Source organism: Thermoplasma sp. Kam2015 (assembly GCF_003205235.1).
Lineage (GTDB): Archaea > Thermoplasmatota > Thermoplasmata > Thermoplasmatales > Thermoplasmataceae > Thermoplasma.
This window is the reverse complement of the sequence record NZ_QJSM01000018.1, coordinates 1-115,343: the sequence shown is the minus strand read 5'-3', so window position 1 is coordinate 115,343 and position 115,343 is coordinate 1. Positions and strand designations below refer to the sequence as shown.

Genomic DNA, 115,343 nt, shown 5'->3' with positions numbered 1-115,343 from the left:
ATATTTGAGTTCGTCGGCTTCATCGTAACCGTGACTCTTGCGCCAGAGACCAAGGCAAAACCCATATCATAATTGATAAATATAATATCCTGATTTTGGCACGTGGTCATCCTAATAAATCCATCCATACTGGAATCATCGTTCATACCAGAGCGGCTCATAGCTAGGGATGCCGAACTCACCAGAATAATGGAAACGGTTATAAAACCGACTAAGAATGGCATAACCACCAATCTGATACTTTATGGGGATTCTGGAACGGGCAAAACTGTGACAATGAGGTATCTTGCAAGGGAGGTTAAGGATCCTCATGTTGTCTATGTCAACGCAATCGCCTACAGATATGTGAAGAATGTCCTCATTGATTTTCTTTCAAGATTCGGGATCATAGTACCGGAGAGATCTTCATATGCCAGCCTGTTCACAAGGATCGAGAGCCTTTTGAAGGATCAGGGAAAGAACGTTATTCTTGTCATAGATGAGGCCTCCAACATACTGAAGGGTGATTATGATGGACTCTACTATCTTTTCAGATCCAAGGACTCCTTCGATGTGAACATATCTACGATATTCGTGGTGATGGAAGATCCTGCCATACTTTTCGATTCAAAGATCAGGAAATCTTACGGAATGTTTGGGGAGATGAAGTTTCGCAGATACACAAAGAATGAGATATATCAGATCGTGGTGAATCGTGCTTTGCAGTCTCTGGTGGATGGAGGATACGATGACGATGTGCTGGATTACATAGCTGAGGTTTCGGCGGAGTACGGCAGCGCACGTGTTGGCATAGACATACTGGCCAAGGCCGCGCACATAGCCGAATACAGGAGATCTGCAAAGATCAGCTTTGATGATGTCAGGGCCGCAAGATCCATGATAAGTCCATTCGTAACCGAAAGCAAGCTTGCATCCATGGATTACGAAGATCTACTGGTCCTGCTCGCCGTATGCAGGTGCCTTTCCTCTTCAAAATTCACCGATCTAGATTGCGTATCGCAGAATCTGAGCATGATCTCTGAACAGTATGGGAAGAGAGACATCAATCTCTATGACAGGATCAGGAAACTGGAGAACAACGGTATGATAAGTGCGACACTGGAAGGACAGGGGCGCGGTGAAGGTGTAAAGAAGATGATAAGCATATACGACGTACCCGTAAGCATACTCACTGAGAGAATTGAAAATCTTCTAAACGCCTGATCCTTTTATCCTGATCGAAGAGGAAGTTTATCTCCTCAAAAGATCTTTCAAGATACCTTGAATAATATTTGTAGTCTATCCGGTCTTCTCCGTCAAAGTCTACGATCCTCTTCCCTTCATCAACAACATAGTAATTTATGATCTGCCCCGGCATGATCTGTGCACTTCTGTCGTAGATCTCCAGTGCGGATCTGGTGAGGTTCTTCACGTGGTATTCCTCCGGTCTCCTAGTAACCTTCCTGGAAAGGATGAAATAAGAACGCGGATAATGCCTAAGATTCTTGACGTAACGCTGCTCAAGATCCATTACCTCCGATCGTTTTTCCTGGATGCAGTTCAGATCGTGGCATTCGGAGAGGATTTTAAGCGCATCCATCTGGAATACCTTGCATATCTCCGGTACATCCGAACGCCTGATCATCAAGCCGCGTATCTTGTACTTACCGGACCGATCGAGACCAAAGTATCTTGATGGCGATCCGGTTCCATCTCTTTCGGGCAGAAATGCGATCCACCAGTAATGACCACTCAGCACTATATCTATTCTGGTGCGGCGTTTTATCTCTGCTAAAACCATGTCTATTTCACCCGATCCACTTATCCACAGCGAGTCCACTATCCCATGTATCATCTCAAAATTGTTCTCATGCGCCACCTCTATGGCCTCTGCCAGGGTCTTTCTTCCTATTTCAGTAATCTTCTCGTGAACCTCGATCTTTCCGAATTTTGCATTCTTATATCCAGTGTATCCAAATGACGTGAGAAGAAGCCACTTCAGTGCAACATTTCTGCTATGGTAAACGTCGTTATCTCCATCTATGGCCTTGTAAAGAAGCCTTCTGTTGAGGAGCCCCTCCAGGGCCTCCGGTAAAAACCCTATCCTGCCAGGGGTGAGGCCGTACTTCACTATTATGCTTGGGTACATGGATGAAAAATCGATCTCGTACACATCAGTATAAACTCCAGGCAAAGGCTGAAATATCAGTCCACCGCGGTCCTTGTCCATGATCTCGTATTTGGTCTTTGGATTCTCATGATCATCCTTCTTGAATGGAACAAGCATCCCCTTTCTAACCGCCTCTGCAAGTTCCATGGATGAGACGGCCGTTCCAGGCGTCACTATTGATACATAAAGCGGCGGTAAGAAGGAGACCCTGGATACCTCGTATATACCACTGAGGCCGCTTTCCGCATAGAAAAAGGATCTGGAATTTATTGCTATCTTACCCGGGATGTCAAGATACGAATCTCTGTATGATATCTGCCCGTATGAAATGAAAGACCTCCCTGGATAAAACCTTGCACGTATTCCGACTGCGTCCAGTTTTCTGTAGAATAGAGTTGGATCATCATATATTATGACCTGGGCATCCATCATGCGATCATAAAACTTGCTTTCACTCACCAGCTCTCCATCAACGTTGCATACGCCCTTTCTGCATTCTACAAGCGCCACATCCAAATCGGGATCCATATCGTATGGAGTCTGCATCTCAAAAAAGGACAGCCCATTTGAAGCCATGAAGCGCAGCACCGGATCTATATCTGCGTTGTATACCCTGTATTTTCTTCCATAGCCTATGGCTGAAAAGATTATATCGCCTAATCTCCTGGCGCGTGATGGTCTTATCCATATTTTTATACCATCCCTGTAGCCATAGATATCCGGCATTGTGCTGTATTCATACCTCAAATTAGTCGAGTCAAGCTGGGCATAAAGAGCGTCCATATCATATTTATCGCCAGTAACAAATATCCATGATGTATTCCTGAAGAACCTTTTCTTTACCTTGCCGCCAGAGTATTCATAAACTGTCACCTGATCCGATCCCCTGGCATCGATGTACGTTTGACCACCTCTATAAGCATGTATAACAGAAGCCCAAAGTCCACATCAATGCCTGCATAGGAGATCTCTGCAGCATGCATCTTTCCAGACCTGATCAGCTCTTCAAGAATTTCTCCATCGCCAGCACGCATCACCTTCTTCATCTCCTCCATTCTTGATATAAGGCTGTCAATCGCCTGTCTAGTACTGGGCGTACTCCTCCCCATAAACCTCACCATGCAGCATATTCCTGAAGATCAGGCGCCCGCCAACGACCATAAAGATTATATCACAGCCTGAATAGAACGTCTTCATCCTCATGGAATCGTAGAGATTGTCCAGATCCTGATATGGCCAGGAATTCACTATATCAGATCTGGCCAGTATTATATATGGAGTGTTAGGGCCGTCAACGATGGATCTGATGAGCTGATATACAGTCAATATGCGCTGTATCTTTGCACCATCAGGCAGTTCAGAGAAATCCATTATTATACCGTCGGTTATGAGCAGTGAATATTCCTCGTATTCTCTCAAACTTTCCCTGACGAGGGGATAATCAGTATCAAGATTGTCAATTATCAGTAGATTTCCTGCCATAGATTTAAGATCCGTGCATGGAAAAAACCGTTGCTGAAGAGATACAAAATGAAAAAATGCCCTGGATAAAGCCTTCCACGTTTCATTTGATAAGTTATACAGCATTTATCACAGAAAGGCACATTAGATGATTCAATATAACACCATGTGGGGAAATACAGTAAGATAGTATCTTTGAGCCCGGCAGTCACCGAGATACTTTACATGATAGGAGAAAGCGATAACATAGTTGGTACCTCTGCGTTCTGCGTCCATCCTGAGGATGCCAGAAACAAGAGGAAGGTCGGCAGCTACGGAACCGTGAGCATGGATCTGCTATCACAGATCGATCCAGATGTGATATTCATCATATCCGGGTATCCGCATGCACTTTACGAAAAACTCTCGCAGAGTTATAATGTTGTGGAATTTGAGCTTCCCTCTACGGTAGCCGGAATAGCTGATCTTGTCATGCGCGTGGGCTTTGAGGTTGATTCGATCAAGGAGGCAAGGGATCTTTACCACAGGCTGCTGAGAAGCATACCGGTTCCAGTGGAAGGCGATATGACCAGTTATATAGAACTAGATCTGGGTGGGCCTGTTTCCTTCGGGGCATACAGCTATATAACTGATGCCCTGACCTTCATGGGCATGCCATCCATATATGCTGATCAGAGAAAAGAATGGCTCGAGCCTGATTTCAATTTTGTGCGTAAGGCCGATCCTGATGTGATAATATTCGAGCCAAAGATGTTCCGAAGCCTATCTGTAGAGGGCATTATGAAGGAGAGAGGCTGGACTGAGATGAAGGCGTATAGAAATGGAAATGTTTATGTGACACCTTCAAAATACGATTTCTTCGCGCATCATGGCCCTTCGTTCATAACGGATGTGCTTCCCTGGATAAACAAAATAAAAGAAAATTTTGTGAAAAATAAAAAATGATCACATAGATGCGTAATAATCCGCATCGTATGGTTCTGGCCTAAGGCCCTTCCTTTCCCTGATGGATCTCACTATGGAATCCTGCAACTCAGGCGGCACTTTCTGGTAACCGGCGTTCTCGAAGCTCCAGAGAACCTTTCCTCCGGTTGCACCCCTTATGGCGGATGCGAATCCGAACATGCCGGCGACTGGAACCTTTGCAGTGAGCGATATTTCCTCGCCTTCCTGCTTCATGTCCTCGATTATACCGCGCCTCTGCTGTATCTCATTTATAGCTGCGCCCATCTCCTCCTGCGGTACATTTATGAATACTCTCTGAACAGGCTCAAGAAGCACGCGCTTTGCCTCGCACATCGCACCGTATATCGCATTTCTTCCCGCAGGAATGACCTGAGCTGGGCCTCTATGAATACTGTCCTCGTGCAGCTTGGCGTCGACGAGCCTTGCCTTGACTCCGAAGACCTTCTCATTGGCCAGTGGACCCCTATTCATGACCTCAACGAATGCTTCGATCAGCAGTTCCATGGTTTCATCCAGGTACTGAATACCTCTCGTCACGTCGAACATGATGTTGGTGCCCTCTACGCAGACCAGTCCTCTGGCCTCCTCCCTGTCAATACCCTTGCTGACCAGCAACTCGATCAGGGATTTCTTATCCTTGAACTTCGATCCCTGCGGTATATCACCATCTTCAATTGCCTGTATCACTTCTGGTTTCAGCGGTTCCACTTCAAAGTAGAAACGGTTATGCTTATTTGGAGACTTTCCTTCAAATGGGCCGCCCTTCTTCTCCACGGTTTCTCTGTAAACCACTATCGGATCGGAGGTTTCGACCTCGACCTTGTAGTCATTCTTTATCCTGTAAAGCGTCACATCAAGATGGAGCTCACCCATGCCAGATATCAGGTGCTCACCCGTCTCCTGATTTATATCAACCTGTATGGACGGATCTGCCTTTGATATATCTCTCAGAACCTCTATAAGTCTCGGCAGATCTGCAGTATGCTTTGCCTCTATGGCAAGCGTAACCACGGGCTCAGAGTAATGTATCATAGGCTCGAATGGAACCATGTTTTCAAGAGATGAGACTGTGGCTCCTGCGATCGCTCCTTTAAGGCCCACTATAGCCGCTATGTTTCCTGCCGTTACTTCATCCACAGGTATCCTGTCTGGACCAACCATCATTGCCAGAGTCTGCACCTTACCTTTCCCAGCTCCAGATATGTATAGATCGGTACCTTTCCTAACGGTGCCGCTGAACAATCTTCCTATTGCTATTTCTCCGGCATGTGGATCTATGATGATCTTCGTCACCATCATGGCCACTGGACCCTTGAAATCGCAGTTAATCATGGCCTTTCCGACCTCAGAATCGAGGTCACCCTTCCAAATCTGCTTTATCCTATAGGATTGAGCGGTCTTTGGATCGGGCAGATGCCTTATGACCATGTTCAGTATTATCTTATGCAGCTGGTTCTTCTGCGCAAGTTCCTTCTGCTTTCCATTCTTTACATATTCAACGATGTCCTTGAACGTTATCTTAGTTTCAGCCATAGAAGGTATTGATATGGCCCAGTTGTTGTAAGCTGAACCGAAAGCGACACGCCCATCCTGCACGGATACCTGCCAGTCCTTCGTGAATTCAGGAGGCGCGTATTTCGTAATTAGCCTGTTTACATCAGTTATTATCTTTGTGAAACGCTTCTGCATCTCATCGCTGTTCAGTCTCAGTTCGTTTATCAGCCTGTCTATCTTGTTTATGAAGAGAACCGGCTTAACATGCTCTCTGAGGGCTTGCCTTATAACGGTCTCAGTCTGTGGCATTACACCCTCAACTGAGTCCACAACTACAATGACGCCATCCACAGCCCTCATGGCTCTTGTAACGTCCCCTCCGAAGTCCACATGACCGGGCGTATCAATAAGATTGATCAGATATTCCTTACCCTGGAAGGAGTGAACCATGGAGGCTACTGCAGCATTTATCGTTATGCCTCTTGCCTGTTCCTGCTCATCATAATCTAGAACCAGCTGTTTTCCGGCCAGCTCCTCACTCATCATTCCAGCACCGGCGATAAGGTTATCGCTGAGCGTGGTCTTACCATGATCGATATGGGCAACTATACCTATATTTCTTACAAGTTCCGTATGCTCTACAATTTTAAGAGCCTTCTCTATATTGTCTTCCTTTCTTCCCATAAATAAACACCCGAATTTAATTTATTAAAAATTAAAAAATCAACTTTTGATCTGAATCTCAATCTGTACTCCATCAGGAATTGGGATCCTCATAAGCTGACGGAGTGTCCTCTCGTCAGCGTCAACATCTATCAGCCTCTTATGAATTCTCATCTCCCAGTGATCCCATGTGTTCGTACCTTCACCGTCAGGGCTCTTCCTGACGGGAACTACGAGCCTCTTGGTTGGCAGTGGCATTGGGCCGTGTATCTCCACGCCGGTCCTGCTTGCTATCTCCTTGATCTCATTGCATACTCTGTCAACCACCCTATGTTCAGTGCCACTCAGTGAGATCCTTGCCTTATAGGAGACCATAGAATTACCTCTTTTCCAGATCTATGCACTGACCAGCTGCCACGGTTTGTCCCATGTCACGTACGGCAAACCTGCCAAGCTGGGGTATTTCTGAAACTTTTTCAATGACGAGTGGCTTGTCCGGTATTACCTTCACTATGGCTACATCTCCATTCTTGATGAAGTCTGGCTTCTCCTTTAGGGTTGTACCATCCTTAGGATTCAGAGTTTTAACAATCTCATCTATCCTGCAGGCAACCTGTGCTGTGTGAACGTGGAAGACAGGCTTGTAACCTGGAGCTATGACACTTGGATGGTTCAGCACTATTATCTGAGCCGTGAATGCCTTAACAACCGTTGGCGGTGAGTCTAGGTGCCCGCATACGTCTCCCCTCTTGATATCGTTCTTCGCGATACCTCTAACGTTGAAACCTATATTATCTCCTGGCTCAGCCTGCTGCAGGGGCTCATGATGCATTTCTATGGATTTGACATCTCCCTGCTTATCTGCAGGCAGGAATATGACCTTGTCGCCAGGCTTCAAAACGCCGGTTTCCACTCTACCGACAGGCACTGTACCTATACCGGTAATTGAATACACATCCTCAACTGGAATCCTGAGAGGCTTATTTATCGGTTTTTCAGGTACCTTGAAAGCGTCGAGTGCCTGAAGAAGTGTTGGGCCCTTATACCATGGCATGTTCGGGCTCGGCTTTGTAACATTATCGCCCTTGTAGCCGCTTATGGGCACGAACGATATATCCTTGAAGCCTATGGATCTGAGCAATTTTTCAGCATCGGCCTTTACCTCATTGTATCTCTTCTCGCTGTACGGTGGGCTTGTGGCATCCATCTTGTTTATGGCCACAACCATCTGCGGAACACCAAGTGTCCTTGCCAGGAATGCGTGTTCCCTGGTCTGCTCCATCACACCTTCTCCTTCTCTGGCTGATATGACGAGAATTGCAGCATCTGCCTGACTTGTACCTGTGATCATGTTTTTGACGAAGTCTCTGTGTCCAGGAGCATCGATCAGAGTAAAGTAGTACTTGTCTGTCTCGAACTTCCTGTGTGCAAGATCGATAGTAACTCCTCTCTCCCTCTCTTCCTTGAATCTGTCCATGACCCAGGCAAACTCAAAGGTTGCCTTACCCTTCTGCTCGGCTTCCTTTCTATACTCTTCTATAATATGTGCTGGAATCTCGCCGTGCTCGTATAGTAGCCGTCCTACCAATGTAGATTTTCCATGATCTACATGACCTATCGTTATCAGATTTAGGTGTGGTTTCTGACTTGCCATTATTTTCACCTTTTTTATCAATACTCGAGAATTACCAATATCTCGCAGTTTGAACCCTAATATATTGATCCTTATTTAGCTTTTTCGTGGGCTTACCTCTATAACCGTAGACAACGGTACAAATTCGCCTTTGGAATCGAATTGACGATCATTAGATGGCAATGTTACGAAAGAAGATGCTTGGAAATCTAAGCCATGGCTCTTCACCGGGTGATCTACTCCTCATCTGAATCTTCGTACTTCCTTTCAATAAGGATATATCTGCCTGTGTTGGTATATCCTGTATAGTCCATACATCACGATATCTGCAGATGTAAATTCGGATCGCACCGATATTGTTCACGAATTATACCACCTGTTTTTCTTGGAGTAAAAAAGAGAATTGCAGAGAGAATCTATAAATCCATCCATTGAGACCAATTAGTATATTTTTCCTTAAAGGTAAGAGTTTTTGCCGTTTCCCTCGAACTTCCAATTTTGTTTATAACAGTACCGAATTTCAAGTTATGTGAACTTCAGGTACAAGATTCAAATTTGTCGTCTTCGATTCAGGATAAGGTTATTAACGATAAATCACTCTATATTTCAAATGCCATTATTTGACAGATACGGAAGGCCGGTGTTAAGTCTCAGAATCCAGCTTAACACTACGTGCAATTTCAAATGTTTCTTCTGTCATATGGAGGGTACTGATATCAACGGCGAGGAACTTACACCGGACGAGATCGAAAGAATAGTGAAGATATCGCATGATTTTGGAGTGAACAAGATCAAGATAACTGGCGGAGAACCAACTCTCAGGCCAGATATTGTTGAGATAATAGAGAGGATCAGAAGGCACATTAATGGGAATATATCTATGACAACCAACGGCACAATGCTTCCAAAGATTGCCAAGGATCTCAAGGCGGCTGGCCTCGATAGGGTCAATATATCATTGCACTCGCCGGATGATGAGAGATTTCATTTCATAACCGGAACATGGATGCTGAAGCGCGTTATCGAAGCTGTGAGGTCAGCCAACGATGCAAAACTTACTCCTGTGAAGATCAATTTTGTGGTTCTAAAGGATCTCAATGTGAAGGATATACCAAGAATGCTGGAAATCGCTGCGGAAAACAACGCGATACTGCAACTCATAGAGTATGAGACGGATAGAGAGGGCGAATCTTCCGAAGAATACAGAAAATATCACGTTAGCCTCAACCCAATAGAAGAGGAAATAAGAAAAAGATCAATAGGCGTGGAATACAACGATCTGCACAACAGACCTAGGTATCTGATCAGAAGCGATGCGGGGCTAGTGAAGGTTGAATTCGTAAAACCTCAGCGTAATCCTGATTTCTGCGCTCACTGCACCCGGCTCAGGATCACTTCTCGCGGCGAATTCAAAACATGCCTTATGAGATCCGATACGAACATTCCATTCAAGGGCATAACTGAAGAAAACGTCCTTAAGGACCTCTTCAGAAAGGCCGTAGCACTTCGTGAGCCATACTGGAAACCTGGGGATGAGCAACCGATTGAGGAGAGCGACAACGGCGAAATACTAGATCTGAAATAAGTCTTCCTTATCATATACTTCATCCTCATTGAAATTGCCTGAAGCCTGAACTATTTCACAGACATAGCAAAAGCAAAATAACATTATAATATCGCATTAAAATCAAGCATAAGAATGGGGGAGCTCCGTGAGGGGCTGAGAGGATCCGGAAGGATCGACCCCTTGAACCTGATCCGGGTAATACCGGCGGAGGGAAAACTATGGAAAATGATGTAGAATTTTCAACCTATAATGATGTTAGGAATTTCTTGGACAGTGCACGATGGAACAGAACGCATACTATAATGGCCCTGACAATGATATCCGGTTTCTTCGTCTGGGGTTTACTTTTGGTCACGGCCCCACTAGTCACTCAATGGCCATTCATAAGCCCATCCAATGATATCTATGTATTGGTGTCGTCGCCAGTCGGACTACTTGCTGGGAATCTCATACTTGGATACCTCTCTGACAAGATCGGCAGAAAGAAACTATTCATCACCACCATATCCTCAGGAATCGCCGGAATAATAGGTATCATATTATCTACAAATTTCATCGGAATACTGGCATCCATATTCATAGCAGAATTCGGGTTTGGCGGTGAAGAAACAGTATCTCTTGCATTCTTAGCAGAACAATTCCCCATCAGATACAGGGGTAAGGTTCTTGTCCTGGTTTCCAACAGCGCGAATGCAGGAGTTGCAGCTATTTCTGCCGTATTTATTGTAGCTGGCTACAGTATATTCACAGAGAAGATGATCTTTCTGGCGATGAGTTTATCAGGCGTGATCATAGCTATAGTGACTCGTCTGAAACTGCCAGAAAGCCTGAGATGGTCCTTTGTCTCCTCGCATTATCCCGAGCTCACAGATCAGAGGTTTGGTTCACCCGTCCCCATCATGGTTCTAATGCTTTTCGCCATAACAATAGTACTGACATTCGCACTTGTGGCTGATATTCTTGGTCCATATGAATATCCAAAATACACATCCATCATACCTTTCATATACGGACTTGGTGAGGCCGTTTTCGGCTATGCCATCCTTGCTTTTGTCGACAGGGTAGGCAGAAGGTTACTCTCCGTCATGGCATATGCCGGGGGGACGGTTTCCATGTCGATATTCCTGCTTTACATTTACTTCAGGCTACCGTTTGATATCTTTGTGATCCTCCTTGTGGTGAACGCATTCTTCGGAGAACTTGGTTGGGCGGTCAGGGAGATCCTGCAAACTGAACTCTTTGTTACGAGATACCGCGGTCTTGGTATAGCAACCGTTAGGGGTGTGGCTTACTCTCTCTACATAATCTCCATATTCGCACTTTCCGGTATATCAGTTTACAACTACATGATCTTTGCGACCGCCGCATGGTCTGTTGGGCTTATCGGGTCCATCGTATGGTATTCCAAAGGATATGAAACGCTGAACAGAAGCATATCATGAGCGACGATGTCCATATCATAGCCATAGCAAAGCGAATAAGTTATGTCTTGGTGAAATTATGGAAGCATAAAGATACAATATATTTCTTCAGGTAATGCGGACAATAAGGTTTAAGCCTTATCCTAACATGATAATATGATACATTATGTCTATATACGACGTCGATCGTTATCTTAAAAGCCTCGATGATGGGAGGGTTGTCTACTATAAGGGAATGAACGTTAAGAATGTTGCAGATCATCCTCAACTGGGAACGGCTGTAAAGCACGCCTCACTTATCTACAAATGGCAGCAAGATGAGAAATATAGGGATATGCTGGTGTATCAGGATCGGGAGTATGGAGAGATAAGCAGTTTCTATAAGATTCCGAGGAAAACTGAGGATCTGCTTGATAGATTCAATCTGATATACAAAACTACAAGGATGGGCAGAGGTACATTCAATATAATTCAGGCAATAGGATCAGACGCAATTTTCGCGCTTTTGATAGCGGCAAAGGAGATCGATTCCCGGCTAGGAACAACCTATTTCAATCGGATTGAAAAATTTTACAGATATGTAGCGGAAAATGATCTGGCACTCGCCGTGGCCCAGACAGATATGAAAGGGGATCGCTCATTAAGACCAAGCGAACAGTCGGATCCCGATATGTATGTGCATATTGTGAAGCGCAGCAATGATGGCATAGTTGTTAGAGGTGCAAAGGCACACACAACGCAGGGGCCTGTGGCCAATGAGATCATAGTTATCCCGACCAGGGCAATGACCAAGGATGATGCGGACTATGCTGTGGCTTTTGCAGTACCAGCAAATGCTAAAGGACTCAAAATGATATCAAAACCTGAGAAAGCTGTTGAGTCCGCCAACGATGATCCATGGTTCATTATGGGAAGGGAGAATGTTGAGACCGAATCCATCACGATCTTTGACGACGTCTTTGTACCATGGGATCGTGTATTTCTGGCAGGGGAATGGCAGTATGCGGGCTTCGTGGCTGTGATGTTTCCTACATTTCATAGATTCACCGCCATAGCATACAGAACGGGGATGGCTGACCTGCTAGTTGGGCTTGGAAAATTGCTGGCTGAATTCAATGGTGTGGACGACAAATCACATATCAGGAGGGATGTTGTTGAAATTATAAAGTATAAAGAGCTGCTTAGAAGTACAGGTTATCTGGCTGCATATGAATCAAAGGCAGATCCTGCAACTGGAATCCAGATACCCGATAAGGTGATCACGAATGTTGGGAAACTTGTGGCAAACGAGAATTATATGGATGTCATAAAGCATCTTGTGGACGTAGCCGGTGGCCTGGCTGCCACGCTTCCATCCTCGAAAGACTTTGAGAATCCTGATGAGATGAAATATCTCAGCAAATACATGACGGGCAAAAAGGGAACGGATTCCGTCACGAGATCGAGGATCATCTCTCTGACAAAGGAGATCATCTCATCCTTCGGAGCGCTCTTCTCCACAGCCATGATCCATGCTGAAGGATCAATAGAGGCCAGCATCCTCGAACTTTACAGATCCTACATCTACGACGGAAGCAAGGATCTGGCGCTCTATGCATCCGGAGTGAAGGAAAGGCTGGATAAGTGATCGGCGTTCTTAGAAATGTACATTCCAGCCGGATGCTAGTTGACGTCCTCACATCACCTATTTCATTTCACATATTTATAAAAATTCTACATGAATAGATCTCCCATCAGCGACTGACCGGAGTCAATGACCAGAGTCTGGCCAGTTATATTTGGAGATTCCAAAAGAAAACCTATTGCACCTGCGATCTCCTCAGGATATATTATGCTGCTAGTTAGCGTGTGCTTTGATGCGTATTCTTCCTCTGTCATGTGCAGATAATCTAAGAGGCTCTCGCCCATCTTTGTCTTTACGATCGACGGGGCCAGTGCATTGACCCTTATACGTCTTGACCTCAACTCAAGGGCAAGATACTCTGTGAGCTTCATTATGGCTGCCTTAAGGCTTCCGTACAGCGACAGATACATCATTGGTCTAATGCCTGCAAACGATGCCATCATTATTATCGAGCTGCCTTCTGGCATTATCTCCGAGAACTCCTGAGTGCAGTAGACTGCAGAGAGGTAATTTGAAGAGATCATCTTTTCTATGAGCCTGTCATCGCATTCCAGAAATGGCATACCTATGCCCAACCCAGCATTATTGATCAGTATGTCGCATCTTCCGTATTGCCTGCGGGTTTGATCCGCAAGCAACTTTGCTCCAGACCGGCTCGATACATCGGCCTGAACCATCATACCATCGCTGTATTTCTTCACCTCTGCAAGCGTTTCGTTGCCTTCCTCAATTCTCTTCTTCACGTTTACTACAACTGTTGCCCCATGCCTAGCCAGATATACTGCAATCTCTCTCCCTATGCCCCTTCCTGAACCAGTTACAACGGCCACTTTCCCCTTCAAATCCATGAATAGCGCATCATACCAATTATAGTTAATTTTTTCATGTTCGTTTAATGATACAAATTCTCCAGTGAAGAATTCATATCCTTAGGTTCTTCTATATTTTAATATGAAGTGTGCTATCATTAATGCATGCAATATCGATACATCAACACAGAACGAGATAATTCTGTAACTATTATATCCATAAATAGACCAGAAAGAATGAACGCACTAAACGCCGAAACAAGATCAGAACTGATAAACGCTATCGACTGCGCAGATCAAGATGAATCCGTGAGGGTCGTGATAATAACAGGTTCCGGCAATTCATTTTCGGCCGGTGCAGATCTGAACGATGCTCCAGATGAGATAACGCAGAAAATTCTGAGATCCGATCTAAAGGATTCTTTCCACATTATAGCCAGAAAGATCAGAAACAGCAGAAAGATATTCATAAGTGCAATCGATGGTATTACTGCCGGTGCTGGCATAAGTCTGGCGTTCATATGCGATCTTGTATATGCATCGCCAAGAAGCCGGTTCATCCTCGCTTTTCAGGGTATTGGACTTGCTCCAGATACTGGATTGAGTTATATAATCACAAGACGCTCGGGAGGCCGCTTCAGCAGACATCTGCTCCTAGGAGGCGAATTTTCGGCGGAGTGTGCTGAAAAAGCCGGATTGCTGGAGTTGGCAGAGGATCCATTATCTGAGGCAAGGAATACGGCGAATATCATATCCCATGGTCCTTTTGCTGCCTATTCGACCGGGAAGATCCTCATAAACAGATCGCTTTACTTTGACTTCGAAGAATTCCTGGAGCTCGAGGCGGAGGAACAGTCAAAGCTTGCCTCAACGCATGACTTCGTAGAGGGCGTTGCGGCGTTCAGAGATAAAAGGAGACCGGTGTTCATGGGAAAATGACGCATTTCATATCAGCAGGGTAAAGCCTGCATGATCTATGAAAAATTTTAAACGGCTCTATTATGTGGATCGCTTCATAAAACAATAAAATGAGTGGCATGCGATGTTCGCACGCCAATGGAAGGATAGATGCGGTGGTCTTAGAACTCGAAAACCACATCCTGCGCCAGAGGAAGCGTTTGGCCCCAGTTCTTTGTAACGGTCTGCCTCCTCATATAGTACTTCCAGGCATCGCTTCCGCTCTCCCTTCCCCCTCCAGTATCTTTCTCCCCTCCAAAGGCACCGCCTATTTCAGCACCAGCGGTGCTTGTGTTGACGTTCGCAAGCCCGCAATCCGATCCATATGGAGACAGGAAGGCCTCTTCCTCCCGTAGATCAGTCGTGAATATGGATGACGACAGACCCTGCGGAACCGAGTTGTGAATCTCAAGAGCTTCCTCTATGGTGCGGTACTTCATCACGTAGAGAATTGGTGCAAACGTCTCCTCCTTGACGATTGGCATATCGGGTTTTGCCTCTATTATTGTTGGCATGACGTAATGGCCGCCCTCGTAGCCTTTCAGATTGATCCTTTTACCACCATATACGAGCTTCCCACCCTGCTTTATAGCTGCATCTATTGCATTTTCGTAATCGCGCACCGCATCCTCATCTATGAGTGGACCAACCAGCACACCCTTATCTCTGGGATCCCCGACCTTTATGGTTGAATATGCGTTCTTTAGTTTCTCCAGGAATTCGTCGTATATCTTCTCATGCACAATTACGCGCCTGGTGGTGGTGCAGCGCTGCCCGGCAGTGGCCAGTGCACCGAAAACCACGCCTCTAAGCGCCAGATCTATATCCGCCTTATCTGAAACTATTGCACCATTGTTTCCTCCCAGCTCAAGTATGCTCTTTCCAAGTCTCTTTGCAACGTTTTCTGAGATCTTCTTTCCAACCGGCACAGATCCTGTGAATGAAACAAGAGGTATTCTTGGATCGTTTGTAATCCAGTCTCCACCCTCGGAACCCGAGCTTACAAGCAGGAAGAATATGTTGGGCGCATTGTTCCTCTTCAGAACCCTTTCGATAACCTTCATGACGGCTACAGCTGTGAGCGCCGCCTTAGAGGACGGCTTCCATATCACAACATCTCCATCGACTGCTGCAATGAATGCATTCCATGACCATACCGATGCTGGGAAATTGAATGAAGTTATGACTGCAACAGGACCAAGCGGTACCCACTGCTCATACATCCTGTGATAGGGACGTTCACTGGCAATGGTGAGACCGTAGAGCTGCCTTGAGAGACCCAGCGCAAGATCCGATATATCTATCATCTCCTGTATCTCTCCTTCTCCCTCGGATGGCGTTTTGCCGGCCTCTATCGTCACGATCTTTCCAAGGTTCTTCTTTTCCTTTCTTAGCTCCTCGCCTATCTCTCTTATTATTAATCCCCGCTTTGGCGCCGGTATCATTCTCCATTTCTTGAATTCCTCTATGGCCTTTGAGACCATTCTGTCATAATCCTGCCTTGTGGCCAGAGATATCTTGGCAATTTCGCTTCCGTCAATCGGGCTCCGCACTGTCAGCATCTTGCCTGATGGATTCGCCCAGGCCCCATCATATACTCCAGAATTTACCTCACTGATCCCTATCTTTGAAAACAGATCTTCCTCTATGAGCGCCTTCATATCGATAGTAGTGAAAAAATGTATATTAATTTTCAGCGTTATTCACAACTGAATACTGGCTATTTTATCTCAATCTTTCTGAATCTGTCCTTTTCGCTTTCGCGCTTTGGAACATTTTCCTTCCTGATCTCCTTCTGAAATTCCTGGAAATTTTTGGGGAGCAACGCAAGGTAAAACAGGCGTTCCAGCCTTTCGTAGGTTTTTTTCGATACCTTTATAGTTATCTCTATGTCCATCTGATCACTCAAGTATTACATTCAAATATCCATTTGAATATTCCGCTGATACAGGCCTCTTATCGGATATGGATTCTGGGAGATAGAACACTCTCTTCCAGTTAGCTATCTCTATTGTTAGCTCCCCTCCGTGGTTGAACAAGTTGAGTTTCTCCTTTTCAGCAAATGGCATCTTTATCTTGAGCAGGTATCTGTCCCCATTCTTTGTGTATTTTATAGGCATGCCCTTGTAGAAAACCTTATATGGATCCTCGTCTCCATATATGAGCTGTCCAAGCTCAACCAGCTTCTTTATCCCTATAGGTTCCTCCTGCAACAACCTAGCCTTGAATATTTTGATGTCCACAAACGAATTTTCCATCTCAGTTATTATATCCTTCTGACTTCCTCTCATCTTTTCGAAGAAATCTCCGGTCTCATCGCTGAGTATCTTGTTGATTATCACCGCGTCAACTGGGTATCCATATAGCAGAAGATAGGTATAGGCACGCTTTGTTTCACTGTACGACATGTTATCCGGATTAGTCACAAGGCGAATGGACGTAACATCGTTGTTCGTCAGTATTTTCCTTATGTCTGTGAGCTGCCTGTAGAGCAGATCTATGTTTTCAAAGACCGCATCCTCAGGCAGCGGTATATCGACAAAAGGCTTCAATAAAGGACGTGCTACCCTCGCAGTTTTTCTGCTTATGGGGAAAAGCTTGTCCATGTACCATGTCATCACCTCAGGGAATGATAACAACTGCAGGGCAGCACCTGTGGGCGCGCTGTCCATTATTATCGTATCGTATTCCTCATCGTAATAATAGTTTCTCAGATACAAAAGCTCAGAGGCCTCTTCAAAACCCGGAAGCGTGGCTATCTCATCTGCCGAAACCGGATCCAGACCCTGCGAGAGGAACAGCGATCTCAGATAATCCTTCAGCTCACCCCAGTGTTCGTTTATGGACTGGACAACACTCACTTCCTGGCCATACAGATTTTCTCCAAGCTGCTTCACACTGTGACCTATCTCCATACCGAACGCGTCACCAAGGCTGTGAGCAGGATCTGTCGAAATTATCAGCGTCTTGTGTCCCTTTGAGGACAGCAATGCGCCAGTTGCTGCTGCTATGGATGTCTTTCCAACTCCACCTTTTCCTGTATATAACAGTATTCTTGGTCTCATATCACTACCTCATTTTTCATACATATATCCAAACCATTTCTGAAGAGGGGATAACACCCGAAATTTCGCATGGGCAATCATGCCTTATTGAATATGATCCAAATTTTTCCGTCATCTGTAGATCTCTATTCTATCTATGACCATCAGGGCAAGTTCCATCAACAGATCTATGTCCGGCGATCTTGTCACACCTTTCAGATATTCCATTGCGGTTGTTATGAAGCGCTTAGCTATGCCAAATGAATAATCCAGTGATCCGCTTCTCAGAAATATTTTCTTGAGCAGATCCTTATCTATCTCTATGCTGCCATTGATCATTCCTATGATCTTCTCCCTGTCTGCCTGTTCAGAATTATGCAACGCATAGATTATAGGAAGCGTGAGTGCATCATGCTTTATATCTACGAATGTTGGTTTCCCTGTATACTTATCATCTCCGGTTATATCCAGAATGTCGTCTGTTACCTGGAATGCCATGCCGAGATTGAATGCAAAGCCAGAAAGCATATTTCTTGTGTTTAGATCGGCATTTGCAGCTATCGTAGCTCCCTTGGCGCAGGCTTCAAAAAAGTGAGCTGTCTTATTCTCTATTATCTTGTAATAGGTCTCCTCTTTAATATTGAGATTTCCAAGGTTGAATGCCTCCAGAATCTGACCCTCGGCCAGCCTGCTGGATGCATCTGCCATAACCTTAGATACAACTGGACCGTATCTGGAACCGAGTTCATAGGCCTTGGCAAAGAGATAATCGGCTACCACTATTGCGTTGTTTATTCCTTCCTTATAACTCAACGTTGGTCTTCCCCTTCTCATGGGCGAATTATCTATTATATCATCATGTATCAAGCTGGCAGTATGGATGAGTTCATATCCCGCTGCCAGATCCAGAATCTTAAAATAAGGCTCATCGGTGCTGGATTCGTAGGCAAGTATTGTAAGCAATGGCCGAAAACGTTTTCCACCCGCCTCAATGGTATATCTAGCCATTCTGTCTAAATCAGGCTCCTCACTTCTAACCGTATCAAGGAGTTTCTCGTTAACCTCCTCCACCTTACTGTGAAGCTCCAATTCCCAATCCAAGAAGCTCTTCATGAACTCAGTTCTATCCCTTTATTATATTAAAAGGTATAACCGTTTCTGAAATATGACCTAAGTCGTCGGCTTACGGGCCTATCACGGTCAACGAAAAGATTGATAGGAAACCCGCTTGGATGGAAAGGGACATGAATGCAGATCACGGTCAAAAGATTGGCAGCTGAAGATGTAGATGCCCTGATTGAAATTGCCAGAGAATCATGGAGATGGACATACAGAGACATTTACAGTAACGAATTCATCGAGCGCTGGATAAGTGAGAAGTATTCTAAGGAAAAAATTTTAAATGAGATAATAAGGTCTCTATCAAACTTTGATACAATTTTCCTTGGCGCTCTTGTAAATTCAACACTGACTGGATTCATAGAATTAAAGATCATTGCTGATAAAGCTGAATTACTCCGCCTATACCTAAAGCCAGAATACACACGCAGAGGAATAGGAAAATTATTGTTGTCTGAGGCTGAGAAAATTATGAATACGAAAGGTATTGTAGAATGGAGATTATACGTTCACCAACAAAACAGTATTGGCGTACTGTTTTATAAAAAGAATGGATTCGAAGTTAAGGATATTGATGGGGACGATTTCGTAATGGAAAAAAGGTACAAATCTTGACCACTGAAAAAACTTCTATTATTTCTGATTGAAAATACATGTTCAGGAAGGATCCGATATCTAGCCATAGGCATATCAGCTAAGATTAGTCGTGGTCTATCCCGATTATTGCTGTCAGATGCATATCTAACTTGCAGGCGGATTCCCATGCTTGCATAGAGAGCGTTTATAATTTCTGGAGAGATCCTGCCAAAATTGGAACAAATATAGACTTCAAGAATGAACAATTCGAAAGAAACCCTCAGATTTAGGGAACAGCATTTTAAAATGAAGCGAAAAACATCAAATCCAGGACTTCAGCTATGAAAGGTACATCGTAAGCCTGAATCGTTGCTGAAAAATATGATATTAAACTAAGCAATGAATATAAAATATATAATAAGTCCACCTTGATAGGAGTCCTTGTATATCATCCCTAAAATAAAGGAATATACTAATTCATAGAAGATCGAACTTCGCTGAAATTAAAATTAGATATATAAATTAAGGGATGGGGCCGTTGAGAATTGAACTCAAGTCACCAGCACCCCAAGCTGGCAGGATACCAAGCTACCCCACGGCCCCTCAAGAAAAGGGCATTATCTCGTTTATCAGATCAACGTGCGAAACGATCATCCTTCTGCAGCAATATCGCTCTATTCCGAGATCATCGAAGATCTTTTCGATCTCCTCAGGACTTGGCTCTCTGCCCTCGGATCTGATCTCATTCACGCGTTTAATGTAACGGCCATAATCCGAGGCGATAACCCTACCACAGCTGAAGCATCTCACAGGTATTATCATCCATATCACCTGTAAGATTTCTGTTTCTTTGCTCTGGCGCCACGACCGCCAGCCTTCTTGGGCAGCTTTATACGTACGTCGTTGACTATGAGTGTACGATCATACTGCCTGAAAAGGTTCTCCAGATCTGTGTCGTTGAGATATTTCACGATGGCCCTGGCTATTGCAGTACGAGATGCATCTGCCTGACCAGTTACACCGCCACCTCTTACCTTAACTGCGATGTCCAAGTCCTTGGCCTTGTCTTCAGCAAGGATCAGAGGCTCCATTATCTTATTGCGAAGAACCCTTACTGGGTATAATTCAACAGGATAGCCATTTATAGTGACAATACCCTTTCCCTTTTTTGCGACAGCTCTAGCAACGGCTGTCTTTCTTTTTCCAGTTGTAATGATATAATCCATTTCAATAACCTCCTAGCTCCTTGGAAAGATCCTCAAGGGTTATAATACCTGAGACCTTGTCTGTTAGCACATCCGCGATCTTTTCTATTTTATCCTTTTCAATATCTGATGGAACATTCCTGTATACCCTGCACCTTGAAAGTGCTTCTTTTCCTTTCGTTATCTTTTTAGGAAGCATATCCCCTATGGATCTCCGGAGTATATTCTCTGGTGTCTTTGGATAGTACGGACCTTTTCTGACGCTTCCTATGTCCAGGCGTTCCTTGAATTTTCCAATTACGAAAGACCTATTACCCGTTATAACTGCTTTGGAGGCATTGATTATGGTAATCTCCTCCCCTTCCAGAAGTCTCTTAGCCACATAGGCCGAAAGCCGTCCATAAATAGCACCAGAAGCATCAATTACTCTCATGATCTTACCTCATTATCTTTACATTTGTCCCCTTGGGATTGTCCTTTGCCAGCTCCGATATGTTCATGAATGCGCAACCTGAATTAGAAAGTTTTTCTATTGCAGATCTAGAGAATTTGTATGCGCCTATGGTAACCTTCTTGCTTATCTTCCCTACGCCGAGGACAGTGCCTGGCACCACTATTACATCCCCATCCTTCGCATACCTATCGATCTTATAAAGGTTAACAGAAGCATATCTCCTCCTTCCAGATGCAAGCCTCTGCGCAATATCCCTCCAAATTTCAGATCCGTTCTCCCGAGATATTGTGGAGAGCACTTCTATTTCTGAGGTTAAGGCCTTGCTAGTCTTCCTTGAAGCATCCAATGACATTGATCAACACCGATAGACAGCAAATAATGCGACCTTAATAAATATTGTGATTTTCCTCATGCAGATGTGGCTTGAAGAATGAAGACATGAGATGTTAGGATGTAAACGATGAGTGATAACGGCCTCTTCTTTCCTAATTCAAATTATTATAGAAACCTGAAAATTAGCACCAGAACAAATATTATGGCCAGATAAGGACTGCTGTATATGAATAGCTTCAGAGAATTCTTTCTATCGGGATGCCTGACAAATACTATTGAATAGAATATCATTGGAATGGCTATGGCTGAAGCTAGAATCATATATGTATAGGGCATCACTTTGAAGAATACAGGGATTATGGAGAAGGCAAAAAGAATAATTGCCGCTGATGATATGCATATTGCGGATATCCTGTCATTATGTATTGATGTCATCATAGGTACGTGCGCCTTGTTATAGTCATCTCTGTATCTGTATGCAAGACTCCATACATGTATCGGTATCCAAACGACCACAAGCAAAAACAAGAACCATGGGAGGATTGAAAATTTATCCGTTATTGTATACCAGCCGATGACCACCGGGAAACCACCAGAAAAACCACCTAGAATGATGTTCCATGGTGTTCGTCTCTTCGTCAGGTATGAATAGACGAAAACGTTGTCAAACAGCCCAAGAACCATAAAAAGCGCTGCATACACCTTTCCGAAGATAAGGAGCAGTGCAATAGATGCAGACATAAGAACCAATCCGAATATGAGACCGTTTCTAGGTTTTATCTTTCCTGTTACCAGCGGCCTCTTCATGGTACGGGACATAACTGCATCTATATCTTTATCTATATAGTTGGTCGTGGCCTCAGCGCCCATGGATCCAAGCATTATCGATACGACTGCCAGCAGGATCAGGAGTGAATAATATATCGTGAAATATGGTACAGCTATGACAGCGCCTATTGCGCCGACAAAAACGAGCAAAGACCATACCTTTGGTTTGGTATAGGAGAAATACAGCCCTGCTCTGCTCGTCATATGGTCTAATCCCTTTGCAATAGATTAATTTTATGTCTGGGTTAATGTTTCTTGCGACCGAATGTTCAGTGCCACAGAATATATTGATCGATGAAAGCAAACTACCCCTCAGTTGAATCTACGAACTTCCTTTCATCGGGGGATATCTGCCTGTGCTTATATGCTATGAAGAAGCTCCATATTGTGATGTCAACCGGCGCATATTCGGCCTGCACCATTCCCATTATTATAGGTTTAAGAATATGTCTACATTAATATCAGATATCCTACTCTACCCGATCATTTTGACGTAATATCATTATTATGCATCTAACGTGATAAAAATAAGAAAAATAAATTATTTTTTGCCGGCAGGCCCTGATGCAACCTCCTCTGAAGGAAGATACTGCATATTGGTCTCTATTATCTCCGTTATTTCATCGGTCTTGAACCCGCTGTAAACAGACCAGTAATAGAATGCTATGGCTACCACTATCATAACTAGGAAGTCCCATGGAAACGGAATGAGTCCAGTTCCTCCGTATGGTTTCTCACCGAAATATGATAGTAGCGTTATTACGCCCATATACGCAAGAAGCCAGGCTCCGCCCTTGAAATGCTTCCCTGAGAAGATGTTTATAGCTGATTTCCCAGCCGCATAGAACACCAGATACACCAGGAGTCCCAGCAGTATTGCAATGACGAGGTATGCGACAAGTGGCCATCCGCTCCAGTATACGATCAGCGTGGCACCGACAAACGCAATGGGGCTGAGTATTGATGCGCCCTTCAGCTTGAATGGCCTCTTGAGTTCCGATGCCTCCCTCCTGAATACCTGGAGCGCCGATCCGCCCACTATGTACGTGAATACTGTTGACGATGATATGAAGCCAACGAGCTTGTACCAGCTTGGAAACGGCGCGAAGAATATGTAACCTATGATCAACGATGCTATCAATGGCAGAATAGGTACCCTGGTTTTCGCATTCACATCAGACATTGATTTTCCAAGATAGCCCAAGGTTGCAAGCCCATAGAGCGTCCTCTGAGATGTGCCCAGATAAACATTGAGCGTACCTGAAGGCGACACATACGCATCAGCAAAGAGGAAATAGGCCAAGAAAACCATGCCGGCAGAGCTGGCAAGTGTCGCAAATGGTGCGGTAACAACTCCACCCTGCAGATCTGCCCATTGCCCTGGAGCGACACCAACAGCTGTCCAGTTGACCTGGCCTATGAAGACAACCTGAAGCAGTGTGTATAGTGCAATACCTATGATCACTGAAAGAACGGTAGCTATCGGAACCGATCTCTGGGGATTCTTCGCTTCACCACCATAATCAAGTGCCTGCCTGAAACCGAGATACGAGAAGACTATGCCCGAAATGGAGATAGCTTCGAACACGCTTGACCAGCCATAGGTGACGAAGCCGGTTTTCAGGAAGAAGTTGCTTATGTTGAAGTGTACAGCAAGAAGCAATGCAACTGTCGCTGAAGGGATTATAAGTTTCCACCACGTCATACCGGTGTTTGTTTTACCCATCACCTTGATGCCGAAGTAGTTCAAGAAGAAGAATCCAAGCATCAGCAGAGCAGCAAGCACAATTCCAGGTGCTGTGAGTACACCAGTACTTGTAACTAGCCCATGCACATATGTGCCCGCATATGTTATAACACCCTCTGCTTCTATTGCAGGTACGGATACAGCACTGAGGAAGTATGCCCAGCCGAACAAAAATCCTGCAAGGCCACCGTGGGAATACTGCCCGTATCTTACGATCGCCCCAGATCTGGGGATCATACCCCCAAGCTCTGCATAGACCAGCGCAATTACCAGCACTATCAGACCGCCTATGATCCATGACAGTATGGCGGCCGGCCCAGCTAGCATAGACGCTCCCGCAGCAGCGAACAACCATCCCGATCCGATAATTCCTCCGAGGCTCAGAAAGAGAAGATCAATAGTGGTGAGCTCTTTTCTGAATCTCTTATCGGAAGTTGTAGACTTTACAAACGTGTCTTGCTCTGTCATTGCATGACATCATGATATTATCTATTTAAATCTTCTCAAAAATTTTCCGAATTCTATTAGTTATTAAATAAATGTCTTACTACTGTAAATATTTAGACATAATGCTAAAAAGTGCTCTGTATATTATTTATTCATTTTAAGGTATTAATATAAGTTTATGATTTTATGACAAAATTTAAGTGCTGGTATCCTTTTATCATATGAAAAATTGTCCTATTCCGATCCTAATGATCTAATCTTTCCTATATTATAATGATCCATTTTATCAGATTTATATGAAAGAAGATATTTATACATCTGTCCATTTTTATTTTATGGTGTTAGGTTCATTACCTCCTCTAGCTATAGGATTTTTCGGGCTTGGAACCGGTTATTATGTATGGGGCGGCTGGGAATTTTTCAGAATACCTAGAGAGACCACTGAAAAGCTAAATAAAGTTCTTGGTCAGTGGGGAATATGGATGCCGGGCTTTATGCAGTTTATCACCGGCACATACCTTTTCCTTGGACTTACAATATTTTCAGCCTTCCAATCTTCACCTGTTCTGTACATGGCTGCCACGGCCTTTACGGCTTATGGTGTGCACTGGTTTGCACTTGGTATAAACAAGTATGTGCAAGGTGACACGACCGTTGATGGCTTTATGGCCATCGCATTTCTCTGGATAAGCATAACAGGAGCCTTCGTTTTCTTCAATGCGGGCGATATCCCAGTTGGCACGCTATTCGTGCTTCTGGCCTTTGTCTACATAACGGATATTCCTGCAAGCCTTCTCAAATCGGCAGCATGGACTCGAGCCAAAGGATTCTTTCATCTGGTCACCGGAACATGGCTTATGTATCTTTTCTTTGCAGCCGTAACGACTTTTTCGCTTGGGATGCATTTGCCTCTATGATATTTATATATAAATTAATTTGAATATCTTTATTTTTAATATTCCAATAACTTTAAAAATTGTTATATAGTGATAATGATTTTAGATAAATGATCGGTATCATGGCTGACAGAACGCTTTCGTTATCGATAGATGGTAAGGAGTTCACAGCGCAAGATGGTGATACCATCCTTCAGGTCTTGATGAAAAATGGCATAGATATAAGCCATATCTGCTACCATCCAAGCCTCGGTCCAATTCAAACCTGCGATACCTGCCTTGTAGAGGCCGACGGAAAGATAGTGCGATCTTGTTCTACCTATGCGAAGGATGGCATATCGATTATAAGTAACGCCGACAGAATAAAGGATCTGAGAAAGGAGGCGGTGCAGAGAATCCTGGCCAATCACAATCTGTATTGCACTGTATGCGATAACAACAATGGAGACTGTGAACTTCACAACGCAGTTGCTGACCTCAAGATCGATAGGCAAAAGTACCAGTTTAGCAAAAAACCTTATGAAGTTGATGATTCAAACCCATTCTATGTCTATGATCCTTCGCAGTGCATCCTATGCGGACGCTGTGTGGAGGCATGCCAGGATGTTCAGGTAAATGAGACGATACATATAGACTGGACTCTGGAGAGACCAAGGGTTGTATGGGACGAAGGATCAAAGATAAATGATTCCTCCTGTGTTTCATGCGGGCATTGCGTTACGGTCTGTCCGGTCAATGCGCTGATGGAGAAGACCATGATCGGAAATGCCGGTTACCTCACCAACATCGATCCGAGAACCAAAGAGACAATGATCGACCTTGTCAAGTCCTTCGAGCCTATCATAACCATGGATCCTGTGATGGCGTTGAGTAATATAGAGTCAAAGATGAGGGATTCAAGGATAAAAAAGACGAAGACGGTCTGTACCTATTGTGGTGTTGGATGTTCATTTGAAATGTGGACAGTAGAACGCAGGATTTTGAAGGTCCAGCCCAAGCCAGAATCACCTGCAAATTCGATCTCTACTTGTGTAAAAGGAAAGTTCGGGTGGGACTTCGTTAACAGCCCGGACAGATTAACGTATCCGCTGATAAGGGAAAATGGAAGGTTCAGGAGGGCCACATGGGAAGAGGCTCTTGATCTGGTGGCAAAACGTCTGAGGGAGGTGAAGGAGAAGTACGGCCCTGATGCCATAGAGTTCATAGCCTCATCCAAGGGAACGAACGAGGAGGCTTATCTTATGCAGAAGCTTGCCAGACAGGTTTTCGGCACAAATAACGTGGACAACAGTTCGAGATTCTGCCAGGCCCCTGCAACCACTGGGCTATGGCGGACTGTTGGTTATGGTGGCGATGCAGGATCAATAATGGATCTGTATAAAGCCGATCTAATACTCGCGGTTGGAACAAATACAGCTGAATCGCATCCTGTGATAGCTGCAAGGATAAAAAGAGCGCATAAACTCAATGGACAGAAGCTAGTAGTGGCAGATCTGAGAATGCATGAGATGGCGAAGAGAGCCGACCTCTTCATCCATCCGAAACCGGGCACGGATCTTGTATGGATAAATGCCGTTGCAAGATACATAATAGAACAGGGATGGCAGGCCAAGGAGTTCATACAAAAACGCGTAAACTTCTATGAAGATTACCTGAAAAGTCTCGAACCATTCACGCTTGAATTCGCAGAGAAGGTTTCTGGCGTGGGTGTAGATGAAATTAAGACGATAGCTTCGATGATCCATAATGCGAGGAATGTCTGTGCCATATGGGCCATGGGTGTAACACAGCACCAGGCAGGCAGCGACACCTCAACCGCACTTTCCAATCTACTTCTCCTGACGGGAAACTACGGGAGGCCTGGTACTGGCGGTTATCCGTTGCGCGGCCACAACAATGTGCAGGGTGCGAGCGATTTTGGAGCTATGTCAGCATACCTACCTGGATATCAGAACGTCTCTGATGATAACGCAAGGAGGAAATTCGAGGAGCGCTGGGGATGCAAAATACCGAATAAACCAGGCCTGGACAACAATACATGCCTTGAGGGCATAGACAGCGACAGAATAAAGGCCATGTATGTGATAGGAGAAGAGCTTGCGGAAACAGGATCCGACTCTGATTACATAAGAAAACAGCTTGAGAAATTGGATTTCCTGGTTGTTGAGGATATGTTCATGTCTGAGACGGCAAAGTACGCCGATGTTGTTCTGCCTGCAGCCGCTAGCCTTGAGAAGGAGGGTACCTTTGTCAACACAGAACGCAGGATACAGAGAATATACAGGGTCTTCGATCCGCTGGGAAACTCCAGACCAGACTGGGAGATAATACAGGATATTGCGAACAGATTGGGGGCTGGATGGAATTATCGCAATCCCTCTGAGATAATGCAGGAAGCTTCTGAACTTGCGCCAATATTCTCTGGCGTCTCTTATGATAGGCTCGAAGGATTCAGGAGCCTGCAGTGGCCCGTATCAGAAGATGGGAAGGATACCCCTCTGCTGTACACCGAAACGTTCAATTTTCCTGATGGAAAGGCAAGATTCTATCCACTAAGTTATACACCGCCCATTTCTGTTGACGAAGAGTTTGATCTCCATCTGAACAACGGCAGAATACTGGAACATTTCCATGAGGGGAACGAAACCTACAGGTCAGCTGGATTGAGGGAAAAGGTACCAAACACATTTGTAGAAGTCTCTCCGGAGCTGGCTAATGAACATGGATTGAGGGATGGCGATCTTGTAAGGATAACATCCAGATGGGGCAGCATAAAGGTGAGGGTTCTCGTGACAAATAGGGTTACCGGTAAGGAACTGTACATACCGATGAATTCAAGTGGAGAGTCTGCTGTTAATAACCTAACAAGCAGATTGATGGATCCAGCTGCCCATACACCGGCATACAAGGAATTACCAGTGAGGATGGAGAAACTGGAGGACGGTCATGGTATGAGCCCGATGCCCCGGACGAATCCCAGATTTGGTAAGCTACATCCACAGATCGGGGTCATGGTTGAAATGAAGTGGCAAAGAGGCGATTATGTCAAACTGACAGGCGATTGATATGGCTAAGAAGATAGAAGAGATTGATATTCAAAGAATGACGGATGGATCGGAAATTGAAGAATGGCTGGAAGACGTTGGCGATCTGATCAAGAGCCTCAAGACTTCTGGAATTCTGGATATGATGAGGGCTCTTTCTGAGAAGAGGAACGATATAATAGCCATATTATCTAAGCAGGCGTCAGAGGAGCGAAATAGAAGGTTCATAACGAATCTTCTGCTGATATATTCCCTTCTGAGTTCATTGGATCCCTCGATCCTTGAGACCGTAACCAGGGGGATATCTTATGCAATCAACCACTCGCATGAGCAGAGAGATCGTGGAAGCCTGAGCCTGATCAAGATCAATTCGATGATCAAAGATCCAGATGTTGCGGCTGGTCTTCGCACTGTTCTCTCCATAATAGGTTCGCTGGGAAAGGGCGGTGATACGCATGGAGGTGAGTGAACACACCTCTGGAAAGACGCGGCGGGAAATAATTACTTTCAGGCAGGAGACGGGTTTCATCAAGACCATGGATGACATAGCAGTCGAAGAACCTCTGGCCATTGATATTGAGGAACTGAACGGTGATTCAGAAAGAGTCGGGGTGATAATGCGTACACCTATCATGGACAACTATCTGGCAGCTGGATTCCTCTATTCTGAGGGTTTCCTCTCAGGCCCAGCCGATATCGATGGAATAGACGGGATAGAATACGATGGGGTATCCAGACGCAATCACGTTACAGTAAGATTAAGTGGGAAAATCAGCTTCAGAGTGCAGACCAGATTCATAAATTCGGCATGTGGTGTTTGCGGGCGTTCAACCATAGCCGATCTGCTGATGCGACATGGAAAGATAAGAGATGACGCGCGGATAGATCTGCATACCATCCTGTCTCTTCCAGCAAAAATGGCATATGCGCAGAGCTTGTTCATGACCACTGGCGGCGTTCATGCCGCTGCACTCTTCGATACCGATGGATATCTGAAGATCGCCTGCGAGGACATAGGGCGCCATAACGCAGTTGATAAGGTAATCGGGTATACAATGATAGAAAACGTGGATATGGACGCCGGCATCCTGATGGTTTCTGGTAGAGCTGGCTTTGAGATCGTTGAGAAGGCTTTTATAGCAGGCTTTCCGATAGTTGCATCCGTGTCGGCGCCATCAAGCCTTGCCGTTCAGGTTGCAGAGTCAATGGGAATAACACTGATCTGCTTCCTCAGAAACGACAGATTCAACGTCTATTCGCATCCAGAGCGCATTCTGCCTTGACAACGTATCGTCGATCCAGTCGTATCGTTCATGAAAATATATAGATGTGTTATTTGTACACTGTGCTTGGCTTTTTTACAAATACTATTGATCTTCCAAGATAGTCAAGACACTCACCATCGGCACCGCAGTATATATCCAGAGGATCCGCCTTTATCTTCTTTCCTGTAACCGCATCGTGCTGCATTGCATCCATCATGTCCTGCGCTGAGATCATCTCCCAGTATATCTTTGAATCTTTCTTATAGATCAGGAATCCTCTTACCTCCATGAATGGCTCCTTCTTCTTGGGATGGACCTCTTCAGTCATGGATCTCAGAACGGCCGAAATATATCCTACTCTGCTCACTGAGTCAGATATATATCTCCATACATCAAAATCTTCATTATTGAAATCGATAACTACGATCCGCCTGCCGTCGCGTATCAAGTGAACCCTTCGATGGTTTTTTCCGGCCAAGACGGTAAGCCAGGCTTCGTCGTAGACGTTCCTGGAGATTTCTGATCGGAATGATCTCAATCCTGTATGTGTCATTATATCCCTCCCTTATTAGGAACAAGTTAAAAATCATTATTGCCGAACAGCATGAACCAAAGAATTTTTTTGTCAGCTAATCATCGCTAAAGTTTCTGAGCTTGTTGCTAGTCTCCCCTCCACCCGCAGATGAGGTTTCGTTGAACCGCAGCGATCGGCCGACTGGCGTTCCTTTGCAAGAGGGAGGAGGTTATTCATCATTCCGTTCGGGCATCGATCCACAGCCCGGTTTCGGCATATGGACTGAGGCATGTATCCCTTCTCCTTACGGAGAACATGCCGCTGAAACCGATCTGCTTCGTTGTCTAACTTAGCCCTATTACTCTTCGAGAGAGTGCCCTGCTATCTCATGTGTGGATAATCTATTCATGCGAATCTGATATACATAGTTTCTATTGAGGGAAATTCGTGCATCTCTTGTCCAAAGAAAGAGTTTTACTGCTTCCCTCAAACTCCTAACTTTTCCATAAATTATATTATATGAATTACCTATAATATATTTATTCTAGAAAAATATTATTGCTTTTCAAAAGCTATAAATATAGTTAACATATGCTAACATATGGAAAGCCAAAAGGGGACATTACCAATGGATGAGGTGTACAATCCAGGAATGAACGCGTATGCTGAAATATACAGAAAATCGCTTGAGGATCCAGAAAACTTCTGGTCAAAACAAGCTGAAATTCTCACTTGGTACACTAGATGGAGTAAGGTTCTTGATGATTCTAAAAAACCATTTTACAGGTGGTTCGTTGGAGGCAAACTGAATGTATCCTATAACGCAGTGGACCGACATTTGGAAAGACACAGGAGGAATAAAGCGGCCTATATATGGATTGGAGAGAATGGAGAAGAAAAGATCGTTACATACGACGGCCTCTACCGCAGAGTCAATAATCTTGCCAAAGCGCTGCTCAACCTGGGGATAAAAAAGGGAGACAGAATAGTCCTGTATCTCCCAATGATCATAGAAGCCCCGGTGGCAATGCTTGCTGCCGCTAGGATAGGGGCAGTATTTTCATTCGTATTTGCCGGATTCGGTGCAGGAGCACTCGCGGAGAGAATAAATGACTCTAAGGCTGTCCTGCTCATAACCGCAGACGGCGGATTCAGGAATGGAAAGATAGTTGAGCTGAAGAAGATAGCCGACGAAGCGCTTGAGATGACGTCCACGGTAAGAAACGTGATCGTCATAAAGCATGCGAAGAATGAAATCAATATGACGGAGGACAGGGACATATGGTATCATGAGATTGTCGGAGATTCGCATACCTATGTCGAACCTGAACATATGGACGCCAACGATCCTCTCTTTATACTTTATACCTCTGGAACGACTGGTAAACCCAAAGGAGCTGTACACAGCACCGGAGGCTATTCAGTATGGGTCACGAGTACACTGAAGTGGGCATTCGATCCGGACGAAGACGACAGATGGTGGTGTGCAGCGGATATTGGATGGATAACCGGACACAGCTACATAGTATTCGCGCCCCTCATGCTGGGATTGACAAGCATCATGTATGAAGGTTCAATAACCTATCCTGAGCCGGATCGGCTCTGGGAGATCATAGAAAAGTACAGGGTCAACATACTCTACACCTCACCTACAGCCATACGTACCCTTATGAAATTTGGAGAGAAGTATCCGCAGAAACACGATCTCAGCACGCTCAAGGTACTTGGAACAGTAGGAGAACCGATAAATCCGGCTGCATGGAAATGGTACTATGATGTCATAGGTAACTCAAGATGTCCCATAATTGATACATACTGGCAGACGGAAACAGGTGGCTTCATGATAGCACCGCAGAAGGGCCTGGGCCTTCCTCCGCTCAAACCAGGATCTGCCACATTCCCATTGCCGGGCGTTGACCCTGCCATACTTGACGATAACGGTGGTGAAACCAGGCCTGGCGAGAAGGGTTATATCGTGTTTCGAAGGCCATGGCCAGGCATGCTTATGACCGTGAACAACGATGATGATCGATATGTGAAAACTTACTTCTCAAAATTCCCAGGATACTACTACTGTGGAGACTATGCTGTTAAAGATGAAGACGGCTATTACTGGCTTCTTGGAAGATCAGATGAGGTCATGAATGTGTCCGGGCATCGCCTTGGTACCATTGAGATCGAGGATGCGATCGTTGCCACTGGGCTGGCTGTGGAAGCCGCTGTTTTTGGAAAACCTGATCCCGTTAAAGGCGAGGCAATATCCGCATTTGTGGTACCTAGAAATGCCAATGCAGATAAGCATGAGCTTATCACCGAGATACGCAAGAGGATCAGGGCAGACCTTGGCCCGATATATGTTCCGGATGAGATAAGACTCGTAAAGCTGCTACCGAAGACAAGAAGTGGTAAGATCATGAGGAGGGTGGTTAAGGCGGTTGCGCTCAATCAGATACCGGGCGATCTCACCACTCTGGAAGATTCCTCATCGGTTGACGAGATCAGAAGCGCCATAGAGAGCTTCAAGGGAGAGGCCATGGGTGATTGAGGTGACGGAGAACACATTAGAAAAGGTTATGAGTGCTGATCCGGCTCCACTTGGTCTGGCTGGATTTGCCTTCACGACCTTTCTGCTGAGCTTCATAAACGCCGGCTTCATAGGATCGGATGGCGTTGGCGTCGTTGTACCACTGGCCATCGCTTATGGCGGACTTGCGCAACTCATAACGGGTTCCTGGGAGATGAGGAGAGGCAATACATTCGGATTCACCGCGTTCACAAGCTACGGATCCTTCTGGATGTTCTATTCAATCATGATCATCATGGTTGATTTGCATCTCGTCCCGTCCCTTCCTTCTGTCGCAGTAGGCTGGGCACTGATACTATGGGGCATATTCACACTCTATATGTGGGTTGGGGCAATGATGGCCTCTCTGACTCTCAACCTCACATTCCTCTTCCTTTTTATGGCGTTCTTCACTCTTGGGACGGGATCAATCTATTCCTCCATGGCGCTGACACACGCCGGTGGATATTTCGGTATACTGGCCGCCGCTTTCGCTGCATACACAAGCTTTGCAATAGTGATAAACTCGTTGAGGCCAGACAGCATACCAATCGGACCTGGAATGTTCAAAAGGAAATGAACCCCGACATACTCTCCCCGCTAAAGCGACGGAGGTTCTGCTTTTGCTTCCTGTTACTCCATCATCCCTCGCGGTCTGGGAGCGTTTTGCAGAACTTCCATTCTTGAGTTTTGGGGTCGTTCCTGTCCCAAACGTTGCCCCTCTGGGGGGTATCAGTGATCCCTTTGCACGCACCCCTGTCTGCGTGCAATCTGGATATGCCTTTATCCGCAGTGCTGGAGGACGGATTGCGGAGGCATTCCAAACCAGCTTTTAACTGGTTTTATTGTGGGAGTATCCTGCATGCCTTACATGAAGTACTTATTCACAGGACTTTCCACAAACATAGTATTTCCTTCCAGATTATTATGTCTTTCCCAATTCATCTCCTCCCTGAAGGTCGGAGCTTTCTTGCTTCTGTCTTTGTAAAATCTTTTATATCGATCTTTTACATCTATCAGAGCTAAGCCTAGACGCGCTGACCTTATTTTCTGCTGTCAGCTGAAATACTCTCTGAGAATTCTTATGTCATCCTCGGACAATCTGTAATTGACGCTTGCTATATTTTCTCTCACATGATCTGGATTTGATGCCCTCGGTATTGGAAACACGTATCTGTTTGCATCCATCAGATAGCTAAGGGCTATCTGTGAGGCTTTAACATCAGGGTATCTGGTACGCAGTTCTCTGAGAAAAACCTCGGGATAGGCCTCGTCCTTAACGAGATCGCCATGCTCTAGAGGGTACCAAGCGAGTATTGCCAAGCCGTTCTGATCTGCAAACCTTATCATATCCTTTTCAGGGCCCCTGTGCCTCAGACTGTAATGTACCTGATTGCTCACTATTTCGTATCTGTTCATGAGTTCCATTGCACGCTTTAGCTGGTCAAGATTGAAATTGCTAACGCCGATATATCTAATCAGACCGTCGTCAACAAGCTTCTCCATAGCCTTCAATGTACCGCCGATATCTCCGATTGGGGACGGGAAGTGTATTTGATAGAGATCGATGTATTTTGTATTTAGACGTTCAAGGCTGCGCCTACAGGCCTTTATTGTAGCATCATAGGAAAGATGAGTTATCCACACCTTCGTGGCCATGAATAGATTTTCACGGGGCACACCATCTACTGCCTTTGCGATCAGATCTTCACTTCCGTATACCTCGGCAGTATCGATGAGCGTCACGCCACTCTCCACCGCAGTTCTGATTGCCCGGATCTTCATCTCCGAACCAGGCCTTCTTCCAAGCCTGGCGAGGAACATCCATTTAACATCGTAATACGTGCCTATGCCGATCCTCGAAACCTTTTCCCCGGTCTTTCCAAAATCCTTGAAATCCATCTTGAATCTAAAAGATCCCTCCATTTTAATTTTGCCATATCGATGACCGCTGCTTTTTTAGCGAAAATCGAACGCTACAGCCGAGCATCGGAGAATCGTATGCAGATCGATAAAGAGATTATAGACATCATCTTTTCCCAGATCTAGCCGACGCAAGTGACGATCCAGCGTAGATACCGGTGAATATCAACAGGAGGGTGAAGGCAAGTGATATGGATATGGTCGAAATAGAGGTGGTGCCGAACCCGAAGAGGTAATTCCAGCCGACGTTCTTCGTCACGCCAGCAAGTGAGGAAACGGGAAGTCCGGCAACAGCATCCGATATCATCAATAGTCCCAACAGAGTATTTCCTCCGGCCAGCGCGTAGAGGGAGAGACGCCGCATGCTCGTCGAACCAAACAGAGACATGAGAAACATCGCAACAGAAAGCACAAGATACACGACAAGGCCGAGCCAGTGATAGTAGGCTGCCGTGAAGAGTATTCGATCAAAGATTATTAGATACAGCGCAAGAGCCGCCGTTATGATGAATGATGCAGACCTGACTATCGGAGCATAGCCCGAGAAGAAAACAGAAAAGAGCACAATGAACACTATGAAGAGACCAATGGAGAGACCACCAATGACGAACGGCACATAATTAACATGAACCGCAGGGGTGACAGGTGGAGGAGATGGAGGAGAAACAGTCGCATTAGTCACATCCACAGTGACAGTCGTTGGCGATGTGGATGGATCGTCCCCACTTGCGCTCAGCTGGATCGTGTATGTTCCGGGAGATACAGTCTTGCCCACTATGATCGTAGCGGTACCGGAAAATGGTGGATCACCGCTGCTGTCGCTAAAGGTCACAGTTATGCCCGAAGGGGCTGTGGCGGATATGCTGGTGCCCCATGTTGATCCAGATACAAGTTTGACGGAATAACTTATGGTTGATGATGATCCTGCAGGGATAGAGACCGTGGAGGGTGATACAGATATTGAGCTTGCTCCGGATGATGCCAGTGCGGTGGCAGGGATCATAAGCAAGATTCCAACAATCAATATGATCAACAGCGAAGATTTCATAATTATCAGACTAAATGACTAAATATAAGCAGTATGTTCTGCTTGTTATTATAAAGTATTATTAGATATTAAAAAATAATAATTTCTATTTATTCGCATTTATTGATATCCGGATAAACTTGTTAAGGATCGGATGTAGCTTTCAAATTAAGATGATAGTTATCGATGCGCTGTCGTATTGGGATATTAGAGGTTAAAATGCCTTAGGATTTTTCCGGACTCGTCAAAATAATAGACCGTAGCCCTATCCTCATTCCTGACCTTGTATTTAACTATGATCGAATATTCCTTTAGCGTATCGTCATGTTTCAGCGAATCTGCGCCTATGAATTTCAGATCTGAATAACGCTTTTTAAGATCATCGGTTATCTTGGAGATGGCTTCATCCCTTTCCATACTTCCCTATCTTGTAAAGTTAATTAACATTTTGTGTCGTATTTCTGCCAGAATAGAGAAAAATTTTAACGATTCTGTTCTAATGACTACCAGATAACGAGAAATAATTTATAAAAAAAGGTGATATCGCAGAGAATGTTAACGCTCATTGAGATCATAATCAGATTTCTGTCAATAGTTGCCGGTGCCTTCATCGCCGGTCTAATAGGATCTCTCACCGGTCTCGGAGGCGGTACCGTTCTCGTTCCGGTTCTGACTCTGTTTTACGGCATACCCATAATTTATGCGACAGGCGCAAGCCTCATTTCCACCATAGCCACAAGCGCGGGTTCTGCTAGCGCCTATGCCAAGGAGAAGATAGCCAATATAAGGCTCGGCGTCGGACTGGAGGTTGCAACGACGACGGGTGCAATAGTCGGATCGCTAACAGCCGTGTTCATCTACGATCATCATCTCTCCTGGTTGATCTACGTCATCTTCGGATTTGTTCTTCTTGGATCTCTTGTCCCCACGATCCAGCGTGGGAAATATGAAATACCCAAGATGCTGAAGCCTGACTGGACAACTAGAGTCTTTCAGCTCTCTGGATCATATTATGATGCAAGATTGCACAAGAATGTTGAATACTCAGGAGTGAGATGGTGGCTGGGTGAGATCATAATGTTCTTTGCCGGCATGATCTCTGGTCTTCTGGGCATAGGCAGTGGCGCTCTGAAGGTTCTTGGGATGGACTGGGCCATAAATCTACCCATGAAGGTTACGACCACTTCAAGCAACTTTATGATAGGCATAACAGCTGCAACTGGCAGCTCAATTTACTGGTATGCCGGATATATACAGCCTTTCATAGCCGCAGCGACGGCGATCGGGGTACTGATAGGAGCCTTTCTTGGTGCCAAGATCCTTGTCAGGATAACAAACAGAAGCATCAGATGGATATTCTTTGCAATATTGATGTTTCTCGGCATACAGATGGTTCTCAAGGGCTTCTATATAATAAGGGTGATTTTGATATCTCCATATGTGCAGTTTGCAATATCTACGGTGATCTCCATAATTGCCATCGTGATTATGTACCATGTAATGAGGAAGATAGAGGAGAAGGGTGAGGCCTGATGCGTTTTGATCGTGATCTTGCTATAAGTTATGCGCTTAGAGTCGGTGTATCCATAAGCATGTTCTTCATTATTTTTGGTGTGCTGTTGATCTTCATAAAGAATGGTGGATCTGGATTCACCCTTGCCCAGATAGCAAGCTACAACCCAGAGCTAAAGGTGAATTCAAAATACATATATCTGGGTCTAATACCTGAGGGCCTGATCCATCTTGACGGCATTTTCTTCATAGCCACCGGCCTGTGGGTTCTTGTCTTCACGCCAATCACCAGCGTGATCATTGCTTTAATATCCTTCCTCCTGACCAAGAATAGGCTTTACATAGCATTGAGCATAATTGTGCTCTTCAATCTGTTCTTCGCTATGCTGGTGATTCCCCATATATGAGGCTTTCCGCATGTATGGAAGAAACTCTTTAATTGCTGGATGTTTCAATTTCAGGCTGAAAACTAAAGAATGTTTATTAGTCAATTTAAGATAGCAAAGGTGTGATCCCATGCTTAGTTTTGAAAGAGTCCGGATAAAAAAGGCTGAACCTGGGGAAAGGGCTAAGACGTTTGATTTGGAACCGCTGGATAATTATACCGATGAGGAGGCAATTGCCGAGGCAAGCAGATGCTTAGGCTGTAATATGTGTTCTGCAGCATGCCCCGCCAGTCTGGACATATCTGGCTACATAAGGAGTACGGCAGCTGGAGATCCGGCTCAGACTGTGAGGATCATCATGGAAACCCTTCCCTTTCCGGCCATAATAGGCAGGGTATGCACGCATATGTGCGAAGATGTGTGCGTCATGTACGATGGCGGGGGCCCGATAGCCATAAGGCACCTGAAGCGTTATGCTGCAGACAAGTTTGATGACTATGGAGAGATTCTCAGACCACAGAAGAGAAAGTTCATAGGAAAGAAGGTGGCAGTGATTGGAGGAGGCCCGGCAGGCTTGACCGTGGCCTATTATCTGAGCCTCCAAGGTGTCAAAGTCACAGTGTTCGAGGAGAGACCTGCCCTTGGAGGGTTCATGAAGACTGGCATACCAAGATACAGGCTACCGCAAAGCATCCTGGATAAGGAGATCGGGTACATAATATCCAGAGGCGTGGATGTCAAACTGAATACCAAGGTGGGAAGAGACATATCATTCGATCAGATAATAAAGAGTTATGATGCCGTATTTCTAGGTGTTGGGAATCATAAACCCAGGATGACCGGTACGCCAGGCAGCGATGCACCGAATGTGATGCATGCCACAGAGTTCCTCGAGAGGGCAAGTTTCGGCGAAAGGATAGATGTAGGAGATACGGTAGCAGTCATCGGCGGAGGTTTCACAGCCAACGACTCAGCCAGAACTTCACTCCGGCTCGGCGCCAAGCATGTATACATAATGTACAGAAGGAGAGATGTTGACAGGCCAGGTTATCCGAGCATGAATGCGGATGAGGAGATGGAGGAGGCAGAGGAGGAGAACGTTGAATATGTGTGGGAAGTGACTCCATTCGAATATGTGAAAGAAAACGGCAGAGTAGTTGCAATGAAATACTGGAAGAATGAGATGGTCAAGGAGGGAAAGGGAAGGGCAAAACCTGTACCAATAAAGGATAAAGTATACACAATAAACGTGGATATGGTCATCGAGGCCACGGGTCAGGAAACTGATTATTCCTTCCTAGGTGATTACGTTAAGAAACTGAGGCTGAATCCGCATGGCGAGCCCATCATCGACCAGAATGGGATGACCTCTATCGAGGGCGTATTCTCGGGTGGAGATTCCACGAACCCAAATCGTGATCTCATAAGTGCTGTCAGGGACGGCGATATAGCAGTTCAAGGAATACTCAAATATCTCAATGTGATGGATCAGGTATCGTACGAGGATCTGCCCATACTGGACAGGTTCAAACCATACTCATATACTGCTGCACAGGAGGCCTATGCCACCAGAGGATTGATCTGAAGATGAGGCATACATCTCTCAGTTTATAAACATTTTGCATGCGTTAGAGATATAATCATAATTTTAATCATCAAATATAAATTTACTTATATATATTCCACTATTTTATCAGCCGCCACTGATCCTTTATATTCAGGAGGTAAATCGATGAAACGATGAAGAGCATCATACTTATAGTCCTCGACGGCCTTGGTGACAGACCTGGATATGAACTGAAGAATAGAACACCGCTTCAGGCGGCTTTCAGGCCCAACCTGAACTGGATAGCTTCCCACGGAATAAATGGAATAATGCATCCAATATCCCCTGGCATCAGATGCGGTTCCGATACCTCGCACATGTCACTTCTCGGTTATGATCCAAAGATATACTACCCGGGCAGAGGCCCATTTGAGGCTCTGGGGCTTGGTATGAATATAAATCCCGGTGATCTGGCCTTCAGAGCAAATTTTGCCACAAACATAAACGGAAAGATCACAGACAGGAGGGCAGGAAGGGAGAACAGGGGCAATGATGCACTAGCATCCGCTATTAGCATCGATATGGGCGACTATAAATTCAGGGTAAAGAGCGGAGTTGAACATCGAGCTGCACTGGTGGTGTCTGGCCCAGATTTATCTGACAGGATCACAGATTCAGATCCGCATAAGGAAGGTTTGCCACCTGAACGCATAAGATCGCTGGATCCGTCTGCAGATCGCACAGCAGAGGTCATCAATGCCTATCTCGATCGAGCGAGGGAGGTGCTGTCCAATCATGAGGTCAACAGAGAAAGGGCAAAGAATGGCAAGCTGCCCGGTAACGAACTCCTGATCAGAAGCCCAGGCAAAGTGCCTGATATCCCGTCGTTCCTGGAGAAGAACCATATGAGAGGTGCCTGCGTCGTCGGAAGCCCATGGCTAAAGGGCCTGTGCAGTCTTCTCAGGATGGATGTCTTCGACGTTCCAGGTGCCACAGGAACCGTTGGATCAAACTATAGAGGGAAAATCGAAAAGGCCGTTCAGCTGACAGAAAGCCATGACTTCATTCTTGTGAACATAAAGGCGACGGACGTTGCCGGCCATGATGGGAATTATCTGCTCAAAAGAGAGGTAATCGAAGAAATAGATAAAGGTCTTGAACCATTGAGAACCATAGGTGAAAGAACCGTATTATGCATAACAGGCGACCACAGCACGCCGTGCTCATTCAGGGATCATTCAGGTGATCCAGTTCCTATCGTTTTCTACACGGAAGGTGTTATGAATGACGGTGTTCAGTTTTTCGACGAATTCTCCTCAAGTTTTGGAGCATTGCGTATAACAAGCTACAATGTCATGGACATATTGATGCAACTCGCTGGCAGATCTGAGAAATTTGGATCTTAATGCTTGCTCATAGATAAGCTAAAATACTATTTTTGTTTTTGTCAGACAATGGCATATTCCATGGCTGGTGTAAAGGAAGAGGTATCGAATGAGAAAAATGTGTATTCACTCTATTCTGGTTTCGCCTACATGCTACTCTTTTCCGTCATACTCTGGTGGCTACCTGTGACTGGACCCGCCCTAGCTGGTTATCTGGGAGGAAGAAAATCTGGAAACATGAGAAACGGCTTCATCAGTTCTCTCGCCGTCTCCGGACTTTTTGTGATAATCGCAGTGCTGCTCTACCCGTTCAGAACCGGTGCTCTGGGAATCGCCGAGAAATACGTGGGTTATGGAGTCCTGCCGCTCTCTACCAGCGGTGTAGTATCAATTTCAAACTTTGCCACATACCTGTATTCATATGCCGGTGTCATCTACACCTTTTTCATAATTGTACCTTCTTCAATTGCCATACTCATAGCCTTTTCGCTTACTGGTGGCTTCGTCTCATCATTGAAGAATGGAGAGGAAAATAAAGTTACAGTGCAGAAGGTAGATTACGAGGATGATGTGGACGAGGAAGACAGCAAGTACGATTATCTGTGAACTGATCTGATATCAAATATCGAAGTATTAGGCGAAAAACGAGTCTGCCAGCACTTATAAATATCAATACTGCTGCGATAAGACTTTTGAAGCTTAAGCCCATATCTGAATATCTTTTAAAGAGAAGTTAGGAGTTTGAGGGAAGGAGTAACACTCTCTCTTCGTACAAGAGACACACGGACTTCCTTCAATGGAAATATTTATAGATCGTCTTCCCATATTTTTTTGTATCATCCATGAAAACCAAGTGGATGATAACTGGGTAGGATCGATGAGATCCGAATAGACGCCTGTGGAGATCGCAACCTCCGTAACCATTCTTCCAGACGTGATCCGAAAGAAAGTTTCCAATGACGGGAGACTGCGATCTGGCAGTATGGGGATCGAGTTTGATAGTTGAATCAGGAAGATCCGAAGCCTCAGCTGAGGGGCAGCTCACCAAGGCTCTCTTCGATCTTCTTCAGAAGCCTGGTGAACTCGTCTATCTCTTCCCTGCTGAAAGAACTGATCGATTCCCTGATAAAATTGATGTATATGCGATGACTCTCAGTTAGAACCTGCCTTCCCCTTTCTGTGATTTCCACGTTCACTACCCTCCTGTCTGCTGGGTTCCTGGATCTTTCTATGAAACCTTTGCTTTCAAGATCGTCAAGCACGCCAGTTATCCATGCTGGAGTTACAAAGTTCATCTCTGCAAGCCTGTTCACATTTGAGTTTTCCTCCGAAAGGTGGTGGAGTATTCGTACCTCTATAGGCTTCAACTGCATGATCTGGAGACTATCCTCCATTCTTTTCTTTCCAAGTATATAAACTCTGGCAAAATGATGCCAGATATCCATCAGTGTCTCGCAATCCTCTTCCATCATTTCTTTCCATCCCTCATTACTTCAACCTGCGCTGATACCTTGGTTTCAGTCTTTTCTTGGATCTTCTCCTTAAATTCTGTGTCTTCGCCATAGATGAATCTCTTTCCTCTGAATGCGGACAGTAGAGCAGCTATCACAAGAATTCCTGCACCAGCATAGAACGAGGCATGCAGAGCCTTCATGAATGCTGGAGCAAGCGCCAGGGGGAACCAATGCGTACCTTCAAGGATCGAAAGTGATGTCGGGCTTATGAGTGAAGAAAATGAAGATGGTAGAAGACCGAGTATGGTCGCCATTGGGTTATATCCAAGGAACGCTGAGAACAGTGCTGAAGTGGCAGGTATCTTGTCGAATACAGGGATGAGAATAGATGCTCCAGCAGCAGCCAAAGCCGTGTTGAATGATGATGAGAGATACGATGTGAGAGTGATGAGTACTATTGTGAAGAATATACCCATACTGGCAGTCTGTCCAGTATTTTGCAGCGTAGATCTCATACCTGACCCTGTGCCACGGTAGTGAGGGGGAAGAGAATTCATCACTGCAGTGATGTTTGGAGCTCCAAATAGTCCCATGCCTGAGCCCATCATGAACAGCGTAGCGGCGAATGGCGGATAGCTGAAGTTGTACGGGAATAATGTAAGAAGTATGAATGCCACGGCACCGACGATCATTCCTAGGGTTGTCAGGAACCTGGCGCCTATTCTATCCGATAGGGCACCGCTTATCGGACCAAATATTACGAAGCCTGCCATCATGGGTATTGTGTATATTCCTGCCCAGAATGGGACGGATGAATAGGAATATCCATGGAGAGGCAGCCATATGCCCTGCAGCAGTATGATGACCATGAACATGACCCCACCCATTCCCATGGACTGAAAGAATCCGGCGAAATTACCGAACGTAAAGCCCCTGTATTTGAACAGATGCATGTCAAACATTGGCTGATCCACATGAAGTTCGATGAACGGAAAAGCTATGAGCATGGCGGCCCCAGATATCATGGATGCCATGACCCATGGATTTGCCCATCCCATGCTTGATGATCCGTATGGCATCAGACCATAGGTTATGCCTATTAATATAAGCGTCAATCCAGCTGCAAAGGTGACGTTACCTGGCAGATCGATCTTTTCATCTTTTCTCCTGACGGACTGATCCTTGAGCTTCAGATAGGACCATATTGTACCTAGTGCACCTACAGGAACGCTGACGAGAAAGACGTAGCGCCAGTTTATCGTGGCCAGTATTCCACCCACGATCAGACCTATCAGCGATCCGGCCAGGGCTGCGATCTGGTTTATGCCCATAGCCTTACCCCTCTCATTTGATGGAAATGCGTCTGTTATTATCGCCGCTGAATTCGCAAAGAGGAAAGATGCACCGATAGCCTGTATCATTCTGAAGACGATGAGATACAGGGCAGCCGTTGTTCCATGACCTGGAGTAAGGAACAGCAGTATGGAACCCGCAGTGAATATGGCAAAACCGAAATTGAACAATCTGACTCTGCCATATATATCAGAAAGCCTGCCAACCGTAACAAGAAGGACAGCGGTGACAACCATGTATCCCATCAGGATCCAGAGGAGATACTGGAATGACGAAGGCAAGAATGGGTTCAGGTCTATACCTCTGAATATGGCTGGCAGCGAGATCATAAGAATTGTACCGTTAATCGAAGCCATAAGGACTCCAATGGTTGTGTTCGAGAGCGCAACCCATTTGTACTGAACCATAATTGTGGATAGAAAACTCTTATAAATACTTAATCAATTAATTATTTGTTAATTAATTATTGGAAAACATTTTATATGTATATTAAATTAAGGAGTATGCTTTCAAAGACGGCAAGCATTGCTATAAGCATAGCTGTTTTAATAATATTTGCGGCTATGACCTATGAAGTCACAGGTCATTCTTCCTCATCCACTTCTGTCAGCGTATCCGGTAAAATGATCGTCAAACCTGAACTAAAGCCAGATTATATTGAAAAAGTCAACAATTCGGCTTATTCCATATATTTTGTGACTCCGTATACGCAGAAGATAACGCTGAATTTTACATTGAATTCAAGCTCTGATCCTGTGTACGTTTACGACATAGCTCCACTGAACAGAAGCGCATATGTGTGGGAGAATATAACCTACATAAACTCCACTGGAAACTATATGGAGATCACAAATGCCACTACGGCTCCACAGACGTATAACATAACGCTGCTCGTGAATCAGCAGGCTGTAAAATCAATGAAGCCTGGCACCCCATATCCTGATACGATCATATTCATCAACGCCGCAGGCGCATCGACGTACTTCGTAATTTTACTCATGCTTCCACCGCAAGACTTAGCTCAGTAAGAAAATTTAATAATAACGTGATGGACATAACCGATCACCAGATGAAAAGTGATCAAGAAGATGTCAACAGAAGACGTGATCTCGGGGTTCACCTTACACCAGAGGATATATTTCAAAGATACATTTACCCGATGATATCTGATAAATTATATCATTATGCGTGGATGGATCTGTTCTGTGGCGAGGGGAATCTTATCCTTCCCATCCTTAACTATATACCATATGAAGACCGCGTGCCATTCTTCTCGAAGCACATCTTCATGTTCGATATACAGGAGGAAATGATAGAAAGAGCTGTAAAAAGATCAAAAGAATATGGTATACCGGAAGATATTGCGTCGAGAAATATAAGGAAAAACGACTCGCTTGCCAATTATCCCAAGATCGAATCCGATTTTCCACCTTTTCACATAACAAATCCGCCTTATCTCTATATAGGCTATATCGCCAAAAGGAAGGTTGAAAGATTGATGAGATATTTCAATTCTGAAAATTCTGGGCTTCAGGATCTCTATCAGATAGCTCTAGCAAACGATCTGAGGAATGGCATAGAGAGGATGATATACATACTGCCAACAAATTTCATATTCTCAGAAGCTGGTTCGAACTTTGCAAGACGGATGATATTGAGTTCTTACACAATTAAAGAAGCCCTGTTATTTGAGAGGCGGATATTCCACCATACAGGCATGAACGTGGGCATATTCCATTTTTCCAGGATTACGGGCAATAATGATAATATTGATTTCAGGGCAAGAAAGATAGGAACCAATGAGAGAAGTATTACGTATTCATTGAAAAAATCAAACGATTACAGGGCTGGTGCAGGTTTCGATGATTACGTCAGATCGCATCGCAGAGAAGGTAACTTCGATGCAGGATTCTATCTTCACTATGAAGACCTTCTAATGAATTCTGGAGAAAATGAGGTCTTACTCGTCAATTCTAAAGAATACGATGGAAGGACCTATAGGGTTGAGCGCTTTCTTGTGAATGAGTGGATGTATTCCAGAATAATGAATAATCCACTGTTCGTCAGGACCATCGACAGTGGAAGATGGGATGGGAGGGCCGGACTTTATCCAGTTCGCGATTTTTTTGATGCAGATGGAGTTTATGTAAGGGGCCAGACATACAGGACAAATCCAATACAGATATTTCTTAGACCAGAGATCGATGCAAAGATGGCTCTAAAGCTTGGAAAGGTATTCAATGAAAGGCTTGAGATGCTGAGGGCTTCTCTTGACAGCGATTTCATGACCACGTACAAATATACAGATTCCTCACCATATGTCAGGAAATATCTTGGCCTGAAGCATGTCAGAAATCTCATCAACACTATATCGCCTGCAGATCTAGAGGGCCATGAGTGATTTCGAACAATATTTAAGGAGAAGTTAGGGGTTTGCGGAAAGCAGTAATTCTCCTTCTTCGGGCAAGAGATGCACAGATATCTCCCAATAGTATAGGCGCGATCCGAATAGACGCCTGTGGTTATAGCGATGTATGGTTTGTGAGTATGTACGGAAATTCATGGGTATCTTCGATGGAAGGAAGATCCGAAGATTCAGCTGAGAACTAGCTCACCAGGAAAATGCAAGAGCCATTTTTCAAGACGTTCAACATAAGGTATCATGCGGTTCGATCAAAATTGACATCTGTCTTCTGAATATAAAATGCCATTATTGCTATACAAGGATTCGATTGAACCGAAAAAAATCGTAAAAAATTTACAGTTAACTTTTTATAATGCCACAAATTTTATTATCGATGCCTGAACGATTTGTTGAAATGCTCAGGGACGAAAACGGCAAGATCATTGTAAGAATACCTGCGGAGACTGTGAGCTATGCCAATCTACGCGGAAACGGTGATGAATATCTGCTCGTACATCTAGTAAAGGTGTTCGATCCACATCTAAAATTACCGACCCACAGCATAGATGAGAAGGCCATCTGCCGTACGGTGACCTTCAAGGACAGTCGGGGTTATGACCACATAGGTCTGGAGATACCCCAGGAACTTGTAAGGGATTATGACATGAAGGCTGGAGAATATATCGAGGCTGTAATAGAACATGCAGTTTTAAAAGATAAGATCGCCGCCGTTTATCCAAATCTAGAGATATTGAACCAGTACCCATATTGGTGGAGAAAGATCGGGGAATGAGATGGTGGATGAGGCCTCATTGAAGCTCTGAGGGATGCGACTGCGGACAGAGGTCTATCCGAAATCGCAGAGTTCATTCCACCTGATCTAAGGTTGAGTCTATTCTCAATATCTCAAACGATACCCGCGAAGCATCTATGGCCTCCTTGACGCTCCTTTCCCTCTCCGTCATCCTCGAGTTTCCAGTCTTTATCTCCATGAACACTATTGATTCCACCTTCCCGGAATCAAGCCCATTGAATACAACCAGATCTATTGGCGTGCCTATGAACCTTACATCCCTTGGATTGTACTTGAAATTTGGAAAAAACGGGGCTAGCTGTTCCGTGACCTTTCCAGCTACAACCTCCTTGCTCTTCTGGACGGATTCCCTCCGCGCTTCGTCTACCCGTCGTTCCAGATCCTCCTTCATCCTCTGTGCTTCTTCTCTCATTGCCATGGCTTCGCTGAACGTGGAGCTAGCTCTTTGCAGTGTTTCCTGGATCTGGAATTCCTTTGCTAGGAGCTTCTTCCGGAGCGATTGGAGTTCGAAATACAGTATCAGGATGATTAGTATCAGAATAGACGAGAGGGCTCCAAGAAGAAGAAGTGCATTCATCAATTTCCATAGGGATTATCTAAATTTATACATTATGCTGTCAGATCGTCGGAACAATGCGATTTCCCTTGCGAGGTCTCCATCGAGGATCGCCTGATGCGGCCTTAAGCTTTCTAGCCGCTTCTGACTTGTATGCGCGCAATACATGATCTATTTTTTCCTCATCTCATCTAGTATCTTTTTAGCATTCGTCATGGATATGTCCTTATCCTCAAGCATCCTGGCGACGACGCGATCGATCTCGTCACCAACTGCTCCGACGGACATTGCAATGTTTCTGGAATGCAGTTCCATATGCCCTCTCTGTATTCCCTCTGTTGCAAGTGCCCTCAATGCGGCAAAGTTCTGAGCTAGACCGACAGCGGCAAGTACACCAGCAAATTCCCTTGAATCCTTAACCCCGAGGATCTTCATTGCTATCCTTGCCTTGTCGATGCTTCTTGTTGTGCCTCCAACCGTGCCGACCGCAATCGGGATCTCGATCGTTCCAACGAGGTCACCGTTCTTGTCCTTCTCATATCTTGCCAGCGGTCCATAACCGTAGACTGCTGCATAGGAATGCGCATTTGCCTCGGCGGATCTCCAGTCGTTCATGGTTGCCATGAGGACTGCGTCCACTCCATTCATTATTCCCTTGTTGTTGGTAGCCGCCCTGTATATATCAATGGCGGCCATGTGATATGCATCTATTATGGTGTTGACCGCTTCCTCTCCGATTATGTCCTTTGAAAAAACGGCAGAAGCGTACGCTATTCTGTTTCTGGTCAGATTGCTCAGTATCCTCAAATTGACGCGGCCGCCCGTTATCCTTTCGATTTCAGGTGCTATGAATTCGCACATGCTATTTATCACATTTGCACCCATGGCATCCCTCACATCGACTATGAGATGAACGATCATCATCCTGTATGGATTCTCGAAGATCTCAACCTCGATGTCTTTTGCTCCAGCGTTCATGGATGACAGAGTTCTGCTCCTTGTGTTTGCCATCTCTATGATCCTCTGCTTCTCCTCAAGCAGTTCTATTTTTGCTCTGTATGGCGTCGGAACATCTAAGACCTGTATTTCTCCAATCATCAACGGATCAGTAGCGAAGGCCTTGAAACCACCCTTCTTCCTCGCTACCTTTGCGGCGTTTGATGCAGCGGCAACCACTGACGGCTCCTCTATCGCCATCGGAATCAGGTAGTCCCGATCATTTATTCTGAAGTTTACAGCTATCCCCATGGGCAGCTCTATGGTTGTTATAACGTTCTCAATGATCTTGTCGGCCTTTTCAATGGGCAGCGATCCGTTCTTCTTTAGAATGGAAACCTCCTCTTCTGTAAGATCAGAAAATTCCTTCACCAACTGGAGACGTTCATCCACGGACAGTTTATAGAAGCCGGAGATGTCAGATGTTTTCATATACAATGATAGACAAACCTTATAAAAAACTGTTCATATATGAACCCCGACGAATCTTGCTTTGAAGGATCAATCGGCCGTGATCACCGATCGCTGTCTCCTTATGGCGATCCCGTTTCTTATGGATTCATAGGAGATATAGGCCATAGGTGCTATCATGACTAGCATGGCAATGCGGATCGTTGCTATCTGGGCTATGTAGCCGAATGCAGCAGGGAGTGCAAGATTAAGTATGTTGAATATTATGTTGAACGTGGCAAACGCTATAGATATTTCTGATTTCTGCACCGATGAGGACACGCTCATTGTCGCTATTGGATAGATGGAACCGTGCGGGAATCCGAGCAGTATCATGGAGATTACGAATTCGTATGGATTGCGGCTCAGTGTCAGAGCAACAAAGCCTGCTATGGTGAAGGCCAGCGACACGAACATGAGCCTGTAGCGATTCTCAGGTGGGCGGAATGACATGGAGAGCCTCGTAATCATGGATACAAAGAAAAACGATGTCAGGGCATAGAAGAACATGGCTGGCGATAGACCGGAATAGTATTTCGCTATGAGGCTGCCATAGGTCATAATTATAACAAAGGGAAAAGAATAGGTCAGATTGCCATAGAACCCGAAATTGAATCCGCGATTCCTGAACAATCGGGGTATCGTCCTTATTATGGTCGATGTTGATATGTTTCTCCTCTGGCCTCCATCATCGATCTTGATCTTCGCCGCAAGTATCAGCATAAGGAAGGCCGAAATTAGGGGAACCGGGAAGAAGTAGAGAAAGAGATCACGAACTGAAACCGATATCGAAGAGAGCAGAAATCCCTGCATGAAGGTACCTGCGATCAGGCTTATGGAGAGAGCGGAGGTGTAAAAGCCAAGAACGTTATCCCTTATATCCTCGTATGCAAGCGATATCATCGTGAGCAGCAGCGGCGGAACGAGACCCATTGATAGTCCGTCCACAGCAGCTATCGCGGCAACCTCCCATATATTCTGAGCCAAATAGAACAGGGGAAGAGAAAGCGCCATAACGAAAAGCGATGCCGCTATAGATATGGCTATTCTTGAGGCCCGTATCCTACCGTTGAGGAACAGGTTTGCCAGCAGACCTGTCACTGCGTACATCACCACAGGCAACGCCGTGAGGAATGTGGATGCCAACAGCGTGAACTTCGCCAGTACGGGGATAGACGTCATAAGCATGTTCGTTGTCATCCTCATGGTGAACGTAACCGCAAGTATCAGCAATATTGACAATACAGCAGATCGTGAGAATTTAGGCATATTTCGATCCTCGATATTACATCCCAGGAAATATAGTTTTCTATTAAAATATTGATATCTAAATATTTGTCTCAACTTCAATTGATTTTGATTTTGAAATAGCTATCAGAATACGCGATCATATCATGAATTTCTCTACTCTTCGAAGTGTATCAGAAAAGCATTTACATATTGGTATAACGTAACCTCTTGATGGCAGATCTATCCACCTCTGTAGCGGGCATTAGGCTTGAAAACCCCCTCATGCTGGCATCGGGTATACTTGATGAAAACGGATACACCATGCTAGATGTGATGAAAAATGGTGCCGCGGCCGTAGTCACAAAATCCATCGGGAATGAGGAAAGAAATGGATATTCCACTCCCATAATAGTAGAATATGGAGATAGCCTGATCAATGCGGTTGGCCTATCAAATCCCGGTATAGACAGTTTTGCCGAAGAGATCAGAATAGCAAAACGAGCGGGGAAGCCTGTGATAGGAAGCATATTTGCATCGGATGCAGATGGCTTCACATCCCTTGGATTGAAAATGCAGGAGTATGGCTGTGATGCGGTCGAACTCAATCTCAGCTGTCCGCATGTTAAAGGTTTTGGCCTTGAGGTCGGATCCGATCCTGACCTAGTTGAGGATATAGTTGATGAAATTAAATCAAAGTTGAAGATTCCAGTGTTCGCAAAGCTCAGCCCAAACGTATCAAACATACTTGATATTGCTAAGGCCGCAGAGAAAGCCGATGCGTATGTGCTCATAAATACCGTAAAGTCCATGAAGATCGATATAAGGGCAAGATCACCCGTTCTGACGAATATTTACGGTGGGCTATCCGGACCGGCCATAAAGCCTGTGGGCATAAGATATGTGTATGAAGTCAAGAAGGAAACTGGAAAGGAGATAATAGGCGTTGGAGGTATAGCCAGCTTTGAAGATGCAGTTGAATATATAATGGCAGGTGCTTCGGCCGTGCAGATCGGCACGGCACTTTACACAAGGGGCAAAGGAATATTCAGGGATATTATATCGCAGATGAACACGTTCATGGATGACGAGGGCTTTGGTAGAATATCCGATATGGTGGGGGTAGCGATAAGATGAACAGAATCACCGTGGAAAGGGTAAAAGACGAGGCGAAGAACGTAAGAACCTTGTTCTTCAGATGGGATCAGAAGATTTCGGCAGGGCAGTTTGTGATGGTATGGCTGCCTGGACTCGGTGAAATACCGATGTCTCTCTCATACATAGGTTCTCTGAAAGGTATAACCGTGAAGGCTTATGGAAAGACGTCTCAGGCGATGATAGAACTTCAGCCAGGAAATGAGTTCTTCATACGTGGTCCATATGGAAACGGGTTCCAGGTCGAGTCTGGCAGGAAACTTCTAATAGGCGGTGGTTCCGGAATTGCATCGCTTCTTCCCATAGCAGATTCAGAGACGGATGCCATAATCTCTGCGAAAACCCGTGATGAGATCATATTCGCAGACCGTTTTCCTGATAGCAGACTGTTCCTTGCGACGGATGATGGCAGCGCCGGTTTCCATGGTTTCCCCCACGATCTCCTGGATCGCATGGATCTGTCCGTGTACAGGAAGATCTATGTGTGCGGACCTGAACAGATGCTTTACAGGGTTATGCTGAAACTCAAGGATAGACAAGTCGATGCTGAGTTCTCTCTTGAACGAACAATGAAATGCGGTATTGGCATATGCGATTCGTGTTCAGTTGGTGGCCTTCAGGTCTGCAAACAGGGACCCGTATTCAGCATAGAACAGCTCAGGGATAATCCGGAGTTCGGAATTTACAGAACCACATATTCTGGAAAGAGAATAAGCCTCAATATGAAATGAAATCTTGATTTATGGAAGAAAGTTTTAATTTATATTCGTAGATGCTGCAGCATGGAGAAAGCGCTATCGCTCAAGGAGATTCCTGATTTTATCATATCAAGCATTCAGAAAAGCTCATCTTCATATGTGCTGGTTGGGGATAGCTTCATAGGGAAAAAGGATATTCTGGAGATACTGCTGAAATCTCTGGAGAAGCTCGATTACTTTGTTGTCTCCGAGGCTGCCCCTCCCATCGGAGAGCTTTACAGGAATCAGACCGTGAACGCTATAATGGATAAGTTGACATCAAGGACTGAGAGCAGAGATAGGAATGAAATAATAAGGGAATTTGATGAATTCGTCAAGAACAACAGGAAGAGGATCGTGGTTGCGGTATACGGAATGGAGAGGCTCACCATAGAATCGAAGAACATACTGCTCTATATGTGCAGAGCAACGCGGAACAGGAACATAACCTTCATAGGAACGTACAGTACGGATGATGCTGAAGATTATGATAGATTCATAAATTTTATAGCTAGTGAGGATTACATAAATATACTGAAGATAGAGAAACCCGGCCTTGATGATATAGTATTTTTGACTAAGAAGATGGGTTACAAGCTGCCGGAGAATTTCGTAAAAGAGATTGCCAGAATAACAAACTTCAACATGGATAATTTTCGCTATGCTCTGAGATATTATAAGGATCTTGGGCTAATAAACGAGAAAAACGAAATAAATGAGGTATCCTTCCGCTACTTTCCGGTTCCACCCACTACGGAGATCTACTATGAACGCGTTCTCAGGAATCTGACGGAACTTCAGAGAACTATGATACAGATAATGGCTGTGGCTGGAAGGGATCTCACTCTAGATGATCTCTCCACGCTTCTAGGCAAGCCGAAGTCAGATCTGCTTGAGATGATGAAGAGCCTTGAGGCGTCTGGCATGATAAGATTCGTCAATGGAGTTGTGAGGTATGATAATGATAAGATCAAGCAAACGGTGATGCGAAATATATCAGAATCAGAAAAAGAATACATAATACAGAGGATGTATGAGACGGATTTCTTCAGATCTCTCAATGAGGCCCAGAAGATACACATATTGAGACAGGGAGGGCGCCTGAACGACATAATGAAGATCATAGAGCAGACTGGAGAAAAGATAGTGGATATGTACGGTTCGATAGATGAGGCGATAGAGGATCTGGAGTTCGTCTTCGGGAAAGACAGCAAATCACCGGCAGCATATGTTCTGTGCCATGCCTATTACAGAAAGGGGGAGCTGGAAAGAGCCCTGGAATGCTACAATGCATACGATCACGACAGCCTCACCGTGGTCATGGATGTATCCAGTATTCTGATATCGAAGGGCGAATATGATAGAGCCAGCGAGCTACTTGATAGCCTCTCTGGAAAGCTCAATGATGAGAGGGACGAAATATCGCTCAAATACAAGAAGGCATCCATACTTTACAGAAGGGGGGACTATGATGCCGCAACGGATCTTCTCCAGGATGTTCTGATCAGGTCGAGGAAGATGGGCCTGAAGGACATGGAGGCAGGAGCCCTGAACCTGCTCGGCGGTATAGACATGGCGGAGTACAGATACGATGATGCCCTGAAGAAATATGGTGAGGCCCTGGAGATAAACAGGACCATTGGCAACTACTCCGAGGTGGCAAGGAACCTAAACAACATATCTCTCATAGATGTGTATACGGGCAAGTATGATCAGGCAATAAGCACCCTCAAAGAGCTGATCGAACAAACCTACACCACTGGGGATCTGATATCCAGACTATACGCTGTGTACAATCTCTCCGAGATATACTACGTAATTGGCCATCAGGAGTATGCGGAGGGGTATATACCGCTCATGCTGAGAATACTGGATGTCACCGGTGAAAAACGTGTTGCCTATCACATACACAGGTTCCTTGCACTCTATTACACAGGTCTGCTGGACTTCAAACTGGCAAGGAAGTATGCCATGCTCGCAGCTGAAGAGGGTGCAAATGAAGAACAGTCTTCTATGGCCAGGATATTCACGCAGATAATATCGAGCATTGCAGATGGCGGATCAGAGGTATCTGAACAGGAGATAGAGAGAAATGTGTACAGAGATGATTATGCCAGCACATTTTATATAGCAATCTCCTACTATTTCTATCTGAAGGGCAATGGCGATCTGGCCATGAAGTATATGGAAAAGGCTGATCAGGCAGCATACCATATGAACATTCCATATGAGATAGTGAATGCATCGTTCCACAGGGCGTTAATGTACCTGTTCACAGATAATATTGAGGAATTCAGAATGTACTTCGATAAGATGCCAAAGCCTCCAACAAATATCGAATACTATGATGCGTGCTATTCTATATTCGGCAATATACGCAGCGAGAACTATGACGGCATAGTGTCTTCAAGGTACAGAATAATCGAGGAGGATCATCTCCACGGATCTCTGAAATCCATGCTTCCAGTGCTTCTGAATGCATTTGCGCTTTACAGATTTGCCGGCAAGGATGAAGATCTAAGGCACATAATCAGCGTAACGCCTGAACCGTTTGTGGAACCTCTGAAGAGGTTAACACGTTATTCTCAGACTCAATGATCATCCTTGCAATGCCCTTTTCCATATAATCAATGCTAGTTGCATCGTTCAGGGCCTGAATGCTTTTATCTTTTAGCCGTGCAATGTGATAGCGAACGGCCAGTATGAATGGATCCCTCTGAGATTCGGTCTGCTTGTAGAATTCCGTGAATTTATCCAGCATAAATTTCCTGTATATTTCGGCTTGACCGTTGCGAAGCATATCCAGCAGGGCATCACCTATACGTCCCTTGGAGAGCAGGTAAAAGGATCTGCTGTTTCCATTCAGATCCTTCAGATTTCTGTCCAGGTGATCGAAGTGGGATGTATATAGACCTTCAATTGTCTCCTGCGGAACCCTGTCATCAACCATCTTTCTTATCAGATCGCCCATTTCCCACGTCAGCACCGATTTTCCATACATTTCTTTCAGAAATCTAACCGAACCGTAGAATCTTTCAGCGAACGGATCCGGGAATCTGATCCTGTCATCCTTCTTATCTGAAGAGGCTATGCGATCTATTGATGGCATCAGATCTGCAGCTGCCAGCACATCGCCGATCTTTATGTCACTTATGAGATGCCATATCCTCATAGACAGGCTCTCAGGAAAACGTGAAACGGCGTAATCCGCCGTCCTTCTTAGTTCATCGAACCTTCCCAATTGGTATAGCAGGGACATCTTATAGTAGAACAGAACCTGATCCTCTTTCTCCGCGAGGATAGCGTCTATGATCCTGATCGCTTCCGCGTATCTCTTTAACGTTATGAGTATGCGTATTCTTTGCAACTTGTCATAATATGGATCAGGCACATTGGTAAATTATTTCCAAAAGTAAATAGATTCTCTGTATTCATATATGTATCAGGTTACGTAAGTGAAACCCGATACCTGTATACCGGCACGAGCAAGCCTGATCTTCAGGCTTTCTCTGCCCTTATTTATGGATCGATATGTCTGGGTATCCATGGCGATGCGTATCTGCTGATCGCCAAAGAAGAGCATGTTGTCCGGAACCTGATCCTCGAGTGATGCGTCTATCTGCCTTATTATCTGACACATGCCGTCCTGACATGGCCCGTTTTCCATCCTGGTGCGCAGAACGAGGTATCTGTTTCGCATCGTTTCGCCCAATCCATCATCTATCATTAGGACACCGGATCCGACACGGATCTTTATCCATGCCATGCCACACACCTAATCCTTCTTTCCGTACTTCTCCTCGTACATCTTCATTGATACCTGTATTTCCTTCAGCGCCGCGTCCTTTCCTTCCCAGCCCAGAACCTTGGTCTCCTTCTTCTCAAGAAGCTTATACGTGGAGAAGAAATTGGCGATCTCATCCAGAAGATGTGCATTCACATCCTTAATGTCCTTTATATTGCTCACGTTCGGATCCTTATCGAAGACAGCCAGTATCTTATTATCTGTCTCACCCTGATCTAGCATCTTCATCATACCAATAGGCCTGACCTTCATGATGGCACCCGGAAATGTTGGCTGCGATATCAGAATCATGACGTCCATAGGATCGCCATCGTAATACAGGGTTCTGGGAATCAGGCCGTAGTCCACGGGATACACAACAGATGAATAGAGAACCCTATCGACGAGCATGCCTGGGAATTCCTTAGCTATCTCGTATTTTACCCTGCTTCCCCTCGGGATCTCCACGATTGTATATACTTCATCTGGTGGCTTTGGACCCACTGGTACCGAATGATATAAACTGTCCATATTCTTTCATTGTTCCTATGTATATTATAATTATGCTTGATATATGAATGCCCACTGGAAAAAAATTTAATCGGTATTGTGCTTCAACATCATGGATTTTGAATTTAGCGAAGATCAGAAGCTACTGATGGAAACTGCAAGGAAATTCTCTGAATCGGTCATAGCACCATCCATAGCGAAGATGCGCAGTCAGAGGAGGATCCCAGAGGAGGTTTACAGCGAGATGGCAAGGATGGGTTACCTTGGCATGACGGTTCCTGAGAAATTCGGAGGAATGGGGGCCGATGCCGTTTCGACTGGCATTGTTGCAGAGCAGATTGCTAGAAGCGATCCGACGGCTTCCATACCTGTTCTGTTCCTTGTGGACAATGCATGGTCGTATCTTATCTCCAAGTATGGAAAGGAGGAAGTATTTGGAGATGTTCTGCGAAAGGTAGCGAAGGGCCAATGGATCACAGCTATCGCCTCAACCGAGTCCGGACACGGATCAGATGTCGCCGGAATCGATACAACTGCGAAGAGAAGCGGCGATGAATACATAGTCAACGGCGAGAAATCCTTCATAAGCCTGGTCAGAGATGTGAAGGAGCACGGTGGGGGTTTCGTGACGGTAGTGAAGACAAAGGAAGGTGCTGGATCGAAGGGCATATCACTACTCTACGTACCATATTCCGATGATATAGAGATATCCTACCTTGAGGAGATGGGAAGAGAAGGATCCTCATGGGGTGTGCTGAGATTCAACGATCTCCATGTACCATCCAGATACCTGATTGGAGAGGAGAACCACGGCTTCAACATAGTGCATGAAGGTTTTGAATTTGCGAGAGGTCTCATATCCGTAATTTCCGCAGGAACTGCCCTGAAATCCATTGAAAACGGAATAAATTACATGAAGCAGAGGAAGGCCTTCGGGCGCGAGATAGCCACCTACGAAGGGCTCCAGTTCCAGGTTGCAGACGACGTTGCAAAGATGGAGGCTGCGCTGAATTTCGCCTACAGATCGCTCTGGATCTACGATCAGGAACAGAGATATGGGAGATACAGCAGATTCTATGTGAGCAAGAACATAGCCATGGCCAAGCTCATATCAACGACCTGGGGTTTCGATGCCATAAACGATGCAATGCAGTGGCAGGGGGCATATGGATACTCCAAGGACTGCCCAGAAGAATGGGCCCTCCGCGGGATAAGATCGTTTATGCTGGCCGAGGGATCGCGCGAGATAATGAAGCTTATCGTGGCAAGGGAATCCATAGGCAAGGAATATCTGCGCTGATCATACAGCATAAGTCCGGTCGGAAGGATAACGTTGATATGCCAGAACACAATAATTGTCCACTGGTGATGATAGAGTGTATTTCGATACCGTCAGAGTTCCGAAGGACAGAATAAGCGTGGTCATCGGAAAGGACGGTTCAACAAAGAAGGAGATAGAGAAGAACGGCGAGGTAAAGCTCACCATAGACAGCGATGAGGGAGAGGTATCTATAGACCAGATGGGCGATGCGATAAAATCCAATACCGCGAAAAGCGTGGTTCAGGCCATAGGCCGTGGATTCAACCCGGAGAAGGCGATGCTCCTCTTTGAAGAGGGTATGCAGCTGGTGATAATATCGCTGAGAGAATTCGCGAAACCCGGTTCAAGCAGGATCGCACAGATCAAGGCCAGGGTCATAGGTACAGGTGGAAAAACTCGCACCATAATAGAGGAGCTCACAGGATCGTTCATATCGGTATATGGCGATACCGTTTCCATCATAGGAGACTATCTGGCAGTTACCTATGCGGAGGAGGCCATCAATATGATCATAAATGGGAAGAAACACAGGACAGTGTATGAATTCCTGGAGAGGAAGGCCAGAGAGCTGAGATTCAAGAGGATAGAAGAGAGCTTTGGATGACCGTTGAAAAATACGAGAACTCCCTATTCCAGCGAAAGGTTGATTAAGCCAGATGCCATAAACCCTTACAGCCTCGTATTAGGCCGATACTACATCTAAAAGCGGGGTGGGGTAGTCAGGAAATCCCGATGGGCTCATAACCCGTAGATCGATGGTTCAAATCCATCCCCCGCTACTTTCCTTTTATGTATTTTTCTATGGATTCGGGGGTTGTCGCAATTCCATGTTTCGAGAAAAAGTTGCTTACATTGATTATATCCCTTTCAAGAAATTCTGAGGCCATCGGGTGATCTATATCCACCGCCTGCGCCAGATCTATGAAGTAGACCCTTCTGTGGTAAAGCATGTTGTATTCGCTTAGATCCGAGTGCACTATCCTATTCCTGTACATGCGGCGCATACCATCGAGAACTTCTTCATATATTGCATCATTTATTTCGACATCCCTTATCTGTGGAGCCGGACCGGACTTGGTTCCTATATAGGACATAACCAGGATGTTTTTGAAGAACCCTATCGGTTTTGGTGCTGGCACTCCCGCATTTTCCAAGGCCATCAGGTTTGTGTACTCCTTTCTTACCCATACGGGTATTATATCGTTTCTGTCGATCCTTATCTTTGCAAATCGCTGGTCGCCCTCGATGTATTTTCTTATGTTCATGAACTTCAGCGTTGACATCTTGAATATCTTCACCGCCACGAACTTTCTGCCGGAGATTGCCCTGAAGACGACGGATTCCTTGCCGGAGGAAATTGGAAAATCCAGATAATCAATACTGTATCTTGAAAAAACGTATTTCAATGCCTCAAGGGTACGCTTGTCAAAAACAAGATCAAGCGTCTTTCTATCAAGGTTGGATCTGAATGCAAATTCATCGTTTTTTATGAGCTGTTTGAGAGCTGAGTCATCTATCCTTAACCACCTCACTTGAATATATCGATCACCTCAGGCAGCATGTGATTCCTGCTGAGATAACTAGCCTGAGTCTTCGTGTAGCGGTAGACGACATCAGCCTTCTCAGGCTGAAATTCCCAAGGTTTAACTATAACCAGATCCTTTTCCCTTATCCACATACGCTTGCGCATTCTGCCCGGTATCCTGGCATTTCTGGTATACCCATCCTCACACATGACGGAAAGCCTTGAAGCGCCCTCCATCTTCTCAACTATACCGAACATCTCCCCCTTTTTCTTATTGGGGAGTATAACGCGCCCTATCGATTCCTCATTCTCTTCGTTATTCTCGAAATTTTTGATACCATCGTCAACATCTTCGTCGCCCATACTTCACCATTCTTTCAATGTTCACCTGGTCTATGGCAATGCATGCGCAGCATGGCCATGCCGATAGAGCATATGGATTGCTAATTACAAATACAAATTTAAATATTTGTGGAAAATTCCAAGTTTTCTGGAAAATTTTCCGGCTACTGCTTCACGCTTATGCTGTTGACGTTGAAGTACCTGGACACGGCATCCTTGAAGAGCTTTATATTTTTGCCTTCCTTCCCTATTACCTTGCCAATTTCCTCTGGCTTGACGCCCACAACTATGTCGGTTCTGTTGTTCTTCCACGAAATCTGAATCTCATTGACGCCGTATCTGAAGAATATGTTCCTAACGAATGTCAGGAGATCCCTTGAGATCTCAGCCACGAGGATGTGCTTGTTGATCTTTTCCTTCAGCTGCGAGATGACATCCTTGTTTTTCTTGAACATCTCTGCCATCTTGCGTTCGCCCACAACGAAGAGGATCATATCCTCGTTCTCGACGCACTCCATCAGCTCGATCCTTGCAATCTTTTCGAATATGGCTATATGAGCCATGGTCTCATTATCAACAGTTATCTCATTCATCTCTATTCCTCACTTCTTCGCTTTCGGATAACCTTTATAAATTATATCGACAGCACCGGTTCCTAATGTTATTGGCTGACCCACGATGATGTTCTCAGCAACACCCGCCAGTTTGTCAACCTCACCCATTATACCGGCCCGGAGAAGATGCTTCGTAGTTATTTCGAAGGCCGCTCTTGCAAGTACGCTGCTCTTTCTTCCAGATATACCGGTTCTGCCCACCGCACGCACGGTACCGCTGAATGTCATCATATCTGCAACAAGCATCAGATGCCTGACGTCCACATTAAGACCCTGCTCCTGCAGAGTTCTCAGAGCCTCGTTGAGTATGGCATTCCTTGCGGCCTCTATTCCGAGGACGTTGGCGATCTCCACTATATCGTTTGTGTATGTTCGAGTTGGATCGACCTCGTCTACCTCCAGCACATCTTTCAGATTCGAACCCTGCGTATAAATGACCCATCTGTGTTCCTTTCCCTCAACCCTTGCTATTGCCCTCTTTATACCGTTTATTCCCTTTATTGTAAGACCCTTAATCTGTTCCTGCAGCAGATAAAGTTTTTTGAAGGATTCCTGCTGTGGTTTTATTATTATCTGGTTTGAATCCTCCATGACGGTTATTCCCTTGATCTTATTGATAGCATTCATTATATCTTCCATCTCTATGAGCCTGTCCTTTGTCTTTCTAGGATCTGGCTTCACGGTGACTGTCAGCTCTCCTATATCCGTTATTATGTCAGCCACATCGCTTATACTGGTGTTCTCAAGCCTCTTAACGACATCCATAACCACCTCATCATTCGTCTCGTATTCTGGCTTGAGGTATATCGTCATGGACGGCGTGCTTGGAATGCGTCTTGCATCAACTATCTCGATCAGCCTCGGAAGACCCAGGGTGACGTTCATCTCCCTGACTCCCGCGAAGTGGAAGGTTCTCATTGTCATCTGCGTGCCTGGCTCTCCTATGCTCTGCGCCGCGATTATTCCGACCGCTTCGTATGGATCGATCAGTTCGTTGTCTATCTCCTCGCCTATCCTCTTGAGTATATTCTTGTATGCTTTTTCTCCCCATTCGGATCTGCGCCTGGCGATCTCCTCAGCCACTGATTCTGGAAGGCTGAATCCAAGCGCCTTTGCATCGTTTATAACTGCCTGAACATCCTCCGATAAACTTTCACCGTACTTTTCCTTTATTTCGGTCAGCTGTCTCTCCCCTATTTCGAAGCTGGCAACTGTATCGAGTGTCTTTCCATTCGACTGGAACTCCATGACTGATATGGGTTCAATCTTTTCTATCTTCTCTATGGTTATTATAGATTTCAGGCCATTCTTCTTCTTCGCAATGGCCTCAACATCTGGAGAGTAGGATCTGACCCCTGAGATCACCACATGATATGAGAAATTCTTCCGGTTTATGGTTATGTAGCCATCCTCAACATCAGCAGGAACGTCAAAGTCAACGGCGTAGTTCACAGGAACCTTTTCTGATATGGCAACTATGTTCTTTGATGTGTCACGCCATAAGAGTGATGCCAATTGAATCACCTCCTCCCCTCATCAAAGAGGATGTAATTCATATCTACCGCCTTACCTCTGGCGCTTCTGGTCGGATCTATTCCATCCTCACCATATCTGATCTGTATAAGAGAACCGACGGTATCCTTGACCTCCCTTGAATCGTCAACCTTCAGATCCTCAAAAGCGTTGATCAGTCTCCTCTGCATGTAACCACTCCTTGACGTTCTGACAGCCGTATCCACCAGACCTTCACGCCCTCCAATACTGTGGAAGAAGTATTCCGTGGGGTTAAGGCCTGTCATGTACGAAGACCTGACGAAACCTCTGGCATCGGCGCCTATATCGCCGCGTTTGAAATGCGGCAGAGTTCTATTGTAATAGCCTCTGTTAAGTCTTCCACCTCTCACAGACTGCTGGCCGACTATACCAGCAACCTCGGATATGTTCAGCATCGTAGCCCTAGCTCCAGATCTTGCCATTATAACGGATGGTACCTTCAGACCAAGGTATGAACTGGCTATCTTACCTGATTCATCTCTGACTACACCTGCTTCCGACAGGATTTCCATCTCCAGGGTATCTTCGACCGATCTGCCTGGAGCTGGCTGAAGTTCACCGCGCTTGAACGTCTCTATGAGTTTGTTTATGCGCTCCTCTGCCTGTACAACAAGTTCCTCTATCCTGGCCACCGCACTCTCAGGTATATCGTAATCACTTATACCTGTGGAGAAGCCGCGATAGGTTATGAAACCAACAGCAAGACGCGTCATTCTGTCAATGAACCTGGCGGCCTCCTGGGATCCAAATTTCCTGAATATCTTGTCTATTATGGCGCCAGAAAATGGAGAGACTGCAGCTTCGTCAATGGTTCCATGAATAAGTCTTCCGTCGACTATTTCAACATATGTGTCTGCAGGATCATCCTCAAATTCACACTTTTCAGATGAACCGGAACACAGCTTGCTTCTGAATCTCACATTCAGACCCTTAGGAAGTATAGTTGAGAATATGTCGCGTCCGTAATAGTATTTCACGCCATTTTCTATCTTTGCATCAGGCAGAAGATCAGGTTCGAGGTAAGCCATTATATGCACCATTTCCTCATGTGTGTATCTTGGATTGTTGTGCGTCAGCAGGAACAGAGCCGTCACATGGTCATGGATTCCACCTATTATGGGGCCTCCAAATCTCGGACTCATTATCTGCTCCTGAACCTTCATTATGATTCTTGCCTCGGCCCTTGCCTCCTCCTTCTGTATAACATGAAGGTTCATCTCATCCCCATCGAAGTCGGCGTTGTATGGGGTGCAGACTGCAAGATTGAATCTGAATGTTTGGCCTGGGAGTATGCGGACCGTGTGGCCCATCATGGACATCCTGTGCAGGGACGGCTGCCTGTTGAATAATACGATGTCGCCCTCCATCAGCTGGCGTTCAACGGTCCATCCTATATCGATCCTTTCGGCATTCTCAGCGGCATTCTGATCGGTTATCTTTATCCTCCTTCCATCTGGTCTTATCACATAGTTTACTCCGGTAACATAACGTCCGAACTGATCCCTTGGATTTCGCCCGCGTTTTATGAGTTCGCGCATCTCATCGATGTTGAACTGGTTGACCGTGACAGGTACGGTGAGTTCTCTCGCTGCCCTCTCTGGCACTCCAACCTCATTCACCGAAAGATATGGTTCAGGCGATATAACGGTTCTTGAAGAAAAGTTGACACGCTTACCTGAGAGGTTTGATCTGAACCTGCCCTCCTTTCCCTTGAGACGCTGAACAAGGGTTTTCAGGGCCCTACCGCTTCTGTGCCTTGCGGGCGGTATTCCGGGCGTCTGATTATCGAAATACGTAGTCACATGGAACTGAAGAAGATCCCAAAGATCTTCTATAATCAGCTGAGGGGATCCGTTATCCCTGCTCTCACGGAGCCTCTGGCTGATCCTGATTATATCGACTAGCTTGTGAGTGAGATCATCCTCGCTCCTTTCGCCGGTTTCCAGCGTGATTGATGGTCTGACGTTTATTGGTGGAACAGGAAGAACTGTGAGTACCATCCATTCTGGCCTCGCAGTCTTGGGATTGAATCCGAAGAATATGAGATCATCATCAGGTATCCTCTCCAGCCTCTCCCTTATCTCCTTTGGTGTGATCTTTACGTTTGTACCCTCTTCCCTGAATGTCGTGGGCTTGTCCAGTATTATCTTGCTCTGCTGTGCTCCACAATGGGGGCACACCATTCTCTGAGAGGCAAGATCAACGTATTTCTTCGTCAATATCTCTATGTCCTCAGGATCCCCGGTTTCAAAGTCCATCTTCTGTATCTCGGGGAGATAACTGCGGATCTCGTCATCGGTCAATTTGATGCGACCGCATGATCTGCAGGTGGCGTCGAGGAACATCTTTATTTCCTTTACAAAACCCACATGCACCACTGGCATGGCAAGTTCAATGTGCCCGAAATGCCCTGGACACTCATCCACCTTTCCGCCACAGGTGGCGCATCTGAGACCTGGTTCTATAACGCCCATGTGAAGATCCATTAGTCCATGTTCGATAGGATACCCATCATCATCATAGGTATCCGCAGTTATAACCTTGACCTGACTCAGCTTTCTGATCTCATCAGGAGAAAGAAGGGCAAATTTAATTGATGAAATTCTTTTTGATATTCCCATCATTTCATATCACCAAGCATTAATCTCATAACAACACCAAGGGAAATCAGCTCATCCCTCATCAGCTTGAAGGCATAGCTGGTCTCAATCGGGTATATATTCCCGGTATTTCCGCAGACGGGGCATCTCAGCGTTCCCTTTCTGCGATCATATATTGCTATATGCCCGCAGGATGGGTTCCCGCAAACGTACAGTACGGTTCCATCGCTCTGATCGAGCAGACGATCCTTTATGACCATGGCAGCTCCATGCGCTATAAGGGTATCCCTCTCCATTTCACCGAACCTGAGACCTCCCTGCCTGGATCTTCCCTCTGTAGGCTGCCTCGTGAGTATCTGTACCGGCCCTCTGGACCTGGCATGGAACTTCCCTGCGACCATATGATGCAGTTTCTGGTAGTATATGACGCCGACAAATATGTCAGCCTTGAATCTTCTGCCTGTAATTCCGTCGTACATGACCTCCGTGGATGATTTCCTGAAGCCGTATTTTACCAGCGCATCTCTCAGGCTTTTTTCTGGCTCTCCACTGAATATGGTACCGTCTATGAACCTTCCAGTCCTTGACGCTATCTTTCCACCGATCATTTCCAGTATATGACCAACCGTCATCCTGGACGGTATTGAATGCGGATTGAATATCAGATCTGGGATTATTCCGTCCTCCGTGAACGGCATATCCTCCTGCGGTACCACAAGACCGACAACTCCCTTCTGCCCATGCCTCGAGGCGAATTTATCTCCAAGCTCTGGTATCCTTTCACTTCTAACCTTTATCTTCACGACCCTGCTGTTGCTCTCTGAAACTGTCAGAAACACGTTATCCACGTATCCGCTCTCATTGGGCCTCATCGTCACTGACGATTCGCGCCTTCTCTGGGGGCCCAACTTCTCTTCTCCTTCTTCAAGGAATCTGGGGGGCGAGGTCTTTCCAATCAATACATCAGAGCCCTCCACATAAGCCTCGGGATATATTATACCGCTTTCGTCTAGATTCTTGTAATATTCCTCGGCTCTAGCACCTATTATATCGTGGGTTGGGATCTCGAATTTATCCTCCTGACCTCCAGGATAACGCCGTTCTTCCGCTGAATATGTCCTGAAGAATGTGCTTCTTCCAAGGCCCCTTTCAATTGCGGCCTTGTTTATGACAAGGGCATCCTGTATGTTATAGCCTTCATACGATAGGACAGCAACCACAAAATTCTGACCAGCGGGCCTCCGATCGTAATGTATATAGTCCATCACTCTGGTTCTGACCAGCGGAACCTGCGGATAATGGAGCAGATGGCCTCTGGTATCCGGTCTGATCCTGACGTTTGATTGCGCAAATCCGAGGGACTGTTTGGCCATTGCTGAAGCTATGGTGATCCTTGGCGACGAATTATGTTCAGGATATGGAATTATGGATGCAACGACTCCCAGTATCATCGCTGGATCTATCTCAAGATGAGTATTCTCCTTTGAAAGCTTTGAGTCGACATTGAATCTCTGATGGCAGAAGCCGCATTCCAGGGTTATCTCGGATTCGCCGGGGTTTACCCATTCCACCATCGATCTGTACAGATAGGAATTACAATGGGGGCATTTCTCTGGTATATCATAGGCATATACTGCGATGTATGTGTCTTCCTCCTCTTCAGCATCTAGCCATTCTATGGCACCCTGCCTCACCAGATCTTCAAAGTTGATCTCCCCGTGCTTCAGCTTCTCGATCATCGATCTATCCAGAACAGTTCTTCCGTCCTTCAATATCAAAAGCGGCCTTCTGAGCCTTCCACGATCGCAATTGACTATAACCTCATTCGTGTTATCGTCGTATCTAACATTTACCTCATCTGAAATACGACCGGATCTTCTCTCCTCGCGTATCCTCGATACAAGGTACCTAGGATCGTCATGATACCCTATGAAATCACCATTGAGATACACCCTTCCCTTCTTGGGGCTCTCCTCAAGGACCTCACGCACATCGAGCCCCTTCAATATCTCCATAACGCTGTCCGGATCTATACCCTGTGTCACATTTATGAGCAATGCAGCGTTCTTCACAAGGCCACAGTTCTGACCCTCTGGAGTTTCATTTGGGCATATCCTTCCCCACTGCGTTGGATGAAGATCCCTTGCCTCAAAGTGAGGCTGCGTCCTTGTGAGCGGAGATATGATCCTCCTCAGATGGCTTATAGTGCTCAGATTAGAAACCCTGTCAAGAAGCTGCGATACGCCTGTCCTGCCACCTATCCAGTTTCCTGTGGACATGGCATGCAACACCCTCTGCGTCAGCAGATCCTGCCTGACCGCAGGCCTTATCTTAATACCGCGTTTCCTGTTGTACGTTTTCTCGAGCTGATATTTCAGATCCTTCATGACGCTCTGGAATGCGCTTCTGAAAAGCTCATCCATGAGGTCTCCAGCAAGTTTTATCCTCTTATTCGCAAGATGATCCTTATCATCCTCTTTTCTTATTCCCAGGCTCAGTTCCAGCAAGGATCTGGCCATCCTGCCCAGATATATTGCCTTCCTTATGCGGTCCGATGGGGAATCGCCAAGATGGGGCAGAAGCGAGTGATCCAGCATCTGGGATATCTTCTTGTCCCTGAATTCTTTGGCCTGACCTGCGGCAAACCTCTTCTCAAGATATGATATTGCATCTTCAGTTGTATTTACGCCGTTTGGAGGGAGCACCTTTGGGTTCTTCGAATCCTCTATATTTGCATATATTATCGGCTCCATCTCAGGTACGGAGGCTATGGCATCATGCACATCCACATCCCTCTCCAGACCGAGGGCCTTCATTAGTATGACGAGTGGTACTGTACCGGCGACGCTTGGAATAGAGACATTTATGGTTCCATCTGTCCCCTTCTCCATGCTTGTAAGTGCGCGGAAACCACCGCGTTGGGAAAATACCTTAGAGACCTCAACCTTGGATTCGTAGCGATCCTCCCATTCAACCATTATCTTATTTGGTGCGAGGTCCTCAAGGGAGACTATAACTCTCTCTGATCCGCCTATTATGAAATAACCTCCAGGATCATCCGGATCCTCTCCAACGTACTGCAGCTTTTCTCTTCTGGAAAGACCGATGGGGCCGTTATTTTTCTCTATATACTGATCCAGGTTCTCCTCGGAAAGCGTGCATATCTTCGACCTCACCATAACGGGTAGATCGCCGACCTTTATTATTTCAGATCCTTTCTCAATTCCATCTTCCACTATCCTGAGTTTTAACGTTACCGGCGCCAGATAGTTCAGATCCCTGAGCCTAGCCTCGTTTGGTGTTATCTGATTTGATGCGCCAGACGCTTCCTTTATTTCCGGTTTTCCAATGAAAATTGTCTGCTCACCGATATAGTGGTTGTTTTCCCTTATTCTGCCATAGTATATCCTTATGTCATGGCCACCTGTCTTGGCAGGATCTAGTACAAAATAACCTGGATCCGCATCATCTGATACCTTTGTCTCATCCACAATCTGCTGCATCACGCTGTTCGGGTTGTCAGGCGTGGCATAGAAAGAATTCATCGAATCAAGCTGATGGTTTACTATTCCATACTTTTTAAAATATGCATCAACAATTTCCTTCACTTAAACACCTCAGACGCAACAACACGATAATATACCGAATGCCCCATTGTAGGGCTTTTTCTCACTATCTTGATTATCGTTCCCTCCTTGATCTTGCCATGAACGGCCTCCAGAGCCTTTATAGCAGGGTCATTAGGGCTGATTTTCGGCAGAAATTCCTTATCAATATTCAATTCCTTAAGGATCTCCTTCTCCTCCTCTTCTGATACTATGTGATGCTCCGGAACGAGATTATGATCTAATACATTAAATTTTGCCATTTTCGTCACCACGCGTGAGCGGGCCCGAGGGGGTTCGAACCCCTGACCACCTGGTTAAAAGCCAGATGCTCTACCTGGCTGAGCTACGGGCCCATGATTAGAAGCCTACATAGCGAGGCAATTAATAAACTTTTTAGACGAGGGCAAAGGGGATTTATTCGCCCTCGCGCAAACCGATGTGAAACACCTGATCACCATATGTTTGCCTCATTCATTCCGTTTGTACTGCAACTCTCTGCAGTATAAGTTTGCGAAATCCTCTGATCACGGTGTTCGATTTTCTCGATCATGAGGTATCAACAAACTTGTATCGCTTCAGAGATACCTCAAAAATTTCTCCCATGGAACCAAGGGAATTAAGTATCTCATCTACTGTACTCTGATCTATGCCCTGATTCTTCGCCGCTACAACTATGTCCTCGTATCTGCAGCCCTTCCCATCGAGATCGTTGTTCTTGATATAATCCAGCATGAATGAACGTATCTCCGGCAGCTGGCCAGATGAACCGAGTGAGTTCATTGCTGGCTCAATGATCTCAAAGAGTTTCTGATAATCATAGTCCCTGAAGTTCTTTATCGCATTTAACGCCGATTCGGCTTCAACAGCGGTGTAGCCTGATTCCTTGAGTGTTTCTATGCTGGAATCCTCAGATTTCTGCGCTTCTCTTATGGCAAAATATCTTCTCTTTGCAAAATAGTACGCTTTCAGTATCCAGAATCTCGATGCTTCCTCATCTATCTTTGACACCAGTTCCGGCCTGATTGAAAACAGATAATTTCCACCTGAATTGCGATATGCGCTTATCCTTCCAATTACCATAACCCTATCATCCACATTAAGCCCATCCAGCATGGATTTTTCCTCCGGATTGAAACCGTTGGAAAACCCTACAACATAGAAATTCCCAACAGGATCTGCCATGGTTATTCTGGTCATTCTATCGTCCCCCTGCTTGGAAGTGACATTTCCGGTGCAGAGTATTCGCTTCACTGATATGCCTAGCGGAGTCAAAATCATGGGCTTATCTGATGAATCGTTGATGACTTTTGAATCTCTGAGTTCTGCTGAAAAAATCCAGTAATCCTGATCTCTCTTATGCATCATTGGAATTCCTCCTCTATTATATTCGTGATCTCTCTGTTATCTTCAGCGGAGATGGCGCGTATCGATTGCACGTTCAACGTGATCTTATCATCCTGCATTCTCAGATCACCGGTAACGGATATGCATTTCCCGATCAGATTCTTTTTGATTATGGCATTTGGATTCATTGAATATGCGTCTCTCCTGAACTGTTCCTGTGGAATACCAGCATATGGCAAGAAGCTATCTCCGTTAATATAGCAAGTTATGGTTCCGGTACCATCGGATATTGAGAAATATCCAAATAAATCTGGGTATACCGGGGCCTTTGGATGATCATTGCATTTGCCGTTCTCCACTATCTTCTTGCATACACTGCATTTCGTGAAAATCCTGCTCCCTTGACCGACATTGACAACAAAACCAGCTATGGTTATACCGCCCACGGGCGATCTTATCTCAGATATGAAGATATGCCTTGGCTTATCTGGTATTGTAGTATTTACAGCCTCTATTTTGGAGTTATCGCCTATGGAAAGGCTGATATAGCCATTGAACTGAGTTACACGTGCATTATCTATGCGTACAACATCATTTTCCTGTAGCACCTTCCCGAATGAAGATATCCTGACCCTTGCCGTTTCATCTTCTATGTACGCCTGATATACGTTCTTAGAAATGCCCTCGTTTTCATATTCTCTTTTATGTACGCCAGTTATCTTTCCGACCACAGAGACATACGGCATGCTCAGACTGATATCCCTTATCTTCACCAGATCTGAGGTTCTCTTGACCTCCATGTCCACGTCGGGCTTCAAGATCACCTCGGATCTGCCATCGACGTATATCCTGATCTTTCCGTTATAGATGCTCGAATAGCATGACCTTATTTCGACCACGTCACCAACCCGAATGGCAGGCGGGAAGACCCAGGCCGTGAATGGCAGCGTACCTGTCTCATCGCCGATTATACCATAATAGTAAACGGTCTCACCGCGTTCATTCTTCACGGTGCGTTTATTCAGGGACAGAATTTTCACCTTCATATCTATATTCTGCTTTGCGGTGTCCACCTCGATTATCTTTGATAGCATATTTATTGCTGGACTATTCGTACTCTATATTTATTTTTTAAGGGAACCTGCCACCTGAATACTTGTATTAAAATATTTACGTAATTATCTTTCATAATCCTTATATAGCCATGAACTAATTTTATTATCGATGGAAGTTGGAAAAACATACTAAATTTGATCCCTACGCTTCTGTTTTGAACTATCTTTCAATAACACCCGGTAGGTGGGAGATCAAATACAGAGAAATGATAAGAGGGAAATCTGGGAAAGATCATCTATTCGATGCTGTATACAAATCTGAACTTAATGAGATCGTCACTGTCATGATCGCCCCGAATTCTTCTGATATTTCGAAGATGGCAAAGGAATTCAATTATAATTCAGAGGATATTGGCGCCAAGAGGAAATTTCTCATAACCTGTGGTGAGATAGAATCGGATACAATAGAGAACTTCAAGTCCCAAGGTATATCTGTTCTAATACTACCCAGCATCTTCTGCAAGGGCGAAGGTATAGGAAATGATGCTGAAATTCCTGATAATATCATTCAGGATATGCCAGAAAATGATGGTGGTGAAGCTCAGAGGAAAAGATCTCGCGCAAATATAATAATGGATCTGATATCCACGATAAGGGAGAATTCAAATCAGATACCATTGACCAGACTATTCTATGCCTGCAATCTAAATCACAGGATGGGAAAGGGCATAATAGAAGATCTGGAGCGGTCTGGCATAGTCTGTATAAAGAAATCAGGGTCCAATAGGAATCTAGTGGAATTAACCCAGAAGGGGATTTTGCTCGCGAATGATTATGAATTCATACGTGATATATTGGGAAAATAGAATGTCTATCTTTTTTTATGACCCAGCACTGAATTTATTCTCTCATATGCTTCGATGAATCTCAATCCTTTATCCGTAACCCTGAACTCGGATCTTTCATTTTTTGATTTCCTTTCTATGAGGCCACTTCTGGAAAGCATATCGAGGATATCCCGTGCTATATTATAGTTTGTATTTACTTTATATATCAGTCTTGTTATTCCTATCTGTCCATCAGTGTTGTATAATTCTCTCAATATACCAAATACGAGGTCCCCACGATCTCTATTTTTTCTATTAGGGCTAATACTAGTTAAAGACTCCATAAATGAACACCTGATGATCAGATATAAACATTTTGTAATTATAGCTGATCTAGAAAAATGCCCAAAAATTAAAATTTTATTAGGTGTCAGACAAAAATTCATTGTGAACAAATTACATTGCCATGAGGCGTTAAAAGCCATTTAAAAAATTCGAAGATCCCTTCTATCGATTATCATGGAATTAAATATCAAAGCTACATATCTTTCGGTTCCAACCTAAAAATATTTATTTTTACAGCTTTTCTAAATGCAATCGATTTTAAAATTTATATGTAAAAATGTTTATTGACATCAGTGTCTGACTAACGAGACTTTTTAGCATCTTAAAAAAGGATTGCTGAAGTTTTCAGAACTTTGGTATTGCTTTGAGAATCATAAGTGATACCAGCATGAAATATGTCAATATGGAGGAATAAAATGATATATAAAATACGGTCTTCGGATACATTTTCCACCAGAAGAGGTAGCACAGGAAAACAATGAAAAGACCCGCAAAATAAATGAATATATAAATGACCACGTTCACTGGGTAGATTGAAAAAAACCATTTCATAGCTGGCAATTTAAAAAATACAATTACAGATATCAACGCCAAAATTGTACCTAACCATCGATACATGTTTTTTAGCCTTACTATAGTAGAGAAAGATGATATCATGGCAATTGCGAAAAGAGAGATCAGCGGCATATAAACTGCAAAGTTCATCTCAAAGCTGTAGTTTGGCATAAACAGGGAAGATCTATCAATTCCAAGCATAGCATATACAATGAGGATCCACGTGCTAGCCGTAAGTGTTGATGTTGATAGCATCTTAAGATTCTGATTGAACAGCAAATTTTGGAACCCTGATCTGTTCTTCAGTCTTTCATATTGATTCAGATCTGATTGATCTTTCTTTACTTGAATAGATGGGTCTTCCTTTTTATGACCGGCATCTCTCTTAATGATCTTGGGTTGTATGAAGGTTTTTTCACTGGTAATTGCCTGAAAGACGAATCCAGTCAGAATTGCCGAGATAACGAATTGCGGAATCAACGCGATAAGTAATGAAAGATCAGGATTCAAAGGCACTACCTCGTAATGATGAATAGCAGTTTATGCACCATATGTTCATTCCGAAGAATAGTTTTCTATACGAGCATGTATCATTTAAAAAAGCCAGATCAACATTATTCAGGATGCAAACGTTAGTTGATTTCAAATCCTTTATGCTTTCGGGTTTATTCCCACATACTTTAACTGGTATATCCAGTGATCCATTTTTCACTTTGCATATTCCAGGAGTTTTTTCCATCAGATCCGCTACGGGGTATGGATTCCACTTATGATGGAGGTGCAACTCACCTCGCCATGCATATCTTACATTTTTTTGTTGCTTTAACCATAATACCTTTTGATATCGATCAATCTTTTCATCAACTGAATTTGAGATTGAAATAGCAGCAATAGTCATCGTATATAAATACCATAAGAATATTTATAAAGGTTTCCATTGGTATAGACGTTTTTGATCGATTAAAACTTTGGGATCAATGTCTTCACCAATCGCGAATTTAAATTTTGTTCTGTCTAACTCATACATACACAAAATTAAATGTGAAATTAAGGTATTGACCCACGCTGTTATTCGTATCTGGTGGTTTTTCATAGTAAAAACCAATATAATAGGGTACGAAATTTGGATACTGCATATTGAACGGGCCTTCCAGAGTTTGATTGTAAATTATAGTACCTAGCGAAGATTCGCTCTGATAGCCTTCCTTGATATACACGGAAAGAGCTGATGTTTCGCTGCTGTTGAGAACTTTATTCGCCTGCTTTGCTATCTGATCGAGCGTAAGATTGAACGAGGCATTTTTATCCAGGCCATTTCCTATGGATAGTATGTTGAGAAAATAATCTGTGTTAGAAACGTTCCAATTTACATGGATTCTTAGTACACCAGTTATGTTGATATAATTTCCAGAAACAGTACCGTTTTCTATAGTCCATACAAATGTGGCCCCTTTATATTCAGTCGCATTGCTGGTGAGATTTATGATGATCGGCTTCTGCACGAGGAATCCGTTTCCATTTGCGTGAGATATTATCATGACGTCGCCTTCGGCTGGTATAGCTATAAGCGCTATCGCAATCAGAATTATGAAGAGCGAGAACATGATTCTTAAACCGGAATTCATATTTGTACAATATAAACAATGCAATGCTGAATATAAATATTACTAATATTAAATAAATATGTAATTATGATAAGTTATCGTGGATTGAAACTGTATTTCCAAATCTCTATAAGTATTATGTGGTTTATTTTTTACGTTTTCTATAGAAATCATAAATTTTGCTGTATGGCAGGAAGATTAAAGCTGCTATTATTATGATGGAGGCAAAGAGATAATCGTATGAATTTTTGGCGACTTCGTTCGAATAGGGCCATTGCCCATATGCCTTTAGAATATTGAGCTTTATGAGCCCAAACCATGGTATATCCCAGAATGCCATACCTATTATATTGGATGAATTTACTGGGGCATTTGTTATTCCAACATTCTGATCTGCGGCCTCATAAGCGTTCAGGCTTGAGTTGTATATTCCACGGTAAGCCAGATTGAAATCCCCCACAGTAATAAACCCACTTTCATTAACCATTCCTCTGAGATATACAACAAGATTTCTGTGAGAAAAGCCAACGTCATATATCAGAATATACATCTTAGTTACCTTCATCCAGCTCTGATTATGAAACCCTTGGACCACCGGCATTCCATCAGCCCAGGAAAGATAGAACATTGCTCTATGTATTATTGTCTGACCTTCTGGATTCTTGTATAGGATAACATTTCCATACTCGCCATATGTTGAGAATCCAGTTTGTCGCCCAACAACGTAGGTTATGACCGGACCGGGAACGCTTGATACTCTCTTAACGAATACGATATCGCCGACATTCATCGTCCCGTATGTCCAGTAGTCTGAATGGGTCATGCTCTCAGAAGCTATGGTATCCACTGGAGGCCATATCCCGGAATATATTGTCACAGACGTCAGAAAAATTACTACGCCAATGATCACTGCAATAGCTATTATCCTCCTTAAGTCCATCAAGACATCATGATAACCAAATAATAAATAGTTTTTTATTTAAAAAATTAAAAAATATAGATAACCTTCGCTAACAGAGGTGGATACGCAAAAAAAGAAAATAGGTCTATTTCAATCTCAGAAGGCCTCGGACATTGTCAATGTGAATGACGGCGCTGTGCTTGGGGCACCGGAACCGATAACGAATGCTACGTAGATGGTTTCTCCCTTATGTACACCAGAGAATGTCAGTGCTGTTTGGCTTGCTGTTGAGCTGAGCGTAAAGTTCATGGTATGGGCTGGAATTGCGGTGGAAGCGAAAGGACTGGTGCTGAAATATATATACGATCCTTCAGGGAATGGGTTCGTAACCGTGATATTTATCATAAACGTACCTGAGGTTGAACTTGTGAAGTTTATGTCAAGCACATTGACCTCATATATGGTCTCATTCGTCATGTATCCAATGGTCATATTTCCTATGAACTCTGTCGAACTCACCATGTCAGGTGTCCATTTAAAACCTGCAGCTTCACTAGCCGCCATATAGTTGCTGCCAGGTTGCACATAAAAAGCCGGTCCTATTTCATGTCCTGTTCCGCCGCTGAAGCCAACGACAAGAACGTCTGCAACCGCCACAGCCGGCAGTACGGTTGCAACCACTGCGACCAATACCAACATCATCTTCCTATTCATTTTCTTTCACCGTTTGCTCTTTCGAGCACAATTAAAGTAAGCGGTCATGATATTTAATCGAAAAGAACAGATAATATGTAGTATCGTTACTAATCTTGCATACAGAAAAATATTCCATTCAGGATATGCCGGAAGGCGGAGAAATTTAAATCATCAAGCATCAGCATCTTTTTAAACGATATTTCATGACATCTAAGGTTGAAATATGGAAAGTATGAATGGTGAGATGATCACCATCATCTGTGAGAACAGAATTCCAAGATCTGTGAGGCGCATATAGATCCTGTGTCTTATTTTTATTTCTTCAATGAGGCCTGCCTTTTTCATTCCAACAAGCAGAGAGGAACCTGTTCTAAAATTCATACAGCTCCTGTGCAGAAGTTCTGTCTTGGTCAGTGGCCTGTCCGAAGCCATCAATGTTCTGATAACCCTGTATACCTCAGAGAATTTATCCCTGCTAACAATGTAATTTAGTTTCATTTTCTTTGATGGGTAGGGATCCTTAAGCACGACTGCCACGTCAAAAGAATGGGATGGGATGGGTATGCTATGATCAACTCCTTTTATAGCAATATTGGCAAATTTCTGATCAGCTTCTGCCCCAGAACCTTTCGCTTTAAGCGGAACGGAAGGATCCATGATCAATTACAATAAAGTACCTTATATAATGCCTATGTAAGCTTCATACTTATCTCTGGTAAGTATTATTTTCATATATCCTCTATGAAACAATGAAAAGGCGCGAATTTCAGATACCACTTTACTGCTTATTTTCTGTAAGTTCTTTCCGTTCATAACGGATTTGAATGAACATCACATGTTTTCATGGTCTCTTATGAATTCGAAAAACATAGGATTTACGATTGGAGCGATATTGATCGTTGCTCTGTCTCTCCTGGCTTTTTCAGTAGCCGGAAGCGGTTTTAATCCGCAGACAATGGGCGGGCCCAATGAGCAGCCACTGATCGCACTCAGTGGATCATCACTGAATCAGCAGACTGGAAACATTTCATCCGGATATTCGCTGATCCCGTATCAGAGCGCATACGATCCCTCGGCTGTTATAAGCGTTTTCATTGCACTTGAGCCCAGCGGTGATATTCAGGCATACGTGAACGGACTCTATGATCCCAGTAGTTCCTACTACCATCAGTTTCTCACTCCCTCGCAGATAGGCAACAGGTTTGGTGTGAGTCCATACGTCTACGGCGAATTTGTCCAATACTTCGAGAGTTATGGCATATATGTTTCACAAAATCCCAGTCGCCTTGATCTATATCTAACAGGAACTGTATCGCAGTTTGAGAGCGCCTTCCATACAACGATCCAATCCTTCAGATACCAGTACACATCGAATGGTATTTGGAATCCATTATTTGGTAACAGCAGTGCTGTGAAGGGTTCCGTCACGTATTCTCAACCATTCTATGCTGCCACAGGCGATCTGAAACTCCCCGGCGATCTTGAACATTATGTCTCTGGCATCTCCGGTCTGAATGGTCTCTTCGCACAGCCAGATCTTATGCTTCCCTATGGGCTTTCTCCCACCATGGTTTCTGCTGCTGGTTCCGGATCTGGCAACAACGACCCGGGCGTGACGTACATTCCGTCAATAGACAACATACAGAACCTGACATATGCCAACTACACGTGGGCAACGCCTGTAGCTGTCGGCCCGGTACTCGGCTTCCCATCTGATCTAGGCAACTATCAGTTCGTATTTCCAAGCACTATGCATATACTCACCGGCGCAGAAAATCTCTGGAACGGAGCTGATGCGATACGCGAAAGTCCCGACCTTGGACAGGGAATAACCGTAGCAGTGATTGAGGTTGGATTCCCGATCCCGTCCGATATGGCTCAGTTCTCTCAGCAGGTATTCGGAAATCCAAACCAGCTTCCTGACAGGCTCACATACATAGGTGTAGGTATACCGTCAGTGTTTGACGGCATAATAGACGGCTTCAACTATGGATGGACTCTGGAAACCGAGCTGGATATAGAGTATATCGCAGCCATGGCTCCTATGGCCCACATTGACGTTGTAGCTGTGCCTAACCCTGAATTTTCCAGCTTCGATAATGCATATCAGTTTATAGCGCAGTACCTTGTCAACAACGATCCTGTTTCTGCAATACCCAGCGGAAACGTAGTTTTCGGACCAACCGCAGGTGCCACAAACATAACGATAACAAGCAATTCATACGGCGCTCCAGAATGGGAAGCAGTATTCTTGGGATCACCAATGTACGTTACGGTTGAAGATGAACTGCTTGCTCAGCTTAACGCGGTTGGTGTTACTAATTTCTTTGCCTCGGGAGATGAGGGATCAAACTCCATGGCCGCCTCACCGTCTATGCCCTCTCAGTCGCCGTTTGCAACATCGGTTGGTGGTGGTCAGGCAACCGCTGAATCGAATGGCGTTGAGTTCCCATTAACTAACGTGATCGTAAACTACAGCATATTTGGAATATCCATACCGATGTATGTCGCTTCGGCGACAGGCCTGGCCAGCTTCACATACTGGAGCTACGGGTTTGGCTTCGATGGTACTTTCAAGGGAGAAATAGGTGGTGGTTTCGGAGAATCAGTTATGGAACAGCAGCCATGGTATGAAGCGGGCCTTGACGTGTATGACACCGGAGCATTGATAGATCCAATAGTATCCGGCCCGGCTGCCTTCAATATGTCCATATACGGATTCGGAACATGGAACCTCTTCTATGGAGGTACATCATTTGCAACACCGATAACTGCAGGTGAATGGGCTCTTATAGAAGAACAGGCTTCCATGCTTCCATCCGCGACTCCAAAGATGGGCAATGTAAATCCACTGCTGTTTGAAGCTCACAATGCCTATAACGCCAACGTCCCCGGAATTTCCAATCCATACGTCGATATGATAAATATAGGTAAGGGTTTCAATTATGGCCCCATCAACGACTATTCCTGGTACCTCTTCAACCTCAGCATCAGCGAGCCCAGCGATCCTGTGCTTCCTGGCTGGTACGCGACCTTATTCAATCCTGCCGGCAGTGGCTGGAACTTCCTGCAGGGCCTTGGATTCATAAATGCCGCGGCAATGTCTAAAGATCTTATAGGCACGGTTTCTGAGGAGGGCTACTCGCTTATCAATCCTGCCTTCAGCGTGATGATGGTGACTCCGTCTGGCCTATCCCCATTCACAACCCTTACGTCTGGACAGATGTATACATTCAGGATAGTGACGTCAAATGGCGCGATTGCCGGCAGTAACTACATGATAGATGCATTCAGCGGTGGCGTCATGACCCAGATAACACCCAATGCCACAGGCTTCTTCAACTATACGCCATCATATTCAAGGCTGAGCTTCCTGGGCAATGCAACTGAATACGGCTATTTCTTGGTCTCGGTGATGAACTCGCCTGTGGTCATGCCGGCATGGGATTTCCAGCAGTTTGGGGTTTCACAGCCTATGGCCAGCGGAAACCTAGTGCTGACCGTAACGAATCCCGAAGGTATTGCGGAGACAGGAACAGTTGAAATACCGATGTTCACCACAACGCTGACAGGCTTCTACAACACCTATGGAATTGGACCAGCGGAAGTTATGCTTAACGGGGAGCCCGTAGCTAGCGCAGTAGTCTCAGAAATATCCGTCAATGTTAGCCAGTTCTACCTTATCGACCCAACGATGCCGGTATCGTCCTACGCGCCGGGTGTCACCTTAGGGCACTTCCTGACCGATGCGCGTGGCAATTTCGCCTTCTGGACCGATGCACTCCTTGCGGAGACCAACGGCACACTTCTCACACAGGTAGTCCAGCTCAGGGCTACCTACGACGGACTTACCTCGAACACCGTCACCGTATATATAGAACCACAGGCTGGCGACTTCATACCCAGCATCAACTACGTTTCAGGGCATTACATATCTGGAGTTGTAGATTTTGCTGATATGAAATACGTAAACTACGTCAATATATCTATCGGATCCATGCCAGGCCAGTACACTAACGTGAGCTATCCACCGCTGTTCTTCGATAGCAGGGCCAATACCACAGTGAGCGGTATATCAAATGGCTACATACCGTTCAACTTCACGATCCTGCCACCACCCGGACAGACCATAATGCTGAATATGACGGCTTCTGGTATCAACGATCTGAGCGTGTCATTCAGCTTCTTCGGATTCACCTTCCTAATATACGATATACAGCACCCCATCATATGGCATTATACGCTGCCTGTTAGCAATCCTGGGCCAGATCCATCTGCCTCAATATCTGGATCCCAGAAAGGCATAGTTTCTGGATCCTTTGGAATATCATATTCCTCCTCATGGCCTGGTAGCAATATTGAGGGCAAACTAAACGTTTACAGCAGCTCCAAACAGATGATCTTGACGCGCAGCGGAACAACTGGAAATGTAGAGATAAACACCGAATCTCTCAGCGACGGATACTACTATGCGGTATTCACTGTTTCCACGCCAACTGGTCTTTCTGCATCTGCAACATATGGATTCTTCGTCTACAACGATGTATATAATCTTCAGAACAATCTGACAAGTGCAGAAAAAGCCATCGCCTCATATTCATCGACTGCCACAGGTTATTCCTCATCCAGCGCTTTGAAGTCTTCATTGATCGCTGCATTGATGGATCAGTTTAACCAGAGTGTGAAGGATCTCAATACACTTCAGGCGCAGGCTGAGGTGCTTTACAGCAGTGGCATGATAAATTCAACGACATACAACACCGTTCAGACACAGATATCTTCCTATAGATCAGATCTTAAGACCTATCATGCTGAGATAACTTCAATGGCTGAACATCTGACAGGCCCGCAGATCGTAAGAAGTTCTGGCATATTTGGCAGCTATCCCACTGGTCTAATCGCAATGATCTCGTCCGTAATAATAGCGGGCATAATACTAACGGTCTCCATCGCTCTTATAATACCCAGAAGAAAGAAAATAAAATGATAAAATCTGAATATTAAGAACAGTTAAAAATTTCATTTATTTTAAATTATTTTGATCCTTTTTCAAGATATTGCTTGATCTTGAACCTTATGCAGTCCATGAACCTGTCATGATGATCTGATCTTTTCTTTGCGATGTAATCCAGAGCAAGAGGATCATCTAATATCTCCCGTATATCCTGCTTGATAAGTTGAGATATCTTATTGACATCGGGCGATGATGATACCTTTCTTCCCTTCACCATTTTTTCTATAAAAGGATCTGTTTCAATGATCCAGTTTTTGATCATTTTTTCAATTTCTTCTTTGCGCAATGAGAGCGTTTTCATTATCTGCTTGACAGATTTATTCTCACATCTCAATTCTGCAACCATTTCTTCTGTGTTTTTGTTCCGGTCATGATCTTTTTCAGCCATGCAGATTATCACCATGAGAGACTTCGGATACTTTATAACTTTCTAAGATATCAATACCATTCAAAAAATATGTCATGAGCAAAGAAGATCCAAGTGAGCTACTCCTAAGCTAAAGCATCGGGGCTTCCCTTCATCGGAGAGACCTCTGCCTCTCCGAACATCCGTAGAAGCTATATATCGCTATAACCACAGGCGTGAATTCGGACTGCACAAGCTATATTATTATAAATCTTGCAAAATTCTATGTTGAATATTCCAGTGGAATACCACGCATATATGATCGCGAAAGCTATTGGGATTTATGGCTTCTCAAGAATCATAACATTCCTTTAAATATGCATGATCCCTAATCATAATTATGAAATGGATAACAAGAGAAAGAGCTATGGTGGACAGAATTGCCTGCCCTTGGCTGATAAAAAGGTTCATTGATCCTGATGCTGAATTTATCTATGTTCCGCCTCAGGAAGTATTGAAAAGAGCTAAAGAACTTAATGCCGTGCCATTCGATGTCGAAAATGTAGAACTGACGCATTTCAGGGAAGGAAATGAAGAACGAGTCAGTTTTGACGCGTTTATCAAAAAGTATAACCTGCGGGATCCTGCTCTCCTTGAGCTTGCGAGGATAGTCAGAGGCGCTGATGCAAAGATCGACAACCCCCCTCCAGAAAGCCCAGGAATGAAGGCGCTGGCAAGGGGATTCAGGGAAATTGCAAGAGATGATCTGGAAAATATAAAACTACAGTTTCCTGCATATGATGCACTATACGCATATTGCAAGATGAAGGTAGCTGCCAAAAATAATGCTTTATAAGAATACGGAAAATCTATAAATACAGGTTAATTTGTTTTTGATTAGACTGAATTAATATTCTATATGGCTTATAATACTATTAATAATTAAGGTTACGTGTAACTTCAAAAGTATCATCTCATTGAAAACCGATATTGAAAAATTGCGGAATTATTGAATGTTGAAGAAATGGGATTCGTTGGGTTCTATGAAGTCGATAAGAAGATTGTGATAAGGAGAATTGAATAAGTTATATATCTTCCCAGAAAACGATCGATGGCTTTCCTTATCCTCATTAATGTCCACTTATCTATCGCCCTCTGTCCCGTGACCTGACCCGATAGCACGCGTGGCAGATTGTAGCCAGAAGGGCCTATATTTATAGGAAAGTTAGGTGTTTGAGCGGAGCTGTAAAACTCTTTCTTCGGACAAGAGATGCACGGACTTCCTCAATTGAGATAATTTATCAATAAGTTTGCTAGACTAATAATAGATGTTCAGGACTATTAAACTGAAACTACCATACAATAGGTCATTAATTGAAGCAGTGAAGCAGTTCAGGGATGCATGTCAGTTGGTTCTGGACTATGGTTTTGATAACAGGACGTTCAAGTTCTATCCTGACTCACATGCGATATCCCTCACCACAGTACAGGGCAGGCTGGCATATCAAGTGGCTCATTCACCCCTGATCGATAAATACAGGGGTGAATACACAAATGCAGGAAATGCGGATTCCAACTCAATGCGGATCTGAATGCCTCAAGGAACATCGAAGTGCCCGGTACATCTGGGTACTTCAGGCTGCTGTCAGCCAGCCGATCGTTGCGGTTCAATGAAACCTCGTCTACGGGTGAAGGGGAAACCAGCAGCAAGCTCCGAAGCTTTAGCGAGGAGTAGCTGACAAGCACAACATTGATTATCTATCATACCATCCTTCTGCTCCAAAGCGTACATTGTTGGGGAACCTACAAACAGTGAAGGCAACAGAATTTCCATGCAGACATTCTACATCGACAAAAAGGTGAGGTAGTTAGCTAAAATAGAAACAGTGGTGACTGCAGCACCAGACGATCCAAACATACTGCTCAAATCAACAATAGCATTTTATATCGAGTTCTTCAAACGTTGTCCTACCCTGACCAAGGTAAATCGATCATTCTAATAATGATAGATCAGAATTATGCCCTCCTCCCTTTTCCTCATACTCACGAAGCAGGGTATAGTTTGTAATGGCGAAGACAGAACAGGAAAAATGATCTGAACGGAAAGCATACATAAGGATAAAAAAGTAGTACTACCATATCAACATTGAATAACCTGAATGCAGAATGGGCCCGACCGGATTCGAACCGGTGACCTCCGCCGTGTCAGGGCGACATCATACCACTAGACTACGAGCCCATATAAGGCAAAGGGAAATGAATAATGAGAATTTAACCTTTTTTGATTTTTTCCTCATAACCCCGTTCAATCACTTATTACTGTTCCTGATTCAATGCTCTCTCCAGAAGTGATTATCAGGCTGATGTTGCGTTCCCTGGCTAACTTCAAAGCTTTAGGATGCACAACTCTGGCTCCGGCCTCACACAACTCCAGGGCCCTTTCATAATCAATTCTTCTTGCAAGTGATTTGCTGTCTGTTATATTCAGATATATTCCTGGAACATCCTTGACGAGCACCACTCTGTCTATACCGAGAATTGCGGCAACTGCAACCGCAGAGTAATCACTGGAGTTCCTTCCGAGCACGCGGGTCTTTCCAAACTTATCTGATCCGAAGAATCCGGTCACTATGGGTATTTGTTTCATGTCCATTATATCTTCAATTTTCCTTAAAAACAAGGATGATGCCTGTATATCTATTTCGGAATCTGCGCTGGAATCGTTTATCATGATCCCCGAACTGTCTGCATACACTGGGATAGATTTTAGCCCGTTCTGCGTCAGAAACCTGGCGATGACGTAGGCGGAGATCTTCTCTCCATAGGAGACGTATGAATCCCTTTCCTTTATGCTGTCTTGCGATATCTGAAAATCGCCAGAATAGGAGAATTCTTCCTTGATCATTCTTAAATGCATATTGATAAGATCCTTTAGACCATTCAACCTGCATTCGCCACACTCGTAAAGATCATAGAGTGCATCCGTGATCCCCTTAAAGGCACTAACGACTATAACAGGATCTTCAAAATGTCTCACGATGCTGTCTATTCGAACAAGGGAGGAACTATCCTTCAATACTGATCCTCCTATCTTCACAACACATTTTCCCCTCAAATCAATCCCTCTGCATGGGCAAGTTCAGCGTTAAGGAGCGTGGAACCGGCCGCACCTCTCACAATATTGTTAACCAATAACACAAAGTCCAAACTTCTGGCCTTCACCCTGATCCTTCCAATCGATACGGACATGCCCGCTTTGAGACCCGGGCCGCCGTTCATACCATCGATTGCGGGTTGTGGCCTGTCATCTTCCTGCACCATGACAACAGAATTCTCAGGCAGTGAAGGTAGATCCGTCTTCAGAGAGCCATTCCTGTAGTTTTTGAATTCTTCCAGAATTGTTTCAGCATCTATGTCCTTCCTAAATCTAACGTGTATGGATTCAAGATGTCCTATTTTTACTGGAACACGTGTGGCTGTTGCATATATCTCCGCGTTCAACTTGCCTGAAAATATCTTTGCTGTTTCTCTCTCTATCTTGGTTTCCTCCTTCGCGATATATGGGATAACGTTATCTATTATATCGATGGAAGCCATCCCGGGATAACCTGCACCACTCACAGATTGAAGGGTTGTCACGTCTATCTCCTCAATAGCTTCGTGAATTATCGGATCAATGCCAAGTGAAAGGCCGATGGTACTGCAATTGCCGTTCGCAATGATGAAGCCGTCGCTCCTGATCCTGTTGATCAAATCGCCATTTATCTCCGGGATAATTATGGGAACATCCGGCTCCATTCTATTTGCGGAAGCATTTGTGAAAACAGGGATCCCAGATTCTGCAAGCCTTCTTTCTATTACACCTGCCCTTTCATCGCTGACGGCGCTGAATATGATGTCATTTCTATCCTTTATAATGAGATCGGCATCACTTTCTTTCACAAGAATATCTTCGTACTTGGCCGGTATATTTCCGTAGGCCGCTTCTCCGTATTTTCTATTTGCACTCCTATCCGATGCATACACATTGGATAATTCGAAATAGGGGTGATCTACAATCATCTTAGAGATGAGCGAACCAACAATGCCTGTTGAACCTATCAATCCAACTTTTATCTTATCCATGGATCAGCACCATATTACCTATAGTCATATTTTAATTCCCATTTACCATATTTCTTATAAAGCATTCAGAGTTTTACCCCTAAATGCTTACCAAATTGTGCATTTACTATGTTATCATCCAGTTTGTGTTTTCCAGTATAAGAATTAAATATTTCTAATTTCTATAATAATAAATTACCGTTGGTAATTAGTGTACGGATCTCATTCTGTTATGGAAAAATTTCGCAATCATGCAGGAAGCTTGAACGAAATTAAATTAATACAGGTCAGGATAAAGATCAGATGAATGATCACGTCTTTCCTCCTTCACTAGACTATCTTGCTACCATAAGGGTAAGCGTACCTAATCCCGTTCCAGAACGTCTTCTCAAGATGTTTCCAGGATACAACGAAGAGAACAAGAGGTACAACTTCGGTGCTATGTTCGCGAGAGAAAATGGAAGGTGGAGGATGTTTATAAATGCCTTCAAGACTCTCAAGACTGATGAAGTTGAATCTGTTGTTGATTACATAAATTCCTTCTACACAAAGATGGGGCTGGGAAAGGTCATGAAGCATGATACAAACGCCCTGATAAGAGATATATCTGAAGTTTCCAATGCGTCCATCAACCGGCTGGCATCGATCCCTGGCCTCACAATGTACCCAGTAATAAGCCTAGGGAGGGATGAACTCATAATCGCCTTTGAGTTCGTTGAAGATGCCCTTGACTCCGTTACTAAGCTGGTGCTTGACTACGTAAATCTCGCTCCATTACCTGCCGAGATCATTAGACTGGAAAGGCTTGAAGGATTAACTGTTCCATCATTTAGAATAGCCATAGAAAGAAAGGACATAAATCCGAATATGGTGCTTGTGATAAGGACAACCTGGACTCTCTCAGACGAGGAACTTACAACCAATTCAGGAGGTTTATTTCAGAACACTATGAATTTCAGAATGAAGTATGTTGCATCAGACACCAATGAGATCATAGCTAGAGTTCATAACAGCAATATAAAATTCAATGGTCAGTTCGAAATATATAAATCAAACAAGAACTCAAAGATTGTACAGTTCCATCTTGAGAGTAGCTGGTTCCATGATTTCTTCTTTGACATAGTCAAAAGTGTTATGGGCCCGATTGATTACTGGGGATACAGCGATGGGGCGGGCCATCTTGACAACTACTTCTTGATAAGAAGAGAAGATCAGATAGATTTTTTCAAAGCGCTGGGAAAATACTGGTCAAATCCAAAAAGATCAGTTCATAAGAATCGCATAGTTGAGGTACTACCTCTTCATGATCTTCTACCAGCTTCTCCGGAATAACCTGATGGTTTGGCTGGATCATATCTTTTTATATATATTTGAAACACACTGGACCATTACGATTAGTATTCTGCATTTGAGATGGTTATTTATATTAGTTTTATATTGAGTTTCAGGGTGCTCAATAATGGCACAGTCAGTGAAGACGATGGTGGAAGGTGGGAAGGCCACCACGGGACCACCCATAGGACCTGCACTAGGTCCACTTGGATTGAACGTTGCCCAGGTAGTCAAAGAAATTAATGAAAAGACTAAAGAATTCCAGGGAATGAGAGTCCCTGTTACTATTACTGTTGTGGATCCTGAGACAAAGAAATACGAAATAACCGTTGGGATTCCTCCCACCTCTGCACTGTTGAAGAAGAAGCTTGGTATTGAAAAGGGAGCTGCAAAGAGAAAGGAGGCAGTGGCTGGAAATGCTACGCTGGATCAGATAGTGGAAGTCGCGAAGACTAAAATGGTTTCCATGCTGGCCAGTGATCTGAAGGCTGCTACGCTGGAAGTGCTGGGGACATGCGTCTCCATGGGGATAAATGTTGATGGAAAGGACCCCAAGGAAGTCCAGCGCCAGATAAAAGCCGGAGAAATATCCATTTGAAGAGGTGGGATGATTGAACATCAATGACGTGAAGAAGGCAGTTAACGAAGTAAAGGAGAAATCTCCACAAAGGAAATTTGAGGAAAGCGTGGAGATTGCAATAAATCTCAAAGACGTTGACATGAGTAATCCCAAAAACAGGATTAATGAAGAAATTCTGCTTCCAAATGGTCGAGGAAAGGACGTAAAGGTTGCTGTATTTGGTTCTGACGAGCTCAAGGCAAAGGCCAGAGGTTCAGCAGATTTCGTCTTCGGAGCTGAGGATATATCAAAATTCGCCGAGGACAAGAAGGCGTTCAAGAAGATCGTAAATCAGGCTTATTTCTTCATAGCCGAGGCAACACTGATGGCCAACATAGGTAAAAGCCTTGGTCAGGTCCTCGGCCCAAGAGGAAAGATGCCCAGGCCTATACCGCCCGGACAGGATCCTGCTCCTCTGATCAAGAATCTGAAGAACACCGTGAAGGCAAGGAGCAGAAATGCCCTGACCTTCCACGTACCAGTCGGCACAAGATCCATGGACACAGACAAGATCAGCGAAAACATAATGGCAGTTATGAACAGGATAACCGGCAAGCTTGAACGTGGTGCATCAAATATACGCAGCGTGTACGTGAAGACAACCATGGGTAATGCCATCGAAATATCGGCCGGTGATGAAAAATGAAGGAAGTCAGCCAGAAGAAGAAGGAACTTGTTAATGAAATCACCCAGAGGATCAAAAATTCAAGATCCGTTGCTCTGGTAGATACAGCAGGTATAAGGACAAGACAGATACAAGATATCAGGGGAAAGAATAGGGGAAAGATTACCCTAAAGGTATTAAAGAAGACCCTTTTGTTCAAAGCGCTTGACAGTATGGGTGATAGCAATCTCGCTAAACTCAAGGAGAATTCTGGAGGACAGATAGCCTTAATCACATCGGATCTGGATCCCACTGAGATATACAGGATAATAGAGTCTACCTTCCAGAAGACCGCTCCGCGCGGTGGCGAGATTGCACCAGAAGACATAGTCATTCAGCCAATGACAACAGGTTTTCCACCAGGACCAATGATGACGGAATTCCAGAAGGTAGGTCTTCAGACGGGCGTTGAGAAGGGCAAGATAGCTATAAAGAAGGAGACTGTGTTCGTCAAGAAGGGAGAAACGATATCCAAAGACAAGGCCAAGATACTGGAGATGCTCGAAATCAAACCACTTGAAGTCGGACTTCAGCTGCTAGGCCTATACAGCGAAGGGCTGATCTATTCAAAGGATGTTCTGGCCCTTACACCGGATAAGATTGCAGGTGAGCTTGCAAGCGCATTTGCCCAAGCTAAATCATTGGCGAAGACTTCAATGTTCTTCGTGGATGAGGTTCTCAAAGATCTGTTAGCTGAGGCTAAGATAAAGGCTGATGCTCTTGCACTCGCAGGGCAGTTCATAACAGAAGACAATGTGAAGGACTTCCTAGTGAGAGCCAATGCGAATGCGATAATTTTAAACAATGTTTTGAATAAGGGTAATACACAGGAAACCCCTGAAGAGAATAAGGAAGAGGCGAAAACGGAGGAAAAATCGCCTGATGAGAGCATATCCGAGGGACTCGGTGCTCTGTTTCAATAGGAGGTAATGAAGATGGAATATGTATATGGAGCTCTGCTGCTTCATGCAGCTGGAAAGGAAGTAGATGAAGAAAAGCTGAAAAAGGTACTGGAAGACGTTGGCGTTCAGGTCGATGAGGCCAGACTTAAAACACTGGTTTCTGGACTAAAGGGCGTTAACATAGATGAGGTTCTGAAGAATGCCTCCGTGGCCCAGGTTGCTGCTGCACCAGCTCCTGCTGCGGAAGAAAAGAAGAAGGAAGAGCCAAAGAAGAAAGAGGAGAAGAAGAAAGAAGAGGACAAGGAACACGAAGAAGAAGAGGCAATGTCTGGACTGAGCGCACTCTTCGGATGATCCTAAATGGATTACTACGATCTCACATGGGGATTGCTGAAGTATTTTATCCCCATTGTTCTATTTATTATAGCGATCGCATACAACAATATTATATTGCTTATAATAGCGTTGATATGGATATTGGGATCGATATTCGTCTCCCTGATGCTCATGGAGGACGACAAAAATTATAGCATATGAGATTATTTTACAATTTTCGTTTTAAATATTATTGAGCTAATGAAACCTACTATTCATTGCGTTTCATCATGATGTGTATCTCCTAAATGATGCTTTTAGGTTCTCTATTATCATTATCATCTTTCCAGCTTTATCTATGTCTGTCTCCTTAAATTTTATGAATCTTTAAAGCAGGCGAAGTCTCTGCATATTCTATCCAAAGATCAGAGTTTTTTTGCTTCCACTAGGCCTATAAACTTTCTGTGAATATTGAATCTTTAAATAAGACTCGTAGAAAGTTATATTATGTAATAAAGATACATAATTTTCTAACATAATTTAAATTCCTTTTCGTTTAATATTCACTATTGTTACTTTAATTGCCTTTAACAGGTGTAAGAATAGGATGTGAGGAAATGAATAGAAAGATGATGTTGGTATTGGTAGCAGTGGTTGCAACCGTACTGCCGGCTGTGGCGGTTGCAGACGTTCTTGTCGTTGGCTTCAGCGGCGGAACAGGGGTACAGGTTCAACCTTTATTCTACATACAGCCTGGAAGCAACTATATGGCGGCGAACATGAGCGTAGGATTTGGGTGGCACGCTAGATCTAGCAGCGAAAGCGAAGTGATAGGTAACATAACTCTTGGAGTCATGACCAACGAGACCATATATGAAGTCAATGTTCTTGACATTAACTTTACTAGCTCCATGCCGGGAACATTCAACGTAACCATTAATGTCCCAAGCGCTAAGACTGATGCTGCATCTGGTAGCAGTGCGTTTCCAGCTAGTACAACGATCTATCTCTCAGAAACTCCGTTTACAATAAGTGGAACGACTATCTCTAACTCCGGACCGGTGTATTCGTTTTCACTGGCAAGCCCTGGAAGTGAAACATTCACCTTTGATGATGTAGCGCATGGAACAACGATATATGTAGCGTTTGAGATCGGATCTGGATCTATATCATCTGGTACCAGTGCACCATCCTTCAGCCTGAGCATGAGCGAATCTATAAATTAAATTTAAAAATAGATTCTATTTTTTATTTTATATGCAGATAGACCATCACAGTATACCATTATGAAAATTCAAGGTTAACAGCTATTTTATCAGATCGTTGAACTATCAATGTACAATTGTGATCTCCGGCGATGAAATATAGGTATATTTCCATTGATGAAATGCTATTCTGATGATATTTAACATGTATTTCCAGATCATGCCAATCCGTTATTTAACAAGATTCAATTCCTTAAGCTTGTTCATGACCTCAAGCGCATGATCTTTCGGCGTCACCTTAGGATAAACATACGCTATCTTTCCATATGGATCTATTATATATGTCACACGTTTTGCCGTGGCCAGTCCAAGCACGCCGTATTTCTTAACGATATCCTTCGATTTATCTGAAGCCAGTGTGAAGTTCAGATTGTATTTTTCAGCAAACCTCTTGTGCGACTCTGGCGAGTCAACACTCACCCCTATAACCTCAACGCCGGCCTCTCTGAACGAATTGAAATTATCCCTGAAATTGCAGGCCTCTGTTGTACATCCTGGAGTATTATCCTTAGGATAAAAGTACAGAACAACAGGCTTTCCTCTGTAAGAACTTAGCTTCACAGTGTTTCCATTCTGATCGATCGTCTCAAAATCCGGAGCCATTTCACCAATATTTAAAAGTTCCATATAGTAAGATATGTTATTAATTAATAAAGGTTATGATATCCTTCCTGACTGATTCAAAAAAGCATAATATTAAAGATCAAAATGATCAGAGGAATGGTGCCATAAGCAAAGGCATTATGACCGTTGCATCACCATACACGTTCACATACCTCGCATCAGGCCTCACTTTCTTCCACGAAATTGCCTCCTCAAGCTTCGCACCAGAAAGCGATCCATCGTATTCCTGGGCGGTAGTCACATAAACTGCGTAATCCAATCCATCGCGGAACTGATTCCACCAGATGGTATGATGCTTCGATATTCCTCCGCCTATCATTATTGCGCCCGTCTTCTTTGCATCGAATATTATATCCGACAGCCTGTGCTCGTCCTCAAGAAGGTTTATCTTGAAGTCATGGTGCTGCTCATAGAAGCTCCAGAGCTGTGATCCAAAGGAGCCGTCAGTTATTCCAGGCACGAACACAGGTATGTTGTTTCTGGCCGCGTTGTAGAGTATTGAGCGATCGTCGTTTATATCAAGACCAACCTCCCTTATGAGATCAACGGTTGCCCATTCCTTCTTTTTTCCGTACAATTTCTCCAGCGATTCCATGACCTTCTCCTCGATGATCTCTCCGTAGGATTCGTCGGGAACCAGTACATTGCCGAGTCTGTTTATGCCTATGTCCCTCAGCTCAACATCGCTGTAGCTGAAGGATCCACAGTAGTAATCCCTGTAAGTTCTGGCTATGTCGTGATCAAGCGTTCCAGATGTTGTTATTATCACATCCACGAGCTTTCTCTTCACAATTTCATTTATGACTCCGCGCAATCCAGTGGATATTATATCGGCCGGAAATGAAAGAAACGTTGTGTTCTCCTCCTGCAGCATATCCCTTATTATGGTGTATGCCTCATATATCTTCGCCGCAGTGAATCCACCAACGCTTGAGAACTGAGACATGAGGTCGCCAAGTTTTGTTTCTGCACTTATTGAGAGATCTCTGACCGGTCTAGTCAAAAGCTGCTTTCTATCCATGAAAGTATATTGTATCGCTGATTTTAGCTTTCTGCATTGACAGATTCACGGTAAAGAATTTTCAATCGGCTAAAATCTAAATACGCACAAACAATAAAAGCGGGATGAAGTTAATAGAAAATTGGTTTTCAGAAAGATATTCAGACAATCTGCAGCTCTCATTCAGGGTAAGCGATCAGCTCCTGTCCATAAAGACCGATTATCAGAGGATCGATCTGTTCGACACCTATGATTTCGGTAAGCTCCTAGCCATAGACGGTACCGTACAGCTTACCGAGAGGGATGAATACATCTACCATGAACTCATAACGATGGTGCCGTATCACCTCACCCAGAAACCTCCAGAGAGCGCCCTCATCATCGGAGGCGGTGATGGTGGAGCAGCGAGGCGCCTTCTCGATCTCGGCCTGAAGCACATAGTAAATGTTGAAATAGACGATCAAGTGGTCGAGGTGTCGAAAAGATTCTTTCCAAATCTATCCTCTGCCTTCAGTGATAGCCACGTCAAGCTGCTAATACAGGATGGTATAAAATACGTTAAGAATACGGAAGAAAAGTTCGATCTAATAATAATCGATTCAACCGATCCAGAAGGACCAGCCGAAGGCCTGTTCTCAAAGGAGTTCTATGCAGACACAAAGAGGATCATGAACCAGGGGGCAGTCCTGGTATCGCAGTCCGGCTCTCCATTTTACCAGCCAAAGGCAATAAAACTTGCCTATTCCGGCATGAAAGAGGTTTTCAATGATGTGCGCGTCTATACTGGATTCATACCGACTTATCCGAGCGGTTTCTGGTCGTTCACTGTCGCATCGCCTTGGACAATGAAGCCGAGGCCGGTCAGCATCTCAGGAAAATACTTCAATGCTGAGGTAATGGACGGATCGTTCAAACTGCCACAGTTTGTGAAGGATCTGATCACTTGACCTTCCATTTTTCCTTTGCCTGATCCAACTGTATCTTGTAGCTTTTTCCCAGTCTAGCGGCGAGCATCTCTAGATCGTTCATATTCCTCACAAAGATGCTCTTGCTTGGGCTGTTGATCATGGATTCGAACTTAGCCCTATCGCTGAGATTCTTCACCATAAGATAGGCCATCGTAATTGTAAAGATGAAGCTCAGGGCAAATATCCAGTATACCCAGTCACCAACATCAAAGGCTGCAGCATCTAGAAATGCATTGTGGAACAGTAGCTGGTTTGAAGCTATTATGAGTACGGTGAAGCTTGCCACAAATACAACAGCATAGATGATGAACTGATAGTCTCTGATGGATCGTTCCATATTCTGTTAAATATATCTCCATATTTTAAATGTCGTTTTCCCTGAAAAAATGATCAGAAGTCAAAATTCCCATAGTAGCGTTCGATGTACGTTGTGAGAATCCTGTAAGTCAGCCCCCAAATGATCCAGTCCTGATATCTGTATATGTTACCTTTGTTCTGGTCATAATCTTTTATGAGCTCGGATACGTTGACAACCCTAACTTCGTCGACCTCCTCCCCTGGCCTTGCATCTTCGAGCGAATATCCCCTTATTATGAATGGATGCACAGGCAGTTGCCTCGACATGGGATAGTGGAGTGGCATCTCTGCGAGTATATCCCTCTCCGTGAGATATAGCGATACCTCTTCCCTTATCTCCCTGAGAACGCACTGTGCCGGACTCTCATTTTCCTTCAAAAACCCACCGGGGAAGGCAACATCTCCGGACCATGGATCATCTGACCTGATCTTCCTCTTTATCAGGATGAGATCGCTCCTGTCGATGATCAAGCCTACCGCTGCCTCCCCATGCCTCATTATCTTTCAACGTCCGGTACGAAGTAAACGTCCGTTACGTTCATCTTTAAGTTCCTTCTAAATTTTGCTCTGACGGGCATCCCTATGTATATGTCCTTTGTCTCAGCTCCGATCAGCCTGCTCATGAAGAGCGAATTGACACCGTCGAACTCGACCATTACGAGGTTGAATGGCGTTTCGTTCAGAAACTCCTCTCCACTGAAATAGCAGGTCGTGAATGTATGTACACGTCCCTTAAGCGGGAGTTCATACCATTCGGTCTCCGCACCGCACATCATGCAATGCGATCTGGGTGTGGCATAGACATAACCGCATTTTTTGCATTTGCTTCCCATCAACTTCTTTCTTCCCAGTGCTCTGAAGAATTCGCTGTCCTGCGCATAGCTGTGTATGTAATCTATCTCATAATGCGATCTCACTATGAGCGGATCGGTGTTGTATACCACCGTTCCCTCTTCGGTTTCTGGCAGTTTTGCATTTGGATCAAGTGTCATTTTGCCGCCTCCATTATAGTTACAGTAACATAAGTACCCGTTCCAGCATGGCTGTGAATTAACCCTCTCTTCGCATTTGGAACCTGCAAATAATCGTCATGGAAGTGTTTCTTCACGGTGTGCTGGAGCTGCCAGAACATGAACACTGCCTGCATTATTCCCGTAGCTCCAACAGGATGGCCAGCAGCCAGAAGCCCTCCGGATGGATTGACGGGTATCTTGCCATGGAGCTCCGGCTTTCCCTCGTCTATGAACTGGCCGCCCTCGCCGTACTTGCAGAGTCCAAGATCTTCATACGTCTGTATCTCTGACGATGTGTAGGCGTCATGGAGCTCTATCAGATCGATCTCATTGATCGGATCGGTTATGCCTGCCATCTCATATGCTTCCTTCGCCGCCATGCGCCCTGCCCTGAAGGAGTGCACGCCGGGATATTTCAGACCCTTGTAATCAGAAGGTTTCTCGTTTGGTAAAAGTGGCACCTCGCCAAAAGGCCTGTCGGCCAGCCTCATGGAATCTGTACCGGTGCCAATGCCCTTTATCAGAACGGGATGATCGGTTATCTCGAATGCCTTATCTTCCGATGCAAGTATCGCCACTGCCGCACCATCAGACATGGCGCAGACGTCAAGTCTGGTAAGCGGATACGATACCATTGGTGCATTTCTGACGTCCTCCACCGTAAGCTTCATGGGGCTCTGAGCATAGGGATTGTGAAGGGCGTTTCCGTGATTCTTGACCGAAACCTTGGCCATCTGTTCAACGGTTGTTCCGAACTCATACATGTGGCGAACGGCCATCATCGCATAATAGCCCGTATAGAAGCCGCCTATGGGGTAGTCGAAATTAGTATCGCTGGCCAGAGCTATGAACTCATTGCCCTTCCAGGTATTGACATGCGACATGGTTTCAAATCCGTAGACCGCAACCGTATCCATGCGCCCAGAGGCTATCTCTTCATAGCCAGCCTGGAATGCAAGCCCACCTGTCGCTCCGCCACCTTCGATTCTCTTGCTCGGCTTCGGTACAAGCCCAAGATAGTCCTGCACCATTATCCCGGACATCAGCTGCCTCTGGAAATGATCCGAAAAATAGGATGCAACAGATCCGTCTATATCGGCCAGAGTCAGTCCAGCATCATTCATTGCATAATCGAAGGCTTTCTTCACTCGCAGCCGAAAATCCATTTCAGGTGATGCCTTGGCGAATTTTGTCACGCCTCCGGCAACCATATACACATTTCTGGGCTTTTCCTTCATATTGGTATAACTTAATATAATTAATAAAAGTTTTGCGAATATTGGTAGAAAATAATTAATTTAATAAAGATTTGATTAGGTGTTATTATAGGCATATAAATAAATCCCTCGATGATGTTTTGTGGCGATTATTGTCTAAGGAACTCATCGATCCATGACAGGTCGCTCGCATCTCTAAAATTCAGCTCGTTGTCCTTTTTATCCTCAGGTCTTCCGCTGTGCTGATCTCTCAATGATGTCTGATATTATGCTGAAACTCGCCGTCAGATCCTTGGATTCAAGTATGAATGTCACATCGGTGTAGAAGGAGACCAGCTGAACGACATTTATCCCATGATAGGCAAGGAGCGATGAGAGATGAGCCACGTAACCGCGGGTATACGTTATCGTCTGTGGGCTAGTTATCACTATTTCAGCAAGCTTCCTGTCCACGCTTATGATCTCACTCTTCGGAATTCCACGCATTATTCTATCCAGATCGTTATCGTTGATGACCACCACTGCGCCCTGTACCCCCTGAATTATCCTGAATCTGCTGTAATTGAGCATAGAACGTTCCGCGTTGTTGAGAACCATCTTCACGTTTTCATTCTTCGGCTTCAGTATCACCACGGATATGTTCGTGTACATCTCCACGCTTGATCTAGAGAGTATGGCTGAGTGATCTATCTCGGAGGCCGGAGCCCTGTATCTCTTCAGCGCAGCGATTATGGCCTGAAAATTCTCAAGGCCGGTTTCCTCCATTATCTTTCTGGCAAGTGCAGAGTAGTTGATCACATCTTCATTCAGGGCACGCATGATATGGGGATTCCTTTCGATATATGCCCTCACTTCCTCTGATATGCTCATCTTATGCCATCCCATTTTGATACATAAGTTTATTTCTGGATATTAATATCCAAAATAGGACAAATACGTCCATAAAATCCAGAGAAGGACGCCAAGCTTATAAGTAGATGAAAAATCGGATAGATCAATGATGAAAAAGGAACTTGGTGTAATCGATCTCATGATGGCTTCAGTAACTGGCATGATAGGATCGGGCTGGCTCTTTTCCGCTTTCTATGCCTCATCCATGGCCGGGCCTTACTCCATATTTTCATGGTTGGTCGGAACCGGCATAGTTGCCATACTGGCGCTGATATACGCCGATCTAAGCAGCAGGGTGCCAATGGCCGGAGCTGCCGCAGGATACCCTTTCCTCTCAAATGGAACCGTGGCTGGGTCACTGAATGCATGGTCGCTGTTTCTCGGCTATGCCTCCACCCCGCCCCTTGAGGTTATAGCAGCAATCAGCTACCTGAGCTTCCTGATACCGAACCTCCTGAACAGCGATGGTCTCCTTACACCTGCGGGTATACTGCTTGCCGTGGGGCTTTTGATATTCTTCTTCGCCCTGAATGCAACAGGGATCAGAAACACGTCAAGATTCAACAACATAGTATCCTACATGAAGATAGCGATACCAATCATAACCAGCTTTTTCTTCATATTCACGATATTCTCGATCAGGAACTTCACGCTGGTTGGAACAGTAAAGCCTGAGGGTATATTCACAGCGGTTCCAGGTGCAGGAATCGCCTTTTCGTTCCTCGGCTTCAGGCAGGCTGTTGAACTATCAGGAGAGGCTAAAAACCCGCAGAAAACTGTACCACTGGCCATAATTCTGTCAGTAGCTGTGGCCTCAGCGATATACATGATAGTCCAGATCGCATTCATAGGTTCACTTCAGTGGGGGAACATAAAGCCTGGTGACTGGTCTGCACTTGCAAACAGCGGTTATTCCAGTGGTCCAATGCTGGTGCTGGCCTCCACGCTGGGTCTCGGCGCGCTTGCATCCGTGCTCCTCTTCGATGGGATAATTTCACCGCTTGGAACCAGCAGCATCTACCAGACAACGACTGCAAGGGTTTCATACAGGATAAGCGAGATGGGATTTCTCCCGAAGAGGATATCTGCACTGAATTCCAGGCAGGTGCCTATATATGCTCTCATATTCGATCTCATCGTCATGATACTCTTTGTTCTGCCGTTCCCTTCATGGCAATCCCTCGTTTCAGTAAATTCGGATCTGACAATAATCGCCTATATGAGTGGGCCTGTATCGCTGGCCATCTTCGATAAGTATGGCGTAGCATCAAAGGGATTCAGGCTTCCTGCGCTGAAGATACTGGCACCGATCGGCTTTGCCCTATCAGTTCTGATAGTCTACTGGTCTCAGTATCCCACGACGCTTTACATGAGCATAATCGCCCTTGTTGGCCTGGCGCTGTTCGTCTTCTCCGGAAAGAATCCGTTGAAAGACCTCTCCCAGGGTATCTATATAGTCATAATACTCGCAATACTGCCGGTTATATCCTACCTCGGAAGCTACGGTATTGATCTCATACCGTTCCCACTGGACATAGTACTGACCATGGCTGTGGCGCTTGGAGTCTTCTACATAGGCACAAGATCTACTCCAGAATCTGTGTCTCAGGTTGAAAAACTATCATTCTCGTAAAAATCATGAGGGGAGCAGACCCTCATTCGATTTACCTTTTTTTATGCATGACATTTCATGGCTCAGCATGAACAGAAGCGCTATTATCACCGGCACCAATATCCCGAATGAATATTTCAGTCCTATAGCGCTGACGAGCCCGCCAGAGACAAAAGGCATAACTGCTCCGACCGCCATCATTACGGAGAAAAACAGACTGTTCGCAGCATTTCTTGATTCTGTGCTGAATGATCTGGATATGGAGATAACAGACAGTGGAAAGGTGAAGCCATGGGGGAATCCCAGAAGAAGAAAGCAAGCTTCCAGCATGAGAATATTCAAAGATTCCACAATGCCTATGAGACCTATCGATGTTATGACCACCGAGAGTATCATCAGCTTCCATATGTCCTCTGGAGGCCTTACGGCAAGAAGAACCCTGCTCAGGAATGATGTGAAGAAGAAGCTGGCAAACATGAGCGTCACGGTTGAGTACGTCACATCGAACCTTGACATAGCGTAAATACCGCCAAATGTGAGTATGAAGGCAAAGGGGATGTTATATGTCATTATATTGTAGATCGCCGCTCTGAATCCATGGTTCCTGAGAACGTCCCCAGTTTCTATCTTCTGCATGTTTCTTTCATCGGGGAACCTCAGGAAAAATGACATTCCGAATACGATGATGGGGAAAATGCTGAAAACGAGGAAGGTCTTCATCAGTGGCATGAATTTAAGCAGATAGCCCTCAAGAGCTGGGCCAACGACGAGGGAAACGCTCAGTGTGAGGGTATATATGGATAGTAGCCTTTCCCTCTGCTTTCTGTCAGGGAGCAGACCAGCGGATGTTATTATGTTTGGCATAAGCGCGCCAAGTGAGAAGCCGGCAAAAAATGCTATGGGCCATATTGTTATCGCATTCGAAAGATAGAACAGCGGAAATACCACCGCATATATAAGTGAAGAAACTATGAAAACCCTGCGCCTCTCCTTTGATCTTAGTCTGGAATTTATTAGCGCGCTCATTATGAATGTTCCCACTGCGGTCAGGGCTGATATCGCACCGACTAGGAATTCGCCATAATGGAATACGTAGCGAGCGATCAGCGGTATCTCAGTCATGTACATGTTGTTGCTTCCCCTGACCGCGAACGTTATCGAGGCTATGATCAGGAGCATCGAGACGAACGAGATACCGCCTTCGTTTTCCCTGGACATAGCAATCACTTTCAATTCAGGTATTTTTTCACGGTTTCAATGAAACTTGAGGAATCTGAAACCCGAACCGGAGAGACGTCTGATCTCATTATGGTTCCAGCAATGAATTTAGGATCGACGCTGTTAGGTAGTTTTGAAGCCACATACTTAGAGACCTCCTCAGGATCCGATCTGAGGTTATCTACACCCCTCTGATATTCACTAAAGAAAAGATCCATCAGGTCGTCCCTAACGTATGCCGTGCAGTTCCCTGGCATGACTATTCCATGCTTGATCATGATGTCCTCAAACTTCATACCGCTGCCGAAAGGCGATGCCACCACGGCTGAATCTACCTTTCCGCTCTTAAGCAGTTCCATGATCTCCCTTTGATCCTCTGCATATAACACGTCTGCCTTTATATTTTCAAGATCAAGGACTGCTCTGAGCAGCACATCGTTTGCGCTTCCGCGCCTCCAGACTGCGATCCTTCTGCCGATGCCTGGGGATATGATAGAAAGACCTCTTATTAGAGAGACGTTGAAATTTATACCCCTTCTGATGAGCGAAACGCTGGAATCAAGCACTATATCGCCCTTTCCTTCCTTGTCAAAGACAATATCAAAAACATCAGACTTTGCAGCAATGATCGGGTATGATACAGGACCAGGAGCTGCAATAACCTTTATCTTTTCCATACATCGATATGTCATTTATCTATAAATAACTTATTAATTCTTGTACTCTATGAGATTAACAGTGCTTAGAAGATCGTCTATTATCTTTCTAGCCAGCAGCAGGGCCTCAGAATGGTTGCAGAGAAACTTTTTGCCCTCCTCAGTGATGTGATATATGGTCAGCTGCTGCCCCTTATCGTTTACTGCGGATTCCGCAGTCACATAGCCCTTCTCCTTCATGGATTTGAGCAGGATGTATATAGACCCTTGAGGCAGAGACTGGCCTGTCGTTTCATACATGCTCTTCTGCAGCTCATATCCATGCATGGGGCGCTTCACAAGCTCCTTCAATATATACAACGTTATCAACCCATGAAGTATCCTCTCACGGGTGGGGTCGGTGTTCATATAATCACATGAGTCCATAGCTTAAAAACTTGTCTATAAGACATTTATCTATGATGGTTCCTTCATTTTCGAGTGAAGCTTATCTTCAATGTGCTACCCACCTTATCGTCCTGCACATCTGCGTCTATGCCTGCAGATCTCAGCTGATCGGCTATGTGGGCTGCCCTCTCCCTGTTTGAGAAATACAGGTAAATAGCCTCCATTCCAAATTCAGGTATGTTATCAGCGTAGTTCAGTGCCTCCTTTGACTTCTCCATTATGCTCAGGAAGGCGCCTTTATCCACATGCATGCGTCCATCCGCTATCCGCGCCAAGCCCTCCTTTATGGCCCATTCATATCTGACTTTGCCCTCGAATCTGACGTCCTGTTTTGCCCCCAGGGGTATCTGAACTTCAAGGCCAAAGAAAAGCAGTATGATGCCTATTATCATATTGGCTATTCCCAGATATAGACTGACGGTAAAGACTATGCCGCCAATGGCCGCAACGATAAGCCCAAGAACAACGTCATGCATCTTTATAGTTATCGGATGCATAATGCAAAAATACTAATTGAAACTTTTCACATGCATGATCAGATATCGCATATCTAGATCGCAATATCGACGGTCAGAGCGAATGAATGCTGTCCCAACAAACAAAAATTAAATAGATCGATCGTGATTTTAACGCAAATGATAATAACACGTACGCCCCTCAGGATAACCTTCGTCGGTGGCGGTACAGATCTGCCCGATTTTTACTCAAAGCACGGAGGCTCAGTGGTGTCTGCCGCGATAAACAAGTACATATACATCATAGTCAACAAGAAATTTGACAGCAAGATTCGGGTATCATATTCAAAAACCGAGATCGTTGATTCGGTCGATGAGATCAGGCACCCAACAGTCAGAGAGGCGTTGAAGCTGCTGGATCTTGATGGCGGGATAGAGATACTTTCCATAAGCGATGTCCCATCTCAGGGTACAGGCCTTGGATCCTCATCATCCTTCCTTGTGGGTCTGCTCAACGCACTGCATGCCTACAGATCAGAATACGTATCCAATGAAACTCTTGCAAAGGAGGCTGTCAAGATCGAGAGAGAGATTCTGAAAGAAGCCGGAGGCAAGCAGGATCAGTATATGGCCGCATACGGCGGAATAGACCTCCTTCAGTTCCTCCAGAATGGTGAGGTTCGCGTCAATCCCATACCTCTGAAGACAGAACGCCTGCAGTATCTCAAAGAAAATACGATTCTGCTTTACACAGGCGTTGAAAGGTCGTCCACGGAGATACACACCGATCAGATATCAAGGATAGAAGAACATACCGAAGAGTACCTGGAGATGAAGAAGCTGGCGGAGGAATTCGCAGTGAAGCTTTATTCCAGCAGCATAGAGGAACTCGGTGATATAATGGATCGGAACTGGGTCCTCAAGAAGAGGTTGTCCAGTAAGATCTCGAATGATGTGATAGATCGCCTTTACTCGCGTGCAAGGGATCTTGGCGCCTATGGAGGAAAGCTCATAGGTGCAGGAGGAGGAGGCTTTCTGCTGTTCTTCATAGATAGGGAAAAAAGGGACAGGCTGAAGGAGCTTGGGTTGCGCCAGATAGATTACGATTTCGATTTTGAGGGATCAAGGATCATATACTATCAGGATAGATAGATTCCCGATCATAGAGAAATCAATAAAGTTGTATGAATATTAGATGATTTTTATTTTCTGGAACTCTGTCAGTATCCATAATATTTTATCAATTTGTCTATCCCCTCATCCAGCCCGATTTTTGCCTTGAATTTTATCTTCTCCTCCGCCTTTTTCGTATCCGCAAGAGTTTCATGAACATAGGTCTTGGCCATAGGGTTCTCAACGTATTTCGCCTTGATGTTTGTCTTCAGGTGTTCGTTCAGCTTTTTGACAAGATCGTTCAGCGAGTAATTCTTTCCAGTTCCGACGTTGTACACGTTGAATCCGCTGTTGTACATGGCCGCATTTATCAATGCATCCACAACGTCGTCGACAAAGACAAAATCCCTGCGCTGCTCACCATCTCCGTATATAACGGGCTGCTTTCCCTCATGCATATCCCACATGAACTGCGATACTAGATTTGCAAATTTCTTCTTTGATCTCTCATTGTACCCGTATACCGAGAAAAACCTCATCGCTGAAACGTTTATATTGTACAATTTTGAGTATAATTCGCTGATGCGTTCGGTCGAATACCTGGCTTCGGTATAGAAATCAGTAACATATGGTATCACATCTTCCCTGTGCGGCGGCTTCACACCGTTATATATTGACGATGTCGAAGCATATACTACCATGCTATTTTTCTTCCTTGCGAGCTCCAAGACAGAGATCATGTCCTTCACGAGATCGCCAACCAGATATGGGTTTTCCTTGTACATCGGTGAGGATGAATATAGGCCGATATGGAATATGTAGTCAGGGTCGAAGCAGTAATCCTTCAGATTTATCACGCGATCCTTAACAAAGTCAATATCGCTATATACAGACGACAGATTGCGGATTGATCCGGTCTGCAGATCATCCACCACGTATACATGATTTTCTTTGGCAAGTCTTACAACTAGATTGGAACCGATAAAGCCGGCCCCGCCCGTCACCAGTATTTCCTTTCCCTTAATATCCATATCCTTAAATTGCCAGACAATATAAAAAATTCTGTATCCATCGTTCCGTGAATGATGAATTTTTGAACGATATATTCATCCAAAGGAAAAGGTACACAGTGGAAGGTCTTATGGAAGAAGATCATTTGCTAAGCATTCCTGAATTTCTCTGATACGCAAATTTATATATTATAAAAAAGATAAAACAGGCGTTAGATATAACCTTCTTTATTCGCAGTTTAAGATCTGCCGGCTTTTTCCATAGCAACATCAAGCATGGAATCTTGCATTCCATGCTTTGAATGCCTATGGCATTCGCTCTTATGTTCTGTTCCTCATAAGGTCAGAATATTCAATAAGAGATATTATAAATTCAGCATGGCTCCATACAAGCGGAGACACCGAGAGCGGCTCTCCGGTATACGGATTGATCTGCTCTGAAAAAATACCAGATCTCTGCCTGTGTGATTTCACCCACTGGATGAGGTTCCACGCCTTTTCGAAGTCGCCGAATCTCATGTAGTATCTTGCCATCCAAAGCGTTGTTATTATCCAGGGGTTTCCCGGAATTGCAGGATCGTCCTTTACCCTCATGTACCTGTCGTTCTGATACCTCGCAATGCCTCCAACACCGTTGACCCAGAGATCCTCCGATATTTTCTGCATGGTGGCGACGACCTTGGGATCGCTGGCATCCTTCATACCGAATATGACAAGAGATGAAAGTGCGCTATCAACTGTGAAATCCTGCTTCCCATCTATGATCGCTCGTGCATAGTAACCCACATCCTCCGAATAGAATTTCTCATCAAAGGCCTGATACATGCGTTCTGCCGCATTATCATATTTTTCTGATAGATCCGGATCTCCGAAGACATTTGCAAAATTGGATGCTGCCTTCAGAGCGGCATAAACTGTAGCCACGGTATATGCATGTATACCATATCGCTCTTCCCAAAGATCGAAGGACGGTTTGGGCAGGCCATCGCTGTCAACGAATGTCGTCATAAAGTCTGCTGCCCTGGTTATCAACCGTTCATAATACGGCGCTGTGAAGCCTATATCATTGTACTTTCTGAAGTACTCCCACAGTACCCAGACGACGAGCGCCGTTTCATCCTCCTGAATCGGGTATATGGATTTACCATTCATGATATGAGGAAGCCAACTGCTGGCTATCTTTCCATCTACGTTGTACTTGTGGTAAAGATACCCCTCCTCGGAAAGCGAATCCTCCATGAGAGCAAAGAAGCGGCGTGCGGTCTCGCTGTGGCCTGAGATGCTCAGTGCATAGGCTGCCACGGAGGCATCCCTTGGCCAGACATAATAATAGCCATCGTGGCTAAGCTTCAGTATATCGCTGTCGCAGGATGCCGCTATTGCACCGAGATCGTTCGCATGGCTCTTCGTTACGAAGAGAGATCTCCTGTAGAGAGCGGTAGTGTCTGAGTCAAGGTTCGGCGTAACCTTCGAAGACCAGAGTTCCCAGTAGTTGGTGGTTCTTCGTAAAAGTTTTTGAAGATACTGGACGTTAACATTGGAATATTCGTTCTCTATATCGTTGATGTTTCTGCCAGCTATAATGAAATAATACATGGTGAATTTTGATCCAGGCTTTAAAACGGCAGAATGCCTGACCACGGAATCAACTGATCCTATGGCAACGGGATTCATAGACAGCTCATTGTCCTCAGCATCCTTCCATGTTCCCTTCAACTCACCTATGTCTTTGACTCCTGTGGCATACTGATCGCAGAAGTTGCCGGATTCATCAAGCGTGGATGCCAGAAAATATCTGCCGCCTTTGTAATGTATTATACCCCTGTATTCTGGAAAATATGCTGCCGTATCTCCTATGTCATTTCCATATATGTAAAAATTCTGATGGAAGAAAAGTTTCAGATTAACATCCTTTCCAGTCTTATTTTCAGCAACCACCCGTCTGATGTAAACGTCCTTATAAATATCAACCATGTCCCTATTTTCAAAATCCACTCCGTCCTGGGTGTAATTGATGACGGAAACCATTGTGTGATCAAAATAATCCATATGCTTTATTGAATTTCGGTCTATCCAGTGAAAATTTCCATTCACTGAAACGCCAAAATAGAATGGATGACCGGAAGAGTGATTCTCGGAGGCATATTTTGAATAGTAAAAATCAACAATCCTGTAATCAGTGTCAAAAGCCACGAGTAACCGCCCATTGCCGAGCGGTGTATATCTGACCATGGGGGCTTATCTACATGTAGGCTTATAGCTTTTTTGTATACGTGTCCATGAGATCGCTGATGCTTTATTGGATACATTTAATAGCATTGTATACTTTTATTACCGATGGATCTTAATGCCGAATGGATCATAACAAATTCAAATGGATCTTACGCTTCCTCAACATATTCCTTTGCAAATACAAGAACATATCATGGTATTCTGGTGAAAAGAGATCATACGAATTTCGGCGCCACCGTCCTTTTATCAAAGTTATTTGAAGAGATACGCTTTAACGATAAAACATTCAGTATAGATACAAATTATTATAGAGACACCGTATATCCAGATGGTTTCAAGTTCATATATAGCTGCAAGGAGATTCCAATACCGGAATGCGGCTTTAGATTCGATGATGACCACAGTGTGACAAAATCTCTGGTTATGGATCAGGATTCGGATACGGTCCTGATCAGATATCGCTTTTCTGGTGATCCACCAGATGCGGTCTATCTATATCCCCTGGTTTCCTTCAGAAGCTTTCATCGGGTCATCAGAAGCGGAGATAGAAATTTTTCAACCGATCAGATCGAAGATGGCATAAGGATATCCGATGGGAAATATCACGTGGACATATTATCTTCCGGAGTCTTTTACGAAAAACGTTACTGGTATTATAATTTCAGGTATCCAAGGGAGACGGAGCGAGGGACCAACGATGAGGAGGATCTTTACAATCCAGGGGTTATAGCGATAGAGGATCCGGGCAGTGGTTTTGATATCGCTGTTACGGCGGATGCGGTGAAGGTAAGGTTCGATGAAGTTCTGAAAAAATATGTGGATTTCAGATCCGTCAATGGAGATCTGAATGACCTTCGGTATAATTCGCTGTCCTTCCTCATGCATGATGACATGATAGCTGGTTATCACTGGTTCGGCCCATGGGGAAGAGATACCTTCATCTCGATGCCGGGAATACTCCTTGTATCGAGGAGATTTAACATTGCAAAGCAGATATTGAAAAAATATGCAAAGGACATGAAGGGTGGATTGATACCTAATACTCTGGACATAGATTCGCTTCATTTCTCAGCTGATACTCCTCTCTGGTTCATATATGCCGTTCAAAAATATCAAGAATACTCCAATGACGAGAAGTTTGTTGCAGAGATGATGCCCCATATGAGGGCAATTCTTGATTCGTATATTGGTGGTACCGATATGTTTCGCATGGAAGATAATTTTATAAGAGTCATTGAATCACCTCTGACCTGGATGGATGCTCTGATTGGAGGCAAGGCCGTAACGCCTAGGACTGGATTCCCTGTAGAGATAAACGCCCTCTGGTACAATGCACTGTCATTCTATTCATCCACTGCTAGAAAACTTGGGCAGGAGGATGCAGGTGAATTTGCGGATATGGCTGAGAAGGTTAAGATGAACTTCGCAAGGAAGTTCGTGAAGAATGACTCAATTCTTGATGTTTCAGATCCGGACGATACTAGGCTTAGACCGAATTTTCTTATCGGATATTTTCTTCCATACCCTGTCATGGACGACAGGAGATGGGTGGATCTTGCCTGGGAAAAACTCGTAACGCCATACGGTTTAAGAAGCCTCTCTCCGGATGATCCGGACTACGTCCCGCAGTACTCCGGTCCACAGCCGGAGGGGGACAGAGCGTATCACAACGGTACGGTCTGGCCATGGCTGGCAGGCGTCTTCATCAAATCGGCTGTGAGAATGGGATACAGCGTCCGGGATCTGTTCGAGAAATTTCTCCCGCTTTTTTCAATGGCGAAGATACCGGAGCTCTTCGATGGCAACAGCTCTGGCAGACCCAAGGGATGCATGATGCAGGCCTGGAGCCATGGAGAGATAATCAGGTCATATTTTGAGGATCTCAGAGGTGCACCCGCTTGAAGATATCGGTTATAGGCTGGGAACTTCCACCGGCATTTTCGGGTGGGCTCGGCATACACACCGTCAATCTGTTCTCCATAATTGGCCATTTCCACAATGTGACCATATACGTGCCGGATCTAGGCTACGATTTTCCGGAATATCCGTTCAATGTAAGAAAAATCAGGTTGAAACGAGTCAAATTCATCTCGGGCTATGCCATGATAGATGATTTTTATGACGCAGTGATGGACTACAACGATAGAGTTGTTGAATCATTTGATCCTGATGGGGTAGATCTCGTACATTGCCATGACTGGATCACTTTCCCTGCCGGCCTGAGAATCAGGGAGAAATATGGCATTCCCCTTGTCGTAACATTCCACAGCACCGAATTCGATCGATCCGCATTCTTCAATCCGCAGGAGAGAATAATGGCCGTGGAGAGGGAAGGGGCACAAAACGCTGACAGGATCATATGCGTTTCCAACCTCACAAAGCGGATGATAGTGGATCATTACGGCGCGGACGACAGAAGAATCAGGACTATATACAACGGGGTCGATCCTACGCCATATATATCTTATCCTGAACAGAAAAGGGAACGCAGCGTTCTCTATTTTGGCAGAGTCACGAGCCAGAAGGGCCCGAAGTTCTTCATGGAGGTCGCCATGAAGGTGCTTGAACTTGACAGAAATGTTAGATTCACCGTTGCAGGCACCGGTGAGCTCCTCCCTGAGATGAAGAGATTTGCACTTGAAAACGGCTTCCTAAACCATATGGACTTTCCAGGTTTCGTATCGTTCAGAAGAGCTATAGGTTATTACAAGAGATCGTCAGTTTTCATAATTCCTGCCATATCAGAGCCCTTCGGAATGACTGTGCTTGAGGCCATGATATCCGGAACTCCGGTCATACTCAGCAAGACCACGGGAGTGGGCGAAGCACTGAACCATGTCTTATCCGCGGACTTTTGGGATACTGACAGGATGGCCCTTTACACCATATCAATACTGAACCATTCAGGACTGCTCAAGACCATGTCTGAATTCGGGAGGATCGAGGCTATGAGGTTCACCTGGCGTAAGGCTGCAATAAGTACCATGGGGGTGTACGAGTCATTATGAAGGATGTAATGTTCTATTTTGAGCTGCATCAGCCGTTCAGATTGAGGCCCATCAACCTCACCGATCTGAGGGGCGGAACCAGAGATATCTTCTGGGATGAGAAAAACGAGGAGATATTCAAGAGGATAGCGGTGAACAACTATATACCAGCTACCCAGCATCTTATGGAGTATGGAATACGATCCTCCTTCTCGCTCTCCGGCACCTTCATGGAGCAGGCTTCAAGGTACTGCCCAAAGGTGATCGACGTTATCGAAGATTACGTGAAGAGCGGACTGTGCGAACTTATGGCTGAAACCTATTATCATTCCCTCGCATCAATATGGAACGATGAGGAATTCACCAGGCAGGTTTCCATGCAGACCAGATCTTTGAAGAATGTCTTCAACTATGATCCAGTATCATTCAGGAACACCGAGCTGATATACAATGATCATATAGCTGAAATGGCTAAAAAAATGGGATTCAGGAACATACTTGCTGAGGGGACCGATGGGATATCGTCACGTTATAACGTGAATCACCGCTATGCGGCTCCATCGGGGATAAACCTCTACCTCAGGAATTATCCGCTCAGCGACGACATATCATTCAGGTTCTCCAACAGATCATGGAAGGATTATCCACTCACCGCGGACAAATTTGCAAGATGGATATCGCTGGCCGATGGCGATCTCATAAACCTTTTCATGGACTACGAGACCTTTGGTGAACATCAGAGGCCTGAAACCGGCATATTCGAATTTCTAAAGCATCTGCCCAGATATTTCCAGGAATACGGTATCGATACTATTCTTGTACGCGAGGCCGAACTGCGGCACAGGACCAGAGATTTCATAAGCATCGAAAAGACAACGTCATGGGCTGATAAGAACAGGGATCTCAGCGCATGGATGGGCAACCTTATGCAGGTCAGCACCTTTGACAGAATAAGGGAATGCAAAGATAAGCTTGGGGATCTGTGGGGTTATTTCCAGACATCAGATGTGATATACTATATGTCGATAGGCGATGAGCAGGATTTTACAGTTCATGAATACTTCAATCCATATCGTTCTCCCTATCTGGCGTTCATATACACAAATGCTGCACTTGATATTCTCTGCGGTAAGGACTACGGGAAAAATGTCATGCAATAAAGCGAATGAAATTTAATACAGACAAACAGATAACCCATCATGAGGAATGTTCTTCTGATCCACGGTGGCGTCGGTTCAGATCCCTCCTTCAACGGAAGGCTCAACACTTATGCCGAGACGGCCTCCGAAGAACTGAGTGCACTGGACAATGCGGTGCGTGCCGTGATAAAGATGGAGGATGACCCTGACTTCAATGCAGGTACCGGATCGGTGCCGAGAATCGACGGAAGCATACAGATGGATGCAGCGGTCATGATCCCTGGGCACTTCGGTTCCGTGATAAACATAGAGCGCGTGAAGAACCCAATACTGGTGGCCAGAGATGTTATGGCAAAATCACCGCACATAATGATGACCGGGGATGGTGCGATAAGATTTGCAAGGCTCATGGGATATCCTGACTATGATCCCATGACTGAGAAGGCCAGGAATCTGCTAAAAAAATTTGAAGAAGACGTCGAGAGGAATGAGATTCCGGATAAATTCAAGATATATTTCAAATACGTGAAGGTGCATGATACAGTTGGTGCCGTGGCACGCGTAGAGGGTGAATTTGCCGGAGCGGTTTCCACTGGTGGATCATTTCCGATGCTGAGGGGCAGAGTCGGAGATTCGCCAATCCCCGGTGCGGGGATATATGTAGGCGAGAAGGGTGCAGTAGTGGCGACGGGCGTTGGCGAAGAGATAGCAAAAAATGTGCTGTCGTTCCGCATATACAGCAGGATCGGCACTGGAAAGCTGTACGACATAATAAAAGAAGAGGTGGATAAATTCAGCGTTCCAGTTGGAATAATCGCTGTGGACGAGAAAGATTATGCATACTATGCCAATAAACCCATGGCGGTTGGATTGAAGGAGTTCTGATGCAGTTGAGCTACACGGAATCAGAGTTCTGGAATGGCATAGCGCTAAAGGCGCTGAACGAAGGTAGCATGACGTTGTACAAGAATGATCCGGTCTACGGAAAGGTGCCGAATATATCAAAAAGCGGAATATTTCGCAGATCCATAGGTGAACCTAAGGGGCAGATCGCCGACTGGCGTTTCACTATGCCATGGGATAACAGAAGCGTGCATGCAGTGGAGTACATAGACAGATACGAAATACACGTGGATAAGTACGATCCGGCAAAACATCCTGTTCTGCACCTGATAAATGATGCTCCAAAGTATGGATCCATAATACTTCCACTGCTTGCACTTTTTCCTTTATTAATCTTCAGAAAAAAATTGTAAAGGTTACTTACATTTCCTTGAAAATCTCATCATAAATATTTGTCTCATTCTTGCGGTCTGCGCTGGCCGATGCAAGCTCATCTATCTTGTCCTTCCTGTAGCGCCACTGGTTGACTCTCCAGACCTTGCCATGAAGTATTGATATTTCTTCCCTGTATGTTTCCAGTATCCCATATTCTTCCAGATTGTAGAAAACGTCTCTCTCAGCGGGAGACAGCACATTGTCAAGCACGTAGTCATCGTAACCGAAGAACGAAAGCACGAAATCGGAAAGATCCTCCACATCAGGCCTCGACATGCCCTTTTTCCCGTATATGTTGTCAAGGGCCTGCAGAAGCTTCTCCCTAGTTACGATCCCCATAGAACCGGATGTTTATGTTAAGATCATTTTTAAATTTTGCTATGTATCAGCATGGCTTTTCGTATCAGATATATATTATATTTATTTTTTTGAGAGAATTAATTCGACTTTCGTATTCTCAAGCGCATTTATATGGATCTTGCCAGACATGCTCCTGACATCTCCATTGCCGAATTTATCCTCTGGAGATCCTCCAAAAGTTCCAAGCCCAGACTGTATGCGCATTATGCAGCCATCGCCACAGTCTATGTCTACATCAGAACCTGACTTGATCGAGTATTCTATGAGCTTGGATCTGCCGTCATCGAAGAGTACCCTTGAATAGCCCCATGGAAAGTCGTCCCTGTTCCTGTAGTCTCCCCTTATCCTTTCAAGATCCTTCTCACTGTCTATGCCGATCCACATGGCTTCCTCTGTGTATGAACCGACAAGACCTTCTCTGGCCATCCTAGGGAAGACCGTGGTCTCCAGATCCCTATCCACATATTTCTCGAAAAAGTAGGGAAAAGCCTCAGTTTTTATGTAGTAGAGCCCTGCATTTATGTAATGGTCGAGTTCTGGTTTCTCTCTGAATCTGACGATCTGGTCGCCAAAGGTCTCAACTATGCCAAACGGGCTCTTCATCTTGGTTACGAACATCGTTATGTAGTATTTCTGATCCTGTGCCTTCTTGAGAAAATTGAGAAAGTTGACATCGGTTACAGTGTCTCCATTCCTGAGAACTATATCATCGTCCTTGACCTCATCTATGAGGTTCCTTAGGGAATAAAGGGTACCCAGGGGCTTCTCCTCCCTGAGGTAGAAGATGTTCATATCTCTGAAGGTGTTTCCATATCTCTCCTCGATCTTATTGCCCAGATATCCTGAAAGTATGTAGACCGATTCAACCCCCATCACGCTGAAATCGAAAAGCTGGCGATCCATTATGGTGTAGTTGTCCTTTATCTCAACCAGCGCCTTGGGTATGGAATCAGTTATGGGTTTCAGGCGTTTGCCATAACCACCGGCTAGTATAGCACCAATCATAGAAGGCTATCGCAACTCCATTATATTTCTTTCACGCATGATGCCTGGAGAAATTTCATCCCAGATCGGCATTCACCGTTTTGCCCATCAAAAATCTATATATATGTAAAGCGTATCTTCATATGTAGGAAAGGTAATTTTTCATACCTGCCATGCGCTGATAGCGCTGCGGGACGTATGCATATGGAGGTATAGTTCATGGGATTCTTTGATGAAATGGACAATATGAGGATGAGACCGTTCCACAGGAAGATGGAGCTGCTTGCATCCATGGGTATGTTCCTCGACGGCTATGACCTTTCAGTCATAACTATGGCCATACTCCTGATGCCTGTGCAGCTTGGATTCACCAAGCTTGAGTATATACTTGTCAACGTGTCGGCCTTCGCCGGCATGATAGTTGGCGCCCCGCTGCTGGGGAGGCTATCAGACCGCATTGGGCGTAAGAAAATCTTCGGCATTGACCTAATACTCTTCGTTGTTTTTGCCATAGCTGCTGGGCTCGCCACAAACTTCTGGATGATGTTTCTGAGCAGGTTCATGCTTGGTGTTGGCATAGGCGGAGACTATCCGATAAGTTCAACGATAGTATCTGAGTTTGCACCGGTGAAAAGGCGTGGATCCCTCCTGTATGCCATGGTCGGCATGTACTGGTTCGGTTCGCTCTTTTCCAGCGTTATGAACTACGCATTCGCCTTCACCTACTACTTTTGGAGATACACCTTCATAATCGGTGGCATAGTGGCAATTCCGATCATATTTCTGAGGATGCAGATACCAGAGTCACCCAGATGGCTCGTTAGCCATGGCCGAGCGGAGGAGGCTAGCCGGGTGATCGAGAACATAACGGGCAAGGAGCCGGATCTCATGGAGGGCCTCACCGAGGGAAGAGAGGAGAAAGCGGTCAGATTCCGGGATCTGTTCGCATCGGGATTCCTGCCTAAGACCATATTCGTGCTCTCCGTCTGGTTCCTCTTCGATGTGGCTTCCTACGGAATAGGTTTTTACTATCCTACAATGATAAGGGAGATCGGACTCGCTGCCACTGCACTGAACACCGCTGGACTGCGCGTTATAGCTGAAAGCGGTATGATCGTGGCGGCAGGTGCCATAGCAGGATACATCGTTGCCATGGCGCTGGCGGACAGGATTGGGAGACGTGTTCTCACACTGATGGGCGTCTTCGTGATGTTCGCACTTCTGCTCATTGGATCAATTGTCAGGATAGTATCCATAGTACCGCTCGTGTCCTTCTTCTTCTCGTTTGTGCTCTTCGAACAGTGGGTTGGTGCTGCAACGCTATTCTATCCGACGGAGCTCTATCCGACAAACTACAGATCAACGATACAGGGTATAGCCACCTCGGTATCGAGAGTCGGTGCCATAATGGGTGTGGTACTGTTTCCACTGTATCCAATATTCCATTCTATGTTCCTGTTTGCAGCCCTTATGTTTCTGGCTTTCATAATAACAGTCCTGTTCGCACCAGAAACAAAGAAGAAGCCACTGGAAAAGATCTGGAACACAAAGGCATAAAATATTAAAAATATTTATTTTTCAGATTTCGTATTCTTTTCCGTTGTACGGCAGAAGCACGTCATAGCCTTCCAGATCCGGCAATAGGTTCTCCCTGTGATCTCCGTGGCAAAGTACGATCTTCTTAGGATCTATGGCCTTTATGAAGCTGACCAGTTCATCGTGACCTGCATGCGCCGACATATCAAAGAATTCCACGCGCATCTTAGGCTTCACAGTCACTCCAGCTATGGTGAGTGTACCGCTTTCTAGCAGGCTCCTTCCGTTTGTACCTTCCACCTGATAACCGGTGACGAATATCGCGCTCTTCTCGTCTTCCAGCAACTTCTGAATGTATCCAAGAACTGGACCGCCGTCGAGCATACCTGAGGTCGATATTATGATATCGCTCCTTATAGCATTCTCCCTCATGTTCCGGCCTTTTATGATCCTTACCTTGCTGAGGGCTCTCAGAAACTCCTTCTTGGATCTCAGGAAGCCGGGTGTATTGAGATATATGGTGCTTATATCGTTACCCATGCCATCCACAGCAACATCATAGCCCATGTCTGCGATGGTCATTATGAGTTCCTGTGTTCTGCCAACGGCGAAGGCCGGCATGATCACCTTGCCACCACTGTCTATGACCTCCTTTACACTGTCTCTGAACCTCTTCCTGACGTCTTCTCTGCTCTCGTGGTTCTTACCGGCATAGGTACTCTCTATGATCAGAACGTCTGTCTTTATGGGCTTTGCGCCATTGATTAGGTACGTATCTATGGTGTTCACGTCGCCCGTAACCGTAACAGACATGCCGTCTTCGAACTTCCACATAGTGGAACCCGGTATGTGCCCTGCAGGATACGGCGTAGCAACCATGCTGCCGATCTCTATCGGCTCAAAGTATCTTGCCGGCCTCATGTTCGCAAGCGCGCTGTTTATGTCGTCCTCGTTGAACATCGCCGGATATCCTTCCAGATTGGTGACCTTGAGGGCATCGCGAAGCAAAGGCTTCATCGTGTTCAGCGTCATCTGAGTTGCATACAGATCCGGTTCACCCTTGTGGTAGTAGACAGGTATTGCTCCGATGTGATCCAGATGCGAATGCGTTATGAACATCGCATCTACCGGCTCTGGAGGCAACGGGTACTGTGGAGGTTTCTCCGGTATCACGCCGTAGTCCACGATCACGCTGGTATCTCTATCGGTTATTTTCACTCCTAGTCTTCCTACTTCTTCTGCACCACCTAAAAACTTCAATTTCATTTTCATCACATTTTAGCGTTATCTAAACGAAGAGAGCATGAGCACGTCCTCTCCTTTTTTATTAGAGGAAGTGCATTGAACAGGATGTCTCGCACCTTGCGGTCGTTCTGTTTCATTATGTTCATCACTTCCCTAGCATCAACCGGTTTAGTTGACCATACATCGTAATCCGTTACGGAAGCGATAACCGAATAACACAGCGCAAGCTCGCCTGCCAGACTTACCTCCGGCACAAGCGTCATTCCAATTATATCCGCAAATTGCCTGAACATCTTCGATTCTGCTCTCGTTGAGAATCTAGGACCCTCAATCGTTATATATGTACCTGAATTATGAACTGGGATTTTAAGATTTCTGGCCACTTCATATAATATAGAATTCATCTCCGGGCAGAAAGGATCGGCCTCGGAGATGTGATACACCTGAGGTCCATCATAGAAGGTCAGTTCACGGCGTTTGGTGAAATCGATGTACTGATCCGGGATCACTATCTCTCCAGGCTTGTAGTCTTCCCTTAAGGAACCAACGGCATTCAGCCCGATGATCCTCTCAACACCGAGATCATGAAGGGCCCAAATATTGGCCCTGTAATTCACCTTATGAGGCGGTATGGTATGCTTCTTTCCATGCCTTGGAATGAATGCAACCTCTACTCCATTAACATCTCCAATCTCTATTGCATCGGAAGGCTTTCCGAATGGCGTATCCATCTCTTTCTTAACAGATTCAGGCATAAGATCGTAAAGTCCACTGCCTCCAATGATACCTATGTAAACCATCTTTACCGTCACTTCAATTTAGATGTAAACAAAAATTTAACTCTTCTCGAAAAACTACAAAATTCCAAAAGCAAGCAACCTCTGGCTGAAATTTCGGATCTTAAGATGGTGGATCGAGTGTGGTATCAGAGGTGCCATGCACTCTGATTGACTGAAAATTGTTTGATCACAATAAATTATCTTTAAATTCCAACAGACGTCGAGATCGTCCACTAAGCACTGGTGAGCAGGGAAAAGTTTTTTAGCCTTTTTCAATATCCATTTTGCCTTTCTGCAGGTGTGGTGTAGCCTGGTAGCACGAGAGCCTTCCAAGCTTTCGACTCGGGTCCAAATCCCGACACCTGCATCTCAATCTAACAGTTTCAGCTACGTTCGTACTGAGATTGTTTAATATGATTTCTTCGCCTATAGGCGAAATTTGGAGTTTGAGTGAAACGATAAACACCAGACTTTAATGGGAAAATATGCTGGCTCCCCAATGGATGGGTTTATAAATTCTATTTCCAGGTTCTTTTTTATATTCCATGAGAAGAAAATGGTATAATACGGAATGAGATCTGTGCGATCCCAATTTACGCCTGCGGATATCGGGATATAGGGCTTCACCTGAATATATTCATACAGGCAGACCTCCCTTCGATGAAATGAAGAAATCGATGATTCAGCTTAAGATTAGTTTGCGAAGCACCCTACCTCGCTGGAAAATTGCGGATATTGATACAGATTTATGGATATATTGGTATATTTAAAT

113 protein-coding genes, 5 tRNA genes, 1 pseudogene and 1 riboswitch (1 of these 120 running past the window's edge) are annotated in these 115,343 nt (G+C 44.8%); of the genes and pseudogenes, 50 read left to right on the top strand and 69 right to left on the bottom strand.

The window, feature by feature from the left end; translation table 11 throughout:
• A protein-coding gene (locus DMB44_RS02290) for an MFS transporter (RefSeq protein WP_110640421.1) crosses the window boundary here: on the top strand, window positions 1-72 show its 3' portion. Its footprint begins 1,260 nt before the window's first position; only the last 72 of its 1,332 coding nucleotides appear in the window; its start codon lies off the left edge, out of view; its stop codon occupies window positions 70-72.
• A gap of 30 nt (window positions 73-102) precedes the next feature.
• Entirely contained in the window at window positions 103-1,203 is a 1,101-nt protein-coding gene (locus DMB44_RS02285) for a Cdc6/Cdc18 family protein (protein ID WP_237265242.1), read from the top strand.
• Here DMB44_RS02285 and DMB44_RS02280 read toward each other — a convergent pair.
• The 3 genes from DMB44_RS02280 to DMB44_RS02270 are packed head-to-tail and all read right to left on the bottom strand — an operon-like array spanning window position 1,169 to window position 3,631.
• Window positions 1,169-3,022: a type B DNA-directed DNA polymerase gene (locus DMB44_RS02280; protein ID WP_110640420.1), complete on the bottom strand. Its 1,854-nt coding sequence runs from the start codon at window positions 3,020-3,022 to the stop codon at window positions 1,169-1,171. The genes DMB44_RS02285 and DMB44_RS02280 overlap by 35 nt on opposite strands.
• Entirely contained in the window at window positions 3,019-3,258 is a 240-nt protein-coding gene (locus DMB44_RS02275; RefSeq protein WP_153280110.1) for a hypothetical protein, read from the bottom strand. The genes DMB44_RS02280 and DMB44_RS02275 overlap by 4 nt, the downstream gene beginning before the upstream one ends.
• Window positions 3,233-3,631 (bottom strand): hypothetical protein, encoded by a 399-nt coding sequence (locus tag DMB44_RS02270; RefSeq protein WP_110640418.1) that lies wholly within the window; start codon window positions 3,629-3,631, stop codon window positions 3,233-3,235. Before DMB44_RS02270 ends, DMB44_RS02275 begins: the two co-directional genes overlap by 26 nt.
• Before the next feature lie 147 nt (window positions 3,632-3,778).
• Between DMB44_RS02270 and DMB44_RS02265 the strand changes: the two genes are divergently transcribed.
• Window positions 3,779-4,555 (top strand): ABC transporter substrate-binding protein, encoded by a 777-nt coding sequence (locus DMB44_RS02265; RefSeq protein ID WP_110640417.1) that lies wholly within the window; start codon window positions 3,779-3,781, stop codon window positions 4,553-4,555.
• Here DMB44_RS02265 and DMB44_RS02260 read toward each other — a convergent pair whose 3' ends face one another.
• Genes DMB44_RS02260 through tuf form a run of 3 tightly spaced genes read right to left on the bottom strand, consistent with a single transcriptional unit; the run spans window position 4,556 to window position 8,387 of the window.
• Window positions 4,556-6,754 (bottom strand): elongation factor EF-2, encoded by a 2,199-nt coding sequence (locus tag DMB44_RS02260; protein WP_110640416.1) that lies wholly within the window; start codon window positions 6,752-6,754, stop codon window positions 4,556-4,558.
• Between the two features lie 39 nt (window positions 6,755-6,793).
• Window positions 6,794-7,108: a 30S ribosomal protein S10 gene (gene rpsJ, locus DMB44_RS02255; protein WP_010900872.1), complete on the bottom strand. Its 315-nt coding sequence runs from the start codon at window positions 7,106-7,108 to the stop codon at window positions 6,794-6,796.
• Window positions 7,109-7,112: 4 nt separating this feature from the next.
• Window positions 7,113-8,387, bottom strand: a complete 1,275-nt coding sequence (gene tuf, locus DMB44_RS02250; RefSeq protein WP_110640651.1) for a translation elongation factor EF-1 subunit alpha — start codon at window positions 8,385-8,387, stop codon at window positions 7,113-7,115.
• A gap of 589 nt (window positions 8,388-8,976) precedes the next feature.
• Here tuf and moaA point away from each other — a divergent pair.
• From moaA to DMB44_RS02235, 3 genes are all read left to right on the top strand, one after another.
• Entirely contained in the window at window positions 8,977-9,951 is a 975-nt protein-coding gene (gene moaA / locus DMB44_RS02245) for a GTP 3',8-cyclase MoaA (RefSeq protein ID WP_110640415.1), read from the top strand.
• Between the two features lie 106 nt (window positions 9,952-10,057).
• Window positions 10,058-10,163, top strand: a riboswitch (TPP riboswitch).
• Window positions 10,152-11,375 carry an MFS transporter gene (locus tag DMB44_RS02240; protein ID WP_110640414.1) on the top strand — a complete coding sequence of 408 codons (1,224 nt, stop codon included), beginning with the start codon at window positions 10,152-10,154 and terminating at the stop codon, window positions 11,373-11,375. (Overlaps the previous riboswitch by 12 nt.)
• Before the next feature lie 151 nt (window positions 11,376-11,526).
• A complete protein-coding gene (locus DMB44_RS02235; protein ID WP_110640649.1) occupies window positions 11,527-12,981 on the top strand; it encodes a 4-hydroxyphenylacetate 3-hydroxylase N-terminal domain-containing protein in 1,455 nt (484 codons plus the stop codon).
• An 86-nt stretch (window positions 12,982-13,067) separates the two neighbouring features.
• On the opposite strand, the gene DMB44_RS02230 is transcribed toward DMB44_RS02235, so the two are convergent.
• Complete coding sequence (locus DMB44_RS02230) at window positions 13,068-13,826, bottom strand: SDR family oxidoreductase (RefSeq protein WP_110640413.1); 759 nt, start codon at window positions 13,824-13,826, stop codon at window positions 13,068-13,070.
• Window positions 13,827-13,952: 126 nt separating this feature from the next.
• Here DMB44_RS02230 and DMB44_RS02225 point away from each other — a divergent pair, with 126 nt between their 5' ends.
• Window positions 13,953-14,726: an enoyl-CoA hydratase-related protein gene (locus DMB44_RS02225; RefSeq protein WP_110640412.1), complete on the top strand. Its 774-nt coding sequence runs from the start codon at window positions 13,953-13,955 to the stop codon at window positions 14,724-14,726.
• Between the two features lie 140 nt (window positions 14,727-14,866).
• On the opposite strand, the gene DMB44_RS02220 is transcribed toward DMB44_RS02225, so the two are convergent.
• The 4 genes from DMB44_RS02220 to DMB44_RS02210 all read right to left on the bottom strand — a co-directional run bounded on the left by DMB44_RS02220 (window position 14,867) and on the right by DMB44_RS02210 (window position 18,901).
• Window positions 14,867-16,405 carry an aldehyde dehydrogenase family protein gene (locus DMB44_RS02220; RefSeq protein ID WP_110640411.1) on the bottom strand — a complete coding sequence of 513 codons (1,539 nt, stop codon included), beginning with the start codon at window positions 16,403-16,405 and terminating at the stop codon, window positions 14,867-14,869.
• Window positions 16,406-16,464: 59 nt separating this feature from the next.
• Window positions 16,465-16,641, bottom strand: coding sequence for a hypothetical protein (locus tag DMB44_RS09465; RefSeq protein WP_201796917.1), 177 nt, complete (start codon window positions 16,639-16,641; stop codon window positions 16,465-16,467).
• 4 nt (window positions 16,642-16,645) lie between these two features.
• Window positions 16,646-17,809: an ArsA family ATPase gene (locus tag DMB44_RS02215; RefSeq protein ID WP_110640410.1), complete on the bottom strand. Its 1,164-nt coding sequence runs from the start codon at window positions 17,807-17,809 to the stop codon at window positions 16,646-16,648.
• Between the two features lie 111 nt (window positions 17,810-17,920).
• Window positions 17,921-18,901, bottom strand: a complete 981-nt coding sequence (locus DMB44_RS02210; protein ID WP_110640409.1) for a polyprenyl synthetase family protein — start codon at window positions 18,899-18,901, stop codon at window positions 17,921-17,923.
• A gap of 135 nt (window positions 18,902-19,036) precedes the next feature.
• Here DMB44_RS02210 and DMB44_RS02205 point away from each other — a divergent pair, with 135 nt between their 5' ends.
• Window positions 19,037-19,522: a GNAT family N-acetyltransferase gene (locus DMB44_RS02205; protein ID WP_110640408.1), complete on the top strand. Its 486-nt coding sequence runs from the start codon at window positions 19,037-19,039 to the stop codon at window positions 19,520-19,522.
• A gap of 491 nt (window positions 19,523-20,013) precedes the next feature.
• On the opposite strand, the gene DMB44_RS02200 is transcribed toward DMB44_RS02205, so the two are convergent.
• The 7 genes from DMB44_RS02200 to DMB44_RS02170 form a co-directional block, all read right to left on the bottom strand.
• Window positions 20,014-20,086 (bottom strand) — tRNA-Pro (locus DMB44_RS02200).
• A complete protein-coding gene (locus DMB44_RS02195; protein ID WP_110640647.1) occupies window positions 20,087-20,305 on the bottom strand; it encodes a DNA-directed RNA polymerase subunit N in 219 nt (72 codons plus the stop codon).
• Between the two features lie 5 nt (window positions 20,306-20,310).
• A complete protein-coding gene (locus tag DMB44_RS02190) occupies window positions 20,311-20,709 on the bottom strand; it encodes a 30S ribosomal protein S9 (RefSeq protein ID WP_110640407.1) in 399 nt (132 codons plus the stop codon).
• A gap of 1 nt (window position 20,710) precedes the next feature.
• Window positions 20,711-21,121: a 50S ribosomal protein L13 gene (locus DMB44_RS02185; RefSeq protein WP_110640406.1), complete on the bottom strand. Its 411-nt coding sequence runs from the start codon at window positions 21,119-21,121 to the stop codon at window positions 20,711-20,713.
• Window positions 21,122-21,125: 4 nt separating this feature from the next.
• On the bottom strand, window positions 21,126-21,494 hold the full coding sequence (locus tag DMB44_RS02180; protein WP_201796916.1) for a 50S ribosomal protein L18e: 369 nt from the start codon (window positions 21,492-21,494) through the stop codon (window positions 21,126-21,128).
• A gap of 146 nt (window positions 21,495-21,640) precedes the next feature.
• Window positions 21,641-22,507 (bottom strand): heme o synthase, encoded by an 867-nt coding sequence (locus tag DMB44_RS02175; protein ID WP_110640405.1) that lies wholly within the window; start codon window positions 22,505-22,507, stop codon window positions 21,641-21,643.
• Window positions 22,508-22,844: 337 nt separating this feature from the next.
• Complete coding sequence (locus DMB44_RS02170; RefSeq protein WP_110640404.1) at window positions 22,845-24,518, bottom strand: APC family permease; 1,674 nt, start codon at window positions 24,516-24,518, stop codon at window positions 22,845-22,847.
• 314 nt (window positions 24,519-24,832) lie between these two features.
• Between DMB44_RS02170 and DMB44_RS02165 the strand changes: the two genes are divergently transcribed.
• The 4 genes from DMB44_RS02165 (at window position 24,833) to fdhD (ending at window position 29,720) form a co-directional block, all read left to right on the top strand.
• Window positions 24,833-25,414: a hypothetical protein gene (locus DMB44_RS02165; RefSeq protein ID WP_110640403.1), complete on the top strand. Its 582-nt coding sequence runs from the start codon at window positions 24,833-24,835 to the stop codon at window positions 25,412-25,414.
• Between the two features lie 101 nt (window positions 25,415-25,515).
• Window positions 25,516-28,458, top strand: coding sequence for a formate dehydrogenase subunit alpha (gene fdhF, locus DMB44_RS02160; RefSeq protein WP_110640643.1), 2,943 nt, complete (start codon window positions 25,516-25,518; stop codon window positions 28,456-28,458).
• Window position 28,459: 1 nt separating this feature from the next.
• Window positions 28,460-28,906 (top strand): DUF1641 domain-containing protein, encoded by a 447-nt coding sequence (locus DMB44_RS02155; RefSeq protein WP_110640402.1) that lies wholly within the window; start codon window positions 28,460-28,462, stop codon window positions 28,904-28,906.
• Window positions 28,893-29,720 (top strand): formate dehydrogenase accessory sulfurtransferase FdhD, encoded by an 828-nt coding sequence (fdhD, locus tag DMB44_RS02150; RefSeq protein WP_237265239.1) that lies wholly within the window; start codon window positions 28,893-28,895, stop codon window positions 29,718-29,720. Before DMB44_RS02155 ends, fdhD begins: the two co-directional genes overlap by 14 nt.
• Before the next feature lie 49 nt (window positions 29,721-29,769).
• On the opposite strand, the gene DMB44_RS09390 is transcribed toward fdhD, so the two are convergent.
• Window positions 29,770-30,255 carry a hypothetical protein gene (locus DMB44_RS09390; protein ID WP_110640401.1) on the bottom strand — a complete coding sequence of 162 codons (486 nt, stop codon included), beginning with the start codon at window positions 30,253-30,255 and terminating at the stop codon, window positions 29,770-29,772.
• Between the two features lie 562 nt (window positions 30,256-30,817).
• On the opposite strand from DMB44_RS09390, the gene acs reads away from it, so the two are divergent.
• Both acs and DMB44_RS02135 read left to right on the top strand, forming a co-directional pair.
• The gene (acs, locus tag DMB44_RS02140) at window positions 30,818-32,761 is read left to right on the top strand and encodes an acetate--CoA ligase (RefSeq protein ID WP_110640400.1); all 1,944 of its coding nucleotides are present in this window, start codon (window positions 30,818-30,820) and stop codon (window positions 32,759-32,761) included.
• A gap of 1 nt (window position 32,762) precedes the next feature.
• Entirely contained in the window at window positions 32,763-33,359 is a 597-nt protein-coding gene (locus tag DMB44_RS02135) for an acetate uptake transporter (protein WP_237265238.1), read from the top strand.
• Between the two features lie 476 nt (window positions 33,360-33,835).
• Here DMB44_RS02135 and DMB44_RS02130 read toward each other — a convergent pair whose 3' ends face one another.
• The 3 genes from DMB44_RS02130 to DMB44_RS02120 all read right to left on the bottom strand — a co-directional run bounded on the left by DMB44_RS02130 (window position 33,836) and on the right by DMB44_RS02120 (window position 36,146).
• Window positions 33,836-34,681, bottom strand: coding sequence for an aldo/keto reductase (locus tag DMB44_RS02130; protein WP_110640638.1), 846 nt, complete (start codon window positions 34,679-34,681; stop codon window positions 33,836-33,838).
• Between the two features lie 127 nt (window positions 34,682-34,808).
• Entirely contained in the window at window positions 34,809-35,750 is a 942-nt protein-coding gene (locus tag DMB44_RS02125; protein ID WP_237265237.1) for a hypothetical protein, read from the bottom strand.
• A 186-nt stretch (window positions 35,751-35,936) separates the two neighbouring features.
• Window positions 35,937-36,146, bottom strand: coding sequence for a hypothetical protein (locus DMB44_RS02120; protein ID WP_110640399.1), 210 nt, complete (start codon window positions 36,144-36,146; stop codon window positions 35,937-35,939).
• Between the two features lie 135 nt (window positions 36,147-36,281).
• Here DMB44_RS02120 and DMB44_RS02115 point away from each other — a divergent pair, with 135 nt between their 5' ends.
• From DMB44_RS02115 to DMB44_RS02095, 5 genes are all read left to right on the top strand, one after another.
• Window positions 36,282-37,262: a sulfite exporter TauE/SafE family protein gene (locus DMB44_RS02115; protein ID WP_110640398.1), complete on the top strand. Its 981-nt coding sequence runs from the start codon at window positions 36,282-36,284 to the stop codon at window positions 37,260-37,262.
• Complete coding sequence (locus tag DMB44_RS02110) at window positions 37,262-37,648, top strand: DUF1634 domain-containing protein (RefSeq protein WP_110640397.1); 387 nt, start codon at window positions 37,262-37,264, stop codon at window positions 37,646-37,648. Before DMB44_RS02115 ends, DMB44_RS02110 begins: the two co-directional genes overlap by 1 nt.
• Before the next feature lie 109 nt (window positions 37,649-37,757).
• Entirely contained in the window at window positions 37,758-39,212 is a 1,455-nt protein-coding gene (locus DMB44_RS02105) for an NAD(P)-dependent oxidoreductase (RefSeq protein ID WP_110640396.1), read from the top strand.
• 155 nt (window positions 39,213-39,367) lie between these two features.
• Window positions 39,368-40,579 carry a 2,3-bisphosphoglycerate-independent phosphoglycerate mutase gene (locus DMB44_RS02100; protein ID WP_110640395.1) on the top strand — a complete coding sequence of 404 codons (1,212 nt, stop codon included), beginning with the start codon at window positions 39,368-39,370 and terminating at the stop codon, window positions 40,577-40,579.
• Window positions 40,580-40,627: 48 nt separating this feature from the next.
• A complete protein-coding gene (locus DMB44_RS02095) occupies window positions 40,628-41,164 on the top strand; it encodes a hypothetical protein (protein WP_237265236.1) in 537 nt (178 codons plus the stop codon).
• Window positions 41,165-41,351: 187 nt separating this feature from the next.
• Here the strand turns inward: DMB44_RS02095 and DMB44_RS09240 are convergent, their stop codons facing one another.
• The 3 genes from DMB44_RS09240 to DMB44_RS02085 are packed head-to-tail and all read right to left on the bottom strand — an operon-like array spanning window position 41,352 to window position 43,772.
• Complete coding sequence (locus tag DMB44_RS09240; protein ID WP_153280108.1) at window positions 41,352-41,603, bottom strand: hypothetical protein; 252 nt, start codon at window positions 41,601-41,603, stop codon at window positions 41,352-41,354.
• On the bottom strand, window positions 41,584-42,030 hold the full coding sequence (locus DMB44_RS02090; RefSeq protein WP_110640394.1) for a MarR family winged helix-turn-helix transcriptional regulator: 447 nt from the start codon (window positions 42,028-42,030) through the stop codon (window positions 41,584-41,586). The genes DMB44_RS09240 and DMB44_RS02090 overlap by 20 nt, the downstream gene beginning before the upstream one ends.
• The gene (locus DMB44_RS02085; protein ID WP_110640393.1) at window positions 42,027-43,772 is read right to left on the bottom strand and encodes an MFS transporter; all 1,746 of its coding nucleotides are present in this window, start codon (window positions 43,770-43,772) and stop codon (window positions 42,027-42,029) included. The genes DMB44_RS02090 and DMB44_RS02085 overlap by 4 nt, the downstream gene beginning before the upstream one ends.
• Window positions 43,773-43,868: 96 nt before the next feature.
• Between DMB44_RS02085 and DMB44_RS02080 the strand changes: the two genes are divergently transcribed.
• The 3 genes from DMB44_RS02080 (at window position 43,869) to DMB44_RS02070 (ending at window position 46,562) form a co-directional block, all read left to right on the top strand.
• Window positions 43,869-44,393 carry a hypothetical protein gene (locus DMB44_RS02080; protein WP_237265235.1) on the top strand — a complete coding sequence of 175 codons (525 nt, stop codon included), beginning with the start codon at window positions 43,869-43,871 and terminating at the stop codon, window positions 44,391-44,393.
• 41 nt (window positions 44,394-44,434) lie between these two features.
• A complete protein-coding gene (locus DMB44_RS02075; RefSeq protein WP_110640632.1) occupies window positions 44,435-45,766 on the top strand; it encodes an Eco57I restriction-modification methylase domain-containing protein in 1,332 nt (443 codons plus the stop codon).
• Between the two features lie 397 nt (window positions 45,767-46,163).
• Entirely contained in the window at window positions 46,164-46,562 is a 399-nt protein-coding gene (locus DMB44_RS02070) for a hypothetical protein (protein ID WP_110640391.1), read from the top strand.
• 73 nt (window positions 46,563-46,635) lie between these two features.
• Here the strand turns inward: DMB44_RS02070 and DMB44_RS02065 are convergent, their stop codons facing one another.
• The 3 genes and pseudogenes from DMB44_RS02065 to DMB44_RS02055 form a co-directional block, all read right to left on the bottom strand.
• On the bottom strand, window positions 46,636-47,160 hold the full coding sequence (locus tag DMB44_RS02065; RefSeq protein WP_110640390.1) for a Holliday junction resolvase-like protein: 525 nt from the start codon (window positions 47,158-47,160) through the stop codon (window positions 46,636-46,638).
• A gap of 150 nt (window positions 47,161-47,310) precedes the next feature.
• A pseudogene (locus tag DMB44_RS02060) lies at window positions 47,311-48,579 on the bottom strand (hydroxymethylglutaryl-CoA reductase, degradative); the annotation flags it as partial.
• Window positions 48,580-48,636: 57 nt separating this feature from the next.
• The gene (locus tag DMB44_RS02055; protein ID WP_110640388.1) at window positions 48,637-49,854 is read right to left on the bottom strand and encodes an MFS transporter; all 1,218 of its coding nucleotides are present in this window, start codon (window positions 49,852-49,854) and stop codon (window positions 48,637-48,639) included.
• Between the two features lie 192 nt (window positions 49,855-50,046).
• Here DMB44_RS02055 and DMB44_RS02050 point away from each other — a divergent pair, with 192 nt between their 5' ends.
• From DMB44_RS02050 to DMB44_RS02040, 3 genes are read left to right on the top strand one after another with little or no spacing between them, the layout of a single operon-like run.
• Window positions 50,047-50,949 carry a dihydroorotate dehydrogenase gene (locus tag DMB44_RS02050; RefSeq protein ID WP_110640387.1) on the top strand — a complete coding sequence of 301 codons (903 nt, stop codon included), beginning with the start codon at window positions 50,047-50,049 and terminating at the stop codon, window positions 50,947-50,949.
• On the top strand, window positions 50,946-51,698 hold the full coding sequence (locus DMB44_RS02045) for a dihydroorotate dehydrogenase electron transfer subunit (RefSeq protein WP_110640386.1): 753 nt from the start codon (window positions 50,946-50,948) through the stop codon (window positions 51,696-51,698). The genes DMB44_RS02050 and DMB44_RS02045 overlap by 4 nt, the downstream gene beginning before the upstream one ends.
• A 51-nt stretch (window positions 51,699-51,749) precedes the next feature.
• Entirely contained in the window at window positions 51,750-54,302 is a 2,553-nt protein-coding gene (locus tag DMB44_RS02040) for a lipopolysaccharide assembly protein LapB (protein WP_110640385.1), read from the top strand.
• Here the strand turns inward: DMB44_RS02040 and DMB44_RS02035 are convergent.
• From DMB44_RS02035 to DMB44_RS02025, 3 genes are read right to left on the bottom strand one after another with little or no spacing between them, the layout of a single operon-like run.
• Window positions 54,235-55,095 (bottom strand): hypothetical protein, encoded by an 861-nt coding sequence (locus DMB44_RS02035; RefSeq protein WP_110640384.1) that lies wholly within the window; start codon window positions 55,093-55,095, stop codon window positions 54,235-54,237. The two genes, DMB44_RS02040 and DMB44_RS02035, sit on opposite strands and share 68 nt — an antisense overlap.
• A 51-nt stretch (window positions 55,096-55,146) precedes the next feature.
• Window positions 55,147-55,470 carry a hypothetical protein gene (locus DMB44_RS02030; protein ID WP_237265234.1) on the bottom strand — a complete coding sequence of 108 codons (324 nt, stop codon included), beginning with the start codon at window positions 55,468-55,470 and terminating at the stop codon, window positions 55,147-55,149.
• A gap of 9 nt (window positions 55,471-55,479) precedes the next feature.
• Window positions 55,480-56,019 (bottom strand): inorganic diphosphatase, encoded by a 540-nt coding sequence (locus tag DMB44_RS02025; RefSeq protein WP_110640382.1) that lies wholly within the window; start codon window positions 56,017-56,019, stop codon window positions 55,480-55,482.
• 91 nt (window positions 56,020-56,110) lie between these two features.
• On the opposite strand from DMB44_RS02025, the gene DMB44_RS02020 reads away from it, so the two are divergent.
• From DMB44_RS02020 to DMB44_RS02010, 3 genes are all read left to right on the top strand, one after another.
• On the top strand, window positions 56,111-57,298 hold the full coding sequence (locus tag DMB44_RS02020; RefSeq protein ID WP_110640381.1) for an acyl-CoA dehydrogenase family protein: 1,188 nt from the start codon (window positions 56,111-56,113) through the stop codon (window positions 57,296-57,298).
• Window positions 57,299-57,374: 76 nt separating this feature from the next.
• Window positions 57,375-57,923 carry a KH domain-containing protein gene (locus tag DMB44_RS02015; RefSeq protein WP_237265233.1) on the top strand — a complete coding sequence of 183 codons (549 nt, stop codon included), beginning with the start codon at window positions 57,375-57,377 and terminating at the stop codon, window positions 57,921-57,923.
• Between the two features lie 100 nt (window positions 57,924-58,023).
• A tRNA-Met gene (locus tag DMB44_RS02010) sits at window positions 58,024-58,098 on the top strand.
• On the opposite strand, the gene DMB44_RS02005 is transcribed toward DMB44_RS02010, so the two are convergent.
• The 10 genes from DMB44_RS02005 to DMB44_RS01960 all read right to left on the bottom strand — a co-directional run bounded on the left by DMB44_RS02005 (window position 58,096) and on the right by DMB44_RS01960 (window position 70,000).
• Entirely contained in the window at window positions 58,096-58,851 is a 756-nt protein-coding gene (locus tag DMB44_RS02005) for a serine protein kinase RIO (protein ID WP_237265232.1), read from the bottom strand. The two genes, DMB44_RS02010 and DMB44_RS02005, sit on opposite strands and share 3 nt — an antisense overlap.
• The gene (eif1A, locus tag DMB44_RS02000; RefSeq protein WP_110640379.1) at window positions 58,848-59,207 is read right to left on the bottom strand and encodes a translation initiation factor eIF-1A; all 360 of its coding nucleotides are present in this window, start codon (window positions 59,205-59,207) and stop codon (window positions 58,848-58,850) included. Before eif1A ends, DMB44_RS02005 begins: the two co-directional genes overlap by 4 nt.
• 143 nt (window positions 59,208-59,350) lie before the next feature.
• A complete protein-coding gene (locus tag DMB44_RS01995) occupies window positions 59,351-59,779 on the bottom strand; it encodes a NusA-like transcription termination signal-binding factor (protein WP_110640378.1) in 429 nt (142 codons plus the stop codon).
• Window positions 59,780-59,788: 9 nt separating this feature from the next.
• Entirely contained in the window at window positions 59,789-61,315 is a 1,527-nt protein-coding gene (gene rpoA2 / locus DMB44_RS01990) for a DNA-directed RNA polymerase subunit A'' (protein WP_110640377.1), read from the bottom strand.
• A 5-nt stretch (window positions 61,316-61,320) separates the two neighbouring features.
• Window positions 61,321-63,978, bottom strand: coding sequence for a DNA-directed RNA polymerase subunit A' (rpoA1, locus tag DMB44_RS01985; protein WP_110640376.1), 2,658 nt, complete (start codon window positions 63,976-63,978; stop codon window positions 61,321-61,323).
• The gene (locus DMB44_RS01980; RefSeq protein ID WP_110640375.1) at window positions 63,975-67,562 is read right to left on the bottom strand and encodes a DNA-directed RNA polymerase subunit B; all 3,588 of its coding nucleotides are present in this window, start codon (window positions 67,560-67,562) and stop codon (window positions 63,975-63,977) included. The genes rpoA1 and DMB44_RS01980 overlap by 4 nt, the downstream gene beginning before the upstream one ends.
• Complete coding sequence (locus tag DMB44_RS01975) at window positions 67,559-67,822, bottom strand: DNA-directed RNA polymerase subunit H (RefSeq protein WP_110640374.1); 264 nt, start codon at window positions 67,820-67,822, stop codon at window positions 67,559-67,561. Before DMB44_RS01975 ends, DMB44_RS01980 begins: the two co-directional genes overlap by 4 nt.
• 19 nt (window positions 67,823-67,841) lie before the next feature.
• Window positions 67,842-67,915, bottom strand: a tRNA-Lys gene (locus tag DMB44_RS01970).
• A 193-nt stretch (window positions 67,916-68,108) separates the two neighbouring features.
• A complete protein-coding gene (locus tag DMB44_RS01965) occupies window positions 68,109-68,927 on the bottom strand; it encodes a hypothetical protein (protein ID WP_110640373.1) in 819 nt (272 codons plus the stop codon).
• Window positions 68,924-70,000 (bottom strand): replication factor A, encoded by a 1,077-nt coding sequence (locus DMB44_RS01960; RefSeq protein WP_110640372.1) that lies wholly within the window; start codon window positions 69,998-70,000, stop codon window positions 68,924-68,926. Before DMB44_RS01960 ends, DMB44_RS01965 begins: the two co-directional genes overlap by 4 nt.
• A 176-nt stretch (window positions 70,001-70,176) precedes the next feature.
• Between DMB44_RS01960 and DMB44_RS01955 the strand changes: the two genes are divergently transcribed.
• Window positions 70,177-70,827 carry a winged helix-turn-helix domain-containing protein gene (locus DMB44_RS01955; RefSeq protein WP_153280107.1) on the top strand — a complete coding sequence of 217 codons (651 nt, stop codon included), beginning with the start codon at window positions 70,177-70,179 and terminating at the stop codon, window positions 70,825-70,827.
• A gap of 5 nt (window positions 70,828-70,832) precedes the next feature.
• Here DMB44_RS01955 and DMB44_RS01950 read toward each other — a convergent pair whose 3' ends face one another.
• The 7 genes from DMB44_RS01950 to DMB44_RS01920 all read right to left on the bottom strand — a co-directional run bounded on the left by DMB44_RS01950 (window position 70,833) and on the right by DMB44_RS01920 (window position 75,546).
• Window positions 70,833-71,132: a winged helix-turn-helix domain-containing protein gene (locus DMB44_RS01950; protein ID WP_161952077.1), complete on the bottom strand. Its 300-nt coding sequence runs from the start codon at window positions 71,130-71,132 to the stop codon at window positions 70,833-70,835.
• Between the two features lie 346 nt (window positions 71,133-71,478).
• Window positions 71,479-72,198 (bottom strand): hypothetical protein, encoded by a 720-nt coding sequence (locus DMB44_RS01945; RefSeq protein ID WP_110640369.1) that lies wholly within the window; start codon window positions 72,196-72,198, stop codon window positions 71,479-71,481.
• Window positions 72,188-72,586, bottom strand: a complete 399-nt coding sequence (locus tag DMB44_RS01940) for a hypothetical protein (protein WP_110640368.1) — start codon at window positions 72,584-72,586, stop codon at window positions 72,188-72,190. Before DMB44_RS01940 ends, DMB44_RS01945 begins: the two co-directional genes overlap by 11 nt.
• Before the next feature lie 121 nt (window positions 72,587-72,707).
• Complete coding sequence (locus DMB44_RS01935; RefSeq protein WP_153280106.1) at window positions 72,708-73,292, bottom strand: hypothetical protein; 585 nt, start codon at window positions 73,290-73,292, stop codon at window positions 72,708-72,710.
• Window positions 73,293-73,437: 145 nt separating this feature from the next.
• The gene (locus DMB44_RS01930) at window positions 73,438-74,232 is read right to left on the bottom strand and encodes a S26 family signal peptidase (protein ID WP_237265230.1); all 795 of its coding nucleotides are present in this window, start codon (window positions 74,230-74,232) and stop codon (window positions 73,438-73,440) included.
• A gap of 117 nt (window positions 74,233-74,349) precedes the next feature.
• A complete protein-coding gene (locus tag DMB44_RS01925) occupies window positions 74,350-74,907 on the bottom strand; it encodes a hypothetical protein (RefSeq protein ID WP_110640366.1) in 558 nt (185 codons plus the stop codon).
• 192 nt (window positions 74,908-75,099) lie between these two features.
• The gene (locus DMB44_RS01920; protein ID WP_110640365.1) at window positions 75,100-75,546 is read right to left on the bottom strand and encodes a hypothetical protein; all 447 of its coding nucleotides are present in this window, start codon (window positions 75,544-75,546) and stop codon (window positions 75,100-75,102) included.
• A 196-nt stretch (window positions 75,547-75,742) separates the two neighbouring features.
• Between DMB44_RS01920 and DMB44_RS01915 the strand changes: the two genes are divergently transcribed.
• Window positions 75,743-79,876: a protease pro-enzyme activation domain-containing protein gene (locus DMB44_RS01915; protein ID WP_110640364.1), complete on the top strand. Its 4,134-nt coding sequence runs from the start codon at window positions 75,743-75,745 to the stop codon at window positions 79,874-79,876.
• Between the two features lie 46 nt (window positions 79,877-79,922).
• Here the strand turns inward: DMB44_RS01915 and DMB44_RS01910 are convergent, their stop codons facing one another.
• On the bottom strand, window positions 79,923-80,291 hold the full coding sequence (locus tag DMB44_RS01910) for a hypothetical protein (RefSeq protein WP_110640626.1): 369 nt from the start codon (window positions 80,289-80,291) through the stop codon (window positions 79,923-79,925).
• Between the two features lie 358 nt (window positions 80,292-80,649).
• On the opposite strand from DMB44_RS01910, the gene DMB44_RS01905 reads away from it, so the two are divergent.
• The 3 genes from DMB44_RS01905 (at window position 80,650) to DMB44_RS09595 (ending at window position 81,984) form a co-directional block, all read left to right on the top strand.
• Window positions 80,650-81,105, top strand: coding sequence for a chromate resistance protein ChrB domain-containing protein (locus DMB44_RS01905; RefSeq protein WP_110640363.1), 456 nt, complete (start codon window positions 80,650-80,652; stop codon window positions 81,103-81,105).
• A 472-nt stretch (window positions 81,106-81,577) separates the two neighbouring features.
• On the top strand, window positions 81,578-81,841 hold the full coding sequence (locus tag DMB44_RS09545; RefSeq protein WP_237265229.1) for a hypothetical protein: 264 nt from the start codon (window positions 81,578-81,580) through the stop codon (window positions 81,839-81,841).
• Window positions 81,842-81,861: 20 nt separating this feature from the next.
• On the top strand, window positions 81,862-81,984 hold the full coding sequence (locus DMB44_RS09595; protein WP_255414299.1) for a hypothetical protein: 123 nt from the start codon (window positions 81,862-81,864) through the stop codon (window positions 81,982-81,984).
• Window positions 81,985-82,416: 432 nt separating this feature from the next.
• Here DMB44_RS09595 and DMB44_RS01895 read toward each other — a convergent pair.
• From DMB44_RS01895 to asd, 3 genes are all read right to left on the bottom strand, one after another.
• A tRNA-Val gene (locus DMB44_RS01895) sits at window positions 82,417-82,488 on the bottom strand.
• A gap of 66 nt (window positions 82,489-82,554) precedes the next feature.
• On the bottom strand, window positions 82,555-83,364 hold the full coding sequence (locus DMB44_RS01890; protein WP_161952076.1) for an aspartate kinase: 810 nt from the start codon (window positions 83,362-83,364) through the stop codon (window positions 82,555-82,557).
• Window positions 83,361-84,374 carry an aspartate-semialdehyde dehydrogenase gene (asd, locus tag DMB44_RS01885; RefSeq protein ID WP_110640361.1) on the bottom strand — a complete coding sequence of 338 codons (1,014 nt, stop codon included), beginning with the start codon at window positions 84,372-84,374 and terminating at the stop codon, window positions 83,361-83,363. The genes DMB44_RS01890 and asd overlap by 4 nt, the downstream gene beginning before the upstream one ends.
• Window positions 84,375-84,656: 282 nt before the next feature.
• Here asd and DMB44_RS01880 point away from each other — a divergent pair, with 282 nt between their 5' ends.
• The 7 genes from DMB44_RS01880 (at window position 84,657) to DMB44_RS01855 (ending at window position 89,411) form a co-directional block, all read left to right on the top strand.
• Window positions 84,657-85,685, top strand: coding sequence for a hypothetical protein (locus DMB44_RS01880; protein WP_110640360.1), 1,029 nt, complete (start codon window positions 84,657-84,659; stop codon window positions 85,683-85,685).
• A gap of 127 nt (window positions 85,686-85,812) precedes the next feature.
• The gene (locus DMB44_RS01875) at window positions 85,813-86,283 is read left to right on the top strand and encodes a 50S ribosomal protein L11 (protein ID WP_110640359.1); all 471 of its coding nucleotides are present in this window, start codon (window positions 85,813-85,815) and stop codon (window positions 86,281-86,283) included.
• 13 nt (window positions 86,284-86,296) lie between these two features.
• Window positions 86,297-86,950 carry a 50S ribosomal protein L1 gene (locus tag DMB44_RS01870; RefSeq protein ID WP_110640358.1) on the top strand — a complete coding sequence of 218 codons (654 nt, stop codon included), beginning with the start codon at window positions 86,297-86,299 and terminating at the stop codon, window positions 86,948-86,950.
• Window positions 86,947-87,891, top strand: coding sequence for a 50S ribosomal protein L10 (locus DMB44_RS01865; protein WP_110640357.1), 945 nt, complete (start codon window positions 86,947-86,949; stop codon window positions 87,889-87,891). Before DMB44_RS01870 ends, DMB44_RS01865 begins: the two co-directional genes overlap by 4 nt.
• Window positions 87,892-87,903: 12 nt before the next feature.
• A complete protein-coding gene (gene rpl12p / locus DMB44_RS01860; RefSeq protein ID WP_110640624.1) occupies window positions 87,904-88,224 on the top strand; it encodes a 50S ribosomal protein P1 in 321 nt (106 codons plus the stop codon).
• 6 nt (window positions 88,225-88,230) lie between these two features.
• Window positions 88,231-88,407 carry a hypothetical protein gene (locus DMB44_RS09235; RefSeq protein ID WP_153280105.1) on the top strand — a complete coding sequence of 59 codons (177 nt, stop codon included), beginning with the start codon at window positions 88,231-88,233 and terminating at the stop codon, window positions 88,405-88,407.
• 395 nt (window positions 88,408-88,802) lie between these two features.
• The gene (locus DMB44_RS01855; protein ID WP_110640356.1) at window positions 88,803-89,411 is read left to right on the top strand and encodes a hypothetical protein; all 609 of its coding nucleotides are present in this window, start codon (window positions 88,803-88,805) and stop codon (window positions 89,409-89,411) included.
• Window positions 89,412-89,621: 210 nt separating this feature from the next.
• Here DMB44_RS01855 and DMB44_RS01850 read toward each other — a convergent pair whose 3' ends face one another.
• A complete protein-coding gene (locus DMB44_RS01850; protein ID WP_110640355.1) occupies window positions 89,622-90,077 on the bottom strand; it encodes a peroxiredoxin in 456 nt (151 codons plus the stop codon).
• An 85-nt stretch (window positions 90,078-90,162) separates the two neighbouring features.
• Window positions 90,163-91,095: a deoxyhypusine synthase gene (locus DMB44_RS01845; RefSeq protein WP_110640354.1), complete on the bottom strand. Its 933-nt coding sequence runs from the start codon at window positions 91,093-91,095 to the stop codon at window positions 90,163-90,165.
• Between the two features lie 104 nt (window positions 91,096-91,199).
• On the opposite strand from DMB44_RS01845, the gene speE reads away from it, so the two are divergent.
• Window positions 91,200-92,021 (top strand): polyamine aminopropyltransferase, encoded by an 822-nt coding sequence (gene speE / locus DMB44_RS01840; RefSeq protein ID WP_110640353.1) that lies wholly within the window; start codon window positions 91,200-91,202, stop codon window positions 92,019-92,021.
• On the opposite strand, the gene DMB44_RS01835 is transcribed toward speE, so the two are convergent.
• The 5 genes from DMB44_RS01835 to DMB44_RS01815 all read right to left on the bottom strand — a co-directional run bounded on the left by DMB44_RS01835 (window position 92,014) and on the right by DMB44_RS01815 (window position 95,499).
• Complete coding sequence (locus DMB44_RS01835) at window positions 92,014-92,379, bottom strand: DUF3198 domain-containing protein (protein ID WP_110640352.1); 366 nt, start codon at window positions 92,377-92,379, stop codon at window positions 92,014-92,016. The two genes, speE and DMB44_RS01835, sit on opposite strands and share 8 nt — an antisense overlap.
• Window positions 92,380-92,432: 53 nt before the next feature.
• A complete protein-coding gene (locus tag DMB44_RS01830; RefSeq protein WP_110640351.1) occupies window positions 92,433-92,897 on the bottom strand; it encodes a CoA pyrophosphatase in 465 nt (154 codons plus the stop codon).
• Window positions 92,897-93,391, bottom strand: a complete 495-nt coding sequence (locus tag DMB44_RS01825; protein ID WP_110640350.1) for a Zn-ribbon domain-containing OB-fold protein — start codon at window positions 93,389-93,391, stop codon at window positions 92,897-92,899. Before DMB44_RS01825 ends, DMB44_RS01830 begins: the two co-directional genes overlap by 1 nt.
• Window positions 93,388-94,668: a thiolase domain-containing protein gene (locus DMB44_RS01820; RefSeq protein WP_255414304.1), complete on the bottom strand. Its 1,281-nt coding sequence runs from the start codon at window positions 94,666-94,668 to the stop codon at window positions 93,388-93,390. Before DMB44_RS01820 ends, DMB44_RS01825 begins: the two co-directional genes overlap by 4 nt.
• A 186-nt stretch (window positions 94,669-94,854) precedes the next feature.
• On the bottom strand, window positions 94,855-95,499 hold the full coding sequence (locus DMB44_RS01815; protein ID WP_110640622.1) for an ACT domain-containing protein: 645 nt from the start codon (window positions 95,497-95,499) through the stop codon (window positions 94,855-94,857).
• Between the two features lie 127 nt (window positions 95,500-95,626).
• Here DMB44_RS01815 and DMB44_RS01810 point away from each other — a divergent pair, with 127 nt between their 5' ends.
• Window positions 95,627-97,153 (top strand): APC family permease, encoded by a 1,527-nt coding sequence (locus DMB44_RS01810; protein ID WP_110640348.1) that lies wholly within the window; start codon window positions 95,627-95,629, stop codon window positions 97,151-97,153.
• Between the two features lie 3 nt (window positions 97,154-97,156).
• Here the strand turns inward: DMB44_RS01810 and DMB44_RS01805 are convergent, their stop codons facing one another.
• The 4 genes from DMB44_RS01805 to DMB44_RS01790 form a co-directional block, all read right to left on the bottom strand.
• Window positions 97,157-98,350: an MFS transporter gene (locus DMB44_RS01805; RefSeq protein ID WP_237265228.1), complete on the bottom strand. Its 1,194-nt coding sequence runs from the start codon at window positions 98,348-98,350 to the stop codon at window positions 97,157-97,159.
• Between the two features lie 11 nt (window positions 98,351-98,361).
• On the bottom strand, window positions 98,362-99,027 hold the full coding sequence (locus DMB44_RS01800) for a DUF3834 domain-containing protein (RefSeq protein ID WP_110640347.1): 666 nt from the start codon (window positions 99,025-99,027) through the stop codon (window positions 98,362-98,364).
• Between the two features lie 33 nt (window positions 99,028-99,060).
• On the bottom strand, window positions 99,061-99,414 hold the full coding sequence (locus tag DMB44_RS01795) for a PadR family transcriptional regulator (protein ID WP_110640618.1): 354 nt from the start codon (window positions 99,412-99,414) through the stop codon (window positions 99,061-99,063).
• A gap of 62 nt (window positions 99,415-99,476) precedes the next feature.
• On the bottom strand, window positions 99,477-99,950 hold the full coding sequence (locus tag DMB44_RS01790; RefSeq protein ID WP_237265227.1) for a hypothetical protein: 474 nt from the start codon (window positions 99,948-99,950) through the stop codon (window positions 99,477-99,479).
• A 138-nt stretch (window positions 99,951-100,088) separates the two neighbouring features.
• On the opposite strand from DMB44_RS01790, the gene DMB44_RS01785 reads away from it, so the two are divergent.
• Window positions 100,089-101,060, top strand: coding sequence for a kinase (locus DMB44_RS01785; RefSeq protein ID WP_110640346.1), 972 nt, complete (start codon window positions 100,089-100,091; stop codon window positions 101,058-101,060).
• A 68-nt stretch (window positions 101,061-101,128) separates the two neighbouring features.
• Here the strand turns inward: DMB44_RS01785 and DMB44_RS01780 are convergent, their stop codons facing one another.
• Together DMB44_RS01780 and DMB44_RS01775 are read right to left on the bottom strand one after the other, a co-directional pair.
• Complete coding sequence (locus tag DMB44_RS01780; protein WP_110640345.1) at window positions 101,129-102,052, bottom strand: NAD-dependent epimerase/dehydratase family protein; 924 nt, start codon at window positions 102,050-102,052, stop codon at window positions 101,129-101,131.
• A 300-nt stretch (window positions 102,053-102,352) separates the two neighbouring features.
• Window positions 102,353-104,263 (bottom strand): glycoside hydrolase family 15 protein, encoded by a 1,911-nt coding sequence (locus DMB44_RS01775; protein ID WP_110640344.1) that lies wholly within the window; start codon window positions 104,261-104,263, stop codon window positions 102,353-102,355.
• 105 nt (window positions 104,264-104,368) lie between these two features.
• Here DMB44_RS01775 and DMB44_RS01770 point away from each other — a divergent pair, with 105 nt between their 5' ends.
• Genes DMB44_RS01770 through DMB44_RS01750 form a run of 5 tightly spaced genes read left to right on the top strand, consistent with a single transcriptional unit; the run spans window position 104,369 to window position 109,645 of the window.
• On the top strand, window positions 104,369-106,165 hold the full coding sequence (locus DMB44_RS01770; protein WP_110640343.1) for an amylo-alpha-1,6-glucosidase: 1,797 nt from the start codon (window positions 104,369-104,371) through the stop codon (window positions 106,163-106,165).
• On the top strand, window positions 106,162-107,271 hold the full coding sequence (locus tag DMB44_RS01765) for a glycosyltransferase family 4 protein (protein ID WP_110640342.1): 1,110 nt from the start codon (window positions 106,162-106,164) through the stop codon (window positions 107,269-107,271). Before DMB44_RS01770 ends, DMB44_RS01765 begins: the two co-directional genes overlap by 4 nt.
• Window positions 107,268-108,410, top strand: coding sequence for a glycoside hydrolase family 57 protein (locus DMB44_RS01760; protein WP_110640341.1), 1,143 nt, complete (start codon window positions 107,268-107,270; stop codon window positions 108,408-108,410). Before DMB44_RS01765 ends, DMB44_RS01760 begins: the two co-directional genes overlap by 4 nt.
• Before the next feature lie 39 nt (window positions 108,411-108,449).
• Window positions 108,450-109,274 carry an isoaspartyl peptidase/L-asparaginase gene (locus DMB44_RS01755; protein ID WP_110640340.1) on the top strand — a complete coding sequence of 275 codons (825 nt, stop codon included), beginning with the start codon at window positions 108,450-108,452 and terminating at the stop codon, window positions 109,272-109,274.
• Window positions 109,274-109,645 (top strand): hypothetical protein, encoded by a 372-nt coding sequence (locus DMB44_RS01750; protein ID WP_110640339.1) that lies wholly within the window; start codon window positions 109,274-109,276, stop codon window positions 109,643-109,645. Before DMB44_RS01755 ends, DMB44_RS01750 begins: the two co-directional genes overlap by 1 nt.
• Window positions 109,646-109,652: 7 nt before the next feature.
• Here the strand turns inward: DMB44_RS01750 and DMB44_RS01745 are convergent, their stop codons facing one another.
• Together DMB44_RS01745 and DMB44_RS01740 are read right to left on the bottom strand one after the other, a co-directional pair.
• Window positions 109,653-110,006 carry a DUF6015 family protein gene (locus DMB44_RS01745; RefSeq protein WP_110640338.1) on the bottom strand — a complete coding sequence of 118 codons (354 nt, stop codon included), beginning with the start codon at window positions 110,004-110,006 and terminating at the stop codon, window positions 109,653-109,655.
• Window positions 110,007-110,087: 81 nt separating this feature from the next.
• Window positions 110,088-111,032 carry a nucleotidyltransferase family protein gene (locus tag DMB44_RS01740; protein WP_110640337.1) on the bottom strand — a complete coding sequence of 315 codons (945 nt, stop codon included), beginning with the start codon at window positions 111,030-111,032 and terminating at the stop codon, window positions 110,088-110,090.
• 198 nt (window positions 111,033-111,230) lie between these two features.
• Between DMB44_RS01740 and DMB44_RS01735 the strand changes: the two genes are divergently transcribed.
• Window positions 111,231-112,568, top strand: coding sequence for an MFS transporter (locus DMB44_RS01735; RefSeq protein WP_110640336.1), 1,338 nt, complete (start codon window positions 111,231-111,233; stop codon window positions 112,566-112,568).
• A 21-nt stretch (window positions 112,569-112,589) separates the two neighbouring features.
• Here DMB44_RS01735 and DMB44_RS01730 read toward each other — a convergent pair whose 3' ends face one another.
• Entirely contained in the window at window positions 112,590-113,813 is a 1,224-nt protein-coding gene (locus DMB44_RS01730) for an MBL fold metallo-hydrolase (protein ID WP_110640614.1), read from the bottom strand.
• Between the two features lie 5 nt (window positions 113,814-113,818).
• A complete protein-coding gene (locus DMB44_RS01725) occupies window positions 113,819-114,592 on the bottom strand; it encodes an S-methyl-5'-thioadenosine phosphorylase (RefSeq protein ID WP_110640335.1) in 774 nt (257 codons plus the stop codon).
• 273 nt (window positions 114,593-114,865) lie between these two features.
• Between DMB44_RS01725 and DMB44_RS01720 the strand changes: the two genes are divergently transcribed.
• Window positions 114,866-114,938: transfer RNA gene (locus DMB44_RS01720), tRNA-Gly, on the top strand.
• Window positions 114,939-115,343: the final 405 nt, after the last annotated feature.

What these genes read in the sequence shown, in the direction of transcription:
- DMB44_RS01935 (WP_153280106.1), bottom strand. Translation starts at nt 73,292, where the DNA reads ATGTTCTCGCTCTTCATAATTCTGATTGCGATAGCGCTTATAGCTATA.
- DMB44_RS01930 (WP_237265230.1), bottom strand. Translation starts at nt 74,232, where the DNA reads ATGGACTTAAGGAGGATAATAGCTATTGCAGTGATCATTGGCGTAGTA.
- rpoA1 (WP_110640376.1), bottom strand. Translation starts at nt 63,978, where the DNA reads ATGATGGGAATATCAAAAAGAATTTCATCAATTAAATTTGCCCTTCTT.
- DMB44_RS02195 (WP_110640647.1), bottom strand. Translation starts at nt 20,305, where the DNA reads ATGATAATACCTGTGAGATGCTTCAGCTGTGGTAGGGTTATCGCCTCG.
- DMB44_RS01940 (WP_110640368.1), bottom strand. Translation starts at nt 72,586, where the DNA reads ATGACTATTGCTGCTATTTCAATCTCAAATTCAGTTGATGAAAAGATT.
- DMB44_RS02050 (WP_110640387.1), top strand. Translation starts at nt 50,047, where the DNA reads ATGGCAGATCTATCCACCTCTGTAGCGGGCATTAGGCTTGAAAACCCC.
- DMB44_RS02125 (WP_237265237.1), bottom strand. Translation starts at nt 35,750, where the DNA reads ATGAAATCTTCGCTGTTGATCATATTGATTGTTGGAATCTTGCTTATG.
- DMB44_RS01725 (WP_110640335.1), bottom strand. Translation starts at nt 114,592, where the DNA reads ATGGTTTACATAGGTATCATTGGAGGCAGTGGACTTTACGATCTTATG.
- DMB44_RS01825 (WP_110640350.1), bottom strand. Translation starts at nt 93,391, where the DNA reads ATGACACTTGATCCAAATGCAAAACTGCCAGAAACCGAAGAGGGAACG.
- DMB44_RS02210 (WP_110640409.1), bottom strand. Translation starts at nt 18,901, where the DNA reads ATGAAGAGCTTCTTGGATTGGGAATTGGAGCTTCACAGTAAGGTGGAG.
- DMB44_RS02110 (WP_110640397.1), top strand. Translation starts at nt 37,262, where the DNA reads ATGCGTTTTGATCGTGATCTTGCTATAAGTTATGCGCTTAGAGTCGGT.
- DMB44_RS02105 (WP_110640396.1), top strand. Translation starts at nt 37,758, where the DNA reads ATGCTTAGTTTTGAAAGAGTCCGGATAAAAAAGGCTGAACCTGGGGAA.
- DMB44_RS02240 (WP_110640414.1), top strand. Translation starts at nt 10,152, where the DNA reads ATGGAAAATGATGTAGAATTTTCAACCTATAATGATGTTAGGAATTTC.
- DMB44_RS01850 (WP_110640355.1), bottom strand. Translation starts at nt 90,077, where the DNA reads ATGGAACTTTTAAATATTGGTGAAATGGCTCCGGATTTTGAGACGATC.
- DMB44_RS01740 (WP_110640337.1), bottom strand. Translation starts at nt 111,032, where the DNA reads ATGATTGGTGCTATACTAGCCGGTGGTTATGGCAAACGCCTGAAACCC.
- DMB44_RS02040 (WP_110640385.1), top strand. Translation starts at nt 51,750, where the DNA reads ATGGAGAAAGCGCTATCGCTCAAGGAGATTCCTGATTTTATCATATCA.
- DMB44_RS01835 (WP_110640352.1), bottom strand. Translation starts at nt 92,379, where the DNA reads ATGGAACGATCCATCAGAGACTATCAGTTCATCATCTATGCTGTTGTA.
- rpsJ (WP_010900872.1), bottom strand. Translation starts at nt 7,108, where the DNA reads ATGGTCTCCTATAAGGCAAGGATCTCACTGAGTGGCACTGAACATAGG.
- DMB44_RS01775 (WP_110640344.1), bottom strand. Translation starts at nt 104,263, where the DNA reads ATGGTCAGATATACACCGCTCGGCAATGGGCGGTTACTCGTGGCTTTT.
- DMB44_RS02190 (WP_110640407.1), bottom strand. Translation starts at nt 20,709, where the DNA reads ATGGATTATATCATTACAACTGGAAAAAGAAAGACAGCCGTTGCTAGA.
- DMB44_RS01910 (WP_110640626.1), bottom strand. Translation starts at nt 80,291, where the DNA reads ATGGCTGAAAAAGATCATGACCGGAACAAAAACACAGAAGAAATGGTT.
- DMB44_RS01780 (WP_110640345.1), bottom strand. Translation starts at nt 102,052, where the DNA reads ATGGATATTAAGGGAAAGGAAATACTGGTGACGGGCGGGGCCGGCTTT.
- DMB44_RS02175 (WP_110640405.1), bottom strand. Translation starts at nt 22,507, where the DNA reads ATGACGAGCAGAGCAGGGCTGTATTTCTCCTATACCAAACCAAAGGTA.
- DMB44_RS01770 (WP_110640343.1), top strand. Translation starts at nt 104,369, where the DNA reads ATGGATCTTAATGCCGAATGGATCATAACAAATTCAAATGGATCTTAC.
- DMB44_RS02180 (WP_201796916.1), bottom strand. Translation starts at nt 21,494, where the DNA reads ATGTCATTGGATGCTTCAAGGAAGACTAGCAAGGCCTTAACCTCAGAA.
- DMB44_RS02275 (WP_153280110.1), bottom strand. Translation starts at nt 3,258, where the DNA reads ATGGGGAGGAGTACGCCCAGTACTAGACAGGCGATTGACAGCCTTATA.
- DMB44_RS02220 (WP_110640411.1), bottom strand. Translation starts at nt 16,405, where the DNA reads ATGAAGGCGCTCATAGAGGAAGATCTGTTTTCAAAGATAGGGATCAGT.
- DMB44_RS02225 (WP_110640412.1), top strand. Translation starts at nt 13,953, where the DNA reads ATGCAATATCGATACATCAACACAGAACGAGATAATTCTGTAACTATT.
- DMB44_RS02065 (WP_110640390.1), bottom strand. Translation starts at nt 47,160, where the DNA reads ATGAATGCACTTCTTCTTCTTGGAGCCCTCTCGTCTATTCTGATACTA.
- DMB44_RS01855 (WP_110640356.1), top strand. Translation starts at nt 88,803, where the DNA reads ATGAATAGAAAGATGATGTTGGTATTGGTAGCAGTGGTTGCAACCGTA.
- DMB44_RS09465 (WP_201796917.1), bottom strand. Translation starts at nt 16,641, where the DNA reads ATGGACATAGAGATAACTATAAAGGTATCGAAAAAAACCTACGAAAGG.
- fdhF (WP_110640643.1), top strand. Translation starts at nt 25,516, where the DNA reads ATGGCTGACAGAACGCTTTCGTTATCGATAGATGGTAAGGAGTTCACA.
- DMB44_RS01785 (WP_110640346.1), top strand. Translation starts at nt 100,089, where the DNA reads ATGATAATAACACGTACGCCCCTCAGGATAACCTTCGTCGGTGGCGGT.
- DMB44_RS02270 (WP_110640418.1), bottom strand. Translation starts at nt 3,631, where the DNA reads ATGGCAGGAAATCTACTGATAATTGACAATCTTGATACTGATTATCCC.
- DMB44_RS01730 (WP_110640614.1), bottom strand. Translation starts at nt 113,813, where the DNA reads ATGAAATTGAAGTTTTTAGGTGGTGCAGAAGAAGTAGGAAGACTAGGA.
- DMB44_RS01845 (WP_110640354.1), bottom strand. Translation starts at nt 91,095, where the DNA reads ATGGATAGAAAGCAGCTTTTGACTAGACCGGTCAGAGATCTCTCAATA.
- DMB44_RS02080 (WP_237265235.1), top strand. Translation starts at nt 43,869, where the DNA reads ATGCTTTCAAAGACGGCAAGCATTGCTATAAGCATAGCTGTTTTAATA.
- DMB44_RS01875 (WP_110640359.1), top strand. Translation starts at nt 85,813, where the DNA reads ATGGCACAGTCAGTGAAGACGATGGTGGAAGGTGGGAAGGCCACCACG.
- DMB44_RS01745 (WP_110640338.1), bottom strand. Translation starts at nt 110,006, where the DNA reads ATGGGGATCGTAACTAGGGAGAAGCTTCTGCAGGCCCTTGACAACATA.
- DMB44_RS02205 (WP_110640408.1), top strand. Translation starts at nt 19,037, where the DNA reads ATGCAGATCACGGTCAAAAGATTGGCAGCTGAAGATGTAGATGCCCTG.
- DMB44_RS01950 (WP_161952077.1), bottom strand. Translation starts at nt 71,132, where the DNA reads ATGGAGTCTTTAACTAGTATTAGCCCTAATAGAAAAAATAGAGATCGT.
- DMB44_RS02100 (WP_110640395.1), top strand. Translation starts at nt 39,368, where the DNA reads ATGAAGAGCATCATACTTATAGTCCTCGACGGCCTTGGTGACAGACCT.
- DMB44_RS01920 (WP_110640365.1), bottom strand. Translation starts at nt 75,546, where the DNA reads ATGGATCCTTCCGTTCCGCTTAAAGCGAAAGGTTCTGGGGCAGAAGCT.
- DMB44_RS02045 (WP_110640386.1), top strand. Translation starts at nt 50,946, where the DNA reads ATGAACAGAATCACCGTGGAAAGGGTAAAAGACGAGGCGAAGAACGTA.
- DMB44_RS02120 (WP_110640399.1), bottom strand. Translation starts at nt 36,146, where the DNA reads ATGGAAAGGGATGAAGCCATCTCCAAGATAACCGATGATCTTAAAAAG.
- DMB44_RS02215 (WP_110640410.1), bottom strand. Translation starts at nt 17,809, where the DNA reads ATGAGACCAAGAATACTGTTATATACAGGAAAAGGTGGAGTTGGAAAG.
- DMB44_RS01735 (WP_110640336.1), top strand. Translation starts at nt 111,231, where the DNA reads ATGGGATTCTTTGATGAAATGGACAATATGAGGATGAGACCGTTCCAC.
- asd (WP_110640361.1), bottom strand. Translation starts at nt 84,374, where the DNA reads ATGGATAAGATAAAAGTTGGATTGATAGGTTCAACAGGCATTGTTGGT.
- DMB44_RS02020 (WP_110640381.1), top strand. Translation starts at nt 56,111, where the DNA reads ATGGATTTTGAATTTAGCGAAGATCAGAAGCTACTGATGGAAACTGCA.
- DMB44_RS01800 (WP_110640347.1), bottom strand. Translation starts at nt 99,027, where the DNA reads ATGGAAAAGATAAAGGTTATTGCAGCTCCTGGTCCTGTATCATACCCG.
- DMB44_RS01960 (WP_110640372.1), bottom strand. Translation starts at nt 70,000, where the DNA reads ATGCTATCAAAGATAATCGAGGTGGACACCGCAAAGCAGAATATAGAT.
- DMB44_RS02025 (WP_110640382.1), bottom strand. Translation starts at nt 56,019, where the DNA reads ATGGACAGTTTATATCATTCGGTACCAGTGGGTCCAAAGCCACCAGAT.
- DMB44_RS01965 (WP_110640373.1), bottom strand. Translation starts at nt 68,927, where the DNA reads ATGATGCATAAGAGAGATCAGGATTACTGGATTTTTTCAGCAGAACTC.
- DMB44_RS02155 (WP_110640402.1), top strand. Translation starts at nt 28,460, where the DNA reads ATGGCTAAGAAGATAGAAGAGATTGATATTCAAAGAATGACGGATGGA.
- DMB44_RS02070 (WP_110640391.1), top strand. Translation starts at nt 46,164, where the DNA reads ATGCCTGAACGATTTGTTGAAATGCTCAGGGACGAAAACGGCAAGATC.
- DMB44_RS01905 (WP_110640363.1), top strand. Translation starts at nt 80,650, where the DNA reads ATGAAATGGATAACAAGAGAAAGAGCTATGGTGGACAGAATTGCCTGC.
- DMB44_RS02130 (WP_110640638.1), bottom strand. Translation starts at nt 34,681, where the DNA reads ATGGATTTCAAGGATTTTGGAAAGACCGGGGAAAAGGTTTCGAGGATC.
- DMB44_RS01795 (WP_110640618.1), bottom strand. Translation starts at nt 99,414, where the DNA reads ATGAACACCGACCCCACCCGTGAGAGGATACTTCATGGGTTGATAACG.
- fdhD (WP_237265239.1), top strand. Translation starts at nt 28,893, where the DNA reads ATGGAGGTGAGTGAACACACCTCTGGAAAGACGCGGCGGGAAATAATT.
- DMB44_RS02115 (WP_110640398.1), top strand. Translation starts at nt 36,282, where the DNA reads ATGTTAACGCTCATTGAGATCATAATCAGATTTCTGTCAATAGTTGCC.
- DMB44_RS02085 (WP_110640393.1), bottom strand. Translation starts at nt 43,772, where the DNA reads ATGGTTCAGTACAAATGGGTTGCGCTCTCGAACACAACCATTGGAGTC.
- DMB44_RS01880 (WP_110640360.1), top strand. Translation starts at nt 84,657, where the DNA reads ATGAATGATCACGTCTTTCCTCCTTCACTAGACTATCTTGCTACCATA.
- DMB44_RS02170 (WP_110640404.1), bottom strand. Translation starts at nt 24,518, where the DNA reads ATGACAGAGCAAGACACGTTTGTAAAGTCTACAACTTCCGATAAGAGA.
- eif1A (WP_110640379.1), bottom strand. Translation starts at nt 59,207, where the DNA reads ATGGGCGACGAAGATGTTGACGATGGTATCAAAAATTTCGAGAATAAC.
- DMB44_RS09390 (WP_110640401.1), bottom strand. Translation starts at nt 30,255, where the DNA reads ATGACACATACAGGATTGAGATCATTCCGATCAGAAATCTCCAGGAAC.
- DMB44_RS01830 (WP_110640351.1), bottom strand. Translation starts at nt 92,897, where the DNA reads ATGAGGCATGGGGAGGCAGCGGTAGGCTTGATCATCGACAGGAGCGAT.
- DMB44_RS01975 (WP_110640374.1), bottom strand. Translation starts at nt 67,822, where the DNA reads ATGGCAAAATTTAATGTATTAGATCATAATCTCGTTCCGGAGCATCAC.
- DMB44_RS09545 (WP_237265229.1), top strand. Translation starts at nt 81,578, where the DNA reads ATGTTCAGGACTATTAAACTGAAACTACCATACAATAGGTCATTAATT.
- DMB44_RS02090 (WP_110640394.1), bottom strand. Translation starts at nt 42,030, where the DNA reads ATGATGGAAGAGGATTGCGAGACACTGATGGATATCTGGCATCATTTT.
- DMB44_RS02030 (WP_237265234.1), bottom strand. Translation starts at nt 55,470, where the DNA reads ATGGCATGGATAAAGATCCGTGTCGGATCCGGTGTCCTAATGATAGAT.
- DMB44_RS01805 (WP_237265228.1), bottom strand. Translation starts at nt 98,350, where the DNA reads ATGTCCAGGGAAAACGAAGGCGGTATCTCGTTCGTCTCGATGCTCCTG.
- DMB44_RS09235 (WP_153280105.1), top strand. Translation starts at nt 88,231, where the DNA reads ATGGATTACTACGATCTCACATGGGGATTGCTGAAGTATTTTATCCCC.
- DMB44_RS02095 (WP_237265236.1), top strand. Translation starts at nt 40,628, where the DNA reads ATGGCATATTCCATGGCTGGTGTAAAGGAAGAGGTATCGAATGAGAAA.
- acs (WP_110640400.1), top strand. Translation starts at nt 30,818, where the DNA reads ATGGAAAGCCAAAAGGGGACATTACCAATGGATGAGGTGTACAATCCA.
- DMB44_RS02230 (WP_110640413.1), bottom strand. Translation starts at nt 13,826, where the DNA reads ATGGATTTGAAGGGGAAAGTGGCCGTTGTAACTGGTTCAGGAAGGGGC.
- DMB44_RS02165 (WP_110640403.1), top strand. Translation starts at nt 24,833, where the DNA reads ATGGTGTTAGGTTCATTACCTCCTCTAGCTATAGGATTTTTCGGGCTT.
- tuf (WP_110640651.1), bottom strand. Translation starts at nt 8,387, where the DNA reads ATGGCAAGTCAGAAACCACACCTAAATCTGATAACGATAGGTCATGTA.
- DMB44_RS01750 (WP_110640339.1), top strand. Translation starts at nt 109,274, where the DNA reads ATGCAGTTGAGCTACACGGAATCAGAGTTCTGGAATGGCATAGCGCTA.
- moaA (WP_110640415.1), top strand. Translation starts at nt 8,977, where the DNA reads ATGCCATTATTTGACAGATACGGAAGGCCGGTGTTAAGTCTCAGAATC.
- DMB44_RS02075 (WP_110640632.1), top strand. Translation starts at nt 44,435, where the DNA reads ATGAAAAGTGATCAAGAAGATGTCAACAGAAGACGTGATCTCGGGGTT.
- DMB44_RS01915 (WP_110640364.1), top strand. Translation starts at nt 75,743, where the DNA reads ATGAATTCGAAAAACATAGGATTTACGATTGGAGCGATATTGATCGTT.
- DMB44_RS01790 (WP_237265227.1), bottom strand. Translation starts at nt 99,950, where the DNA reads ATGCATCCGATAACTATAAAGATGCATGACGTTGTTCTTGGGCTTATC.
- DMB44_RS01865 (WP_110640357.1), top strand. Translation starts at nt 86,947, where the DNA reads ATGAAGGAAGTCAGCCAGAAGAAGAAGGAACTTGTTAATGAAATCACC.
- DMB44_RS02185 (WP_110640406.1), bottom strand. Translation starts at nt 21,121, where the DNA reads ATGAGAGTAATTGATGCTTCTGGTGCTATTTATGGACGGCTTTCGGCC.
- DMB44_RS02260 (WP_110640416.1), bottom strand. Translation starts at nt 6,754, where the DNA reads ATGGGAAGAAAGGAAGACAATATAGAGAAGGCTCTTAAAATTGTAGAG.
- DMB44_RS01925 (WP_110640366.1), bottom strand. Translation starts at nt 74,907, where the DNA reads ATGAATAGGAAGATGATGTTGGTATTGGTCGCAGTGGTTGCAACCGTA.
- DMB44_RS01755 (WP_110640340.1), top strand. Translation starts at nt 108,450, where the DNA reads ATGAGGAATGTTCTTCTGATCCACGGTGGCGTCGGTTCAGATCCCTCC.
- DMB44_RS02055 (WP_110640388.1), bottom strand. Translation starts at nt 49,854, where the DNA reads ATGCCTAAATTCTCACGATCTGCTGTATTGTCAATATTGCTGATACTT.
- DMB44_RS01815 (WP_110640622.1), bottom strand. Translation starts at nt 95,499, where the DNA reads ATGAGCATATCAGAGGAAGTGAGGGCATATATCGAAAGGAATCCCCAT.
- DMB44_RS01810 (WP_110640348.1), top strand. Translation starts at nt 95,627, where the DNA reads ATGATGAAAAAGGAACTTGGTGTAATCGATCTCATGATGGCTTCAGTA.
- DMB44_RS01995 (WP_110640378.1), bottom strand. Translation starts at nt 59,779, where the DNA reads ATGAATGAGATAACTGTTGATAATGAGACCATGGCTCATATAGCCATA.
- DMB44_RS01760 (WP_110640341.1), top strand. Translation starts at nt 107,268, where the DNA reads ATGAAGGATGTAATGTTCTATTTTGAGCTGCATCAGCCGTTCAGATTG.
- speE (WP_110640353.1), top strand. Translation starts at nt 91,200, where the DNA reads ATGAAGTTAATAGAAAATTGGTTTTCAGAAAGATATTCAGACAATCTG.
- rpl12p (WP_110640624.1), top strand. Translation starts at nt 87,904, where the DNA reads ATGGAATATGTATATGGAGCTCTGCTGCTTCATGCAGCTGGAAAGGAA.